The organism is Acinetobacter sp. FDAARGOS_724 (assembly GCF_013364475.1).
GTDB classification, from domain to species: Bacteria; Pseudomonadota; Gammaproteobacteria; order Pseudomonadales; family Moraxellaceae; genus Acinetobacter; species Acinetobacter variabilis.
This window is the reverse complement of the sequence record NZ_CP054908.1, coordinates 458,656-573,998: the sequence shown is the minus strand read 5'-3', so window position 1 is coordinate 573,998 and position 115,343 is coordinate 458,656. Positions and strand designations below refer to the sequence as shown.

The 115,343-nt window shown below is 40.3% G+C and carries 92 protein-coding genes, 2 tRNA genes and 16 pseudogenes (2 of these 110 only partly in view); 43 read left to right on the top strand and 67 right to left on the bottom strand.

The window, feature by feature from the left end; genetic code table 11:
* The 3 genes in view from FOC32_RS04070 to galE are tightly spaced (each overlapping or abutting the next) and all read left to right on the top strand, a layout consistent with a single transcriptional unit that may run on beyond the window.
* Positions 1-164: the end of a UDP-glucose/GDP-mannose dehydrogenase family protein gene (locus FOC32_RS04070; protein ID WP_175966429.1), read on the top strand. 1,093 nt of this gene lie to the left of the window's left edge; 164 of the gene's 1,257 nt are visible here — the last part of the coding sequence; the start codon falls outside the window, past its left edge; it ends in the stop codon at positions 162-164.
* Entirely contained in the window at positions 164-1,828 is a 1,665-nt protein-coding gene (gene pgi / locus FOC32_RS04065) for a glucose-6-phosphate isomerase (protein ID WP_175966427.1), read from the top strand. Before FOC32_RS04070 ends, pgi begins: the two co-directional genes overlap by 1 nt.
* Positions 1,821-2,837, top strand: coding sequence for a UDP-glucose 4-epimerase GalE (gene galE, locus FOC32_RS04060; protein WP_104499737.1), 1,017 nt, complete (start codon positions 1,821-1,823; stop codon positions 2,835-2,837). The genes pgi and galE overlap by 8 nt, the downstream gene beginning before the upstream one ends.
* 55 nt (positions 2,838-2,892) lie before the next feature.
* Here the strand turns inward: galE and FOC32_RS04055 are convergent, their stop codons facing one another.
* Positions 2,893-4,263 (bottom strand): phosphomannomutase CpsG, encoded by a 1,371-nt coding sequence (locus FOC32_RS04055; protein ID WP_175966426.1) that lies wholly within the window; start codon positions 4,261-4,263, stop codon positions 2,893-2,895.
* Positions 4,264-4,443: 180 nt separating this feature from the next.
* On the opposite strand from FOC32_RS04055, the gene FOC32_RS04050 reads away from it, so the two are divergent.
* A complete protein-coding gene (locus FOC32_RS04050; protein WP_034705383.1) occupies positions 4,444-5,307 on the top strand; it encodes an IS982 family transposase in 864 nt (287 codons plus the stop codon).
* A 166-nt stretch (positions 5,308-5,473) separates the two neighbouring features.
* Here the strand turns inward: FOC32_RS04050 and FOC32_RS04045 are convergent, their stop codons facing one another.
* Genes FOC32_RS04045 through FOC32_RS04025 form a run of 5 tightly spaced genes read right to left on the bottom strand, consistent with a single transcriptional unit; the run spans position 5,474 to position 13,210 of the window.
* On the bottom strand, positions 5,474-7,087 hold the full coding sequence (locus tag FOC32_RS04045) for a Tn7-like element transposition protein TnsE (RefSeq protein ID WP_175966424.1): 1,614 nt from the start codon (positions 7,085-7,087) through the stop codon (positions 5,474-5,476).
* Positions 7,088-7,089: 2 nt separating this feature from the next.
* Complete coding sequence (locus FOC32_RS04040) at positions 7,090-8,622, bottom strand: TnsD family Tn7-like transposition protein (protein WP_175966422.1); 1,533 nt, start codon at positions 8,620-8,622, stop codon at positions 7,090-7,092.
* A 4-nt stretch (positions 8,623-8,626) separates the two neighbouring features.
* Entirely contained in the window at positions 8,627-10,303 is a 1,677-nt protein-coding gene (locus FOC32_RS04035; RefSeq protein WP_168409105.1) for an AAA family ATPase, read from the bottom strand.
* Positions 10,304-10,317: 14 nt separating this feature from the next.
* Complete coding sequence (locus tag FOC32_RS04030) at positions 10,318-12,414, bottom strand: Mu transposase C-terminal domain-containing protein (protein ID WP_175966420.1); 2,097 nt, start codon at positions 12,412-12,414, stop codon at positions 10,318-10,320.
* Positions 12,401-13,210 (bottom strand): heteromeric transposase endonuclease subunit TnsA, encoded by an 810-nt coding sequence (locus FOC32_RS04025; protein WP_005233265.1) that lies wholly within the window; start codon positions 13,208-13,210, stop codon positions 12,401-12,403. The genes FOC32_RS04030 and FOC32_RS04025 overlap by 14 nt, the downstream gene beginning before the upstream one ends.
* Positions 13,211-13,566: 356 nt before the next feature.
* Here FOC32_RS04025 and FOC32_RS04020 point away from each other — a divergent pair.
* Positions 13,567-14,332, top strand: a pseudogene (locus FOC32_RS04020) (IS5-like element ISAba31 family transposase).
* Between the two features lie 340 nt (positions 14,333-14,672).
* Here FOC32_RS04020 and glmS read toward each other — a convergent pair.
* From glmS to FOC32_RS03975, 9 genes are all read right to left on the bottom strand, one after another.
* Positions 14,673-16,511 carry a glutamine--fructose-6-phosphate transaminase (isomerizing) gene (gene glmS, locus FOC32_RS04015; protein ID WP_175966416.1) on the bottom strand — a complete coding sequence of 613 codons (1,839 nt, stop codon included), beginning with the start codon at positions 16,509-16,511 and terminating at the stop codon, positions 14,673-14,675.
* Between the two features lie 12 nt (positions 16,512-16,523).
* Positions 16,524-17,888, bottom strand: a complete 1,365-nt coding sequence (gene glmU / locus FOC32_RS04010; RefSeq protein ID WP_175966414.1) for a bifunctional UDP-N-acetylglucosamine diphosphorylase/glucosamine-1-phosphate N-acetyltransferase GlmU — start codon at positions 17,886-17,888, stop codon at positions 16,524-16,526.
* A 20-nt stretch (positions 17,889-17,908) separates the two neighbouring features.
* The gene (locus FOC32_RS04005) at positions 17,909-18,385 is read right to left on the bottom strand and encodes a phosphatidylglycerophosphatase A (protein ID WP_052209084.1); all 477 of its coding nucleotides are present in this window, start codon (positions 18,383-18,385) and stop codon (positions 17,909-17,911) included.
* Between the two features lie 22 nt (positions 18,386-18,407).
* Positions 18,408-19,325, bottom strand: a complete 918-nt coding sequence (gene thiL / locus FOC32_RS04000) for a thiamine-phosphate kinase (RefSeq protein ID WP_175966413.1) — start codon at positions 19,323-19,325, stop codon at positions 18,408-18,410.
* Positions 19,326-19,342: 17 nt separating this feature from the next.
* Positions 19,343-19,792: a transcription antitermination factor NusB gene (gene nusB, locus FOC32_RS03995; protein ID WP_175966411.1), complete on the bottom strand. Its 450-nt coding sequence runs from the start codon at positions 19,790-19,792 to the stop codon at positions 19,343-19,345.
* A gap of 4 nt (positions 19,793-19,796) precedes the next feature.
* On the bottom strand, positions 19,797-20,267 hold the full coding sequence (gene ribE / locus FOC32_RS03990) for a 6,7-dimethyl-8-ribityllumazine synthase (protein ID WP_004280926.1): 471 nt from the start codon (positions 20,265-20,267) through the stop codon (positions 19,797-19,799).
* Between the two features lie 11 nt (positions 20,268-20,278).
* The gene (gene ribBA, locus FOC32_RS03985; RefSeq protein WP_104426889.1) at positions 20,279-21,400 is read right to left on the bottom strand and encodes a bifunctional 3,4-dihydroxy-2-butanone-4-phosphate synthase/GTP cyclohydrolase II; all 1,122 of its coding nucleotides are present in this window, start codon (positions 21,398-21,400) and stop codon (positions 20,279-20,281) included.
* A gap of 411 nt (positions 21,401-21,811) precedes the next feature.
* A complete protein-coding gene (locus FOC32_RS03980; protein ID WP_175966409.1) occupies positions 21,812-23,323 on the bottom strand; it encodes an aldehyde dehydrogenase family protein in 1,512 nt (503 codons plus the stop codon).
* 336 nt (positions 23,324-23,659) lie between these two features.
* Complete coding sequence (locus tag FOC32_RS03975; protein ID WP_175966407.1) at positions 23,660-24,628, bottom strand: alpha/beta hydrolase; 969 nt, start codon at positions 24,626-24,628, stop codon at positions 23,660-23,662.
* A gap of 519 nt (positions 24,629-25,147) precedes the next feature.
* On the opposite strand from FOC32_RS03975, the gene FOC32_RS03970 reads away from it, so the two are divergent.
* The gene (locus FOC32_RS03970; RefSeq protein ID WP_005233278.1) at positions 25,148-25,738 is read left to right on the top strand and encodes a TIGR00730 family Rossman fold protein; all 591 of its coding nucleotides are present in this window, start codon (positions 25,148-25,150) and stop codon (positions 25,736-25,738) included.
* 258 nt (positions 25,739-25,996) lie between these two features.
* On the opposite strand, the gene FOC32_RS03965 is transcribed toward FOC32_RS03970, so the two are convergent.
* The 3 genes and pseudogenes from FOC32_RS03965 to FOC32_RS03955 form a co-directional block, all read right to left on the bottom strand.
* Complete coding sequence (locus tag FOC32_RS03965) at positions 25,997-26,233, bottom strand: VF530 family DNA-binding protein (RefSeq protein WP_004280931.1); 237 nt, start codon at positions 26,231-26,233, stop codon at positions 25,997-25,999.
* Positions 26,234-26,386: 153 nt separating this feature from the next.
* Positions 26,387-26,512 (bottom strand): annotated as a pseudogene (locus FOC32_RS03960) (IS4 family transposase); the annotation flags it as partial.
* An 84-nt stretch (positions 26,513-26,596) separates the two neighbouring features.
* The gene (locus FOC32_RS03955; protein ID WP_005233279.1) at positions 26,597-26,788 is read right to left on the bottom strand and encodes a hypothetical protein; all 192 of its coding nucleotides are present in this window, start codon (positions 26,786-26,788) and stop codon (positions 26,597-26,599) included.
* 206 nt (positions 26,789-26,994) lie between these two features.
* Here FOC32_RS03955 and FOC32_RS03950 point away from each other — a divergent pair.
* A pseudogene (locus tag FOC32_RS03950) lies at positions 26,995-27,150 on the top strand (IS982 family transposase); the annotation flags it as partial.
* A 108-nt stretch (positions 27,151-27,258) separates the two neighbouring features.
* The gene (locus FOC32_RS03945; RefSeq protein ID WP_005233285.1) at positions 27,259-29,031 is read left to right on the top strand and encodes an alkaline phosphatase D family protein; all 1,773 of its coding nucleotides are present in this window, start codon (positions 27,259-27,261) and stop codon (positions 29,029-29,031) included.
* A gap of 44 nt (positions 29,032-29,075) precedes the next feature.
* Here FOC32_RS03945 and FOC32_RS17180 read toward each other — a convergent pair.
* Positions 29,076-29,288, bottom strand: a pseudogene (locus FOC32_RS17180) (hypothetical protein); the annotation flags it as partial.
* 70 nt (positions 29,289-29,358) lie between these two features.
* On the opposite strand from FOC32_RS17180, the pseudogene FOC32_RS17245 reads away from it, so the two are divergent.
* Positions 29,359-29,448: pseudogene (locus FOC32_RS17245) on the top strand (IS982 family transposase); the annotation flags it as partial.
* Between the two features lie 16 nt (positions 29,449-29,464).
* Here the strand turns inward: FOC32_RS17245 and ppk1 are convergent.
* Positions 29,465-31,543 carry a polyphosphate kinase 1 gene (gene ppk1 / locus FOC32_RS03940; protein ID WP_005105077.1) on the bottom strand — a complete coding sequence of 693 codons (2,079 nt, stop codon included), beginning with the start codon at positions 31,541-31,543 and terminating at the stop codon, positions 29,465-29,467.
* Positions 31,544-31,936: 393 nt separating this feature from the next.
* Here ppk1 and FOC32_RS03935 point away from each other — a divergent pair, with 393 nt between their 5' ends.
* From FOC32_RS03935 to FOC32_RS03920, 4 genes are all read left to right on the top strand, one after another.
* Positions 31,937-34,399 (top strand): ExeM/NucH family extracellular endonuclease, encoded by a 2,463-nt coding sequence (locus FOC32_RS03935; RefSeq protein ID WP_200004097.1) that lies wholly within the window; start codon positions 31,937-31,939, stop codon positions 34,397-34,399.
* Positions 34,400-34,527: 128 nt separating this feature from the next.
* A protein-coding gene (locus FOC32_RS03930; RefSeq protein WP_122959112.1) for an IS3 family transposase occupies positions 34,528-35,672 on the top strand; the annotation gives its coding sequence in 2 pieces (ribosomal slippage) (positions 34,528-34,792 and positions 34,792-35,672; 1,146 coding nt in all).
* A gap of 305 nt (positions 35,673-35,977) precedes the next feature.
* Complete coding sequence (locus FOC32_RS03925; protein WP_005105082.1) at positions 35,978-37,888, top strand: bifunctional metallophosphatase/5'-nucleotidase; 1,911 nt, start codon at positions 35,978-35,980, stop codon at positions 37,886-37,888.
* 708 nt (positions 37,889-38,596) lie between these two features.
* A protein-coding gene (locus FOC32_RS03920; RefSeq protein WP_416378059.1) for an IS3 family transposase occupies positions 38,597-39,741 on the top strand; the annotation gives its coding sequence in 2 pieces (ribosomal slippage) (positions 38,597-38,861 and positions 38,861-39,741; 1,146 coding nt in all).
* 60 nt (positions 39,742-39,801) lie between these two features.
* On the opposite strand, the pseudogene FOC32_RS03915 reads toward FOC32_RS03920, so the two are convergent.
* The 5 genes and pseudogenes from FOC32_RS03915 to FOC32_RS03895 form a co-directional block, all read right to left on the bottom strand.
* Positions 39,802-40,302: pseudogene (locus FOC32_RS03915) on the bottom strand (glycosyltransferase); the annotation flags it as partial.
* A gap of 172 nt (positions 40,303-40,474) precedes the next feature.
* Positions 40,475-40,888 (bottom strand): hypothetical protein, encoded by a 414-nt coding sequence (locus FOC32_RS03910; RefSeq protein ID WP_004278363.1) that lies wholly within the window; start codon positions 40,886-40,888, stop codon positions 40,475-40,477.
* Positions 40,889-40,895: 7 nt separating this feature from the next.
* Positions 40,896-43,217 carry a fimbria/pilus outer membrane usher protein gene (locus FOC32_RS03905; RefSeq protein WP_175966406.1) on the bottom strand — a complete coding sequence of 774 codons (2,322 nt, stop codon included), beginning with the start codon at positions 43,215-43,217 and terminating at the stop codon, positions 40,896-40,898.
* A 4-nt stretch (positions 43,218-43,221) separates the two neighbouring features.
* Positions 43,222-43,920: a molecular chaperone gene (locus tag FOC32_RS03900; protein WP_004278365.1), complete on the bottom strand. Its 699-nt coding sequence runs from the start codon at positions 43,918-43,920 to the stop codon at positions 43,222-43,224.
* Between the two features lie 85 nt (positions 43,921-44,005).
* Positions 44,006-44,512 carry a hypothetical protein gene (locus FOC32_RS03895; protein WP_214001817.1) on the bottom strand — a complete coding sequence of 169 codons (507 nt, stop codon included), beginning with the start codon at positions 44,510-44,512 and terminating at the stop codon, positions 44,006-44,008.
* Between the two features lie 678 nt (positions 44,513-45,190).
* On the opposite strand from FOC32_RS03895, the pseudogene FOC32_RS03890 reads away from it, so the two are divergent.
* The 3 genes and pseudogenes from FOC32_RS03890 to FOC32_RS03880 form a co-directional block, all read left to right on the top strand.
* A pseudogene (locus FOC32_RS03890) lies at positions 45,191-45,957 on the top strand (IS3-like element ISAba14 family transposase); the annotation flags it as partial.
* A gap of 92 nt (positions 45,958-46,049) precedes the next feature.
* Complete coding sequence (locus FOC32_RS03885) at positions 46,050-46,802, top strand: IS5 family transposase (protein ID WP_004782589.1); 753 nt, start codon at positions 46,050-46,052, stop codon at positions 46,800-46,802.
* Positions 46,753-47,196, top strand: a complete 444-nt coding sequence (locus FOC32_RS03880) for an integrase core domain-containing protein (RefSeq protein ID WP_261635283.1) — start codon at positions 46,753-46,755, stop codon at positions 47,194-47,196. Before FOC32_RS03885 ends, FOC32_RS03880 begins: the two co-directional genes overlap by 50 nt.
* A 149-nt stretch (positions 47,197-47,345) precedes the next feature.
* On the opposite strand, the pseudogene FOC32_RS17240 reads toward FOC32_RS03880, so the two are convergent.
* The 3 genes and pseudogenes from FOC32_RS17240 to FOC32_RS03870 all read right to left on the bottom strand — a co-directional run.
* Positions 47,346-47,644: pseudogene (locus tag FOC32_RS17240) on the bottom strand (hypothetical protein); the annotation flags it as partial.
* A 10-nt stretch (positions 47,645-47,654) separates the two neighbouring features.
* Positions 47,655-48,953 (bottom strand): Y-family DNA polymerase, encoded by a 1,299-nt coding sequence (locus FOC32_RS03875; protein ID WP_005108359.1) that lies wholly within the window; start codon positions 48,951-48,953, stop codon positions 47,655-47,657.
* Between the two features lie 23 nt (positions 48,954-48,976).
* A complete protein-coding gene (locus FOC32_RS03870) occupies positions 48,977-49,480 on the bottom strand; it encodes a LexA family protein (protein WP_034580556.1) in 504 nt (167 codons plus the stop codon).
* Between the two features lie 264 nt (positions 49,481-49,744).
* On the opposite strand from FOC32_RS03870, the gene ptsP reads away from it, so the two are divergent.
* From ptsP to FOC32_RS03855, 3 genes are read left to right on the top strand one after another with little or no spacing between them, the layout of a single operon-like run.
* Positions 49,745-52,609 carry a phosphoenolpyruvate--protein phosphotransferase gene (ptsP, locus tag FOC32_RS03865; protein WP_005233291.1) on the top strand — a complete coding sequence of 955 codons (2,865 nt, stop codon included), beginning with the start codon at positions 49,745-49,747 and terminating at the stop codon, positions 52,607-52,609.
* 6 nt (positions 52,610-52,615) lie between these two features.
* Positions 52,616-53,548, top strand: coding sequence for a 1-phosphofructokinase (gene pfkB / locus FOC32_RS03860; protein WP_004883949.1), 933 nt, complete (start codon positions 52,616-52,618; stop codon positions 53,546-53,548).
* A 4-nt stretch (positions 53,549-53,552) separates the two neighbouring features.
* A complete protein-coding gene (locus tag FOC32_RS03855) occupies positions 53,553-55,235 on the top strand; it encodes a fructose-specific PTS transporter subunit EIIC (RefSeq protein WP_004883948.1) in 1,683 nt (560 codons plus the stop codon).
* 29 nt (positions 55,236-55,264) lie between these two features.
* Here the strand turns inward: FOC32_RS03855 and FOC32_RS16970 are convergent.
* Positions 55,265-55,500, bottom strand: a pseudogene (locus FOC32_RS16970) (hypothetical protein); the annotation flags it as partial.
* Between the two features lie 247 nt (positions 55,501-55,747).
* On the opposite strand from FOC32_RS16970, the gene FOC32_RS03850 reads away from it, so the two are divergent.
* Positions 55,748-59,095, top strand: a complete 3,348-nt coding sequence (locus FOC32_RS03850) for a DEAD/DEAH box helicase (protein WP_005233294.1) — start codon at positions 55,748-55,750, stop codon at positions 59,093-59,095.
* A gap of 18 nt (positions 59,096-59,113) precedes the next feature.
* On the opposite strand, the gene FOC32_RS03845 is transcribed toward FOC32_RS03850, so the two are convergent.
* Positions 59,114-60,403 carry a type II toxin-antitoxin system HipA family toxin gene (locus FOC32_RS03845; protein ID WP_005233296.1) on the bottom strand — a complete coding sequence of 430 codons (1,290 nt, stop codon included), beginning with the start codon at positions 60,401-60,403 and terminating at the stop codon, positions 59,114-59,116.
* On the bottom strand, positions 60,400-60,708 hold the full coding sequence (locus tag FOC32_RS03840) for a helix-turn-helix transcriptional regulator (RefSeq protein ID WP_004282130.1): 309 nt from the start codon (positions 60,706-60,708) through the stop codon (positions 60,400-60,402). The genes FOC32_RS03845 and FOC32_RS03840 overlap by 4 nt, the downstream gene beginning before the upstream one ends.
* Positions 60,709-61,088: 380 nt before the next feature.
* On the opposite strand from FOC32_RS03840, the pseudogene FOC32_RS03835 reads away from it, so the two are divergent.
* A pseudogene (locus tag FOC32_RS03835) lies at positions 61,089-61,718 on the top strand (aconitase family protein); the annotation flags it as partial.
* A 4-nt stretch (positions 61,719-61,722) separates the two neighbouring features.
* Here FOC32_RS03835 and FOC32_RS16965 read toward each other — a convergent pair.
* The 5 genes from FOC32_RS16965 to FOC32_RS03815 form a co-directional block, all read right to left on the bottom strand.
* Positions 61,723-61,983 carry a helix-turn-helix domain-containing protein gene (locus tag FOC32_RS16965; RefSeq protein ID WP_004647603.1) on the bottom strand — a complete coding sequence of 87 codons (261 nt, stop codon included), beginning with the start codon at positions 61,981-61,983 and terminating at the stop codon, positions 61,723-61,725.
* Between the two features lie 284 nt (positions 61,984-62,267).
* A complete protein-coding gene (locus tag FOC32_RS03830) occupies positions 62,268-62,636 on the bottom strand; it encodes an MbcA/ParS/Xre antitoxin family protein (protein ID WP_005233302.1) in 369 nt (122 codons plus the stop codon).
* A 130-nt stretch (positions 62,637-62,766) separates the two neighbouring features.
* Positions 62,767-65,982 (bottom strand): tyrosine-type recombinase/integrase, encoded by a 3,216-nt coding sequence (locus FOC32_RS03825; RefSeq protein WP_005233303.1) that lies wholly within the window; start codon positions 65,980-65,982, stop codon positions 62,767-62,769.
* Positions 65,966-68,278, bottom strand: coding sequence for a hypothetical protein (locus FOC32_RS03820; RefSeq protein ID WP_005233304.1), 2,313 nt, complete (start codon positions 68,276-68,278; stop codon positions 65,966-65,968). The genes FOC32_RS03825 and FOC32_RS03820 overlap by 17 nt, the downstream gene beginning before the upstream one ends.
* Positions 68,278-68,949 carry a hypothetical protein gene (locus FOC32_RS03815; RefSeq protein ID WP_005233305.1) on the bottom strand — a complete coding sequence of 224 codons (672 nt, stop codon included), beginning with the start codon at positions 68,947-68,949 and terminating at the stop codon, positions 68,278-68,280. Before FOC32_RS03815 ends, FOC32_RS03820 begins: the two co-directional genes overlap by 1 nt.
* A 151-nt stretch (positions 68,950-69,100) precedes the next feature.
* On the opposite strand from FOC32_RS03815, the pseudogene FOC32_RS03810 reads away from it, so the two are divergent.
* Positions 69,101-69,662, top strand: a pseudogene (locus FOC32_RS03810) (IS5-like element ISAba27 family transposase); the annotation flags it as partial.
* A gap of 51 nt (positions 69,663-69,713) precedes the next feature.
* On the opposite strand, the gene FOC32_RS03805 reads toward FOC32_RS03810, so the two are convergent.
* A protein-coding gene (locus FOC32_RS03805; protein ID WP_122959112.1) for an IS3 family transposase occupies positions 69,714-70,858 on the bottom strand; the annotation gives its coding sequence in 2 pieces (ribosomal slippage) (positions 69,714-70,594 and positions 70,594-70,858; 1,146 coding nt in all).
* Between the two features lie 75 nt (positions 70,859-70,933).
* On the opposite strand from FOC32_RS03805, the pseudogene FOC32_RS03800 reads away from it, so the two are divergent.
* Positions 70,934-71,209, top strand: a pseudogene (locus FOC32_RS03800) (transposase family protein); the annotation flags it as partial.
* Positions 71,210-71,331: 122 nt separating this feature from the next.
* Here the strand turns inward: FOC32_RS03800 and FOC32_RS17235 are convergent.
* From FOC32_RS17235 to FOC32_RS03730, 14 genes and pseudogenes are all read right to left on the bottom strand, one after another.
* Positions 71,332-71,469: a transposase domain-containing protein gene (locus FOC32_RS17235; RefSeq protein ID WP_265596763.1), complete on the bottom strand. Its 138-nt coding sequence runs from the start codon at positions 71,467-71,469 to the stop codon at positions 71,332-71,334.
* A complete protein-coding gene (locus tag FOC32_RS17230; RefSeq protein WP_228761299.1) occupies positions 71,460-71,597 on the bottom strand; it encodes a transposase domain-containing protein in 138 nt (45 codons plus the stop codon). The genes FOC32_RS17235 and FOC32_RS17230 overlap by 10 nt, the downstream gene beginning before the upstream one ends.
* Positions 71,588-71,818 (bottom strand): annotated as a pseudogene (locus tag FOC32_RS03785) (transposase domain-containing protein); the annotation flags it as partial. The gene FOC32_RS17230 and the pseudogene FOC32_RS03785, both read right to left, overlap by 10 nt.
* Positions 71,819-72,086: 268 nt before the next feature.
* Positions 72,087-73,241, bottom strand: coding sequence for a catalase family protein (locus FOC32_RS03780; protein WP_005233312.1), 1,155 nt, complete (start codon positions 73,239-73,241; stop codon positions 72,087-72,089).
* Positions 73,242-73,315: 74 nt separating this feature from the next.
* The gene (locus FOC32_RS03775) at positions 73,316-74,905 is read right to left on the bottom strand and encodes a Dyp-type peroxidase (RefSeq protein ID WP_005233314.1); all 1,590 of its coding nucleotides are present in this window, start codon (positions 74,903-74,905) and stop codon (positions 73,316-73,318) included.
* Between the two features lie 203 nt (positions 74,906-75,108).
* The gene (locus tag FOC32_RS03770) at positions 75,109-75,678 is read right to left on the bottom strand and encodes a hypothetical protein (RefSeq protein ID WP_004280952.1); all 570 of its coding nucleotides are present in this window, start codon (positions 75,676-75,678) and stop codon (positions 75,109-75,111) included.
* 582 nt (positions 75,679-76,260) lie between these two features.
* Complete coding sequence (gene ssuD, locus FOC32_RS03765) at positions 76,261-77,469, bottom strand: FMNH2-dependent alkanesulfonate monooxygenase (protein ID WP_175966402.1); 1,209 nt, start codon at positions 77,467-77,469, stop codon at positions 76,261-76,263.
* A gap of 281 nt (positions 77,470-77,750) precedes the next feature.
* Positions 77,751-78,497, bottom strand: a complete 747-nt coding sequence (locus tag FOC32_RS03760) for an ATP-binding protein (RefSeq protein WP_002058176.1) — start codon at positions 78,495-78,497, stop codon at positions 77,751-77,753.
* Positions 78,498-78,507: 10 nt separating this feature from the next.
* Positions 78,508-78,897 (bottom strand): annotated as a pseudogene (locus FOC32_RS03755) (hypothetical protein); the annotation flags it as partial.
* Between the two features lie 29 nt (positions 78,898-78,926).
* Positions 78,927-79,628 (bottom strand): IS1-like element ISPa14 family transposase, encoded by a 702-nt coding sequence (locus FOC32_RS03750; protein ID WP_001223318.1) that lies wholly within the window; start codon positions 79,626-79,628, stop codon positions 78,927-78,929.
* Between the two features lie 59 nt (positions 79,629-79,687).
* A pseudogene (locus FOC32_RS03745) lies at positions 79,688-79,858 on the bottom strand (DUF1376 domain-containing protein); the annotation flags it as partial.
* A 68-nt stretch (positions 79,859-79,926) separates the two neighbouring features.
* Complete coding sequence (locus FOC32_RS03740; protein ID WP_001084944.1) at positions 79,927-80,175, bottom strand: hypothetical protein; 249 nt, start codon at positions 80,173-80,175, stop codon at positions 79,927-79,929.
* The gene (locus tag FOC32_RS03735; RefSeq protein WP_005233321.1) at positions 80,165-81,349 is read right to left on the bottom strand and encodes a site-specific integrase; all 1,185 of its coding nucleotides are present in this window, start codon (positions 81,347-81,349) and stop codon (positions 80,165-80,167) included. The genes FOC32_RS03740 and FOC32_RS03735 overlap by 11 nt, the downstream gene beginning before the upstream one ends.
* A 13-nt stretch (positions 81,350-81,362) precedes the next feature.
* A complete protein-coding gene (locus FOC32_RS03730; RefSeq protein WP_175966400.1) occupies positions 81,363-81,578 on the bottom strand; it encodes a hypothetical protein in 216 nt (71 codons plus the stop codon).
* 110 nt (positions 81,579-81,688) lie between these two features.
* Between FOC32_RS03730 and FOC32_RS03725 the strand changes: the two genes are divergently transcribed.
* Positions 81,689-81,895 (top strand): helix-turn-helix domain-containing protein, encoded by a 207-nt coding sequence (locus tag FOC32_RS03725; protein WP_004280956.1) that lies wholly within the window; start codon positions 81,689-81,691, stop codon positions 81,893-81,895.
* Positions 81,896-82,286: 391 nt separating this feature from the next.
* Here the strand turns inward: FOC32_RS03725 and FOC32_RS03720 are convergent.
* Both FOC32_RS03720 and FOC32_RS03715 read right to left on the bottom strand, forming a co-directional pair.
* Positions 82,287-82,362, bottom strand: a tRNA-Gly gene (locus tag FOC32_RS03720).
* 45 nt (positions 82,363-82,407) lie between these two features.
* Positions 82,408-82,483: transfer RNA gene (locus tag FOC32_RS03715), tRNA-Gly, on the bottom strand.
* A 230-nt stretch (positions 82,484-82,713) separates the two neighbouring features.
* Here FOC32_RS03715 and FOC32_RS03710 point away from each other — a divergent pair.
* The 5 genes from FOC32_RS03710 (at position 82,714) to FOC32_RS03690 (ending at position 85,516) form a co-directional block, all read left to right on the top strand.
* On the top strand, positions 82,714-83,022 hold the full coding sequence (locus tag FOC32_RS03710) for a BolA family protein (protein WP_004780643.1): 309 nt from the start codon (positions 82,714-82,716) through the stop codon (positions 83,020-83,022).
* A gap of 9 nt (positions 83,023-83,031) precedes the next feature.
* The gene (locus FOC32_RS03705) at positions 83,032-83,424 is read left to right on the top strand and encodes a SirB2 family protein (protein WP_005233322.1); all 393 of its coding nucleotides are present in this window, start codon (positions 83,032-83,034) and stop codon (positions 83,422-83,424) included.
* A 61-nt stretch (positions 83,425-83,485) separates the two neighbouring features.
* On the top strand, positions 83,486-84,322 hold the full coding sequence (locus FOC32_RS03700; protein WP_175966398.1) for a ParA family protein: 837 nt from the start codon (positions 83,486-83,488) through the stop codon (positions 84,320-84,322).
* Between the two features lie 13 nt (positions 84,323-84,335).
* Positions 84,336-84,728: a hypothetical protein gene (locus FOC32_RS03695; RefSeq protein ID WP_005233324.1), complete on the top strand. Its 393-nt coding sequence runs from the start codon at positions 84,336-84,338 to the stop codon at positions 84,726-84,728.
* A gap of 194 nt (positions 84,729-84,922) precedes the next feature.
* Positions 84,923-85,516 (top strand): threonine transporter RhtB, encoded by a 594-nt coding sequence (locus FOC32_RS03690; protein WP_175966396.1) that lies wholly within the window; start codon positions 84,923-84,925, stop codon positions 85,514-85,516.
* A gap of 25 nt (positions 85,517-85,541) precedes the next feature.
* Here FOC32_RS03690 and FOC32_RS03685 read toward each other — a convergent pair whose 3' ends face one another.
* Entirely contained in the window at positions 85,542-86,180 is a 639-nt protein-coding gene (locus FOC32_RS03685; protein WP_004780651.1) for a DedA family protein, read from the bottom strand.
* 481 nt (positions 86,181-86,661) lie between these two features.
* On the opposite strand from FOC32_RS03685, the gene guaA reads away from it, so the two are divergent.
* Positions 86,662-88,230, top strand: coding sequence for a glutamine-hydrolyzing GMP synthase (guaA, locus tag FOC32_RS03680; RefSeq protein ID WP_175966394.1), 1,569 nt, complete (start codon positions 86,662-86,664; stop codon positions 88,228-88,230).
* A 69-nt stretch (positions 88,231-88,299) separates the two neighbouring features.
* On the opposite strand, the gene FOC32_RS03675 is transcribed toward guaA, so the two are convergent.
* Positions 88,300-89,367 carry a GGDEF domain-containing protein gene (locus FOC32_RS03675; protein WP_228761276.1) on the bottom strand — a complete coding sequence of 356 codons (1,068 nt, stop codon included), beginning with the start codon at positions 89,365-89,367 and terminating at the stop codon, positions 88,300-88,302.
* 315 nt (positions 89,368-89,682) lie between these two features.
* A complete protein-coding gene (locus FOC32_RS03670; protein ID WP_175966392.1) occupies positions 89,683-91,035 on the bottom strand; it encodes a GGDEF domain-containing protein in 1,353 nt (450 codons plus the stop codon).
* Between the two features lie 322 nt (positions 91,036-91,357).
* Here FOC32_RS03670 and FOC32_RS03665 point away from each other — a divergent pair, with 322 nt between their 5' ends.
* The 4 genes from FOC32_RS03665 to FOC32_RS03650 all read left to right on the top strand — a co-directional run bounded on the left by FOC32_RS03665 (position 91,358) and on the right by FOC32_RS03650 (position 94,786).
* Complete coding sequence (locus FOC32_RS03665) at positions 91,358-92,386, top strand: transposase (RefSeq protein WP_077067961.1); 1,029 nt, start codon at positions 91,358-91,360, stop codon at positions 92,384-92,386.
* Between the two features lie 251 nt (positions 92,387-92,637).
* Positions 92,638-93,585, top strand: coding sequence for a pirin family protein (locus tag FOC32_RS03660; RefSeq protein ID WP_175966390.1), 948 nt, complete (start codon positions 92,638-92,640; stop codon positions 93,583-93,585).
* Between the two features lie 32 nt (positions 93,586-93,617).
* Complete coding sequence (locus FOC32_RS03655; RefSeq protein ID WP_175966389.1) at positions 93,618-94,016, top strand: OsmC family protein; 399 nt, start codon at positions 93,618-93,620, stop codon at positions 94,014-94,016.
* Between the two features lie 119 nt (positions 94,017-94,135).
* Positions 94,136-94,786 (top strand): glutathione S-transferase, encoded by a 651-nt coding sequence (locus tag FOC32_RS03650; protein ID WP_175966387.1) that lies wholly within the window; start codon positions 94,136-94,138, stop codon positions 94,784-94,786.
* Between the two features lie 52 nt (positions 94,787-94,838).
* On the opposite strand, the gene phoR is transcribed toward FOC32_RS03650, so the two are convergent.
* The 3 genes from phoR to FOC32_RS03635 form a co-directional block, all read right to left on the bottom strand.
* The gene (gene phoR, locus FOC32_RS03645) at positions 94,839-96,197 is read right to left on the bottom strand and encodes a phosphate regulon sensor histidine kinase PhoR (protein WP_175966385.1); all 1,359 of its coding nucleotides are present in this window, start codon (positions 96,195-96,197) and stop codon (positions 94,839-94,841) included.
* 24 nt (positions 96,198-96,221) lie between these two features.
* A complete protein-coding gene (phoB, locus tag FOC32_RS03640; protein WP_004780667.1) occupies positions 96,222-96,932 on the bottom strand; it encodes a phosphate regulon transcriptional regulator PhoB in 711 nt (236 codons plus the stop codon).
* A gap of 221 nt (positions 96,933-97,153) precedes the next feature.
* On the bottom strand, positions 97,154-97,846 hold the full coding sequence (locus tag FOC32_RS03635; protein ID WP_034171440.1) for a TetR/AcrR family transcriptional regulator: 693 nt from the start codon (positions 97,844-97,846) through the stop codon (positions 97,154-97,156).
* A gap of 219 nt (positions 97,847-98,065) precedes the next feature.
* Between FOC32_RS03635 and FOC32_RS03630 the strand changes: the two genes are divergently transcribed.
* From FOC32_RS03630 to FOC32_RS03620, 3 genes and pseudogenes are all read left to right on the top strand, one after another.
* Positions 98,066-98,914: an SDR family NAD(P)-dependent oxidoreductase gene (locus FOC32_RS03630; protein ID WP_175966383.1), complete on the top strand. Its 849-nt coding sequence runs from the start codon at positions 98,066-98,068 to the stop codon at positions 98,912-98,914.
* A 185-nt stretch (positions 98,915-99,099) separates the two neighbouring features.
* Positions 99,100-99,633, top strand: coding sequence for a TauD/TfdA dioxygenase family protein (locus FOC32_RS03625; RefSeq protein ID WP_228761275.1), 534 nt, complete (start codon positions 99,100-99,102; stop codon positions 99,631-99,633).
* A gap of 39 nt (positions 99,634-99,672) precedes the next feature.
* Positions 99,673-100,613, top strand: a pseudogene (locus tag FOC32_RS03620) (IS5 family transposase).
* On the opposite strand, the gene FOC32_RS16960 reads toward FOC32_RS03620, so the two are convergent.
* The 3 genes from FOC32_RS16960 to FOC32_RS03605 form a co-directional block, all read right to left on the bottom strand.
* Positions 100,581-100,886: a hypothetical protein gene (locus FOC32_RS16960; protein WP_228761274.1), complete on the bottom strand. Its 306-nt coding sequence runs from the start codon at positions 100,884-100,886 to the stop codon at positions 100,581-100,583. The pseudogene FOC32_RS03620 and the gene FOC32_RS16960 sit on opposite strands and share 33 nt — an antisense overlap.
* A gap of 163 nt (positions 100,887-101,049) precedes the next feature.
* Positions 101,050-102,414 carry an MATE family efflux transporter gene (locus FOC32_RS03610; protein WP_004780677.1) on the bottom strand — a complete coding sequence of 455 codons (1,365 nt, stop codon included), beginning with the start codon at positions 102,412-102,414 and terminating at the stop codon, positions 101,050-101,052.
* Between the two features lie 103 nt (positions 102,415-102,517).
* Entirely contained in the window at positions 102,518-103,672 is a 1,155-nt protein-coding gene (locus FOC32_RS03605) for a methionine aminotransferase (protein WP_175966381.1), read from the bottom strand.
* Positions 103,673-103,945: 273 nt separating this feature from the next.
* Here FOC32_RS03605 and FOC32_RS03600 point away from each other — a divergent pair, with 273 nt between their 5' ends.
* From FOC32_RS03600 to FOC32_RS03590, 3 genes are read left to right on the top strand one after another with little or no spacing between them, the layout of a single operon-like run.
* Positions 103,946-106,774, top strand: a complete 2,829-nt coding sequence (locus FOC32_RS03600; RefSeq protein WP_175966379.1) for a type VI secretion system Vgr family protein — start codon at positions 103,946-103,948, stop codon at positions 106,772-106,774.
* A 17-nt stretch (positions 106,775-106,791) separates the two neighbouring features.
* Positions 106,792-108,777 (top strand): peptidoglycan DD-metalloendopeptidase family protein, encoded by a 1,986-nt coding sequence (locus FOC32_RS03595; RefSeq protein ID WP_175966377.1) that lies wholly within the window; start codon positions 106,792-106,794, stop codon positions 108,775-108,777.
* A gap of 11 nt (positions 108,778-108,788) precedes the next feature.
* Positions 108,789-109,379 carry a hypothetical protein gene (locus FOC32_RS03590; protein WP_228761273.1) on the top strand — a complete coding sequence of 197 codons (591 nt, stop codon included), beginning with the start codon at positions 108,789-108,791 and terminating at the stop codon, positions 109,377-109,379.
* Between the two features lie 257 nt (positions 109,380-109,636).
* Here FOC32_RS03590 and FOC32_RS03585 read toward each other — a convergent pair whose 3' ends face one another.
* On the bottom strand, positions 109,637-110,557 hold the full coding sequence (locus FOC32_RS03585) for a Dyp-type peroxidase (RefSeq protein WP_175966375.1): 921 nt from the start codon (positions 110,555-110,557) through the stop codon (positions 109,637-109,639).
* A 186-nt stretch (positions 110,558-110,743) separates the two neighbouring features.
* Between FOC32_RS03585 and FOC32_RS03580 the strand changes: the two genes are divergently transcribed.
* Both FOC32_RS03580 and FOC32_RS03575 read left to right on the top strand, forming a co-directional pair.
* Positions 110,744-111,772, top strand: coding sequence for a transposase (locus tag FOC32_RS03580; RefSeq protein ID WP_077067961.1), 1,029 nt, complete (start codon positions 110,744-110,746; stop codon positions 111,770-111,772).
* Positions 111,773-111,823: 51 nt separating this feature from the next.
* Positions 111,824-112,444 (top strand): LysE family transporter, encoded by a 621-nt coding sequence (locus tag FOC32_RS03575; RefSeq protein WP_175966373.1) that lies wholly within the window; start codon positions 111,824-111,826, stop codon positions 112,442-112,444.
* A gap of 39 nt (positions 112,445-112,483) precedes the next feature.
* On the opposite strand, the gene FOC32_RS03570 is transcribed toward FOC32_RS03575, so the two are convergent.
* The 4 genes from FOC32_RS03570 to FOC32_RS03555 are packed head-to-tail and all read right to left on the bottom strand — an operon-like array spanning position 112,484 to position 115,023.
* Positions 112,484-112,954: a DUF523 domain-containing protein gene (locus tag FOC32_RS03570; protein WP_175966371.1), complete on the bottom strand. Its 471-nt coding sequence runs from the start codon at positions 112,952-112,954 to the stop codon at positions 112,484-112,486.
* 3 nt (positions 112,955-112,957) lie between these two features.
* On the bottom strand, positions 112,958-113,758 hold the full coding sequence (gene znuB, locus FOC32_RS03565; protein WP_175966369.1) for a zinc ABC transporter permease subunit ZnuB: 801 nt from the start codon (positions 113,756-113,758) through the stop codon (positions 112,958-112,960).
* A 3-nt stretch (positions 113,759-113,761) separates the two neighbouring features.
* On the bottom strand, positions 113,762-114,544 hold the full coding sequence (gene znuC, locus FOC32_RS03560) for a zinc ABC transporter ATP-binding protein ZnuC (protein ID WP_005233382.1): 783 nt from the start codon (positions 114,542-114,544) through the stop codon (positions 113,762-113,764).
* Entirely contained in the window at positions 114,526-115,023 is a 498-nt protein-coding gene (locus FOC32_RS03555) for a transcriptional repressor (RefSeq protein WP_175966367.1), read from the bottom strand. The genes znuC and FOC32_RS03555 overlap by 19 nt, the downstream gene beginning before the upstream one ends.
* Positions 115,024-115,168: 145 nt before the next feature.
* Between FOC32_RS03555 and FOC32_RS03550 the strand changes: the two genes are divergently transcribed.
* A protein-coding gene (locus tag FOC32_RS03550) for a metal ABC transporter solute-binding protein, Zn/Mn family (protein ID WP_175966365.1) crosses the window boundary here: on the top strand, positions 115,169-115,343 show its 5' end (the start). It continues 665 nt past the right edge of the window; the window shows 175 of its 840 coding nt (coding positions 1-175); its start codon is at positions 115,169-115,171; its stop codon lies beyond the right edge, outside the window.

Here is a 115,343-nt window from a genome sequence, read left to right as displayed (position 1 = left end):
GCCATGCACTGTGTCTGTTAACCGCCTGGAAACATTACTGGAGTCCGGACTATAAAACCCTGCTCAACAGTATGCAGCATCCGTTAATTTTAGATGGACGTAATATCTATGATCCGCAATTTGTCAAAGCGCAAGGCTTTGCCTATATGGGAGTAGGACGCTAATGAGCAGTTCAGCAGCGCTACATACGCGTGATTCACTGTTATTACAGTTACAGACTTTAAAAAATCAGTTTGAACAGCGCCATTTAACCGATTTATTTGCCCAGGATGCGCAGCGTTTCGAGCACTTCTCCGTACGTTTAAAATCGCTGGTTTTTGATTATAGCAAGCAGCGTATTGATGCCGAGGTACTGGCGCAGCTGATACACTTTGCTGAGGCACATGACTTATCGGGCTGGATCAACACCCTGTTTTCCACCGATACGATTAACTATACCGAACAGCGTGCAGCCATGCATTGGGCGCTGCGTTTGCCAGAACAGGGCAGTACTCATCCGGAACTGGCTGGGCAGGTGCAGACCCAGCTACAGCGAATGTATCAGCTGGTAGAAAAAATTCATGCCGGACAATGCCGCGGTGCCACCGGTGAAGTGATTCAGGATGTGGTCAATATTGGCGTCGGCGGTTCAGACTTGGGACCTTTGATGGCGACTCAGGCACTGTCCGATTTTAAACATCCAAGTGCCAAGCCGCTGAGCGTACATTTTGTTTCGACCATGGATGGTAGCCAGCTCTCGGATCTGCTGCATAAGCTGCGTCCGGAAACCACGCTGTTTATTATTTCCTCTAAATCTTTTGGCACCATTGATACCTTGTCCAATGCACAAACCGTCCGTTTATGGCTGGAAAAAGCCTTGGGTAAACAGGCCGGTGTATTACAGCATCATTTTGTTGGGGTCTCGACCAAGCCTGATAAAATGACCGCATGGGGTATCGCGCCAGAAAACCAGTTCCTGCTGTGGGATTGGGTGGGTGGCCGTTATTCACTCTGGTCCTGTATCGGCTTGCCGATTGCGCTAATTATTGGGGTGGAAGGCTTTAAAGCCTTTCTGGCCGGTGCCTATGCGGTGGATCAGCATTTCCAGACCGCACCCTTTGCACAGAATATTCCGGTGTTGATGGGCCTGCTCGGGATCTGGAACAATAATTTCCTGGATATTCAGACCCATGCGGTTTTGCCCTATGATGGCCGCTTAAAATATTTTGCCTCTTATCTGCAGCAGCTGGAAATGGAGTCGAATGGTAAATCGATTCAGCGCAGTGGCGAAGCGGTGGAACTGGATACCTGTCCAATTGTCTGGGGTGAAGTGGGACCGAATGCCCAGCATGCGTTTTATCAGCTGCTGCATCAGGGCACACAGGCGGTCAGCTGTGATTTTATTGCCCCAGTCAAACGCTACAATGCCAACCAGTTTACCTATGCCGAAAGTGCAGAGGCGCTGGTCGAACAGCACCATCTGGCGCTGTCTAACTGTCTGGCGCAATCACGCTTACTGGCTTTTGGTAATCAGGCGCTAGATCAGGCCGAGCTGGCCAGTCTGCCACCGTATAAGCAATATGCCGGTAATCAGCCGAGTTCAACCTTTTTAATCCAGGAACTGAACCCGTATAGCTTGGGGATGCTGATTGCCTTGTATGAGCATAAGGTGTTTGTCCAGTCGGTGATCTGGAATATTAACCCCTTTGATCAGTGGGGCGTAGAAAAGGGCAAGGAAATTGCCAATCAGCTGTTGCCAATTTTAAATGGCCAGCAGCAGGATGTATCGGCACTGGATGCTTCGACACAAGGTTTATTACACATTTTATTAGGAAAATCAGATGGCTAATATTCTGGTCACCGGTGGAGCCGGTTATATTGGTTCGCATACCTGTCTGGAGCTGCTCAATGCCGGGCATCAGGTGGTGGTGCTAGATAATTTGTCAAACAGTTCGGCAGAATCATTACAACGGGTACAAGCCCTCACCCAGAAAAGTCTCCATTTTATTGAAGGGGATATCCGGGATGGTGCCGGTCTGGATCAGCTGTTCCAGCAGCACCAGATTGATGCGGTGATTCATTTTGCCGGTCTTAAAGCGGTGGGGGAAAGTCAGCAAATTCCACTGGCTTATTTTGAGCATAATATTGCCGGATCTATCAGTCTGGCTCAGGCGATGCAACGCGCAGGGGTGTTTAAACTGGTCTTTAGTTCCTCTGCAACGGTGTATGATGAAGCTAATACCTCTCCTTTAAATGAAGAAATGCCAACGGGGATGCCAAGCAACAATTATGGCTATACCAAACTGATTATTGAACAGTTATTGGAAAAACTGGCAGTTGCTGATGAGCGCTGGTCAATTGCCTTATTACGTTATTTTAATCCGGTTGGTGCGCATAAAAGTGGCCAGATTGGTGAAGACCCGCAAGGCATTCCAAATAACCTGATGCCTTATGTGACCCAAGTGGCTGTCGGTCGTCGTGAAAAACTTTCAATCTTTGGCAGTGATTATGATACCGTCGATGGCACAGGCGTCCGCGATTATATCCATGTGGTGGACCTGGCCAATGCACACTTATGTGCACTGAATAACCGTTTAAATGCACAGGGCTGTCGCGCCTGGAATATTGGAACCGGAAACGGGATTTCCGTGTTACAGGTGAAAAATACCTTTGAACAGGTCAATGGGGTGGAGATTCCATTTGAACTGGCGCCGCGCCGGGCAGGCGATGTGGCGACCTCTTTTGCAGACAATCGGCGTGCCATTGCCGAGCTAGGTTGGCAACCGCAGTATGGTCTGGAAGATATGCTGGCCGATAGCTGGAACTGGCAAAAACAGAATCCAAATGGCTATCGTTAAGTAGATCCAGACCCTCGCACAATAAAAAATGGAGCGTTGAGCTCCATTTTTTATGTTAAGCCTGAATCAAACGGGTCAATTCATCGACATAGTCTTGCATTGGTTTGGGTTGCTGGTCACGGCGGCTTTCAATATTCAAGCGTAATAACGGTTCGGTATTGGAGACACGAACATTAAAACGCCAGGCACCAAAATCCAGACTTACGCCATCGGTCTGGTCAATGGCCGGGTTCTGATCGGCATAGTGCTCAAAGATATTTTGAATGGTGGCCTGGGTATCGGCCACTTTAAAATTAATTTCACCTGAGCATGGGAACTTGGCAATCATCTCTTCAACCAGACTCGATAAAGATTGACCGGTTTCAGACAGCACCGCAATCGCCAGTAACCATGGAATCATGCCGCTATCACAATAGGCAAAGTCACGGAAATAGTGGTGGGCACTCATTTCCCCGCCATAAACCGCATTATGCTCACGCATCACATCTTTAATAAAGGCATGCCCGGATTTAGACTGAATCGCTTCCCCCTGATACTGTTCCACCACATCAAAAGTGTTCCAGACTAGACGCGGATCATGCACAATTTTTTCACCGGACTGTTTCAACAAGAAAGCCTGTGCTAACAGACCCACGATGTAATAACCTTCAATAAACTGGCCTTTTTCATCAAACAGGAAGCAGCGGTCAAAGTCGCCATCCCAGGCAATGCCCAGATCTGCGCCATGCGCCAGTACCGCCTCGCGGGTGCTGTCGCGGTTTTCTACCAGAATCGGGTTCGGAATCCCATTCGGGAAAGTGCCATCGGCTTCATGGTGAATTTTGACAAACTCCACCGGAACATTCAGGGCCTTGAATTTGTCTTCAATCGCATCAATGACATGACCTGCAGCACCATTACCGGCATTCACCACCAGCTTCATGGGGCGAATCTTGGCCGGATCAATATAGGTCATCAGATGATCTACAAATTCCGGCAAAATATTGTAGGACTGTGTGGTTCCTTTGACTGCAACTTCGGTAAATGTACCGGCTTCGGCTAAGGCCTGAATCTCTTTTAAGCCGGTATCGGCACTGATTGGACGGGCATTCTCGCGTACCAGTTTCATACCGTTATAGTCCATCGGGTTGTGGCTTGCCGTGATTTCGATCCCACCTTGAACATCGAGATGAAAGGCACCGAAATACACTTCTTCAGTACCAGTCATGCCTAAGTCTAAAACATTGACACCGGCATCATTTAAGCCGCGGATCGTGGCCTGCTTTAAGGCTTCACTGCTGAGGCGCACATCACAGCCCACAACGACTGTTTTAGGCTGGTAAATCTGAGCATAGGCACGGCCTATTTTATAGGCAATGTCTTCGTTAAGTTCTGTACCGAGTTTGCCGCGAATATCATAGGCTTTAAAGCAAGTTAGTTTTGTCATGTAATCCTGCAATATCCCTCAAAAAAGGAAAAGATATAAAAATATAATTTAAAGATGAGCATCTGGTAAGCACATCTTAGCTAAGTAACCTGAGTTCGATATAAAAAAAGAGTAGAAAAAAGCCCTGTTTTTGTAACATATTGGTTCTCAAGACAAAATTTTATAAAACAAGGCTTCTCAATGGATCATATTACCGAATTATTTTGTATTTTGGATGATTTCTGCAAAAAATTTAATGAATCTTTAGAGAAAGCTTTAATTTCTGATCAAAAAACCAAGTTGAAAAAGTCAGCTTTAAGCTTGTCTGAGGCAATGACCATTGTCATTTTATTTCATCAATCCGGTTTTAGATTCTTCAAATATTTTTATTGCCAAATGATCATTCCATTCTGGAAATCTGCTTTTCCTAAACTGCTTAGCTACAACCGATTTATTGAAATCATGCCCCGTTGTTTGCAAGCTCTGAGTAGTTTCTTCCACCAAGTGAAAGGAAAAGATACGGGAATCAGTATCATTGACTCCACTAAATTGGTAGTTTGCCATAATCTTCGGATTAAAAGGCATCGTGTATTTAAAGGCTTGGCCGGTCGTGGAAAAAGTAGTACGGGTTGGTTTTATGGCTTTAAATTACATCTCGTTATCAATAATTTAGGTGAAATTATTAATCTCAAACTGACATCGGGAAATGTTCATGATGTTGCTATATTAGAATCTTTAACTCAAGAATTAAAAGGAATCCTACTCGGAGACAAAGGCTATTTGAGTAAAGCAAAAGCCGAAGCTTTAGCAGCAAGAGGACTGAAAATATTGACCCCATCACGTCGGAATATGAAAAATAAACCTATCCAAACTGAAGAAGAAAAACAATTACTTTGTAGAAGAGGATTGATCGAAACCGTGAATGATCAATTAAAAAATTTACATCAACTTGAACATTCACGTCATCGTTCGGTAAATAACTTCATGGTGAATATCATGGCTGCTGTAGTGGCTTATTGTTTGAATCCCAATAAACCAACTTTCCAAAATATGCTAAAAGGCTAAGCAGATTTCGTCGAACTCAGGTTAAGTATTTTAACAGCCTGAATAAGTCTTTACTAAAAAATTACCGAAAGACATCCTTTATAGGGGGGAATACTTCAATGTTTACAGTATTTGTCACCAACACACGATACATGTACAGCATTACTTTTAATCGTATTATCTAGGATTAATTGAGTGGAGAACGCCCTAAGGTAGATAAGTGTCTGATAATATTCTGCCGCCATAGCTCTATTTCATCCGAAGTATATTGCATGGATTTCTGTGACTTTTTAGGATGATGAATGGTTTTAAATGACCCCCATTCTGAAAGTGTTTCCTTAGTAGGCCAACGTAAAGAGCGTTTCACAATCATCCGTGTAAGTTTCTTAATGACCTCTTGACTAGGCTGTGTGTTAGCCTTCCATTGAATTATTAGGGTAGAAATACTCTTCACGTGGTCATCAAGATCAATTTCAAAAATACTTAAAGCCTTGCCTTGATATTTGAATCTGAACTCAAGCAATGTTCGAGGCTGATCTTTATAGGTGTAGTGTAGCCGTGATTTACCTACCTTGGGTAAACGATGGTAATGTGGATCTTCGGAGTCTAATACGATAACCTTTGACTCATTTAAGCCCAGGATCATTTCTTTGAATGCGGTAAGGCCTTCACTGTAATATTCTAGATATTGCAGATCATCTGCGAGACCCATGAATTCACCTTGACCAATGGTTCCTAATATTGATGGTTCATCTGTCGCAACGACATCTGGATCATCAAAGGTACCTCGTTCTTCCCCATATGATCTGTTCATCCCCTTGTGTTTTATATAGCGTTTTGCGGTACGGATCGGTTGCTGAAAACTTAACAGTACTGGTTCAGATTTGATAATCACTGCACCCTTATCTGAACTTGCTTCCTGTAGATCATCAATATCAGGTTCTTCTGGCATTTTTTCAATACGATAGCTACCTTTTGTTGAACTGTTCTTTCCATTCTGTTTTTGGATAAAGTGAGAGCTAGAAAACTCAACCAGCTTAGGAAGTTTGGGTTGTATATTTTTAATTTCAAGAATTTCATTGATATAAATCTGATCTGATTCTTTTGAGTAATAGGCTTTTACCGTAATTTCTGTATTTCTTAAAGACGGACAACTAAAGTCGAAATTCCATTTCTCTCTTGATCTGTCTTGATATTTTTGTGAAATAAAGTGGGCGCCAATACTTTTATAGCAGGCTTTGATTTCACGATTAATCAGGATCCAAGAGAGAACACTGCGTATTTCAACAGAGTCATAGAGCGTAGAAGGAAAACTTTTTGACACTAATTCATGAATAATGTAATGATCTTTGGTTCTTTTTTGGACAAAGAACTCTGCATCCAAAAATTCTGGATTGAACACATTACGAGCAAAGTATGCATTATGAAAAAACAAAGCACGGGCAAGTTCAAGCTTGGGCAAATGCACTAAGGTATTTTCATAGCGATGATCAAGATCAGTCATGATCTGAGACAACTGATTTTGTTTGCTATAGATGTTGCATGTATTGTGCCAGCGTCTGAGATGTTCGATTTTATAAGTCAGAATGAGTGGCTCTGCCGATTTGTAATCTGGAGTTGGTTTTAAACATCTTTGACGTGCAAGTAAATGCATATTTGAAAATCTAACCCCGAGAGGATATTTTTTTTTCGACATCAGGTCGTTGAGTTGGAGTTCGATCATCCAAGCTTGGTTTTTTTGTTCTTTATAAATAATCCCTATTGAACGAATAAGGGCATTCTCAGGAAAGTTTTTCAGCATTATTACACCTTAATAATCTGATCATATTGTATGACCTGGTTGAGGAAGGTTCGGGTTTCTTTTGTCATTCTGTCTGTTGTTAAGCCAGCTTTTCTGAGTAACACCCACAAGGGGATAGACTCATTTTTGAGTTTATTTAGCAGAAGTTCACGTGATAAGCGCCGAATTTGATAGCAGCTAACATCCTCTTGGTATGTGCTTAGAAATTTTACGATTAGTGGCAAGCTATCTAAATTCTTTTCAATAGTTGATGGGTTTTTTAATTGTTTGATCCACCAAGTTTTTGTCCGTCGAGGAGAGTCAAGATTATCGACTAATTTTTGATTTAAACGAAGTAAATATTTAACACCATCCCAATCACGTTGTCTCCAATTGACCTTTTTTCCAGAGGGAATAAAAGGCATCTGTTTCTGACTGTTGGTCTCCATCAGCCACTTCTTATCATTACGGTACAGCCAAGCATAAAGTGCTGTATTCTGTTTTCTTGCTTCAATAATGGAATTTTGTGCTAAAGCTGTTAACCATGAATGGCGTTGAGCCTGGATAACCTCGGACTGTAAGTTTTCCTGTGAGGTGTCATTTGAAGGACGCATTGGGGTAGCATGGCAGGCTTTCACCTCTTTGAAGATATCTTGAAAAGACCAATGACTTCCAGCATAAAATGCTTCAATTACAATTAAATGTTCTAAGTAGCTGAAGCTACGTCTATGCTTTCTAAAGATATTTTTAAGCCAACTATTTTCTGTGTCTATCTCACCTAGTCCATGTTGTACTAAAAATGACATAGACCAGCGTTGCATGATTTTCTGATAAATGAGTTCATATATGATGTGATGATCGCCTTTGACCATACCGTACTTTGAGGCAAGGGTTTTATAGAAAAGCGTCCATTGCTGTAAGGTGGCAGAAGAGCTGTTTGCAAGTGAACAGAGTTCAGTGGCTTTTTGGGCAATCAAAATTTCGTCTGGGGATGCGGGTTCTTGTTCAAGTATTGGACAATTATCCACACAGGCGGCTTTGAATTCATGCTTATGGATTGGTCTGTATTTCACCCTACTATTAAGTAGCTTGCCATGTTGAGGGCAGCAAGTGACGCCTGGAACTTGCCATAGTCTTGACCAATACCATTCTCCATATATTTGTAATTGTTCGTCGAAACACTGAGGGCAATAGCGTAAGTATTCTGGAATACGAACTTTTGATGCATTCAACCCCACTGTTAAGTGTAAGGCACCATGCGATGCTCCTTGCATGAATCGTAAGCAGTCCTGTCGTCTTTCTTCAGGAATAAAGAATGTATACAGTGGAAATAATGTGTGATGGTTAATGAGATACATTACGTCATAGTGTGCTGAGGGTAGCCACTGCAGAATTTTGTCCAAATGAGAGGGAAGATCTACGGTCGCAGAAACTTTACGGTTCTGAAACACTTCATCGAGGAGCTGTTTGGGACTGGTAAGTGCCAAACGTATTCCAGCACGCGCTACAGTACTATATATCAGCTCATCGACATGAGGCATCGGAAAATTAAACATACTGTTAACTCTCCCTGAGCCATTGCTCAATATCGAGCACGTACTCTGTGTGGTTTTTCAGATGTTGGTAAAAGGATAGGTGGGATTCTTTTTGACTGTATTGAAAACGTAAATCAGCACTTTCTAAGCGATGCCAGACTGCAGCAGTATTCGTGGATTTTCGAGTAGATTGAGGCGCCTTTTTCTGCTCTTCGTCCATTACTTTTTCGAGATCATTTTCATCTTTGAGCCATTGCATGATCACTGGCAACAAAATTTGTATATCTGTATCTGGATAAGACTGAAAAGCTCGTTTAATGATGTTGGGTAATAGATCTGATTGATAGCCCAATTCAATCAGTAGACGATGCATACGGATCGCCTGTGAATTGCCGTCATAGATATCGACATCATCTTTTTCGAAGTGTGCTTTTCTGATTTTCTCCTGTAAGTACAGGAGCTTTTTGTCGACTTCAGGAATAATTAAGTCTGAATACTGCGCAATTCTTGCAGGATCTTGACTACGTAACGCCTCAATCATGGCATGGATTGGGATCATATCCTGCTCATAGGTGGTCTTCAGCAGTTTGATGGTGATGCGCTCTATCCCAGTCTCAATTGCTCGGATTTGAGCCAGTACAAACAGTTTAACAACGATATCAGGTATACCTTGTGACAGTTCATACCAACATTCTCGTATATCTTCAGACAGGGTTAGGTCTGCTTTGGTCAACCATTGGTATTTCCAAAGTGTATCTGTAAACCCCACCCATTCAGACTTGACGACTTGCTGGGTGTGAGGAGAAATACTATTTTTTTCATTTTTAATCGGCTCCCATAACACAGCGCCAAATCCAATAGCTCTTCGGGCTGATCTGAAATCAGCATCAAATATAGGGCGGGCTTTTGGGGTTCCTACCATTACGACTGGCAAACTGATGATATTGACAAGCGTGACGAAAAAATTAAGCATCTTTTTTTCACCACCGGACTTGTTGACGCTTAAGTGCTGAATTTCATCAATAATTAATAAGCCAATCGCATGTAGATTGGCGATTTGGCTCATCAGATGCATCAGAGTTTCAATGCCGTGCCTTTTAAGAGCATATTTTTTCTCATAATCCGAACCAATAGCAGAATCCACGGCTCTAAAGAAATGCAGACATAAGCTTTTTAATGAACCATCGTGCGGACAGTCAATTTTAAGGTAGACAATTTGGGTAAAATTATATTTCTCATGAAAAATGACCTGAGGATATGTAGCTAGGATCCGATTTAATGTGGTGGTTTTTCCACTACCTGAACAACCAATGAAAGACATACTTTTTGCGGTTGACTGGGCTGTTTTAAAGCGAAATGCATTAATTTCACCTGTCATCATCCGTTCGTAACCATTCTGCAGATGAGTGGCTAAATTACCATTCTCAAGATTACGTGCGACATATCCATCACGAATCATAATTGCGATCTTTTGCTCAAGTGAATAGTGTCTTGAAATTGGAAGAAAGAAACTATTCATTAGCTGAGCAATCAGGTGGCTTCTGACTACCCCAGGTTCATGTTTTTCAAGTGGACTGATGTCTACAGTACATTTCAAAGCCGTTTTAATATCGTTAAAATCACGTATTGGCGGCAAGGCTTCAATGAGCGGGTTACCTTTGTATTGACCAAAGCTCGGTTGATAGATAGCTTTTACTTTCATGGTTGTTCCTCACTTCAGTCATCATCAAATAGTTGATCAAAAAATGCAGGTCGATCATATGAATCATGCTCATCGGTCTGTGCTGCATTTTTTGAAAAAGGAAGGATGTTGCTTGGCAGGTCTTCACTGAATTCACTTTCGGACAGAGAGTTTTTCAACATCTCTCGTTCTTTATCACGTGCTTTTAGACGATTTTCTTTGATCTTGGAAAGACGCTGAGCATTGCTGTGAGTCGATGCCCGCGTGGATGCAATGGCTTTTTGAATAATCTCCTCATTTGAGCGCTCTAATTCAGCCCGTGCGAGTTGCAATGACATATGGTAATTTGCTTGTATTGACTTTTGCTCTTTTTGAACTTTCCAAACCTCCCAAAAGCTGCATCCTATAAATTCTCTTGAACGTTGGGCTAGATGTGCTTCCCAGCAATCTGATGTCGAAGGAGAGAAAAAGAGATACACTTTTTCTGCATTAGCAGGATCGTATGCCACGGTTATTTTTTTGGGGCGACGTGTTGAGGTAGACCGATGCATCCAGCCATTTTCTAAGATTTCTTTACAAATATAGTAAAGGCCAAAAACCTTGATACCTAAATGAGAGAGAGTACCTTCAGTTCGGGGCAAGAGTGCAATATAAATAGCACGTTCAGAAGCTGTTCTTAATTTTCCGGTCCGGTTTTGGATTCCCCAATTCCATAACTGTAATGGAATATTGGGAAGATCTGTTGGCATATCAATATCACGATCATAGGATCTAATCTCATGTGTCTGATTATGCATTAATACAGAGTTGAGTATGATCTTAGTAAATTCATGCACAGTCAGAGTGGCATCTAAACGGTAGTCTGTGCCACCACGTTTCTTTTCTTTAATAGGCTGTACAACACCTGGCGCATACGGCTTAAATTCGGCTTGGATAGTACGAAAATAGCGTTCAATGATACCTTTGAGATCACCTCTGTATGCCGGTGCATTTTCAATTCGTATAGCAAAACTTTTTTCTAGATGTTCAATTTGATGACCAAGCAATTCACCGCGATCCGCTAAAATGGCTTCAGGTAAACCAATACAAGGCCAATCTTCAGAGCGTATTTCACGGCCAAAATTTTTACAGTATTCGACTTTGTCACACATAGCGATGCGTAGAACTTGCATGCTGGTGACATAGGAGGGATTTTCAAGGCCGACATACATACCGGTCACCATGCGACTAAATTCATCTATCATGAAATAGACAGTCGGGCGGCCGATAATGCATGCACGATCAGAATCAGAGATAAGATATATATCTGCAATTGTGGCATCAATTTGATATCGAGAACCTGGCCCCAAGACTTGAGAGTTTGTTGTAGATACTAAAGGCCTTGTATCTTTTAAATATTCAATTTGATGAGAACGTTTTTTCAGCCTGATGGTGCGGTTGAAATCTCTCTCATAAAAATATTTAAATTGCCAAAAAGAAGGATATTCGCTCTCTGGTATATCAGGGTAACGTTCTTGATAAAGTATCAAAAATTTTCGGTAAGCGTATTTGACCGAAAATTTTTTGTCATTCAGTAAATATTGATTGATGACTTTTTTAAATAAATTTTCGACAGTGGTATCAATTAATGCACCTGTCCCTTCAGAAATGACACGTGGTCGTCCTAATTTATTTTCAGTCACTCTTTTTTTTATACCTTTTCCCCCAGAATTATAGTAATGAGGAATAAGTGCATTAGGTGTCATGCCACGTTGCCAATAGTGCCGTAATAAACGATAAATAGTTTGCTTAGTCGCGACTTTTTCTTGTACAAGTTGGTTAATCAGATAAGCACGCTCTTTACGTTCATAAAATCGTTCATGTTCAATAACTGGTTTGATTATGGCAAAGTTTTGATCACGCTTTGTTTGGTAGATAGATCCTTCCGTTACAGTGAACAAACTGAGATCAGAGAATGGATCATCAGTCAGTTCGGCTTGCCCTAGTTCAATTCGTTGTTCGAGTTCTGAAATTGGAAAGAGTTCGGGCAATGCTTTGTCAGACTCAATATCTATCCAAACCAAATGCTGAGGATATATTTTCAGAATGCGAAACCGATGATCTAGTTTATAAACATGATTAACCTGAAACATTTTTAAGTTTCTCCAAATGTTGAATATTCCCGATCTCAATGTCCCGACCACGTATTTTTCTATAGCTTTTGGAGATATCGAACAAAAAATACCGCTGGGCAAGCAGTTCTCTTATTTCTAGAAGAGATGCGCCTGTTTCCATGGAATACTGAGTGTCAAGGTATTTGGATAGCTCTATCAGGGTAAGTTCAGGTTTTTGGAGAAAATGACTCTGATAAAAGTCTATTTTTGAAAAGATATGGATATCGTCAGTTGCTCTATTCAGTGGGTAGAGCCATTTAATATTTTCTATTGCTGTTGGTGAAATCTCTTTTTCTGTAACGACAAACCAAGGTACTTGTTGTTCATCCCAATAACGTCTTTCAAGTTCCAATTGGGCAATGGTCTTCTTTTGATCTAGGTGCGCGGACTTGATAGCTTTTATAACAAAGCAAGGAGGCTTTAGCGGGGAGTTGTTTACAACAAAAAAAGTTGAAGTAAGAATTTGATGAACATTCTTTTCGATAGGGTGCTGAATTTTTAAATCTTCAGCAATTTGCAGGGTAGTTGTAAGATCAAGTGGAATTTGCTCGCGTATATCTTCGACCTCTTGAATTCTGTCTAATGCGAGAAATAAAGCTAACTCTAAGTCAGAAAATAAATGATGAGTTCTTTGGGTTTTATAACCATATACACGGCTAGACCGTTCCGTCAGGGATTTGTTATCTCTAACATTTAAAAAAGGCTTATATGAATGTAATCGCCCTTGGCCACGTCCTTCTTGTAGCCAGCGTAATTGTTGTTCTTTTGATGCCATCTGAAACCCCATACTTTTCTTTAAACCTAGCACTTGATTTATTTTTAATCAATATAGTCTTATATTTTATTTTTATGAATTAAATATTTTTACTTAGTATGATTGTTTATTTCTATTTAAATATTGCTGTTAGGGTGATAATTAAATTATTTTATTTTTAATAATCAAGTATTTATTTAATTTAAAGTTTGTAATTGTAATGATTAATATATTACTTTAACTTATGAGAAAAAATAAATTTTATATAAAAATTTATAGATTTCTTGAGGACTAAATTAGGGTGTGTTGACACTTTTAGCTTAAAAAAATAGCGAAGTAGTAAAATCAAATCACCAAACCCAATTTTACTATTCGCTATGCCTCGTACCATGCTGACAGATCAACACTGGCAAAAGTTGAAAGTTATTCTGCGTAATTTATCCATTCACCACAACTCAAATTTACGCAATTTTATTGAAGCTATTCTCTATAGAATTAGAACAGGCTGTCCGTGGCGAGATATTCCTTCTTGTTTTGGTCATTCAAACTCTATTTTCAAAAGTTTTAATCGTTGGTCAAGCAGCGGTAAGTTACGTAGATTATTCAAATTACTAGCCTCATGCCCCGATATGGAATGGATTTTTATTGATGGCTCTCATGTACGTGCTCATCAACATTCTGCCGGCATAGCGAATCAATCTATTTCTAAAAGTGTAGGAGGAAACTCCTCAAAAATACATTTGATTGTTGATGCACATGGCAATCCTATTGATTTCATGATTACCGATGGAACCACACATGATGTTAAAGTTGCGCCTGATTTAATATCAACATTAGATTTAAAAGAGACAAAAGTGGTATGCGCAGATAAAGGCTATGATTCAGAACCACTGCGTGAACAGATCAGGAAAACAGGGACTAAAGCGAATATACCAAAGAAAACGAATAGCCAATCGAACAATGACCATATGGACTGGTATTTATATAAAATCAGGCATTTAGTTGAAAATATGTTTTGTAGATTAAAGCAATTTAGAGGAATAGCTACTCGATATGACAAGCTCAAAAGAAATTATCAAAGTTCTGTTGCCTTAGCCTGTATATTTTTATGGTTACCGTTATAGGGTTAATTATGAACAGTAAGTGTCAACAGACCCTAGATTTTTTAGTGAAATCGAAAAATTTATATTTTTATTGTAGAGTAAAATAGTTTAATACTTGATTTTTTATAACTTATTGATTTTATTTATTAAATTTTTAAATAACTATTTAAATAAAGTATCATCCTTTCTTGGTTTGTGCTCTTTAAATATAGCCACGAAATAAAAAAGTCCCATACTTTTATTTTAACACATTGAAAATATAAATATTATTTTATATATGTCAAAAAAAGTATGGGACTTTGTTACACTAAGTCTAGGCTTTATTACATAGTATTGAACTATTTTACTTTCTTACACATATAACAGGCTAATTTTATGAGTTATTCTACTGTTACTGATTTTGCCAGATTACGTGGCTGGTCAACATCAGTACCACGCAGGACTGCCACATGGTAAGACAGTAGCTGTACTGGAATACAATAAACAATTGGCGCTAAAACAGCGTTTACTTCAGGAATATGTACGACATGCTGGCGTTCTTTGGCTTTAATACCGCTATTTTCATCGGCAAAAACAAAGAGCTCACCACCACGTGCCTGAACTTCTTCCATATTGGATTTCAGTTTATCAAGCATGTCATCCTGTGGCGCCAGAATCACTACTGGCATATCATTATCCACCAGTGCCAATGGACCGTGCTTCAGCTCACCCGCCGCATAACCTTCCGCATGAATATAAGAAATTTCTTTCAACTTCAGTGCACCTTCCAGTGCAATCGGGAAGTGTGTACCACGACCGAGGAACAGACAGTGCTGTTTCTCTACAAAGAGTTCAGAGAGACGCAGAATTTCATCATCATGACTTAAAGTATCTAGAAGTACCTTAGGCATATGCCATAGTCCAGTGGTGATCTCAGTCATCTGTTCAGCTGAAATGGCATTTTTCACTGTACCAATTTTTAGCACCAGTAGCATTAGTGCAGCCAGCTGAGTGGTAAAAGCTTTGGTTGAAGCCACACCAATTTCAGGACCCGCTAAAGTCAGCAGACTGTAATCTGTTTCACGTACCATTGAAGAAGTTGCAACATTACAAATCGTCATCGTAGTAATGTGTACACCTTTTGACATAGCACGTTTTTGGGTATCACGCAGAGCAGCTAAGGTATCGGCTGTTTCACCTGACTGAGAAATACACACATAGAGTGTGTTATTGACAATCACTGGCGTACGGTAACGGAATTCACTGGCAATCTCGACCTGACAAGGCAGATCAATCAGCTGTTCAAACCAGTATTTAGCAATCATGCCAGCATGGTAACTGGTACCACAGGCAATAATTTGGATTTGCTGGATTGTTGAAAAATCCTGTTCAGCATTCACCAGAAAGTCTTCACGCAGTGTATTGCCATTTAGGGCTTGTGAAATGGTCTGTTTTAGCGCTTCAGGCTGCTCATAGATTTCTTTGAGCATGTAGTGCTTATATTCACCCTTAGAAGCATTGCTCACGGTTGCATCCAGTTCTTTTACTGGGCGATCCACCAGTTGACCATCCACAAATACTTCAATGGTAGTACGGGTCAGACGTGCAATATCACCTTCTTCCAGATAGATGAAGCGGTTGGTAATTGGTAATAAAGCCAACTGGTCAGAACTGATAAAGTTTTCACCAATCCCGACACCAATCACCAATGGTGAACCTTCACGAACAGTAATCAATTCATCTGGATGATCTGTATGTACGATCCCGAGCGCATAAGCACCTTTCAGCTGTGGTACAACCTGACGAACAGCTTCAAGCAGGCTAGGGGCAGATTTCAGTGCATCATTGACCAGATGGGCAACCACTTCGGTATCGGTCTGAGAAGTGAACACATAGCCTAAAGCTTCAAGATCGTCTTTCAGCTCCTGGTAGTTTTCAATGATACCGTTATGAACCACAGCGACATTGCCGGATAAATGGGGGTGGGCATTGTTTTCAGTCGGTTTACCATGAGTTGCCCAGCGTGTATGAGCGATGCCTAATGAACCATTAATCTGTGATTCATTCACAGCTTGTTCAAGGTTCGCGACTTTACCCACACGACGTTCACGGAGCACTTGGCTATTATTGATTAAGGCCAGACCCGCAGAGTCATAACCACGGTATTCAAGACGTTTTAGGCCTTCAATTAAGATATTGCTGATATTACGTTCCGCGATGCCACCGACGATACCACACATACTAACTTCCTCTTATTTCTTGATTTTTTGCGGACGATGATAGTTTTCTTTGGCAAATTGCTTAGAACGTTCTACCGCTAAACTGTTCTCTGCCACATCACGGGTAATCGTTGAACCCGCTCCCACTGTCGCGCCATTACCGATCTGGACCGGTGCAACCAGAGAGCTGTTAGAACCAATAAAAGCATGATCCCCAATGATAGTCTTAAATTTGTTGGCACCGTCATAGTTGCAGGTAATCGTCCCTGCACCAATATTGGAACCGCTACCGACTTCAGCATCACCTAAGTAAGTGAAGTGATTCGCTTTGGAACCTAGACCAATACTAGAATTTTTCACTTCAACAAAGTTGCCAATATGGACTTCAGCTGCCAGTTTTGTCCCTGGACGCAAGCGTGCAAATGGACCAATCTGTGCATCTTCACCGATAACAGCATTATCAAACACGCTATATGGCTGAACTTTAGTACCCGCAGCAATCTTGGTATTTTTAATCACGCAGCCTGCACCGATTTCAACATTATCACCGAGTTCGCAATCACCTTCGATAATGACATTGATATCGATCCGTACATCTTTACCAACAGTGAGTTGACCACGTAAGTCAAAACGGCTTGGGTCAATCAGATGTACACCTTGCTGCATCAACTGTTTAGCTTGATAAGCCTGGAACTGACGCTCCAATGCAGCCAGTTGCACACGGTCATTGACGCCTTCCACCTCGAAAGCCAGCTCAGGTTCTACAGATGCAACACTCATACCATCTGCCAGTGCCATTGCCACGATATCCGTCAGGTAATATTCACCTTGGGCATTGTCATTGCTTAAATGTGGTAGCCATTCATGTAATTTGGCATTGCTGACTGCATAAATACCGGTATTAATTTCTTTAATTTGACGCTGTTCTTCAGAAGCATCTTTATGTTCAACAATGGCTTGAATCTGACCATCTTTACGCACAATACGACCATAACCACTGGCATCTGCAAGCGTTAATGTCACTAGGCCAATACCTTGCTCTTGAGTAGCATCGAGCAGATTCTGAAGCGTCTGCTGGCTAATACAAGGGACATCACCAGACAGGATTAGTGAAATACCATCTTTCGGCAAAACAGGTAGTGTCATTTGTACGGCATGACCGGTACCAAACTGTTCAGCTTGTTCTACCCACTGGATATCTTGGTCTGCAAATGCGGACTGAACCTGCTCACCGCCATGACCATAAATGGTAATAATATTGTCTGCATTGAGTTTTTTTGTTGTGTCGACCACATGGCCGAGTAAAGGTCGTCCTGCAAGCGGTTGTAATACTTTCGGTAAGTTGGAACGCATACGGGTTCCTTTACCTGCAGCAAGAATAATCACAGTCGTAGACATGTTCTAATCCTAGATATGGCTTAAGCCATCGTGAAGTAAAAATAAATCCAAATACAAAGTGCTGCCCAGAGGCCAGCGATAATGTCATCCAGCATGATGCCAAAACCACCCCCAACCTGACGGTCAATGACTCGAATCGGCCAAGGTTTCCAGACATCAAATAATCGGAACAGGGCAAAGCCAATGAGTAGCCATAACCAGTTCATCTGACCTAAATAGATCAGTGGCAAAAAGGTAATGGATTGTCCTGCAAACTCATCCCAAACAATACGTCCATCATCATGTACACCCATGACTTTGGCTGTTTGGCCACAGATATATATGCCAATCAGGGACATGATGACAATGGCAAAAAGACTATTTACAAAACCTAAGTAGAGCCAGATGGGTACAAATAAAAGTGCAAAAGCTGAACCAAAAGTTCCGGGCGCTTTAGGCGCCAGACCAGAACCAAATCCTACCCCACTAAAGACAATGAGCCGGTTGATCCATGACATGCTTTTAAAATTGATCGCAAGTTTATGCAAAATGTTGATATCCGTTAAATTGAAGTGAATGATCTACGCCATCTTTTTCAAAAGTTAAACCGTGTTGCTGCTGAATGGAGCCAATCATACTAATCGAAACATCCAGATGTTTTTGCAATAATTTTTCATAATTTTGCGGGCTTATTGTAAAGCATAACTCGTAGTCATCACCACCCGCGAGTGCGTATTGCCAACGCTGTTCATCATTTAATGCCTGCAGGGCAGGACTGATCGGTAACTTTTCAAGTCCTAAAGTCGCTCCTACCTGAGAAGCTTTGAGAATATGTCCCAGATCCTGTGCGAGGCCATCCGAGACATCAATCATACTGTTGGCTAGGCCTTTTAAGGCAGTACCCAACTGACAGCGTGGGGTTGGATAATCCAAACGTTTCTGTAATGGATGACCAAGATGATTTAAAGCAAAAGCAGCATCACCCACTGTACCGGATACACAAATCAGATCACCAGGCTTAGCACCTGAACGGGGTACAGCTTTACCAATCTCTACCCAGCCCAGGGCAGTCACAGATAAGGTCAAATGAGGACTTTGTGTGGTATCACCACCAATTAAGCTCACACCAAATTGATCGCAACAATCATAGAGACCCTGACTAAAGGCTTTTAACCAGTCATGATCAATTTGGGGTAGGCTCAAGGCGAGTAAAATACTATGCGGGGTAGCGCCCATGGCTGCAATATCAGAAAGATTAACAGCGACAGATTTCCAGCCAATCGCATGAGGATCGGTGTCTAAAGGAAAATGACGTCCAGCAACGAGGGTGTCGGCACAGATGACCAGTTGTTGCTGTAGAGGAGGGGTGAGCAAGGCTGAGTCATCGCCAACGCCTAAATCGACAGAATTTTTATTCTGACGATTAAAATAGGTATCGATAATCGAAAACTCAGCCATACAACAATTCGACTAGATTAGTTGGCTTGCTGTTTTTCTGCTGCACGTAAAGTTGTCGCTAAACGGTCCAATACACCATTGATGTATTTATGGCTGTCTGCACCGCCAAAGTGTTTAGCTAACTCAATTGCTTCATCCAGAACCACGCGGTATGGAATCTCAAAATGTTCTTTGAGTTCATAGGCGCCTAGGCGAAGTGTAGCGAGTTCTACACCATCAAGTGCAGAAAGTTCACGATCCAGCACAGGGATAAGCAAAGCATCCAATGCTTCATGATTGGCAACCACTTGAGTCAACAATTCATGATAATAGCTGAGATCCACTTTGTGCATGGCATTGTCCACACGAGTACGTGCTTCAATCTCATGCACCGGATTGTGGCTCATCTGCCATTCATAAATTCCTTGTACAGCAAAGCGACGTGCTTTACGTTTTGCTGCATAAGTTGCTTGAAGTGTTTGCGACATAGCGTTAAATAGCCTTTAACAAGTTAACCATTTCAATAGCAGTCAAGGCAGCTTCACTACCTTTATTACCTGCTTTTGTACCCGAGCGTTCAATCGCCTGTTCGATACTATCCGTAGTCAATACACCATTAATCACTGGTAAGCCAGTGTCCAGGCCAACCACGCCCAGACCTTTGGCACATTCACCAGCTACAAAATCGAAGTGAGGCGTGCTGCCACGAATCACAGCGCCCAGCGCGATGATGGCATCGAAACGATCTGAAGCTGCCAGTTTTTTCGCAACTACAGGAAGTTCCCAAGCACCAGGTGCATGAACAACAGTAATATTATCCTCTGATACGCCATGGCGTTTCAATGTATCAATGGCACCTTCTAACAGATGTTCAACAACAAAGCTATTAAAACGACCAACTAAAATCGCATAACGGTCTTCGTTCGCGAGATGCAACATACCTTCAATACGGCGAACTGCCATAGGAACCTCGATTATTTCTCTGATGTTTGTTGTGCGGTGATGTATTCCACCACTTCTAAGTTAAAGCCGGACAGGGCATTGAAACGTAATGGAGAGCTGAGCAGCTTCATTTTTTCCACGCCGAGGTCACGTAAAATTTGTGCGCCGACACCAATGGTCTGATACTGCTGGGAAAGTGCAGCATTGGATTTTACATTTTTTGGTGCTGTCAGTGTATCCAGGGCAGGGCCTAAGTCCTGTAAATGGCGCTGGCCAATCCAGACCAGAACACCACGATCACTGTTTGAAATTTCTTTTAAGGCACGGTCCAGATTCCAGGCCGGTTCACCATCTTGCTTGTTCAGCTTTAATAAATCACGGGTTGGGTTAAAGCCATGCACACGTACAGTCGTCACGCCGTCTTTAGGCTGACCTTTCACCAGTGCTAAATGAATGTCCGGGTTACCGATTTCACGGTAACGATAGAGATCAAACACACCGTATTCAGTATCTATAGTTTGCTGGTCAATACGCTCAACCGTTTGCTCATTGGTCATACGGTAGTGAATCAGATCAGCAATAGTGCCAATTTTCAGGCCATGTTTTTCTGCGAAAATTTCAAGATCTGGACGACGCGCCATAGTGCCGTCTTCTTTGATGATTTCACAGATCACAGATGCAGGTTCCAGACCCGCAAGACGAGACAGGTCACAACCGGCTTCAGTATGACCGGCACGGTGCAATACGCCACCTGGCTGTGCCATCAATGGGAAGATATGACCAGGCTGTACGATGTCACTTGGTTTGGCATGTGCAGCCACCGCAGTTTGAATGGTGTGCGCACGTTCAGCTGCAGAAATACCGGTAGTAATGCCGTTGGCTGCTTCAATTGAAAGGGTGAAGTTGGTTCCGTGCTGAGCGCCGTTGGCATCCACCATCAAGGGTAGATTTAACTGCTGGCAACGTTCTTTGCTTAAAGTCAGGCAAACCAGACCACGCGCATGGGTGATCATAAAGTTGATGTCTTCAGGACGCACGTGGGTCGCAGCAATCACCAGATCGCCTTCATTCTCACGGTCTTCGTCATCCATCAGGATAACCATTTTTCCTGCACGGATATCTGCTACAAGCTCTTCAACTGTATTGAGCGGCATCAACCTTCACCTTCTTTTTTGATCTATACCAGACCGAATCATGACATTATTACTGCATAGTCTAACGCTTTTTAAGCAATTTTGCCTATGCTTATTGCTTTCCCTCAGGGGTTCATTGTTATACACAGTCTTGCGTAGCATGAAAAGTCGACTTTAAATGAAAGCACAGGCTTTATGCTGTATTTTTAAACGATCGGAAAGCATAAAAAATGACAAACTTATTTAAAATCAACATAACTATAAATAATCTCTTATTTTTTATGCAGTTTTATTTATTAGTTAATACAGCTCCTAAAAATACGTATACCTCCTCATTCTTCCCTTTATAAATTTTTTACCAATCAGTTTAAAATTCTGTTTGAAATAATGAATGAATCAGGCGGACCGAAGTCCACCCGAATTTAGATCAGTTTAGAAGAAGCCTGCTGGTTTGGTTGAATAACTCACTAACAGGTTTTTGGTTTGCTGATAATGATCCAGCATCATGCGATGGTTTTCACGACCAATCCCGGATTTTTTATAGCCACCAAAAGCTGCATGAGCCGGGTAGATGTGATAGCAGTTGGTCCAGACCCGACCGGCCTGAATCGCACGACCGGCACGGTAGGATGTATGCGCTGAACGTGACCAGACACCAGCACCGAGTCCATAAATCGTATCATTGGCAATCTTGATGGCTTCATCGAAGTCTTTAAAAGTCGTCACAGCCAATACCGGTCCAAAAATTTCTTCCTGAAAGGTTCGCATGTCATTGGAACCTTTAAAAATCGTTGGCTCGATATAAAAACCTTGTCCCACTTCCTGACGTTCATTACCGCCTAACAAGATTTCCGCACCTTCTTCGCGGCCTGTTGCAATACAGCCCAGAATTTTGTCCTGTTGCTCCTGAGAAGCCTGCGCCCCGATCATGGTCTCGGTATCCAGTGGATGACCTGTCTTAATCCGCTTTACTCGTTCCACGGCACGCTCAAGAAACTGGTCTGCAATACTTTCCTGAACCAGCGCACGTGAAGGACAGGTACAGATTTCACCTTGGTTCAGGGCAAACATAGCGAAGCCTTCCAGGGCTTTTTCCAGGAAGTCATCTTCCTGATCCATAATGTCTGCAAAGAACAGGTTTGGAGATTTACCCCCAAGTTCCAGAGTGACTGGAATAATATTTTCAGTCGCATATTGCATGATCAGCTGACCCACAGCGGTAGAACCGGTAAAGGCAATCTTGGCAATGCGTGGATTAGTCGCCAGTGGACGGCCGACTTCAACGCCGTAGCCATTCACGATGTTTAACACACCTTCAGGCAACAGATCCTGAATCAGCTCAACCAGTACCAAAATACTCACTGGCGTCTGTTCAGCGGGTTTCAACACAATACAGTTTCCGGCTGCGAGAGCAGGGGCCAGTTTCCAGGCAGCCATTAGAATCGGGAAGTTCCACGGGATAATCTGCCCAACCACACCTAAAGGTTCATGAAAATGGTAGGCAATGGTATCTTCATCAATTTCGGAAATTCCACCTTCCTGGGCGCGAATACAGCCGGCAAAGTAACGGAAATGGTCAATGGCTAAAGGAATATCTGCTGCCAGGGTTTCTCGGATTGGCTTACCGTTATCCCAGGTCTCTGCGACTGCCAGCAGTTCAAGATTCTCCTCAAGTCGGTCAGCGATTTTTAATAAAATATTGGAACGGGTAGTAGGGGAGCTGTTATTCCATTGCTGTTTGGCGGCATGAGCCGCATCGAGCGCCAGTTCAATATCTTCCACTGATGAGCGCGGAACTTTGGTAAAGGCTTTACCATCTACGGGAGAGACATTATCAAAATATTCACCTTTGATGGGTGGGACCCATTTTCCGCCAATGAAGTTTTCGTATTGGGATTTAAATTGCACTTTTGAACCGTCAGTATTGGGATCTGCATAACGCATAATTCTATTCCTTGATATGATTATTATTGATGAATGCCGAACCACTTCTGCTCTGCAAAAGTCTTCAGATTCAACATCTCAGCTCTACTATAGAGAGGGAAAAAAATCGCAGGATAAATACTTACAAGCTTGCTACAAAAGGCAACATTTGAATAAAAATAGAATTTATTATTTTTATAAATTTGAATATCTTATTGTTATAACGAAATGATTTTAATATGTAAAAAGCATTACTGATCAGCTTGATATTTTTATTTTATATTCAGGAAAAATAGGTAAATAAAATTATTAGAAAATAAGACAGGCAGAGCTTTCTACCTATCTTATTCATCTGGCTTATAGGGCCTTATTCTCCAGCCATTGAAATAGCTGCTGATAGACCTGCTCACGAACCGGTTTTTCTGAAAGAACCAGATCATGTACCCCATTTTGAATCGAACAGAGTTGCACATCGCCCTGGATTTTCTGTGCATGTTCAATCATGTCGTGTACCTGAAGAATCACATCACTGGTTTGGGCATTACGGTTAAAACGTAGGGGATAAGTGGTTTTATGGGCATGCATCAGCAAAGTCGGAATATTTAAACGTATACCTTGATGAATTTCTTTTTGTGCTTCGTGAATGGCATGTACAAAACTCAGACGCACCCAGTGATAGCTGGGTTTTTTCCATTCCAGATCAAAATGCCATTCCCCCTGATAGCTAATATGTAGGCTGGGCACATAATGACGGTTTAAGCGGCTAGGAAATAGCATTTCCGGAAAACGTTTTCCCAGACGGCTCAATTTAGGCACCACAAACTTTTTCTCAAAAGGTGTCATATTAAAGTCATAAAAAGGACTATTGAGCCACAAGCCTTTAATTAAAGGATGATCTGGATGATGTGCTGCATACAGGGTAGTAATTAGTCCGCCGGTAGAATGGCCACTGAGTAAAACCGTATCATGGCCTTCCTGTCCAATAATTTCGAGAGCCTGACTGATTTCTGCATCGTATTCTGATAGATGATAGACATTATAAAATTTCTGATGGGACATATAGGATCGGCCATATTTACGTAAATCCAACGCATAAAAATCAAAACCTTGCTGATTAAAACGCTCTGCCATTTCAGTCTGGAAAAAATAATCAATAAAGCCGTGAATATAGAGGACAGCTTTAGAGGTGGGCTGGTCTGTCTTTTTGCGGATCAGTGTGGCAACTACTGTACCTTCAGTATCTGGCGGAAATTCTAAAGTGGCCTGTTCATAACCTTCACCCAGAATATCAGGTTGATATTCAAGGCTGGAAAGCGGATGGGACATATTGTTCTACTCATGATTATTTTTATTCACTTATCTTTGTGGATTGGCTTGCATTTGTCAAATCCTGCTGTCTAACCCATTCGAGATCAGTAGTACCATTCAGAGAATAGCCAAATATAAAATCTCAGGTCATTAGTAACCTGATTGACTAATATAAAGATTAATAAAAAACCCCGGCATCCTGCCGGGGTTTTTCGTATTGGTTAGCTCGGTATAACTCCTGTCGTACCTTACAATCCTTGTGCTTATCTATTGTGATTGTTATATGGAACTTCCTGTTCCTGATGTAAGTATCATAGGAAAATTCCACTATCCGGGATAGCCGCAAAGAACCAGAATCGATGTAAGTCAATGCGTATATGTCTGACTAAAAATTATCCATATTTTCTGTAGAAGTGAGGATTTATTCTGAATCATGAGCTTCGATAAACTAGCCGCTTATGGCTATTTTGCCTGTTTTTAAGACAATTTTTTTATTTTAATGCAGTTAGAATATGTTGATTGATGAGGGGATAAAAAATGAAATCTATTGCAGTCTTTTGTGGTTCAGCTATGGGGAATAGCAAAAATTTTAAAGAGCAGGCCCAAGCTTTGGGTGAGTCTATTGCGAATCGTGGAATCACACTGGTTTATGGGGGTGGCCGAGCTGGTCTGATGGGTGTTGTGGCTGATAGTGCCTTAAATGCCGGTGGAACAGTCATTGGAGTGATTCCACAAAATCTGGTCGATGCAGAATTGGCTCATCCGCTGTTAACAGAGCTGCATGTAGTGAAAAATATGCATGAACGTAAAACAAAAATGTCTGATCTGGCAGATGCGTTTATTGCCTTGCCGGGCGGGGTGGGGACTTTAGAAGAAATTTTTGAGCAGTTGACTTGGGGGCAGTTGGGCCTTCATCAGAAACCTTGTGCATTTTTAAATATCCACGGATTTTATGATGAATTACTAAATTTCCTGATGAAAACGACTGAGGCTGGATTTACCCAGTCACGTTTTACCGATGCCTTGATCTTCTCAAGTTCAATTGAGGAAGTATTGGATGCTGTGGAGCATTATCATGCGCCTGAACCGAAATGGAATAAAAGCGTAAAGGCAGTAGAATCGGTATGAGTAATACCCCAACCTTGGCAATAGTCACCGACATAAAATACACTAAATAACATAATTGGTATTTCAATAAACCCTATATATAACAGTTATATAGGGTTTTTATTTTGTGTGGTGTAATTTAAGGTAGAGTAGGGTGCTTTAAGTTTTGGTCACTAATTTTAATATGTAAATCAACAATAATTACCGACATATATATTCTCTTTCTAAGAGTAGTTTACTATTTGGTATAATATTATGATGAGGTTAGGGCTTTGACTGCTACGATTTCTGTTTGGCCTTTTGGCGTAAGACATACAAATATAAGTTTTCTACTTTTTCACGTGCCCATGGGGTGGTACGCAAGAATCGCAATGATGATTTAACACTTGGGTCTATGCAAAAACATCTAATCTCAATTTTACGACTTAAACCTTCAAAGCCACCGTAGTAATCCAATAATTCATCCAAAATGTCAGCAAGTTTTTTACCGTGTAAAGGATCATTGGTGGTGTTCATAATAGATCAATCGTATTTTGGGTGGCCATTATTATAACCTGGGCTAGTTGGAAAACTAGAGAGTTGGAATGTAGGTAATGATGGACTGAATAGCCACCAAAATTCTAGACACACATAACCATATTTTGGACTGCCACTGCTGTCCCACAATTTTTACAAGAGGAAGCTTACGCGAGCTTCCTCTTGATTGATGGAGGCTTTATCGAGTGAAAATAACGCTTTTAAGGTTTTTATTTCAAATAAATTTACTGGAATTATTCTGAGTAAGCGCTGAACTGTATTAGTTCAGAGTTAATCTGATTTTTTATCTTAGGAAAGAAAATTATTTCACCTAACCTTAAAATAATGTTTTTCAGTAACCAGCTAAATTTTTATTTGTTTATAAAGACGCTCTTTAGGGTCTTCATTTGATTTTGTGACTTTATCAGCAAATTTCTTATCTAACATCAAGGCTGCATATGTTTTGGAACCTATCTCCAATCGGTCTACCTTATTTCCTTCTTGTTCAAACTCTTCAATTAATTTATTGACTTTTTTTACGCTGATATCACTCATATCTTTCAACCATTTAATTTGGGGTTCTTTTAATCTAATCTTTAATTATTGAGATTAGATTAAAGTACAAAGCGCATTTAAGGGCTAATAGCTTATGGAGTAATCACCCCAGGTTAATTAACCCGAATCGCGGATAAGAAATAAACTTGAAAAATAAGAGGACTAGAGCCATCAGTTGAGTTACCAAACCTAAAGCTTTAGCCCCGATGTTCAATAGTAACGAATTATTCTGCGTAATTGATGATTTCTTTCTGAAATTTGAAGCAACTTATTGGAAATTTTCTAAATAAAGTCATCAGTCTATAAGAATTCGAATAGCCCAACTCAGCCTCTCAGAAATTAGTTTTATCGTCATTTGGTATATTTAGGACTTGGAAAAATTAGGCTTCATAGAAATGTCATAATTTAGAGATATTAATGTCATCGAACTGGATTAAAAAAGAACAAAAAACCCACAATAGCAAGCTGTTATGACTAAAAAAATATCCAGACGTGAACTGCTTAAGACCTCCATTGCAGGCTTCGGTGCTTTGTCTTTACCCATATCTTTGACCGCTTGTGGCAGTGATGAGGATGCTTCAGATCAAGCTCAGGCACATCCTAAAGTCGCTTTTAAACATGGGGTGGCCAGTGGTGATCCCTTACAGGATCGGATAATTCTATGGACACGCTTAAGTCCGGAAGATGAAAACCTGCGTTATCAGGTGCAGTGGGAAATTGCTGCCGATCAGGATTTTCGCCAGATAATCAATACAGGACAAGTTGAAACCAGTCGGTCGCAAGATTTCACGGTTAAAGTCGATGCGGATCGTCTATCGGCAGGGCAAACTTATTTTTACCGTTTTAAGTGTGCATCGGTATATTCATCTGTCGGTCAAACCAAAACTTTAGCCACGCAAAGCAAGCTGGTGCAATTTGCCGTTTGTTCATGTTCCAATTATCCAGCCGGATATTTTCATATCTATCAGGAAATTGCCCAGCAAGACCTAGATGTGGTGATTCATTTAGGGGATTACATTTATGAGTACGGGATGGGTGGTTATGCGACTGAACAGGCTGCAGCATTAGGCCGAAGTCTGGCTGCAGATAATGCTGAGGAAATCATTAAACTGGAAGACTACCGCAAGCGTTATGCCTTGTATCGAACTGATGCGGACTTACAAGCAGCACATCAGCGTCATCCATTTATTGTGGTCTGGGATGATCATGAGCTGACCAATGATACCTGGGAGCAGGGTGCGGAAAATCATGATGTTTCAGAAGGTGATTTTTTTGCACGTAAGCTGGCTGCTTTGCAGGCCTATTTTGAATGGATGCCGATTCGTCCAGTGTCTGAAAAAGATCATTTGAATATTTATCGCCAGTTTAATTTTGGTGATCTGGTTCAGCTGAATATGCTGGATACTCGTATTTTGGCGCGTAACAAGCAATTGCAATATGCTGACTATCTTACCGCGACAGGACTAGATGTCAATAAATTTCAGACAGATTTGCTCAATCCGACGCGTACCTTGTTAGGACATACACAACGTGAATGGATACTGAAACAACTCAGCCAATCGAATGCCGTCTGGAATGTGCTGGGTCAGCAGGTGCTGATGAGCAAGATGCTAATTCCGGCCGAAATTCTGGCTGTTTTGGGGCAGATCACCAGTGGTCAGGCCACTGCAGATGTGTTGCTACAAGTGCGTCAGATGCTGACAGAACTGGTAGGCCTAAAAATACGCTATCTGCAAAATGATCCAACTTTGACAAAGGCAGAATTAGCCAGAATACTGACTGTTGTGCCTTATAATCTTGATGCCTGGGATGGGTACGTCGTGGAGCGTGAGGTGATTTATACGGCTTGTAAACAGCTGAATAAAAAACTGATTGTACTTGCAGGAGATACCCATAATGCCTGGAACTCCACTTTGAGAGATCAAGCCGGCAGTACAGTCGGGGTAGAACTAGCGACCAGTTCAGTTTCATCACCGGGTATGGAGAAGTATTTGCAGATTCCCTTAGCCCAGTTACAGGAATTTGAAATGGCATTTACTACGCTAATTGATGAGCTGAATTATTGTAATTTGAATCAACGCGGATACTTGAGTGTTGCATTTACCCCGGATCAGGTACAGGCGAACTGGATTTTTATCGATAGCATCCAGAATCGTAGTTATCAGGTTGATCAAAGCCGTGCGTATCAGCTTCAATTAGATCATGAATTAAATGAAATCAAACCGTTAAAGCAAACTGCCTAAGCTGCTTAGAGTTTAAATATCCGGGCCAATGCCCGGATATTTTTTTATAACATTTCATCCCTATAGCTATCAATATCCAGATGTTTGATCGTATTTGCAATACTGATGCTCATATTTTAGTAGCCGCGTATATAATCCGGCAAAGTGAATTAATTGCTGTTTTAGTTCGGCATACCGAGGATCATGGCTTGAATAAAAACGTAATTTTAGTCGTAGCAGGCAGGTTTTTTATAAGCCCAAAAACAGATTTTATGTAATGGGAACAAAAATCATGGCAGCCAAGGCCCAAGGAATTAAGAGCTTGGCTTTGTCCCTGATTCCGCGGATTTTAATTTGGGGATTTACGCATTGTTATGTGCATATCAACTCACCCATCAAAATAAGCCAAAAATTCTAATTATAGAATCAGTGGCTTAAACAGGATTCGGGTTAATTAAGATGTATGGTTTAATAAGTGCTGTTGTGCGATATACATGGGCTTATCCAAACTTGGTGTACATTGAATCCATGTTCCATCTGCTTGAAGCTCCCATGCACGGCGGTTATCTTGAAGATAATTCATTAAGCCATCTTGCAGAATTTGTTTACGAAGTTTTTTATCTTCGATTGGGAAACAGGTCTCGATGCGAGAGAATAAATTACGCCCCATCCAATCTGCACTGGCGCAATAAAGCTTGTTTTCGCCCTGATGGTAAAAATAATAAACCCGGGTATGTTCTAAAAAACGTCCCACAATTGAGCGGACTCGAATATTTTCAGAAAGCCCTTTCACCTGTGGGCGTAAGCAGCAAATTGAACGGACAATCAAATCGATTTGAACGCCCGCTTTAGATGCCCTATATAGGGCATCAATTAGTTGAGGTTCAGTTAAGGCATTTACTTTAATAATAATCTGCGCTTTTTTGCCTGCTTTGCTATTTTCAGTTTCAGTTTCGATGAGTTCAATCAATTGAGAATGCAGAGTAAATGGTGCATGAAAAAGTTTTTTCAATTTGACCATTTTCCCCATGCCTGTGAGCTCCTGAAAGACTTTATGGACATCTTCACAAATATCAGCATCACTGGTCAGTAGTCCATAATCAGTATAGATTTTGGCATTCATTGCATGATAGTTACCTGTGCCTAAATGAACATAACGTTTAATTTTGTCTATTTCACGACGCACGATCAGAATCATTTTGGCGTGGGTTTTATAGCCAACGATCCCATATACAACAACCGCCCCAGCTTCTTGTAATAGATTGGCAACTTCGATATTTGACTCTTCATCAAAGCGAGCACGTAATTCAATCACTGCTGTGACTTCCTTACCATTTCGTGCCGCTTCAGCAAGGACTTGCACAATTTCAGAATGTACACCACTCCGATAAAGGGTTTGTTTTATGGCTAACACATGTGGATCATGGGCTGCCTCTTTCAGTAGCTTAATGACCGGAGCGAAAGAGTGAAAAGGGTGATGTAATAAAACATCTCCGGTTTTTAATACCTCAAATATGGATTTTTTCCCATACAACACTTTCGGTAATTTTTGTACATGGGGAGGAAAACGTAACTCTGGCAAATTGAAGTTCGATATAAAGCGCGCCAGATTAAGCGGGCCGTCAATACGATAGAGTTGCTCTTGCTTAAGATCAAATTGTCCAAGTAAATAATCAATAATATTTTCAGGGCAATTTTTAGTCACCTCAAGTCTTACAGCCCGACCAAAGCGCCGTGAGGATAGTTCATCTTTTAAGGCAATTGCTAAGTCTTCAACATCTTCTGAGATAGTTAAATCTGCATTACGTGTGACCCGAAATTGATAACATCCAGTGGTGGTTACCCCTGGAAATAACTCATGAAGATGTTGCTGAATAATGGCTGAAAGTAGAATGTAGTGTTCATCCTCGCCAGAAATACTATTAGGTAACTTTACTAATCTAGGTAATGATCGTGGTGCGGGAACAATCGCCAAATCAATTTTTCGTCCAAATGCATCTTTACCTTCTAGGGTTACAATGAAATTTAGACTTTTATTCACTAGCCGAGGAAAGGGGTGGGCTGGATCTAAACTGATAGGTGTGACCACAGGTCGAACTTCATTATGGAAATAGTCCTTAATCCATTCTTTATGTTTTTCGAGGATGTCACCATACTGAATGAAATGAACACCATGTCCTTGCAGTTGTGGTAAGAGATTATAATTAAGTATTTTATACTGTTCTTCGACAGCTTCGTGTGCAAGTTTGGAAATGGTGGTGACTATATCTGAGAGGAGTGAGTTATCTGGACGAGCTCTAGCATGATCTGAAAGTTCAATTTGTTGCATTAAACTGGCAACTCGTATTTCAAAAAACTCATCCAGATTACTTGAAAAAATAATTAAAAAATTTAATCGTTCAAGTAAAGGGTATTCAGTATCTTTCGCCTGTGCCAACACCCGCTTATGAAACTCAAATAGTGAGAGCTCTCTATTTATATACTTTTTTAACGGATGTGATGAAGAGTTTGAAGACACATTTAAGGTAGTCATTTATGGCTCTTATAAAGTCAGATTGCAGCGCTGAAGGAAGCTAATAGAAAATTCTTTAAAGCCTTTGAAAGAGGTTAATTGACTCTTTGTAAATAAAAAAATGACTAATTCTGTAGAAAGGCTAAGAATTAAACTTTATTCAACTAAGTATTCTGTGACTGTTTCATGACATATTTATGACATCGTACTGTATTGTTATTTCATCTGGGTAATATTCAGACTTTTATCTGAATTTAGAAGAAAAGGGGCAACGTTGATTTAAACCGGGACAACTTGGGGGCTTAATGAGAAAAATTCTAGAAAAGCGATTTCACTAAAACTGTCATCAGTTATTCATAGTGATGTCATGTATAAAAACTAAGCTATTTTGAATTTTAACAACTGTTCAAAATCATTATGAATATAAAACCAAAAATATTGAGTTTAAGTTTAATACTTATGGGGTGCTCGTTTTCTGCACATGCACAATTAATGTTTAGTCAGTATATAGATGGTACATCTAATAAAAAGGGTTTGGAAATCTATAACCCTGACAGTTTAACAGTGAACTTAGCTGATTATGAGATTCAACAATTTACTAATGGTTCAACCACGAAATCTGCGACTTTTCAATTAGAAGGTTCATTGGCAAGTAAAGCAAAATACATTATTGGTCGAACAGAGTTGCAGGCAGTAATTGGTAATAAAGTCAATCAAGTGGCAGGACTTGCATTTAATGGAGATGATACCTTGGTCCTGTTTTATAAAGGTACTCCAATAGACCGTTTTGGTCGTGTGGGAGAGGATCCAGGTACTGGTTGGGGAGTGGGTTTTAGTAGTTATCAAAATAGTTTGTCACGTACTAAAACTTCAAATAATGTAACTTCAATTGATCCTGCAACAGCATTTGAGTTAGAAAGCGAATGGTCTAAATGGTCTGATCGAAATGAGTTTTCCCAGTATTTAGATACAAGCGCGCCTATAACCTCCCCCGTTACTCCTATCAGTTGTAATACAGCAGATACGGCGATTGCGGACCTACAATCTGCCGCAGAAAATCAACCATATGTTGTTCGTGGTGTTATTACCGCAGACTACCGTTATGACAATGGTTTTTCTGGTTTTTATATACAAACGCCCGATAGTAAAGCCAAATCCAATTTAAGTAATGCTATTTTTGTCTATCTTCCTGCAAGTAGTAAAATCACTGGAGGAAAAGTAGGTGAAGAGGTTATTTTAAAAGGTCGTTTAACCTCATATCAAAACCAACTCCAAATAGATCAACTTGATCAAAATATTCAAACCTGTCATACACAAGCATCCAATACAGTCACGGCACAGGCACTTAATTTACCGTTTACCAGTTTGACGGAGATAGCAGGAAATGTACCTAAACGCTATCAAGGGATGCTGGTTAAAATCCCACAAACTTTAACGATAAGTGAAAATTACAATTACGGTCGTTATGGTGAGCTATCTTTAAGTTTAGGTCGCTTGTATATTCCAACTAATCTATATCCTGCAAAATCTGCTGAAGCAGTTGCATTAGCCCAGCAAAATCTGCTTTCTAAAATTATCTTGGATGATGGCTATAATAATCAAAATAGAACACCATTACTTCCGCAAAACTTCAATGCCATAAATACATTAAGAACAGGTTCTGAACTGAAAAATGTTGAGGGGATTTTAGAATATCGTTTTAATGCATGGCGAATTCAACCGATACAGGGGAAGGTACAACCTGAAATTATCAAGGATACTAATTTACGTCCTTCAACGGTGATTCCAAAAGATGTTAAACAAATTCGCGCTGCGGCTTTTAATGTCTTAAATTATGATAATGGTTCAGAAAAAGGTTTCCCAACAGAACGTGGTGCAAGCTCAGAAACTGAGTTTAAGAAGCAACATCAAAAAATTGTCAGTGCTTTAAAAACAATTGATGCCGATGTGTATGGGTTAATGGAAATCGCAAATAATGGTTTTGATGATAAAAGTGCAGTGGCATACTTATCGCAAGCCTTAGGTGCAGACTGGAAATATGTCATTCCAACCCAAATGACAAAATTAGGTACAGATGCAATTGCAGTTGCGATTATCTATAACAGTAAGCGCGTAAAACCTGTAGGTGAGCCTGCAGTTTATGATGATCAGACTGAAAAGAACCGTGTCACCATGGCGCAAAGTTTCCAATCTGTAAATGGTGGAAAAATATTTACGATAGTACCCAATCACTTAAAGTCGAAAGGCAGTTGTCCTACCGATAAAACTCTGGCCGATGCTGATCAGGGTGATGGTCAAGGTTGCTGGAATGCAACACGTTTAACTGCAGTACAAGAACTTATGCAGTGGATTGCAAAAAATCCAACACAAGTGGCTAAACCAAATTATTTGCTGGTCGGTGATATGAATAGTTATGCTAAAGAAGATCCGATTTTAGCATTAGAAAAAGCCAATTATAAAGTCTTGCTCAATGACGAAAAAATTGGACAAGGTAAAACAGCCTATAGTTATGTATTTGGTGTTGCAAGTGATGCCAATGGCAATGGGGGCGCAGGAAACCTAGACCATGCAATTGCTGATGCAGACTTATATCCAATGGTGAAACGCGCTTTTGCTTGGCACATCAATGCTGATGAGCCGACGGCCTTAGACTATAACGAAGAATATAAAACAGATGAGCAAATTGCAGCATTCTATAGCGATGATGCATTCCGTTCTTCCGATCATGATCCTGTAATTGTTGATATGGATTTAAACGAAAATATATCGAGTAATCCTGATACAGGAAAAATAAGCGGTGGCAGCATGGGGATCTGGTCAATGTTAACCTTAACGGGCCTCGTTTTAGTTTCCATGATACGCAGACGTAAATTTTGATATGAGTTCATCGACTGTAAATTAAGAAAACTGACGAAATAAATTTAATCTAAGAGATGGATCCGGAAATTTGAACAACTCCTATAAGTGATACTCTGCTCCTCAAATGATGTTATAAACATCAATATATGGAGTATTTTATGGCACGTAGACCAAGAAGAAATCATTCAAACGACTTTAAGGCTAAGGTAGCACTTGCTGCGATCAAAGCAGAAAAAACACTTGCTGAATTGAGTTCTGAGTTTGATGTTCATCAAAACCAAATTATTGACTGGAAAAATCAATTGATCTCAGCTTCCTCACAAGCTTTCGATCAATCAAAAGCTCCATCAGAACCTCCCATTGATCTTAAAAAGTTACATGCAAAAATCGGTGAGCAGGCATTAGAAATTGATTTTTTAGAAGGTGTGTTGAAGAAACTGGGCCGCTTCAACCACAAAAGTTAATCGATCACTCACTTCAGATTTCAGTATCTAAACAAGCTAAGTTACTGAAAGTCTCTCGTGGTTGTTATTATTATCGCCCAAAACCTGTTAGCTCATCAGATCTGAAGCTGATGCGATGTATTGATGAATTACATATGCAATATCCTTTTGCAGGCAGTCGTATGATGCGTGATTTGTTGAATCGTCAAGGGCATCATATAGGACGACGTCATACACGTACTTTAATGAAGAAAATGGGTATTCAGGCGTTATATTGCAAACCAAATTTAAGCCAGGCTAATCAAGCTCACCGTAAATATCTATATCTGCTCAAAGGATTGGCTATTCAGCGCAGTAATCAAGTGTGGTCTACGGATATAACGTATATCCCTATGGCAAAAGGCTTTGTTTATTTATGTGCTGTGATTGATTGGCATAGCCGCAAGGTACTTGCGCATAGAGTATCGATTAGTATGGAGGTTACATTTTGCATAGAAACATTAAATGAAGCTATTGAAAAATATGGTCGACCTGAAATATTTAATACAGACCAAGGCAGTCAGTTTACCAGTGATGCATTTATTGATGTATTGAAATCAAATGGCATTCAAATCAGTATGGATGGTAAAGGTCGATGGGTAGATAATGTGATGGTTGAACGATTATGGCGGAGCGTTAAATATGAAGAGGTGTATCTCAAAGCCTACAGCAATGTTTTGGATGCGAAGAAGCAATTAAACGCATATTTTGAATTTTATAATTTGAAACGACCTCATTCGAGTCTGGACAAAATGACTCCAGATGAGTTTTACTATGACCAGCTACCACAACAAAATAAGGTAGCTTAACTAGAGCAGAGTATCACTTATAAATAAGCTTTTAGTTGTTCAAACATGTGGAACCACCTCTTCTATAAGGGGAAATTTCATATTTCTTCTTATTTTATTGAGTGCTTAAAAAATTAGCCAAGCAATAATCAAACATATGCTTATTCAAAATTTATAATTTAAGCTTGGGGCATGAAATGAAAAGTTCCCTAATGGGATAACTTAACCATTTGTTAAAAAACAATTAGAAAAAATAGTGAATGTCATGAATTTTAAACAGCAGACCTACATGATGTTTGTTTAAATTATAATCAGGTGGGGTGGTCATGTCTTTTAATAATAAACTAACTAGGTATTCGGGTTTTACATGCAGTTTATTAGTTTCTAGTATGTTTTTAACTGGGTGTAATAATGATAGTAAAGAAAATACGAATATAACGCCTGTTATTCCTCCTAAACCGCTGGAAGTCAATTTAGTACATATTAATGACAGTCATTCACATTTGGATGAGGAAAGTACTATATTAATGCTTGAAACTTCGATGGGTAAACGTGAAGAAATACAAGTCTCTAATGGTGGTTTTGCACGCGTTGCTGCGTTGATGAATACTTTGGCAAGCACTGAGAAGAATCCAATAAAAATTCATTCAGGTGATGCCATTACTGGGGACCTCTATTTTACTTTGAAAGAAGGTGAAGCAGAGGCAGATCTCATGAATAGTGTTTGTTTCGATACGTTAACGCTAGGTAATCATGAATTCGATAATACGGATGATGGCTTAAAAAAATTTATTGGATTCTTAAATGATAAAGGTAATTGTGAAAATAAAACCCAAGTCTTGAGTGCAAATGTCGAGTTTGGAAAAACTTCAGCACTATACCAAACTAACCTTGTTAAACCTTATACAGTTATGGAAAAAGAAGGGCAGAAAATTGCTTTAATTGGTTTAACGATTGCCAATAAAACTAAAAATGCTTCTCGACCAAATCAAGATACTGTATTTAATGATGAAGTAGTTACTGCACAAAAATATATTGATGAGCTAAAACAGCAAGGCATCAATAAAATTATTGTTCAATCTCATTTAGGGTACGGGTTAGAAAAAGATTTAGCCACTAAATTGTCAGGCGTTGATGTCATTGTTGGCGGAGATTCTCATACCTTGCTGGCAGATGCGAAACTTAAAAGTTACGGTATAAGCCCAGAGGGTGACTATCCCACTGTATTAAAAAATAAAGATGGTGATCAGGTCTGTGTTGTACAGGCATGGCAATATAGTTATGTCGTCGGACAACTCAAAGTCAACTTTGATGCCGATGGTAAAATTGAAGCATGTGCAGGAAAAGCCAATGTATTGATTGGCGATGATTTTAAACGTACAGCTAAAGATGCTCCAGCATTGATGAGTACGGAACTAGATTCTATTAAGCGAGATATTGAAAATAGTAACTCCTTACGTATTGTACAGCCTGATGCTATAGCTTTAAGTATTTTAGAACCGTATAAAGTCGCTAAAAACTTATTAGGCAAAGAAAAAGTTGCCATTGCTAATGATAATTTATGCTTACGTCGTGTTCCAGGAATGACCAAAGATACATCACGTTCTAGTTTAGGTGATGTCTGCAATAAAGCAGATTTTATTAATCAGCATGGGGGTGATGTACAGCAGCTGGTTGCCGAAGCATTTCTACAGCAAGGTAAAAAATATTTTAATGCAGATATTTCAATCCAAAACGGAGGAGGGGTAAGGGTAGATCTGCCTCAAGGTGATATTACGGTAGAGAAAATTTATACAGTGCTGCCATTCAAAAATACCTTAGTACAATTAAATGCAACTGGCCAAGAAATTAAAGCAGTGCTGGAAGATGCCATGGATGCTGTTACGAGTAATAACACAGGCAGTTATCCATATGCGGGTGGACTACAATGGGATGTAGATTTAACTAAGGCAAAGGGTCAGCGTTTATCCAATTTAAAGGTTCGAAATGCACAAGGTCAATATCAGCCATTAAATATGAATCAGACCTATCAAGTAATTACCATCAACTTTCTGGCTGATGGTCAGGACTTTTACACAAGCTTTAAAGACATTACTGGTGAGCGTCGTATAGATGTGGGATTAGATTATGCAGAAGCATTTTTGCAGTATGTAGAAGGGTTACCTGGTGAAAAAGGGCAAAAGGCCTTGTCCCGATTGCCAGTTGAGCAATACAGCACGCAAAATTATAAAGAATAAAAAGGATTTATTGATAAAAGATAAAAATTTTGGCTCAGACCGATCCATAGTTTTAAAAAAAAGAAGCTCCATTGAGCTTCTTTTTTTTAAAACTATGGATTAGAGAAATATTACTTTTTAAATTTTCATTCAAATTAATTTAAAAGGGGAAATAACTATTCCGATTCGTAAAGCGTATATTTGGTCTATATAGTACAATGGAAGTTGATTACATAGTTTTTGCTGGAAAATCTAAGGTTTGTCGTAATTTTTTGAAAGACGTTAAGTGATATTTAAGAATCAAATAAACTATTTTCATCATAGTGAAATAATTTGATTTTATATTTAGTGCAAATAAATAATACTGAATAATTAGTGATACAGCGCAAATTGATCTGTTTAATTTGGGAGAGTTAAACAGATTTTTTTCTTGAAAAAAATATCTAATCCCTAGCCGAAATTGTTACGGCACTAACAGCCCCGTCAAGTTATTGAGCGGGGTTTTTCTTTTCTTATTGGTGGTACACATGGATGCAGTCAATGCAAAGAGAACCTTAAATAAATTACACAATGAGTGAAAGAGATATGAAAACTTTGAACCGACATTTATAAACAGCTAACAGGTGATCACTATTGATGATAATGATGCCTAGAGAGATGGATCCGTAAATTTGAACAACTCCTATAAGTGATATTCTGCTCCTCAAATGATGTTATAAACATCAATATATGGAGTATTTTATGGCACGTAGACCAAGAAGAAATCATTCAAACGACTTTAAGGCTAAGGTAGCACTTGCTGCGATCAAAGCAGAAAAAACACTTGCTGAATTGAGTTCTGAGTTTGATGTTCATCAAAACCAAATTATTGACTGGAAAAATCAATTGATCTCAGCTTCCTCACAAGCTTTCGATCAATCAAAAGCTCCATCAGAACCCCCCATTGATCTTAAAAAGTTACATGCAAAAATCGGTGAGCAGGCATTAGAAATTGATTTTTTAGAAGGTGTGTTGAAGAAACTGGGCCGCTTCAACCACAAAAGTTAATCGACGACTCACTTCAGATTTCAGTATCTAAGCAAGCTAAGCTGCTGAAAGTCTCCCGTGGTTGTTATTATTATCGCCCAAAACCTGTTAGCTCATCAGATCTGAAGCTGATGCGATGTATTGATGAATTACATATGCAATATCCTTTTGCAGGCAGTCGTATGATGCGTGATTTGTTGAATCGTCAAGGGCATCATATAGGACGACGTCATACACGTACTTTAATGAAGAAAATGGGTATTCAGGCGTTATATTGCAAACCAAATTTAAGCCAGGCTAATCAAGCTCACCGTAAATATCTATATCTGCTCAAAGGATTGGCTATTCAGCGCAGTAATCAAGTGTGGTCTACGGATATAACGTATATCCCTATGGCAAAAGGCTTTGTTTATTTATGTGCTGTGATTGATTGGCATAGCCGCAAGGTACTTGCGCATAGAGTATCGATTAGTATGGAGGTTACATTTTGCATAGAAACATTAAATGAAGCTATTGAAAAATATGGTCGACCTGAAATATTTAATACAGACCAAGGCAGTCAGTTTACCAGTGATGCATTTATTGATGTATTGAAATCAAATGGCATTCAAATCAGTATGGATGGTAAAGGTCGATGGGTAGATAATGTGATGGTTGAACGATTATGGCGGAGCGTTAAATATGAAGAGGTGTATCTCAAAGCCTACAGCAATGTTTTGGATGCGAAGAAGCAATTAAACGCATATTTTGAATTTTATAATTTGAAACGACCTCATTCGAGTCTGGACAAAATGACTCCAGATGAGTTTTACTATGACCAGCTACCACAACAAAATAAGGTAGCTTAACTAGAGCAGAGTATCACTTATAAATAAGCTTTTAGTTGTTCAAACATGTGGGACCACCTCTTCATGAAAGGCCGAGTGAAAGCCACTGGAAACAGGAATCTGTAATGAACGCGCCAGTTGGAGCATAGCAAAACCCAAAGGCCCTTCAGTGACTATATGCACAATGTCGACTTGGGCTTTTTTTAAAGCTTTACTGAGTTTGATCAGTTGCGGCCAGCCAAATTGTAAACCTGAATATTTAGGAATCGACTGCGCTCGAACCAAACACTCTTGATCAGGTCGAAAATCCTGACAACTTTCGGACTGTTCTGGGCGTATTAAAAAAATGGAGTTGCCTTGTTGCTGCAAGCCCTTACACAGTTGCAATAAAGAATGTGCAACACCATTAATTTCTGGCGCCCACGTATCTGTCACAATGGCGATTTTTAGAGGGGGCCGGATTAGTGTTTGAATTGAATAGTTATGTTGAAATTTAGGATTGAGGTTCTGATTTTTGAAAGAAAATTTGAATAATTTATTCGATCGTTGTTCAAACTGCGTTGGATAATTGAGCAGATTCATTAAACACTCTTATATCGTTATATTTTATTCAATCTTAGAACACACATGTGAATATTTTATGACCACAATAAATTAATGAAAACCCGCTTATTAACATACTTATAAATAAAAAGTCCAAGAGTCACATATGAAATCTTGGACTAAAATAATGAATACTGCATATCCATTCTCTTTAAAAAATTATATCAACAGAAACCCTATCTTTATACACACCTGCAGGCACACCATTATAGGGATTATCTTGCAGTTGAACGGCAATTACATATTTCTGTCTTTCAGATGGTGCTTGTCTTAATTGAACCCCCCATAAATTTTGCCCAGCACCTTGCAAATTTAATTGGGTCCGCAACTTATAAGGCCCATTGGAAACATAGCTTGTTCCACTTGCATTGGTAAGGTTTTCGCTGTTAAAAACAATCGAATAACCTTGATCACAACGCACATTAAATGAAGTTGCAGCTTGACTATGCCTATAACTACTTAATCGCATATTTGAGTTTGAAAAACCATCAATTGCACATTGTTGTGTTGCTTGTGCTGATGTTGCCATCCACGCACTCAACACCAATATTATATATTTTTTCATAATTCACCTATTTACATAAAACATCCAAAATCTCGTGTTCCGGATCTTGGAATTGATTTTGCGAAACCACAACATTTGCTTGGCAAGTTTGACCTCCTTGTAAATTTACGAAAAATTTATATGCTGCTGCTTGGGTTGCATAGACATAAACCACTCCTTTACTGTCTACAAAATATGGTTCTTCAGTTTTATCGTTAACGACAACTTGAGCACCACGAATCAAAGGTTGCCTTTGCGCATCAATTAAACGAACTGCTATTCGCTTAGTTTGATAAATTGGGAAATTAACTTTATAGCCCCGCTGATCTAAACCAACTATTTTCTTCGAAGCATAATCAAAAGTTTCATCCATATTTAATTGGTTCTGATCAAAAGATAAGTCATATTGAATATATGGAATAATATTATGTACAAACATATATCCTTTCTGATTGGTCTTCCCAATCAAAGATGAAGAACGGTAAATATCTAAATCTGCATGATCACTTACATTTAACAAAGCAAATGAATTATTAACATATTTAGTTAAAGCAACCTGATTACCCAACCAAACCAATGCGCCATTAAAATTCACTTGACTTAATCGTCCATCACTATATTCATCATGCGAGAGCCTCAAATCACCAACATTTGTTTTCCACAGTCCGTATCCATTTAAATTAACCTCATTATCCATATGGTTAACACCCACGGTATAATCAAACCCTTCTTGACCAATTGTCGTTCGAGAATAGTTCAAACGGGTACTTTCATTTTGTGTATAATGATCCAAAGTTAGCCGACGTCGATCACCCCAATCATAGTTAAAGACAATATTAAATCCTGAATCGCTATCCCCACCAAAATCTTTAAAATATCCAAAAGCGACATCTAACTTCGGTGTCAATCTCTTACCTAAACTCAGATTAAGCACTTTACGATCATCAAGACTCACTTCATCATTGTTATAATAAGTCTGATCAATATAATTTAATCCTACACTATCCAAATAATTAAGATTTGTAAGAGTCAAATAAAATAGATTGGTCATTTTTTTATACGTTAGAGTATCCTCAAGATCTAAATACCTATATTCTTTTGAATATATTTGACTTTGCATACCCACAGACCACCAAGCAAAGTCACGACTTATTCCTAAAGAAGCTGCATAACCATTATTATCATCTGCGTTACTTCCTGATAATATCGTATCTAATAAAACATAATTCTTAATGGCTTGAGTCCACAATAAACTCACATTTTGGACTTTATCGCTATATAGCATATCCGTACCAAGCGTCGAGTAATTATTAATTCCGCTACGATATAAAAGCTTAGTAAAAAAATCTCGATAATCACTTTCCACTTCATCATATCCGTACCGAAGTTTACCTATAGAAATATTAAATTCATCCAACTTTGGCTTTAACAAACGGTTATTAATATATATAGGAAAATTTCGAACAGTCCGATTACCCAGAATATCTTCTACAACAATTTGTGCATTTCCTGATTTATTTAATAAACCACTGGTTGGTAGTGAATAATTTCCAGGTCCAACATTTTCTCGATACAGATTGACTCCATTCAAATATAAATCAACCGTTGAAGGTACTGCAGCACTCCCCTGTAATGTTGGGCTATTCCAGTACACAAAGTCTGGGCGTGCGATATAATTGGTTCCAAAACTAAGCCCACCAAAGCGAAATGAATTATTTAAACTGTTTAAAGATGTCGTGTTATCTCCTAATGTCAAACGCCAAAATTTATCAGGGAATTCTAATTCAAATACACTTTCAACCCTGAGAAATTTACTCTCAGTATCAAGAGGATTATTTCTATAAATAAATGAATTTTTAAATAACCAATAATCTTTAAAAATACCAAGCTCTGCTAAGGTATTAAACTCTTCTTCAACCTCATCACGTGAGTACAACAAGCTATAATTTAAAAATCCACCAAAGCTTGCTTTACTCGGCGTGTTGTACACAAAATTATTGCTCGAATTGGCGAAGTACTCAGCGGGAATGGTAATATTTAAGCTCTGGAGTGATGGATCTTCAGTGAAGGTAATGGAAGGGCTTGCCAAACTACAAAAATCTTTTTTAACACTGTCCTTTTCTAACTTTTCAACCACAATTCCAATATTTGATAATGCTGTACATTCAATAAATTTTTTTCCTAAACGATCAAAAGCAACACTTTCCACTCCATAGTCCACACCATTGACCCAAATATTGACAATGGCTGTGTTGAGCTGCTGGTCTGACGTTGGTGTAAGCACTTCAGCACTTAAGCTCACTTGGCTTACAGTAACAACCATAAATAAAAAAAAATTTCTTTTTATCATAGCATCACCCTTTGATCATAAATTCTAAGTATTTCTCATCATCTTCTGTTTTAATTTTAATTTTAATTTCACCATTAGTTTTAAAACCTTCTAATGGTATTTCAATAGTATTACCACCAAGCACATATTGGCTTAGTGCCATTTTGGTCATCGTTATACCTTTAGCATCTATAACCTGTAACTCAGTCAACTTAACATGAGAGCTCCCCTTATTTTCAACATAGATTATTTGTGATACATCTGCCTTTTTCAAATTAACTGAAAGTTTAGGGTCTGCTTGAGGTCCCACAAATAAAGGCAATGAAAAGTTAAATAAAAAGTTAATCGCTGTGTTTTCAGCAACTGGCGTTACTTCTTTAAAGATGACTCGCCACGTACCTTCAGTTGCCAATACTGGTGGCTGAGTAAATCCAACACGCACCAACTGCTTTGACTCAGGCTTAAGTTCAAAAATTTTAGGGTTAAATAAGATCGATTCATCTTCGATCAATATATCTTCACCTTTATTATCTTGAGACCACTTAAAAGCTAAAACCTCAAAAAGTTTTGATGTCGATAAACCCGTGCTTTCCACAACTACAGTTGTACTTTTTTGTCTTGTAGGGTCTTTAAGATACATTTGAATGGGACTAAATTGAATTCCAGCATGTGCAGTCAACGTCCAAACTACCCCCAAAAGAATAAAAATCAATGATCGAAACATATATCCACCTCTTATTCTTTTATGAAGAAAGAAGTTGGAGATGTGTTAAAACACCTCCAACTATGAGTATGAAGTTATCTAGGTGTTAGAATTTGACTTCGACCTTATATGTACCTTTGTAGGTACCAGCATAAGTCGACATTGCATCTAAACCTGCTGATGAAGCCTGAACAGTATATTCATGCTCTGTACCATCCCAATTAATTACTGTAGGACTGCTATAAGGACCACCAGCACCGGTTGTCGTTACAGCTACAGGAACAGTGCGACTTCCATTAGCTAAAGTCGTTGGCGCTGTAATTGCCAAGAAATAATTTGCATTGGTGCGAACTTGGAACTTTGTTGAGTCTGTATAACTGTTGGTTTTATCCAAAGTTAGTAGTGATTCATCAATATCAAGATCGCAGTGTTTTTCTACTACCAAATCAATATCAATCTTACCCTTACAATCACCTGAAGAACCACAACCATGATTTCCAGAATGGTGCCCACCGCCTGGGTGCCCACCACCGCCTGGTTTACCACCAGCATATGCTGCTGTCCCTAAACTTAAAACTAATGCTGACATCGTTACTTTGATTAATTTATTCATAGCAATTACTCCATTCTCTTTTAGAGATTTATTAGTATGCGCATCCAAGGTATTTATTAATAAAATCCAATTAATTTCACTTCCCCTAGGTGCTGACTCATTCTTATTCAAGTTGAGAAAAAAAGAACCTAATATCCCATATTCACATGACTTATCATGCAATATTATTTTTTGTAAAAATTAAAATTATGTAATTGTAATTTATTAAATATTTTTAATTTATTTATTTATTTTTATTTACTTTTCCTGTTTATCCCAAATTTTGGGGATTTTTTTCATATCCCTATTTTCAGGCATAACATATCTAATTATTTTTATTAACCTTAACCATATTAAAAATAATATAGACTGTTACATATTTCACCAAATATTTGTGAAATAGTTCAAAATAATTTTCAAACAAAACAATATTACGTGAATATTCAACTATATTAATAGTAAAGACCGATTAAATTTAAATTTTAAATAGAATCTCAAATGTATAATCACCACTTTCAGGTATGTCTTTTGAAACGCAATACAAGAATTACGTCACCAAATACTGAGCCTTTGTATTAAATTACAGGTTTTGAAACACGGCTTAGTTTCCAATGTTAAGCTTTAGAGATGGATCCGTAAATTTGAACAACTCCTATAAGTGATATTCTGCTCCTCAAATGATGTTATAAACATCAATATATGGAGTATTTTATGGCACGTAGACCAAGAAGAAATCATTCAAATGATTTTAAAGCTAAGGTAGCACTTGCTGCGATTAAAGCAGAAAAAACACTTGCTGAATTGAGTGCTGAATTTGATGTTCATCAAAACCAAATTATTGACTGGAAAAATCAATTGATCTCAGCTTCCTCGCAAGCTTTCGATCAATCAAAAGCTCCATCAGAACCCCCCATTGATCTTAAAAAGTTACATGCAAAAATCGGTGAGCAGGCATTAGAAATTGATTTTTTAGAAGGTGTGTTGAAGAAACTGGGCCGCTTCAACCACAAAAGTTAATCGACGACTCACTTCAGATTTCAGTATCTAAGCAAGCTAAGCTGCTGAAAGTCTCCCGTGGTTGTTATTATTATCGCCCAAAACCTGTTAGCTCATCAGATCTGAAGCTGATGCGATGTATTGATGAATTACATATGCAATATCCTTTTGCAGGCAGTCGTATGATGCGTGATTTGTTGAATCGTCAAGGGCATCATATAGGACGACGTCATACACGTACTTTAATGAAGAAAATGGGTATTCAGGCGTTATATTGCAAACCAAATTTAAGCCAGGCTAATCAAGCTCACCGTAAATATCCATATCTGCTCAAAGGGTTGGCTATTCAGCGCAGTAATCAAGTGTGGTCTACGGATATAACGTATATCCCTATGGCAAAAGGCTTTGTTTATTTATGTGCTGTGATTGATTGGCATAGCCGCAAGGTACTTGCGCATAGGGTATCGATTAGGGCGTGTTGAACATTGGGTATAAATTAATGGCAAAAAAAATAGCGAACGGTTAATCTTTAAGTTCTCACACAAAAAAGATATCGTTCGCTATGCCTCGCACCATGCTCAAAGATGAACACTGGACAAGACTGAAACCTATATTACTAGAACTTAATATCTATGACAAAGGAAATCTTAGACAAACGGTTGAAGGCGTGCTTTATCGCATGCGTGTTGGCTGTCCTTGGCGCGACTTACCCGAGTATTTTGGCAAGCCTAATACCATCTATAAAGCTTACCAGCGCTGGTTTCGCAGTAATAAGCTGATTGCATTATTTACGTTACTGATCAAAGACGCAGACCTTGAGTGGGTCTTTATCGATGGCACTCATATTAAAGCGCATCAGCACAGCAATGGAGGCAACGAGAACCTACAATCCATTAGCAAAAGTGTGGCAGGCCGCGCGACCAAGATTCACTTAGCAGTTGATGCTCATGGCAATCCGATTATCTTTCTTTTATCAGATGGCACAACCCACGATGTCAAAGTCGCACCTGATTTAATAGATAAGGTTAATTTGAGCGATACAGAGGTTTTATGTGCCGATAAAGGCTATGATTCTGATGCACTACGAGCCCATATTGAACAAGCAGGGACGCATAATAACATCCCTCGAAAACGAAACACTCAGTCTTCTAACGACCATATGGACTGGGACTTGTATAAAGCCAGGCATCTAGTAGAAAATGCTTTCGCTAAGCTAAAACAGTATAGGGCGGTTGCCACCAGATTTGATAAGCTCAAGCAGAGTTATGAAAATACGGTCGCTCTTGCTTGTGCTTATATCTGGCTCAAATTATGAATGTTCAACAGGCTCTAGTATGGATGTGGATTTTTGTATTTCGGTTTTAAATGAAGCGATTGAAAAATATGGATCACCTGAAATATTGAATACAGACCAAGGCAGTCAGTTCACCAGTGATGCATTTATTGATGTATTGAAATCAAATGGCATTCAAATCAGTATGGATGGTAAAGGTCGATGGGTAGATAATGTGATGGTTGAACGATTATGGCGGAGCGTTAAATATGAAGAGGTGTATCTCAAAGCTTATAGCAGTGTCACAGATGCGAAAAAGCAATTAAGTGCATATTTTGAGTTTTATAATTTGAAACGACCTCATTCGAGTCTAGACAAAATGACACCAAATGAGTTTTACTATGATCAGCTACCCCAACAAAACAAGGTGGCTTAACTAGAGCGGAATATCACTTATAAATACGCTTTTAGTTGTTCAAACAAGTGGGACCACCTCTCTAGTATTTACATGCCTATGAAGAATATTTAATCCAATATTAACCAGGAATATCTATTTAAATACAAATAGAACAGTGGGTTAATTTTTTAAAAAAGTCGCTCTTGGTGTAATACAGTCATAGGCTTATGTAGGGTAGCAGGTGATATGTCATCTAACTCATTAAGCTGAACAGATCGTGGGCGGCCAATACACGCTAAGCAAAACTAAAATTGCAGAGCATGACCATCTTTTACTGAATAGAGCTGCAGACGAGGAAAATCCTCTAGAGTCGATGGATATTTATCTATTGATGATTTTACTAATTTGAAAAGTTGAGGCTGTTGTTTAACATCTAACTTTTTTGCAAATCTTGTCCAAGTAAGTGCCAAAATTTGGCAGGAAATAAATCATTCAAATTATTTCACATTCAATAATTGATCCCACTTGAAGTAGTTTTGAGTTAGCCGATCTCTTGACATGTTCCAGGTTCTATTCGGTAACGTACTTGCTCCTAAAGCCAGCTTGGTTTTGCCAAACTTATGATGGATTTCCTCAAGTGAATCCATCAGGTTATTGTCTAAGCTTATTTGCTTCATGTCAGTGAACAGGTCATAAATATGGGAAGCTTTAGGCTCCAGGCACGTCAAGATCACGCCACATTTCTTAAAGGCAATATCTTTGGTATACAAGTCATCAATCATCGTGGTAGCAATTTTAGAGAACACTAACAGGTTGTCAGTAGGTTCTTGTAAAGTCACTGCAGCTGACTTGCTGTAATAAGGTCTATACGTGTCAAACGGGTTAGATTGTACGAAGCCAATTATATAACCACACAATAAATTTTCACCTCTTAAACGAGTAACTGCATCTTGCACATAGAGGCTCATAGCTTCTTTTAAGTCGTCAATATGGTAAATCCTTTGTCCAAAAGAACGGCTTGCAACAATCTGCTTTTTTGGTGCCCGCGTATGCTCTAGCTCTATACATGAAACACCCTGCAATTCCAGTAATGTCCTATGCATGACGATAGAAAACTGATCTCTGATCATCAGAGGCGAAGCCATAATGAAATCCATGACTGAGTGTATCCCCATGCTGTTGAGCTTTTGGCTGTGCTTCCTGCCAACTCCCCAGATTTCACTCACTTCTATAGCTTGGTACAGATCTTCAGCAGAGCAAGGATCCATTGAAACTAGGTTGCATACACCGTTCAGATAAACATTCTTTTTCGCAATGTGGTTTGCTAGTTTTGCTTCTGTCTTAGATCTGCCAATGCCAATACATACTGGTAAACCAAGCCAAGAAAAAATACGCTGACGAATGTGCTGGGTATAGTCAGTTAAGTCGTAATTTCCCGCATGGGCTGTCAGATCGAGAAAACATTCATCAATAGAGTAAATCTCCTGTTCTTTAGGAGAAACAAAGTCGGACAGGACTTTCATGAATCTGCGTGACATCTCTGCATACAGGGCATAATTGCTAGAAAGCACTTGGACCTGATGCTGTTCAACGATGTCCTTGATCTGAAATAGAGGAACACCCATCTTAATGCCTAGGTCCTTGGCCTCTTGAGAGCGGGCTACAGCGCAGCCATCATTATTAGACAGGACAATTACTGGTTTATCTTTTAGACCAGGGTTAAAGATGCGCTCACAACTCACATAGCAATTATTAATGTCTACTAAAGCGTAGATTTTCTGAGAATATATGGTCATTGGGCAGGAAACCAATAAAGAAATTAACGATTTCTAAATGACTTAATGACAAAAGTAACCACACCCCAAATCACCATTTCCTGGCCATCTTGCAGATGAATGTCTGAGCAATCTGGATTTTCAGCTTTAAGCCAACGATAATTATTTTCGATCATTAAGCGTTTTACAGTGAAATCATTGTCGATCAGTGCAATCACGATGTCTTCATGTTTGGCGTCAATACTTCGGTCTACAATCAGTTCATCATCAATCTCAATACCTGCATCTCGCATAGAAAGTGAAGCGACTTTCACCACAAAGGTTGCTGCTTCATTTCTAATCAAGTGTTCATTCATGTCTAGAGTTTTATCTACATAGTCTTGGGCAGGGGATGGAAAGCCAGCAGCGATTTTCTCAGCGGCTAAAGGAATTTTCATGTAGGTGGATGACTCTACAACAGAGATTGAAGCAATATCATTAAAGCACGGTGAACCGTACCGGGTTTGTCGGAGACCAAACTTTCTGAGATGAGACGCATTGCTTCTCAAGACGTAGCGAAGCGTAGTGATCCGATGAAAAAAGTAAAATATACCCCCTGAAATCAGATAGAGCGGTTCAATTAGAACTAAACCCAACTATCGCAACACTGAGCTCTGGAGAATCTCGTCGTTTCTTAATTGCGTCGTAATGATGATCATGAAGATAAAATCAAAAAATACAGATTTTTGTGTAAATCCTGAGTAGAATTCGACTTATTTTTTCTGCAGTAAAAAAGCATGGCTTCTCACTATGCTGCTTTGCAAGGACGTTTTATGCTCGCGCTAGATATACAACATGTTCGAATGAAACAACACGCCACTGATAAGGCACAAGCGTTGCAATGTCTAGTCGATATCTTAGTCGAAGACCAATTGGTTACACCTGATTATATTCATGGGTTGACCGTGCGCGAACAACAAAGTGCAACGTATTTAGGGCAAGGAATTGCCATTCCGCATGGGACGCCTCAGTCTCGCCAATGTATTTTAAAAACTGGTATTCGTCTGGCACACTTTCCTGAAGGAGTTGTTTGGGACGGTGAAAATAAAATTTATTTAGCAGTGGTGATTGCTGCGAAATCAGATGAGCATTTGCAAGTCTTACAAATTTTGACGCGAGCTTTAATTAATGATGTCGCTGATCAAGTGAAACAGGCTCAATCTGCAGAGCAAATTATCGCATTATTACAAGCCCAACCCGCATCTTTGGCATTGCATGAAAATTTAATCGCCACCCAAGTTCCCGCACTTGATGTAGAAGATTTAATTTGGCAGGCAACACAGTTGCTGAAACAGCAAAAAATGGTGGAGTGTGGTTTTCTGTCGGGTTTAAACCTAAACAGCATGATTCATTTAGGGGAGGGGGTCTGGTCGATCACTTCTAACCAGCATGTTTTGAGCCCAGCTGTAAGTTTGGTAAAAGCGGAACAGGTTTTAAGCCATCAGCAGGAAATGCTCAAGACTTTGGTGTGTATTGCCAGTAATGAGCAACTGGATATGCAACGGTTTCAACGGTTAATGGATATTTTGTTTGATACTGAACAAGTTCATACCCTCAACCAAGAGCAAGATAGTCACCAGTTGGCGCAGTTAATTGGTGCTGAACTGATTCCTGATTGGCCATCTCGTCGTATTGTCTTAGCTAACGCTCATGGTCTACATGCACGTCCCGCGACACACTTGGTCAATATGACCAAGAAATTTGCAGGGGATATTCTCGTTGCTGTAGATGAGGGGGCTTACGTTTCGGCAAAAAGTTTAACCAAATTATTAGCCATGGGGTGTCGTCGTGGTCAAACTCTGACTTTTATTGCACAACCCGATACCGATGCTGTAGCAGGCTTAGAACAGATTATTGATGCAGTTCAACAAGGTTTAGGAGAAGAAGTTGAAGCTGTTGACCTTGTATCTCATCAGCATAGCAGTAGTGCCCCAGTCGTAAATAATTTGGAATTAATGCCTTTTGAATCACATGGCGATACGGGTAGCTGCGGTATTGCGGCATCAACTGGCCTTGCTTTTGGTCCTGCACATGTGGTGAAGCCACATGAATTTAGTTATGAACGTCGCGGACAGAGTTTTAAAGCTGAGAATGAAAAGCTTGAAATTGCACTTCATCAGGTGAAAAATAACTTACGTCAATTCATTGCACATACTGAATCTACTGCCATTAAGCAGATATTCATGGCACATTTGGAAATGCTGGATGATCCAGACCTCCTCCAAAGTGTACAACGCGGTTTAAAGCAAGGGTTGTCTGCTGCAGCAGCTTGGCATGATCATATTGAAGTGGCTGCTACCGCACAGGCTGCACTTAGCGATCGTTTACTGGCAGAGCGTGCGGCTGATTTAAGGGATATTGGTGAGCGTGTTTTGGCTGCTTTGTGCGGTGTGGCCGATGTCACAGAACCCGAGCAACCTTATATCTTAATTATGCATGATGTTGGCCCGAGTGATGTAGCGCGTCTGAATAAAGATCGTGTTGCAGGCATTTTGACCGCGGTTGGTGGAGCGAGTGCCCATAGTGCTATTGTGGCACGTGCTCTGGCTATTCCAGCAGTCGTAGGTGCGGGTGTAGCTGTTTTAAATATTGAGAACCATGCCACAGTGCTAATTAATGGGGATAGTGGTGAGTATGTGGTCTCACCCGAGCAAAATCAGATTGATCATGCCATTGCAGAGCGCCAACGCCAGCGTGAGTTGCGAGAACAAGCGGAACAGCATTGTTTAGAACCTGCCATCACACTGGATCAACATCAAGTTGAAATCGCAGCCAATATTGGCAAAGTGGGCGCTACGATACAGGCTGTGGCCGATGGGGCAGAAGCAATTGGTTTGCTACGCACAGAATTGGTCTTTATGTCACACAGCAGTGCGCCTGATGAGGCTACACAGGAAGCCGATTATCGGGTGGTGTTAGATGCTTTGGCGGATCGTCCATTAGTGGTACGTACACTTGATGTGGGCGGGGACAAACCTTTGCCGTATTTGCCTATTGAAAAGGAAGAAAATCCATTCTTGGGCTTACGTGGTATTCGTCTGACTTTACGTAAGCCAGAGTTGTTACGTCAGCAATTGGTTGCTTTACTTAAAGCAGCAGATAATCGCCCATTAAGAATTATGTTTCCGATGATTGGGCGGGTTGAAGAATGGCGAGCGGCAAAAGCAATTTTGGATGAGGTTCGCATACAGCATCCATGTGAAAACTTACAAGTCGGTATTATGATTGAGGTTCCTGCGGCAGCATTGTTGGCTCCAATTCTTGCTCAAGAAGTTGATTTTTTTAGTATTGGAACCAATGACTTGACTCAATATACTCTGGCGATTGACCGTGGTCATCCACTGTTGTCTGCTGAAGCTGATGGTTTACATCCGAGTATTTTGTTATTGATTGATCAAACTGTTCGGGCAGCACATCAGCATGGTAAATGGGTGGGCATTTGTGGTGAATTGGCTGCTGATCCAAAAGCTGTGCCTGTATTGATAGGCTTGGGCGTGGATGAGTTGAGTATGTCGAGTACCAGTATTCCATTGGTGAAGGCGCAAATTCGTGGTTTGAACTATATAAATTGCCAACAGGTCGCTCAGCAAGCCTTAAGTTGTGACAGTGCAACTGCCGTACGTGCATTGGTGGAGTAATTACGAATGGCTAAGATATTAAGCATTACTCTGAATCCTGCAATTGACCTCACCGTGCAATTGGATCAACTAAAAGTTGGCGAGGTCAATCGTCAGTTAACGGCCCAAAGCCATGCAGCAGGTAAAGGCTTAAACGTGGCACAGGTCCTTAAGGATTTGGGACATGAACTGATTGTGAGTGGCTTTTTGGGGCAAGACAACCGTCAAATTTTTGACCATCATATCCAGCAAGAGCAATTTGATAACCAATTTATTTATGTTGCAGGTGAAACACGACAAAACATTAAAGTTGCAGAAGCTTCTGGTCAGATGACTGACATCAATGGCAAGGGCTTTTTTGTAGATACCTCAGCAAAACAACAACTATGTGAACGTTTATCTCAACTGATTTTAGAAGTTGATGTGATTGTGATTGCTGGCAGTTTGCCACAAGGGTTTTCTGCAGAAGAGCTTTCGACACTGATTCTATGGTTACAGTCTGCTGGTAAAAAAGTCGCAGTAGATACCAGTGGTGTTGCGTTGAAAGCAGCAATTGCTGCCCATCCTTGGTTGATTAAGCCTAATACAGATGAGTTGACGGAAACCTACCATTTGCCAGCAGAAACGTTTGCAGAACAGCAGCATCTTTTTGCCAGTTTAAATAGTCAGATCGAACATATTGTGGTCTCGATGGGTGAAAACGGAGTGAACTGGCTTCACCGCACGCAACCCCTGCATGCTACTGCACCGAAAGTCACCGTCCAAAGTACGGTGGGTGCGGGAGATTCCTTGCTGGCAGGTATGATTCATGGCTTGTTGAGTTCAACTTCCCCAGAAGAAACATTGAAAACAGCAACCGCAATTGCGAGCAACGCTGTGACCCAAATTGGGTTTGCCCTTCCAGACTTTGCTGTTATTGAAGATTTGAAATCGCAAATCTCAGTCCAATCATTGAGTTAATACGATGCAAGAGATAAAACATATTTTATTTGTGCCACATAGTCCCGAGCAGCCGATTAATGCAGTGATTTTGGCCAAAAAACTCTCCAAAGCAGCGACAGCACTTGGTATTTCCAATGATGTGGCGACATCAGTCGAGCATCTCGATTTATCAAATGTTATTGATACAGTTGTTTTTGTTGGACAGAAGTCGGTAGATGCGGATCAACTGCGTGACAAGGTTGTGAAAGTCATTGGTTTGAATAACGCACAACACGATGCGATCATGCTTTTGCAACAAGTTCTTGAGCATTCAGATGCTTTAGATGAAACTACTGCAGCCAATGTAGGGATTACACGGTTTGTCGCCATTACAGCATGTCCAACTGGTGTTGCGCATACGTTTATGGCGGCCGAAGCCTTACAACAGGGTGCAGTAAAGCACGGTTATCAGATTGATGTTGAAACCCAAGGATCGGTTGGGGCTAAAAATATTTTATCGGCAGAAAGTATTGCCAAAGCAGATGTGGTGATCTTAGCAACGGATATTGAGGTCAATACAGATCGCTTTGTAGGCAAACGTGTATATCGCTGCAGTACAGGATTTGCCCTTAAGCAAACGGATAAGACTTTTGCAAATGCAATTGCTGAGGCCAAAGTGCTTGAAACGGGTAAGCAAACAGCCACTAAGACAGAAAATGAAAACAAAGAAAAAACTGGAATTTATAAACACCTTTTAACAGGGGTATCTTTCATGCTGCCGATGGTGGTGGCGGGCGGTTTGATCATTGCCATCTCGTTTATGTTTGGCCTCAATCCTGTTGAAGGAAGCTTTGCCGCATCCTTAAAGCAAATAGGTGCTGCAGCATTTACTCTTATGGTACCTATGCTGGCAGGTTACATTGCTTATTCTATTGCGGATCGTCCGGGTTTAACTCCAGGTTTGATTGGCGGTTTACTTGCCACACAATTAGAGGCAGGCTTTCTCGGTGGATTAGTTGCAGGTTTTATTGCAGGTTATATTGCGTTATTTTTATCGAAGCAGCTTAAACTCCCAAGTAGCTTAGAAGCATTAAAACCAATATTGATTATTCCACTATTGGCCAGTTTAGCTGTTGGTTTAATCATGATTTATGTGGTTGGACAGCCTGTTGCACAATTGTTTGAATTACTCACACACTTCCTTGCCAATATGGGGACGACCAATGCCATGATCATGGGGATTATCCTTGGGAGTATGATGTGTATTGATGTTGGAGGGCCAATAAATAAAGCGGCTTATGCCTTTACGGTGGGCTTACTTACGTCACAAACATACGGACCGATGGCGATTACCATGGCTGCGGGTATGGTACCGCCATTGGGTATGGCAATTGCAACTTTTCTGGCAAAGTATAAATTTACCAAACCTGAGCAAGATGCAGGGAAGGCTGCTGTAGTTCTGGGCCTATGTTTCATTTCGGAAGGTGCTATTCCGTTTGCTGCCAAAGACCCGATTCGAGTGCTTCCATGCGCGATCGCAGGTGGTGCTGTAACTGGGGCTTTGGTTGCATTATTTAAATGTGAACTAGTCACTCCGCATGGCGGTGTAATGGTGCTGATCATTCCGAATGCGATGAATTATCCATTAAAATATTTATTGGCGATTGCGATTGGAAGTGTGGTGACTGGTGTAGCTTATGCCGTGATAAAACAACGGTTAGAATAAGCCCTTCATAGAAGCTTTGTGAAAGCTATTTAGTGCAATAAATGAATATTATGCTCAATCCAATTTGGATCAGTTGGAGAGTCTCTGCTTGAATTTGTCCAGGTAGTAGGTCATGAGCGATATTGCTGAACCGGATTGCAACCTTACAAATCGAGCCAATAATTTCATCAACTTCTTGGACACAAAGTTCCGCTTCCTGAGTACCAAGTTTCACAAGAGCTTGTCGAGGAATATTCAGTGCCTCACCCATGATATCCATTTGATGTGCAGGAAAGTTCTAAACCTCTACTGATCGCTTCTGCACTGTATTCAAAGGCGATTAATGGCCGACCTGTGATTGCGGTTGAGGAGACCAATGTACCCCAAAGCCAATATTCACCCCATCCATTGTAGTAAACATTAAGTTTTTGAGCATGGATTTATTTCCTTTTGATACGTTGGCGAGCACTACTGTTCTGAAATGACAGCTTTGTCCGTTATAATTGTATAAACATTTTTGGTTTCTGGTAATTATGTCCTCATTGATCAATTTTCTATCTCGCTTTAGTACTGCAACTCTTCAGCGCAGTCTGAGCTATGCTAAACACATTGATAGGGAAACGATTGAATTCTTTGAGGACAAAGACGGGGTTACGATGTATGCCCAAATTGAAGGGACAGATTATTACGATACTGCAATTACCTATAATCCCCAAAAAGACCGTTTAATCGATGACGATTGCACTTGTCCGGTTGGATATAACTGTAAACATGCTGCTGCTTTAGCGCGGTTATTCTTTCAAGAATATCGTCAGGAATTTCAGCAGCGTTATGCTGACTCTCAATCCCCGCAGGGAATCGCAAAACGCCAACGGGGGGATGATCAGGCGCAGCGCTGGTTGAATGATTTTAAACGGTATTTACAACAGACTGAACCAGAGCAATCTGTCAAAACAAACAATTATTTAATTTACCTGCTAGATCAGTCTGTCAGCTTAAAGAAATTGACAGTTGATGTTCAGAAGGCCAGACGCAATAAAAATGGCTCAATTGCGGGGGAAAGTTATTATACCCAATATGAAAATATCACCAGAAAGCATCTGACTTTACCTGAACAAAAACGACAATTATTTAACCAGATTTATTATTATGCCAAAATAAACAGTGACGAACGCTTTTATCAAAGCAATCTCGATATCTCCAGCATTTTATTGGAGCATTTCAAATCTTTTATTCAAAGTGGCGATGTGTACTGGCAAAAAAAGAGCCATACTGCACTTCAATGGTCAGAACAAGGCTACAACATCGAATTTAGATGGGAACAAGGGGCTAAACAACAGACAGAGCATTTAAACATTGAATTGGTCAATGGTGATATTCGACTCGATTTGAAATTAAATCCACATATTCAGATTCTCGCGAGCCAGCCACCGTGTTATGTGGATATTCAACAGAACACGGTGGGCCAGTTATATGGTGAATATACGGCAAATCTTCTGTACCATTTTTTACAGATGCCTGATCTTCCATCTATGCTCTTGCCAGAGTTTGAGAAACTGACTCATCAATATTCAGACGTGAAAAATCTACCTCAGCCCGAGTCTATTCAGCATATTGATGTCCTTGAGGGAAGTCCCCAGCCAATTTTACGCTTCGGTGTTTTAGATAAATTTGATTGGAAATGGGAAGAGTCTGTTTGTGCCGAAATTGAATTCTCCTATGTAGGCGGACGAATAAAAGCAGGTACATCAGGTGACAGTTTTATTGGTGAGCAGCATGGCAAAATGGTGCGACAGCTTCGGAACTTAGTTCAGGAACAACAGTCAATCCAGCGTTTACAGCTATTGGTCGAATCACTGAAGTGGGTGAAAGATCTTAATTATTACCAGCAATTAAAACTGGATAAACAACGTCTTGATTCTATGGTTTTTGCGTTCTATGGAGACTGGATCAAACAGCTGATGCCCATCAATCAAATTGAATTGATTGGATGGCAGATAGAGCATCTGGAACACAGCCCATTTAAGCTGCAATATGTTGAAAATTTAAATATTTCCATCACTGAATCTGAAAGCCAACAAGACTGGTTCAATATCGGGGCGACCGTTCAGGACAGTGCAGGCAATAGCTATGATTTACTCGATGCACTTGTGGCTTTGGTGAAAGAACAGCCTGATTTACTTGATCCACGGATTTTTGGTCATCTGAATGACAGTCACATTTTCACCCTGAAAACTGCAGCGGATCAACCAGATTTGGCTTTATCCGCAAAGGACATTAAGCCGGTATTGTTGCATCTGCAGAGCATTTTACAGCAAGAAGAGCGTAGCATAGATCGCTATGATGCGAGTCAACTATTAGAATTACAACATCATCTGGGGATGGTGTGGCAGGTCAGTAATCGCCTGCAGCAATTTGCGCAGAAATTCAAACAAGGCTATCAGCAACAACTGCCGACACCACAAGGTTTTCAGGGGGAATTACGTCCATACCAGCAGCAGGGCCTAGGCTGGTTACAGTTTTTAAGGGAAACCCAGCATGGCGGGATTCTGGCGGATGATATGGGTTTGGGTAAAACAGCACAAACTTTAGCCCACTTACTCATGGAAAAGCAGGCTGGTCATTTGCAGGACAGACCCGCCTTAATTGTTGCACCCACATCGCTGATGCATAACTGGTTCAAAGAAGCGGAAAAATTTACCCCTGAGCTCAAGGTACTGCTGCTACAAGGCCCCGACCGCCATCAGTATTTTGAGCAGATTTCACACTATGATATTGTGTTAACCACCTACCCGCTCTTGGCGAGAGATGAAGAGCAACTGAAGCAATATGAATATCATCAACTCATTCTGGATGAAGCGCAGAATATTAAAAATCCGCGTGCCAAAGCTGCACAGGTAGTACGGCAATTAACAGCGCGACATCGTCTATGTCTAACTGGTACACCTATGGAAAATCATTTGGGTGAGCTGTGGGCACTATTTTATTTTCTAATGCCAGGATTTTTATATTCACAAGAAATCTTTAATAAAAAGTACCGCTATCCTATTGAAAAACGCGGTGATCAGCAGTTAAGGCAAAAGTTGGTAAACCGCATTAAACCCTTTATTTTACGTCGCTTGAAAACTGACGTTGCCAAGGAATTGCCTGAAAAAACCACGATTGAAGTCAATATTGACATGAATGAGCAGCAATCCAAGCTATACGAGGCTGTTCGCGCCACGATGCAGGCAAATATTCAGAAAATTGTGGCAGAAAAAGGCTTTAAGCGTAGTCAAATCCAAATTTTAGATGCCTTGCTGAAGCTGCGTCAGGTCTGTTGTCATCCTAGCTTGCTGAAACTGGATTCAGTTAAAACCGGGCAGGCGTATTCTGCCAAACTTGAACAGTTGATGGATATGGTTGTTCCAATGGTGGAAGAGGGACGAAAAATTCTTATTTTCTCTCAGTTTACCTCAATGTTGGAACTGATTGAACAACAGCTCCATCACGCAGAAATTGGCTATGTGAAGCTGACTGGAAAGACCAAAAAGCGAGATGAAGTCATTACAGCATTTCAGTCTGGACAAGTGCCGGTATTTTTAATCAGTCTGAAAGCAGGAGGGGTTGGTCTGAATCTAACTGCCGCAGATACGGTCATTCACTATGATCCATGGTGGAACCCTGCTGCTGAAGATCAAGCTTCAGATCGTGCATGGCGGATTGGACAGGACAAGCCGGTATTTGTGTATAAGCTGATTACCAATAAAAGCATAGAAGAAAAAATTATTGCCTTGCAGCAGAATAAAGCAGAACTGGCACAGTCTATTCTAAGCACAGATCATGAGGGAGAAGTGAAACTGACGGAAAATGATGTGATGAAATTGTTTGAGAAATTTTAGCTTGGTTACAGGTTTCCTCTAATCATCTGTAAGTATCTGAAAGTCTGGATGCAATTTTTTCCAATGTTCTCTTAATTTTTCTTTATGAACAGAAAACATAGGTAAGTCTAGTAATAGCACTTGCCATACTGACCGTGCTTTGTCCATGATCGCGTGAAGTTGTTTTTCAATAACACGCCATGGAACACCGACTTTTTCAGCCCATTGTTCAAAGTGTTTCATCTCAGCTAAATACCAATCTTTATTTTTGGCAAGATTCAATGCGAAATGAAGCTCATTTTCAATATATACACTAGTCATCAATATATCGTATGCGGGAGATAATCTTGGTGTTCTTTTGTCCTGATAAATCATACTCCAGTTTTTTAAGTGTGCATCTCCATTGGCGAGCAAAATGTTGACAAGTAAGTGGCTGGCAACTTGCTGAATATCAAGAATTTTGTTATATGAAAATTGATAAATGATCTTTCCTATCTGCTCATAATTTGTGGTGCTGTATTTCTGCTGTGGATATGCACCGAAGATCTGAGCAAAGTCTTCGATGTGAATAAGCTCTGTAGTATCAGCAGTACTCTGTCTATCAAATCTTTTGATTGCAAAAGCATATTGCTCTTGGGGTAAATTTAATGGTGGAAGGTTTTGTAAGAGTGCCATATCCACCAAGCGAATCTCAGAGACATCTATTCCGACCATTTTGGCAAGGCTCATCATAGGATATTCATTTAGCGGAACAAAAGCATGTCTGGAAGAAGGAGTTTTGACAATCCAGTCCCCGTGTAGAGACGATTCCGTTGCCTGGACTAGTGTAAAACGCCCATCTTTGGCTTTCATGGAAAACTTCATTTGGACGCCGGCCAAGGAAAACTTATTATCTGTTCGGATCTCCTGTTTTAAGATCTGATCTGGATTAGAGATCTGCAGTTTGAATTTTATTTCATCTGGAATTTCTTCTGGATCTAATGGAGTCGCAATGAGTGCTCCAGGTAAATCATGACCTAAAGCTGCCAATAACTGAAATTCATTGTCTATATGTACTTTGAGGCTTTGTGCAATCAGTTCGCGTAATGCACCTTCTGGTAGCAAGTTTGATAGCAAGGGATGTAAACGCTGATGTGTAACATAGGTCTTTTCTAAAATCCTATCCACTTGAGGATACAAGGGGGAAGTCAGCAGGCTCAAGGTCGGGCGTTGCTGATCAGAGCGGAAGGAATCTGTAAAAACCAGAATATTTTTTCCGCTCTGAAATCCTGCCAAGTATCCAACGATACCGTGATGTAATGTTAATTTCAGGACGGCAACAGTATTCATGGTTCCTCTCCTCCGAGAAGACCCTTCCATGGGTTAGTCATTAAGTCATCCTGATCTTCAATAGTGACTTTAATTTCATCATTCAATAATTGTCTGATCAAATGAACCTTATCATCAGGAATGAGCATCAGTTGAGCATTTAATCCTGCCGCTATAATTTCTAAGGTCTCTAATCGAGGGTTGCCCTGACTTTCCAGTTTTTGGTACTGCTGTCTTGAAATGCCTGTACGGGATTGCATATCAACTTGCTTTAAGCCCAATTGGGTTCGTCTTTTTTTGATTTGCTGAAGTAAAGACTTATTCATTGTAGATACATTTATTGCTTTTAGGTCCTGTAAGAAACATATTAGTTTCTTTTTTTTGAAAAGCAATTTATGACTTTATCATTTCGATCTGTAAAAGCCCTAGCTACGTAGTGATCTGAAATCACTCTGAAAATACAGTTAAAATACGCGGTTCAATTTACCTTAATCTCCTTACGTAATTGGCAGCCAGATCTGAACTGTTGGCAACTCTCTGGCAAAATTTCCTGGCAGCTCTGCATTTAACTACCTAGCGCAATCTGATAATAAATAATAACAAACCCGCCGTGCAGTTAGCATACAGTAAGTAAAGGAATGGTTGACTGTGATCATAAAAATAGCATATCAAGCCGGAGGGAAACTAGACGGCTAAGTATAGTAATATCAATAGTTTTAATACTTTAGAAACATTAACCGTCGGTTCAGAACACTATCAGATTTTCAACCTGTCTAAATTGCAAGTGCAGTTAGGTGACCTGTCCCAACTACCAAAATCTTTAAAAGTCTTGCTGGAAAATTTACTACGTTTTGAAGATCAGCTCACGGTGAAAACCGAGCATATTCATGCCTTGGCAGGATGGCTTAACGATCGAACTTCAGAACAGGAAATCCAGTATCGTCCGGCACGGGTCCTGATGCAGGATTTTACCGGTGTTCCTGCAGTGGTTGATCTTGCTGCAATGCGTGCAGCAGTGGCCAAAGCCGGTGGTGATCCGGAAAAAATTAATCCGTTGTCACCGGTGGATTTAGTCATCGATCACTGGGTGATGATCGATTACTTTGCTAGCCCGCAAGCTTTTGACTAGAATATCGCCATTGAGATGCAACGCAATGGCGAGCGCTACCAGTTTCTACGTTGGGGGCAGGCGGCGCTCAATCAGTTTCGCGTGGTGCCGCCAGGAACCGGAATTTGCCATCAGGTCAATCTGGAATATCTGGCACAAGTGGTCTGGAGCAATGAGGTCGATGGGCAGGGCTTTGCCTTTTCTGATACCTTATTCGGTACCGATTCACAATTTATTCATCATATTCTGAAAATATTTCTTCAATTTCATCCCACTGCGGCAATTTATGCTTTTTTTTATTCACTTCGAATTGTAAACCAACACCATCAAGCACACGTTCAAATATGTCAAATGAACCTGTAAAATGGCCATTTTCCATCTCTGAAATTGTTGTTTTATTGACTTGAGTTTTTTCTGCAAGGCTTTTCTGTGTATAGCCTAACCCTTTTCTTGCCAAACGTATTTCTTTACCTATTTCACCTCGTGTAGCCATTTTTTTCTCCCGAAATTTGTTAGCCATATAGCAAACTTTTAACTAATTATGGTTAATATTCGCTATATAGCAAACTTTTATAATGATTCTTGAATAGCTAAATTGAACTTATAAGATTCAATTTAGCCTCAAATTAGGTTAATAGAATCCATATATGTATGGTAGTTCTCAATAATGAGGCAGTTGTATACCTCTTGAGAAGAGAAACTTCTTATACCTTGAATTTGAATTATTAGACAAAATTATGACTTTTAATTTTCTGTGTAATGAAGCTTTATATATTCTTAATATTTACCCTGAAGCCGAAGTCCTTCGACTACGTTTAATACAGTAGCTAATCCCTGAGTAGTCTGAATCTGTTTTATCGGAATGCCTTTGGTTAGCTTATTTGGTGACTTCATAAAATGCTGCATCCATTTAGCCTCTCCACCTGTTAGAGCATCTAGTGATATCGCAATACGAATTAAAATAATTGCGAGTTCTCCTTGACTTGAATCGGGATCTAACTGAAGCGAATTTAAAGTTTCCACTGAATCTAAATTGATAACGATAGCAAGCTGGTCCAGTGTCAAACCAAGTTGTTTTGCAGATGATAAAACAGCTTTAGTTAATACCTTTTTTTGTTTTGCAATTTTTTCTGACGTTTTATGCATGACTGATCTCAGTTTCAGACGTTGCTGATACCTAGAGTTTATACTATTTGATTATCGTTTCTCAGACATCCAATTTTTACTGAAGATATATTAAATTTGGCTTTAGATAAGGAAGCAACGGTTAAATTATTTAACAGCATGTGGTTATTTTTAGACCTTCAGCTTTAAGTTCAAGAGATCGAGGTCTGCCGATACATGCTAGATGTAAGCAAAATTTAAATGCGGCCAGTGCTTTGGCATCTTTTGTCGAGTAAAGCTGGAGACGAACATAATCTTCTTGAGTCGTAGGATGCTCTGTTGTGCTCGATTTAGCCAGCTTCAGTAATAAAGGTTGTTTCTTTTTATCTAGCAATTGTACCAAGTCTTGTCCAAGCAAATGCCAAAATTGATGGGGAAACAGGTCTTTTACCTTGCAATAAAATGATTCCAATTGATCAATTTTATTCCAGCGATAATGAATGCCGGTATGCGAAACTGTAACACGACTTAAAAATGTCTCAAGCACCGCTTTTATTTGATCTGGCTTTTTTTCAAAGATATTTTGAATATTTTCAAAGAAATAGTTCCTTGCTTTGCGCTCTTCAACGGTATCTATCATCGAGGGTTTCAAAGGTTTATCCAGATGATTTGTGTTGTTGAGATCAAATAACCTTGGGTTGTTTTTTTGAGACTTGAGTTGGCCCAGTTGTTTGGCATTTTCATACCAGTAGTTAACCAGTTCGACAGGTAAACTCATTTCTTGTGATACCCGATCTGGTTCATGATGAATTTCCAGTAAATTTAGGCACTTAAAAAACCATGCAAATGAAACTTTGGATTCTTTTGTTCCCGCGAAATATTTAAAAAAATCATGATGCTTTGAGTTAAATGAAACCTCATCTAGAATGTCTTCTACGTTACTTTTTAACCAGTCAGTTTGATCGTTGAGTAACTGCTGACTTAAATGACCAGCATGCTTTTCGAAATTGAATGGAGCAGAATCTTTTACTGTGTTTAAAAATTTGAAAGAAGGTAGGTAGCCCATCATCTTTTTTGCCAGTTGAGTATCGATGTCTGGGTGATATTTCAGTATTTTATGCCCAGCAATCAGGTAGCTTAGATGAATATAACTTTTAAAAGTTTCTGTAGGGTCAATGTGACCCAGTAAATGGGCAATCATAAACCAATGATTTTGACCATGTGTATGACGGAGTAACTCTGTCCGAATGGACTGATATTGTTCTTCAGTATAATCCGTCAGATTCTTGACTAGGGGAGCGTAATCGCAGTTGAGCAGAACGGATAAGTGATTGGCAGCCGTGTGTCGAAATGAGTGAAAAGAATAATCATGAGTTTTAAAAAGCTCGTTCATAATCATTCTAAAAGGTGTTGTCACCGTATGTTTGTTCAGCTTGCTATTTTCATTCCAATTACGGAATAAGTATAAGTTTTGCTGATTGAGTAAACGTTGCTCGACTACATGATTATGAAATAGTTGATATTCATCGGTTTTTAATAAGCAATACACAGGAACTTTGCGTTCAGCACTATCTGTTTTAAGTTGATGTAAGTTTCCTTTCTTTTTTGAGCCGTAGGGCTGAATCCATACTGATAGACAGCTCAAGCCCTCAATATCCCGCACACGTAAGCCTAGAATTTCATTAATACGCATACCGGTACGGTAAGCTAAGATATAGATGATTTTTAATGTCTTATAAGTGTTTTCTTGACTATTAGCACCTGAAAATAAGGTATCTAATTTGTTCATGAAAGCTTGATAAGTCAAAGGGCCAATAATACGGGCTCTAGGCCTATTTTGTATGGCGAGTGATTCTAATTCGAGAGATTCAGCTTCGAAAACTGTTCGTTGAAAGCTATGGAAGCGCTTCAACATCCTGCTGGTTTGACCTCTGGATTTTTTAAATTCAGGTTGGCCTGCTTCATCTGCGAGACGGGTGTTCGTAATAATTTGTGTGTAGATATTTGCCAGATTCGTATTCAGATCATCTTCGCTATCTAGATATTGTAAAGAATGTGTTAGCCAAGGCTCGGCAATCCGGGAGTAATAAGTGTAAATCGAACTATCTGCTAATGGTCTATTCTGCTGAAACGATTTTTGAAATTGGTTAGCGCAAAAATTAAAATTTTCAGCCAGTTGCTGAATCTGTTCTAATTCTGGTTTATAAAGGCTGATGAGCCATAAGGCGACACGTTTACTATACTCATTAAATTTATTAGTATTTTCAATGCAATATTTAATGATTAATGCATCGACGCTTTGATCAGTTTGTGGTGTACGAATCAGTTGTAAAAGGTCTTTGTGAATCTTTATAACATCATCCAAGGCTTGCTGAATGTCATCATTAGAGTAGGATTGACCCACAATAGATGGTGATTTTTCTACATCTGAATCAGTAAGAGTGTCCTGCTGATATTTAAATTTTGGATGAAGAAATCTTTCAAATTCTATTTCTGATAAGCCACAGGTTGCAGTATTTTCTATAAGACATTGTGAGAGAGCAGGATCAATGTCAACTTTCGGGAGTTGCATCCAGTTAAAGTTGGCGTAGTCGCGTAATAATTTATAAGTTTTAAGATTAAATGGTAACTTAATCTTATTAAAAATAAGCTGTAGATAATCTTCTACATTCTGGTTTACTGTACGAATATTTCTGCTATTAAAATGAATTAACCATAAGCGGGTGATTTGATCAGGAATAAAATTACGCGATTTACGAATGGTTTTTTCATCAATAAATAGATCTCCATAAGAGGGAGAGAGCGGTTCTAAAAATATAATGTTCAGATCTTCGATCTTTCTGATTTTTGCCGGATCTTTTAAGTGTTCAAGCAAAGCTTCTAAAGACGCTTTTTGATTTAAGCCGGAATAAAGCATGGCAGAAATAACAATATTTCCAATGATTTCATCATCAGAAAATGTCTTGCTATCTTTTGCTAGAATCCAGTAGTCCCAAAGCTTATCAAGAACTTCATCAACCTGCTGTCCCTTCTCGATCCAGTCCATGGTAAAAACCGGCTGATCACGCTGCATCTCAAATGTCAGATTTGGTAGGGGCAGGGGCTCGCTCCTATTTAGATTGATTTTTTTAATATACGATCGAAAAAATTCATGCGCATATTTTTTCCAGGCCAAGCTTGAAGCTTTACGTTTAATAAACTCATAAATTGCTGGATAGAAGGATTCAAGATGTTCTTTTTGTTCTAGTTCTATTTCTTGGAAATATTGAATTAATTCCTTTTCTACATCCGATCGAGGAGATTTCTCTTTCTCAAGACGAATTTGTTTTCTACGATTTTCTGCATATAGTGGTCGAGCTTGCTTAGTTCGTTTATTGGATGAGGACATCGAGTTCAATACCGGTAATATTAAAATAATCTTTTATTTGTTCAAGAACATGAGCAATGCTTGAATATTGTGAAATAGATAAGCTGGAATAAGGATGCGCAGCTTCTTGCTGCATCGGCTCATGACCGAATAAAGCTAAAATTTCAATTTCGCTAATTTTATGGCTGAGAAACGCACGGGCTGTATGCCGGTGCCAGTTTTCATGTTCCAAACCTAACTCTGGATGAAAGTCTTCTACAGTCGAAGGTCTCAAAGGTTGCCATTGACCATCCTGAAAGATATTTAACAGTGGGAGCTTGCTCTCTAGAATCTGCTGAATATTATTTGAAATTTCTGGCTGAATAGGAGTAATTTGAGTTTTAAAATAATGTAGAAAATCTATGAATTTCAGGAGTTCTTGTACAACAAAATGACACAGTGGAATCAAACGTCCATAGCCTTGACGCCCACCCACCTCTTTATCAGAAACCATCAAAATTTTTCTTTTCAGGTTAAAGCTTTTTAAAAAACCAGGAAACTCAGCGACGGGTCGCGCAGCAGTAAAAAGCAATAAAAAATGCCACATCCAGATATTGTAGTGATTAAAAATTGCTATCCAGTCATCTTCTTTTTGTGAAATTATTCTGAATTTGAGAGTGGCAAAGATATTTTGAATCACATTTGAAGTAGGTGCTTTGCGGCTTCCAAAGTTTTTTTCTGCAGCATATTCAATATTCTGGTATTCATCGGATAGCGACTCACACAGCTCTTTTAAAATTAAGACATATTCAGTCTGTAAAGTCAGGATATTTTGATGACAATAAGAAGTAGAAGAAGACTTATTGGCATCAATACCAGTGAGAAGGTCAGCAAGCTGTTTATTTCCAGTGCGTTGCAAAATAGTCTGATGTAAAAGAGAGCCAATTCTTATTAGTGATAATTTTGGAATATAAAATTTGGCTCTCAGCTGTTTCAAATGTTGCTGAAGGTCCTCTTCCTTAACGGGGTCACCGTCTCGCAGAGATTCAATAAATGAATTCGGGATCGGGATGTCCAGATGAACTGTTTGGTTGAGCAAGCCCTCTGGATAAGCAAAATCCTTATTTTCAAAAATTGAAAATTTACTTCTCAGATAATATTGTCCATTGCTTTGCTTGATCTGTTGGCGAGCATTTAAATTTTTAGCACGTTTACTTTGTAGACGGAGCCACTCCTGGATTTTATTTCCTGTCAGAAATGACAGCATCAGGATCAAGGATGCCTTCTTTTTTTTGATTTCTTTATCCTTGTCTTTAGAGTCTTCTTTAACCTCAACAATGTAATTTTTATATAGTTCAGTAATTAGGGCACTTATGCTTGTGGTATTAGGAAAGAGGCTGCTGTATGGCAGCAAATGTTCTTTCCGTTGAATATGTTTGGCAACCAGAGGCAGCACATAGCTTTGGCCGGATTCTGAATATGCAGCAAGGGGGGTAACGATGGTTGGGTCTACAAGTATTTGACGTGTATCTTGGTCATCTAATTGTTCTTCTATATTAAGAGCTTTAGACTTTTGACCTTTTTTAATTTCTGAACTTTCTACAATCAGCTGATCTTCATCTAAAAAATCATGTTGAAGTTGAGTCTCGATGCTCGCTTTGGCAATTTTGGCCTTATTGTTTAAAATATAAGTAAATGTAATGCGTAGATTATTCAGTAGATTTTTTTCAAAATCATTGGATGGATCTGTATTGAAATTACTTAAATATTGAACAAATTCAGTTAACGAAAGCGTAGGATCTTTAAGATGCTTTTCCCAAAGGATCATGTATTCGCGTGTATTTTGATATTCTTTATCGGGATTCAGAACCCTATTGGCCACACGGAAGCGTTGAAATAAGCGTTTTACAGTATTGAAATGTTCAGTGTAGTCTTCTTTAAAAAGCTCAGGTTTAATGTCTGGAAGGGCAATTAAATAGATTGCTGCTTTTAAGACCAGGATATTCCAGATTAAAGCGTTTTCTTCCGACTCTGCTAATTGTGCAATTGAGTTCACATACCAAGTAACTGGTGTTGCGCTAACAGTATGTTTTCGAGAGGAGACCAATGCAGCTGGTCTAGCAACAACAGAATTGGTTTCTAGATCAAAATCTAATAGATCGAGATTCAGTCCTTCCAGACATTGATCAGTTGGGTGCGAAGTCAGTAAATCAGCAACATATTGAATATGTTCGGTACGTTGGAGCTGCTCATCACCAAAGAGTTTTTCCAATGTCTGTTTTAATGATACCCCTGGAATATCAGCAATATTTTGATGGGTTGGGTTGGATTCTGACATTATGCTTTCCATAGCTGATCTGGCGTGAGAACGAAGTCCGCATTATTTAAAAGCTGTTGTACAACTTCACTAGTTTGTTCTAGTTGATCAAGCACACTTTGTCTTTTTCGGTTTATAACTTTATTGCGATAATTCAGCTGATATCGTGTGTATGAGAGTCGTTTTGCTAGCAGGTCTAAGCTCATAGTACGGTGAGGTTTGAAAGAATTTTCTTTGTTTAACTTGTAAATAGCCTCGGCAGAAATGTATTCATTTATTAAGTTATGTAACCTTTTGGGATTTAATCGATTAAGATCATAATAAGTAGATGATAGAAATTTTAGAAATTCGGAACTAGCCACATTTTTTAATAGTTCGATTTTTTTGTTATCTTTGGGAAGAGAATGGATAATTAGATTAATTTCTTTGGGTGCATTCTGAGTCCAGTATAGGAACCATTGGATATTACTGGCGATGGTATAACCGGATAGATTAGTATCTTTCCAGACGTGAATTTCGGGACGTGGATTCAAGATACCTAGATCTGTTTTTAAAGCTTTGAAAGCCTCTTGATAGCAAAGATAAATTCCAGAAAAATCAGGGTGTATACTGATTTGGATTTTATTAAAATTTTTGCACAACAATTTTTTAGGTGCGCCAAATTTTTCATTGAAATCAAAAGCCGTTTGCATATTTACTTGGTGATTATATAAAAAAATCAAGTAAATATTCGTATATTCGTTAACAGTCAGACAATGGCTAAAAATTCCATATATTGTGCATCTAAATTTCAAAAACCACTAGACCTCTTGCGAAAGTAAAAACCACCTCAATCTAAATTTCATGAGATATCAGAAATTAAATCGTTTTTCAGATTCTGAATTCCAGCGCTTGGTTGGTGTACCTCGACCAGTTTTTAGTGAAATGATCGAAGTTTTAAAAGAAGTAGAATCACTTAAAAAGAAATCTGGGCGTCCTCATACTTTAGCTATAGAGGATCAATTATTATTAACACTCAATTACTTACGGAATTACAGCACTCAATTGGAGTTGGCTGCAAATTACCATATCGCTGAAAGTAATGTGAATCGAACCATTAAAAAGGTTGAAGATGCATTGATGAAATCAAGACGGTTTACTCTGCCAAAACGAAGCATTACCACAGCAGACGAACAGTTTAACTGGGTCATTATTGATGCGACAGAATGTTCAATAGAACGTCCGAAAAAAAAATCAGAGTAAGTTCTACAGTGGTAAAAAGAAGAAACATACGCTAAAAGCACAAGTGATCTATCATCCGAACAGCAAACAAATCATAGGGCTAGATATATCGAATGGCAGTCAGCATGACATTAAATTGGCAAGAAGAACGGTTAAAAAATTCAAACATTGTAAAGAGGTGGTTCCACATGTTTGAACAACTAAAAGCTTATTTATAAGTGATACTCTGCTCTAGTTAAGCTACCTTATTTTGTTGTGGTAGCTGGTCATAGTAAAACTCATCTGGAGTCATTTTGTCCAGACTCGAATGAGGTCGTTTCAAATTATAAAATTCAAAATATGCGTTTAATTGCTTCTTCGCATCCAAAACATTGCTGTAGGCTTTGAGATACACCTCTTCATATTTAACGCTCCGCCATAATCGTTCAACCATCACATTATCTACCCATCGACCTTTACCATCCATACTGATTTGAATGCCATTTGATTTCAATACATCAATAAATGCATCACTGGTAAACTGACTGCCTTGGTCTGTATTAAATATTTCAGGTCGACCATATTTTTCAATAGCTTCATTTAATGTTTCTATGCAAAATGTAACCTCCATACTAATCGATACTCTATGCGCAAGTACCTTGCGGCTATGCCAATCAATCACAGCACATAAATAAACAAAGCCTTTTGCCATAGGGATATACGTTATATCCGTAGACCACACTTGATTACTGCGCTGAATAGCCAATCCTTTGAGCAGATATAGATATTTACGGTGAGCTTGATTAGCCTGGCTTAAATTTGGTTTGCAATATAACGCCTGAATACCCATTTTCTTCATTAAAGTACGTGTATGACGTCGTCCTATATGATGCCCTTGACGATTCAACAAATCACGCATCATACGACTGCCTGCAAAAGGATATTGCATATGTAATTCATCAATACATCGCATCAGCTTCAGATCTGATGAGCTAACAGGTTTTGGGCGATAATAATAACAACCACGAGAGACTTTCAGTAACTTAGCTTGTTTAGATACTGAAATCTGAAGTGAGTGATCGATTAACTTTTGTGGTTGAAGCGGCCCAGTTTCTTCAACACACCTTCTAAAAAATCAATTTCTAATGCCTGCTCACCGATTTTTGCATGTAACTTTTTAAGATCAATGGGAGGTTCTGATGGAGCTTTTGATTGATCGAAAGCTTGTGAGGAAGCTGAGATCAATTGATTTTTCCAGTCAATAATTTGGTTTTGATGAACATCAAACTCAGAACTCAATTCAGCAAGTGTTTTTTCTGCTTTGATCGCAGCAAGTGCTACCTTAGCCTTAAAGTCGTTTGAATGATTTCTTCTTGGTCTACGTGCCATAAAATACTCCATATATTGATGTTTATAACATCATTTGAGGAGCAGAGTATCACTTATAGGAGTTGTTCAAATTTCCGGATCCATCTCTGTAAATATGTTATGACCGATTTAGGGTACTACGGATTAGAGCAAGATGGCTTTAAATTATTGATGCCAATAAAGAAAAAGAAGAATTTACCCTTATTTGATGTTGAGAAAAAGTACAATAAAATGATTGGAAAAATACGAGTTGTGATCGAACATATTAATAGTCAATTGAAAACATTTAGAATATTAAGTGAACGCTATCGAAATAGACGGAAAAGATTCGGTTTACGCATTAACTTAATCGCTGCACTGGTAAATCGGATGAACTTGCAATAACGACTTTCGCAAGAGGTCTACTATATATAGTATTTTTGAGCTTTTTTTAATGGTAATTAAAACCAAACAGGAATCAATTTTTGATAAGTATAGTAAGTGTCCGCTGAATCCCATACCAATTTTTAATTCAATTTAGGTTTCCAGCAGTGTGGCAGTAACTCTTCAATCTGGGTCACTTTATGTGTCGGTAACCTTTTCAGCACATCACTTAAATAGGCAGTAAGCGTCCGCTGAACCCCATGCCTATTTTTTAATTCGATTTAGGTTTCCAGCGGTGTGGCAGTAACTCTTCAATTTGGGTCGCTTTATGCGTCGGCAGCCTTTTCAGCACATCACTTAAATAGGCAGTAAGCGTCCGCTGAACCCCATGCCTATTTTTTAATTCGATTTAGGTTTCCAGCGGTGTGGCAGTAACTCTTCAATTTGGGTCACTTTGTGTGTCGGCAGCCTTTTCAGCACATCACTTAAATAGGCATACGGATCCAAGCCATTCAGCTTTGCTGACTGGATTAACGTCATGATGTTTGCCGCTCGCTGACCACTGCGCAGCGAACCTGCAAACAGCCAGTTCTTGCGCCCCAACGCCCAGGGACGCATCTGATTTTCAATCGGCTTTGTTGCACAAAGATTTCATAACTATTTGATTTTAAAAGTTTTGATTATTTTTTGATCCAAAATTAAATTTATTTAAATCAGATGCTTACATATTTATGCAACAAAGCCAGTTTAATGGCGTAAAAAGGTAAAAAACCGTTAGCCCAGTCACAGGCTAACGGTTTTTGAATGATTAAAGGCGATGTAGTTTTTTACCCAATGGGTGAAATTTTACCCCAAACAATGCCCCCATAACCGCCCCGCTACTGGTTTTTTGCCAAATTTAAAGGTTATAAAAATCTTTATCAAATGCCTGTTTTAGATTGATTGGCTCGGCACGTTTTTTATGATTTAAACGATGGCGAGTGGTCGAGGCGGTCTGATAGGCACGCAGTCGCGCATGTTGCAAATTACCAATCGGACGGTTGGCTTCAATACAGCGAAACGGGGTAAATGACAAGTGTTCCATAATGTCAAAATTACCGTCATCCGGCACATCTTGGCAAGGGATGGTGAGTTTTGCCACTGTCACAAACGGGGCGTCTTTTTCATCCCATTCTTTGGTCAAGTCATTAATGGGTTGGTCTTTTAAGTTACGGCACAGCTGGATTTGCACATCAAACTCATAATCGTGCTGACGGATTTCTTGTAAAATCAGAGGACGAATCGCCTCGCTGGTGGCATTGACATCGAGATCTCGGCGTTTGATTTTGGCTTGTGACGCTTTGGTCGGGGCGACACGGATTTTCGCCATATAGTCGCCATGACGCACCGCCCCTTGTGAGTAAAAACTGTATAACAAGGTATTTTGCGGTTTGATGGTTTTAAACTTACTAAAAGCCCTAAAAGTCTTGAGGGATTCTTTGGATGGCAGTTTTTTGCCATATTGGGTAATCCAGTCAAAGGCAAATTTGGCTTGCCCTTTCGCGCCTTTGGCAAAATAATCATTTAATTGTAAAAATAGCCGTGAAATATAACTATAGTCTTGGATAGTATTACAAAAGAAAATAGGAAAATTAATCAGATTGTAGTCAAAGTTTGGGCTATCTGGCTCATCTGGCAGTAATTTGTCGCCTTTGACACCAAAGACTTTAATCGCCAACCCTTGAGAAAGCCCCAACTTGTTGTCGGCAGCCACACGAGATGAGCCGTTAGAAAAACGAATCACTGCTTCATGACGAGCGGGTTTGGCATAGATACCTTGGGCATATTCTTTGGGCAGTTTTGGTAAAATCTCAAAGTTGGCTTTTAATGCACAGTAGCCTTTAGCGTGGGCATCTCGGGTGTGATAATTGATTTTGCTAACCGTGTCTGATTTGCCGATATAGTCACGAATATCTGCGGTGATTTGGTCGATGGCTTTTTCATCGTCGCTAGTAAGCTGGTCGATGGCTGGGTCAAACTTGGCATAACGACGACCGAATAATTTATTTAACATGATGATTGTCCTTTGTTATTTTTATCAGGTTAGGTTTACTAAACCCACCTAACCTTTTTTTATTTAGATTTACTCTAATATGAATTTTCGTTAAGCTCACTCATCCATTTGAGTGCCGACAAGCTCGGTACAAAAAGATATTCACCGCCTTGTAGGGTATTAAATTGCAAAATATTGGTATGACGCTTACGAATTGGCTCATCGGGTACGGTGAACACATCGCTATCAGCGTCACTACCTGCGTGTACGCCTAGCATTGGGTCACGTTCTTCCCCAAGGTTCATAAAGTTGCCGTCATTAATCCATTGGCTTTGCAAAAACTCAAGCGTGTCCATGGCATGGGCGTTGATACCGATAAAAAATAACCCCCGCTCTTGACCATCGTCTTGGGTCACGTTGGGCGGCACGATATCGCCATACGATACACTACGGCGGATGATACGGTGAAGACGCACATCGCTTAGAATAAAATCTTTGGTATTGCGGGGGTTCATACGGCGAGCATGGGCACCAAACGGGCAGCCTTTGCCATAGGGATCGTCCGTGTAGTCAAATTTATTGTTTGCTACATTGTCTTTGCCGAGGGCTTCATCATCATGGTCTGGGCTTAGGGTGATGGGGGCACCCGAACGCCAGCGACCAAACATTTTTGCCCCCAATTTATCGGCTTTAGCTGGGTCATTGTCGCTTTGTTCAAGGCAATAGCGGTGAAAGTCAGCGACATTACTGCGGTATTTTCGCAGTACCATAAACGAACCGTTTTTTCCCAATACTTCAGGCTGTGGCATGGGAGGTACCACGCCCGCTTCACCTTTATAACCTAACACAAATTCACCCGCCGCAATCGGACGTTCGGTGTTATTTTCAAGGCTGATACCACTGCCATCAACTTCTGGGTTACTGATGCCATCGCGATAACCAAACACGTTTTTGACGTCACCATCTACGCCAAAATCATGTTCCACTAAGATTTCGATCGCGTTACGGCTGGTATCTAGATAAGGGGCAAACGTCTGTTTAAGTTCGGCAAGTTTGGCTTGCCATTTTTCTTGGCTATTGGCAATCACCGCGCCGCAAATATGAATATCGCCTTTATCACCAAATGGCGCAAGCCAGTTGCTAGGGTCATTATCGCCTTTGTCACCCAAGATATCGGAGCGGCCTGCCATACCTGCTTTGAAATTTTCTGGGAAAGAATCAAGCGAGCTTTGCGGTAAGCCTAAAGCTTTTAGCCCCTTATACGTCATCACAATGGTCAAATTGGCATCCATATCTTTTTGGAAATTTTTTGAGCCTGTGACGTTTGGTAATACCGCTTTTAGTAATTCACGACCCGCGTTGCTGTCATTGACTTTTAGCGCGACAAGCGTGCCGTAGTAAGGCGCAGGGCGGTCATGCAAAATAATAGCTTGAATATCCTCAAGCTCCATCGTGGCGATATTGGGATAGATAGCGTTCGTTGCCCGTGTCATGACGCTGTGCAGCTGCGTGCCGATTTTTTGTTTCGCTTCGTGTACCCGTTCTTTGACACTGCCTTTTTCAGCGGGTGTATCGCTGTGTTCAAGTTTGTCTTTAACGGCCTCTATACCATGCTCGATACCATCTTGTAGATGGGTTTTTAATTTGCCAAGTAGGCTTTCATTCGCTGGGTTGTCGTTATTCATGGTCGTTCCTAGCAGAGAATCTTAAAAATTTGATGCTGAAAGCTTGTTCACCATACACCACGCTAAATATCGCTTGCTTATGGTAAAATCACTGAACAAATCGCTTTTGTATCGAAATTTTAACCTAAAGCTTGCCCGTTCAGAGTACGGTTAGAATAGTACGCTGATAAACGTGATATGGTGAATACAGGTTCTAAGCGGGCTTATTGGGCTTGTTCAATGGCTTTATTAATGCCACGCACGATTTTGTCATTACGCGCAATATCACGAACCGTCAGATGCGGTACACCTACATACCAACCGGTAGCGGTAATCTGATGGTCAAGGATAAATTGCTTGACAGTCGGGCTTTTAATCCCAGGCCAACCCTCTACATTGCCAAAAATCAAATCCATGAGTTCTGGAATTTTGGTAGCAAAGTCGTTGATGTAAGCATCCCAATCGCCATCATAGGCGGTACAAAACAGTAGCTTAGTATCATTGTCTAAAAACACCAACCGCAAATCATGCAAGGTGCCTACATTGGTCGCCCCTGCAAGATTGCCTTTGGTAATTTCCAAAATTCGCTTGATACGAGCTGCCCCATCTTTGGTCAAGGGGGCGATGGCGGTGAGTTCAGACACTTTGCCTGATTTTAAGCCCTTTTCACCGGCACTGGTGACAGAATGGTCATAGCCATCATTAGCACCCTCTTTTAGATTTGCCATGAGCATTTGGGCTTTTAATGCCACATCGTCTAATAAAGAAAGTTTTTCATTGTTTTCAGTTGTCATATTTATTGCCCTTATAGTTAGTTGATCATTAATTGAAGTGCATGATTTAAATTTATTTATCCCATTGTTTTATGATTTAAAATTTAAATCTTTTTTATTATATAAGCCGCAAAAAGCAAAAGCGTTAAAATAACTTTTATCACCCATAAAATTACACAACTAAGCTATTGATTAAAAAATGACATACTAGAGACCGTAAAACTAACAGTGTTGGCTTAAAAAATATTCATTACTATCAATAGGTTATTCACATCCCGAATATAACCTAGCTATAGAGAAGTCATTTTTCCTGTGTTGCATTTGCTAAAAAAGTTGGGATATTGACACCTTGATGATTAACTTTAGCAAAGTAGCTTGCTGGTCTAATCTCACCGTATAACTGGCTACCACTTTTTAAAACAAAGTCTATCAGTTAAAAGGTTTATCAGTTAAAAGATGTTTATCATGGCTAGGGTGGATTCCACACACCCTGTCGGATGATAGGTGTCTAATGATAGGTATAGACGAAGCGAAAAACGTGCTTTAATTAGCACGTTTTATCACAAGCATTGAAGACGCCTTTAATATGTCTTTAAGATGAATTTAAGAGGCGATGGCGTGTTTAGGTGCAGCAGTGGTAGGTGTTTTTGGGGTTGCAGTGTCACGGGTTTGTTGCGGTGGTGCATAGTTATTAGCGACAATCTCACCAAACGGTCCTGTCAAATTTGGCTTGACCAAGGTGTTTTTGGTGTCTTTCGGTAATAATGGGAAAACCAATTCAGCAAACCGATACGCCTCTTCTAAGTGTGGATAGCCTGAAAAAATAAAGTTATCAATGCCCAAATCGGCATACTCTTGAATACGCGCGGCAACAGTTTGTGGGTCGCCCACCAGTGCGGTGCCTGCGCCACCACGTACCAGTCCAATCCCTGCCCATAAGTTGGGCGAAATTTCTAAGTTATCACGGCGACCGCCATGCAAGGCTGCCATACGTTGTTGTCCCACCGAGTCCATTTGGGCAAATTTGGCTTGGGCAGCGGCAATGGTGTCGTCATTCACATGACTCAATAATTCATCAGCGGCTTGCCAAGCGGCTTCATTGGTTTCACGCACAATCACGTGCAGACGAATACCATAGCTTAATGTACGACCTTTGGCAGCGGCTTTGGTTTTAAGCTGCTCAATCTTCTCTTTGACGGCGGCAGGCGGCTCACCCCACGTCAAATAACTGTCAACTTGTTCGGCAGCCAGTGTTTGCGCCGCCTCAGATGAACCGCCAAACCACAAGGGCGGATATGGCTGTTGTAGAGGGGGGTACAGCAATTTAGCATCTTCTACTTGCAAGCGTTCACCGTTAAAAGTAAAGGATTCGCCTGTGTGCGAGCGAGTCAAAATCTCTCGCCAAATCGTGGTGTATTCACTGGCTGTCTGATAACGCGTCGCGTGGTCTTCAAAGATGCCATCGCCTTTAAGCTCTTGTTCATCGCCGCCTGTGACCAGATTAAGCAGCAATCGACCATTTGATAATCGATCAAAGGTGCCTGTCATGCGAGCAGCAAGCGCGGGTGTCGTCACCCCAGGGCGTAATGCCGCCAAAAACTTTAAGCGAGTGGTCGCATCAATGAGACTAGCGGCGACCAACCAAGGGTCTTCACATGAGCGACCTGTCGGAATCAACACGCCCTCATAGCCAAGGTTATCGGCTGCCACTGCAATTTGCTTCATATAGGTATGGTCAACGGTTCTTGCCCCTTTACTCGTGCCTAAATAACGACTGTCGCCATGTGTCTGTATAAACCAAAAAATTTTCATCGTAACCCCTGCTTGTAAGCTCAAAAATTGATTAAGATAACTCGCCTTCGGTCGTCTTTGCGTAAGTCCTATTAATAAGTACGCTATTCGGTAGTAATTATTTTGATACCGGTAATTCATTAATGAACTTTATGATTTTCAACATAAAATGATAGGATTTCCTCTCTTTTTCTAGAATTTTTCTGTCTATATTTTAGAGAATAAAGTTGAGATTTTTAGAAATTAATTATAAAAAATGCCAATTATATCAATAAGATAATTGGCGGTAGTAAAGACTTCTTTTATCCGGTGATGCGTCTATCATCCCAATAACACGGTACTACAATCAAATTGTTTTCATGTAATCGTGACCATAATCGGACACCTAAATCTCGCTGCATATTTTGGACTGTGAAGTTGGAAATCAGCAGAGTAGATTTCATGTTGTCATAACGGCTATATAAGACCTTATGCACCATCTCCAGGCGTTTTTCATGCCGGTCATGCAGGCCATATTCATCAATCACCAATAAATCAAAACTGGAGAAATGGTCGATGACTTCTTTCTCAGAGCGTGAAGCATCTGACCAGGTATCCATCATTTTTTGAGCAATTTCTGCGCTGGTATAGTAGCGTGCAGATTTTGTACTGTTATGCAGAATGTTGCGAATGATTGACGCACTCAGATGAGTCTTTCCTGTACCCGGTGTACCAATGAGCAGTAGGTTTGGATAATGGTCAGAAATAATCTGCTGTGCAAAAGCCTGACATAGTTTGATGGCATTGTCTTGTGCAGGACATGCAACTACATAATTCTTGAAGCCACGATCCAGGTAGCGTTTATTGAGCCCTGAGTTTTTGATTTTCTGTTGTAGCAATCGCTGTTGCAACTCATCTGCATAGGCTGCATGTGAGTGATGGACGGTTTCTTTGGCACACAATTTACATAGCTTGTGACCAGCGATTTCCATCAGGGGTATATGATGGGTAGGGCAAAGTGTTTCCGTTGTTTCTGTGCGAAACTGGAGCGTTTTAAGCATGGTATTCATGATCACTCTCCTAAATCCATTTGGAATTTTCTAAAAAATCCTCATTTTTTTCTTCAAAATTTGAAGATGAAGATGAAGATGAAGATGAAGATGAAGATGAAGATGAAGATGAAGGGCATGGTTCAAGCATGACTTGAGTAATACTCGGGTTCTTCTCAGGAGCTGCTTGAGCATTTACTTTTCGTTGCTTGGCTGATGCTTGAGCATTACTTGCGGATTTCCCCCAACGTACTTGAGCTGCATTTTTAGCTTTATCAGATTTCATTTGCTGATTTTGCAATGCTTGGCTTTTTAAACTGCTTAAGAAATTTGAATGAATCTGCTCAGACTCGACTTCAAACAATTCTAGGGCCATCAGCGTATTTAACAAAGTTTTAGCCTTGGTGTGCTGCGGTAATTTCGGGTGGTGTTTCAAAAAGTATGCTGACATTAAATGAAGCCATTATTGATGTAAAAAAAGGTTAAGTCGAAAGCTTTAAAATGGTTTTCAATCTTTTTTGAAAAATTACAACTCCTTCTAAAACCGCGCCTAATTCGATGCCTTATTTTGCAATTATTACCTTCAATACCTACAGTAAAAAATTTACCAATACTTTGCTTGCAGTTTTTAAAAGCAGTGATGAAACTGTCCCAATGATCACTTGCAATTCGGGTGTAGTGAATACCTAATTGTTTAAGCTTTGTCTTCAATCGTTGAACTGTAGCTAAGTCTCTTTTACCCCAAACATAAGCAACAATCTCACCTGTTTCTCGATGGTAGGCGTAAATAAGCCATTGTTTATTATTTTTATTTCCCACGAAAGTCCAAAACTCATCAACTTCAAGAGACTCATAATGACTTTGTTTAGGCTGAATTTGGTAGGTCGATTCGGTTAAAGTACGTAAAACTTTACCGATACTGATTCGCTCAACTTCAGCGATATCTCGTATACCACTACCTCTGACCATCAACTGTAATATTTTTCGAGTAATGCCTGAATTACATCCTAGATAGCTCAGAGCATGGTCACCAATAAACTGACGTTTACAGTCTTTGCACTGATAGTTTTGTTTCCCATCTACTTTGATGCCATTTTTCTTTATACTGTCACTGAGGCAGGTTGGACATTTGATTTCTAGAGTTATTCGCATTTCTCTATTTTATCAAAATTCAACCTGCTTTGTTTCAGCATACTTTTTGAAACACCACCTAATTTCGTGATGCTACAAACAGTCGCTAGGTCGTGAGGAATGGCACCATTTTTCCAGAAATCCATCATTAACAGCAGTGCCGCACCAATTTGTTCTGCCGTCATTCGTGCAAATTTTGCCTGTAGGTCGCCAATATAGAGTGGCATCCAAATTGAAATATCTTTATGCATGTGTTCACCTTTTTATAGGTATAGAGGGGCTAAGGTCATCGATTTGATGACCTTTTATGATTGTTTTATTAGTGAGCTAGGCTCATTAACCGGAAACGGGCCTGTTGAGCCAAGTCATCGTAATGAGCTTGCCCTTCATCCAGCATTCGCTGTAGCCAGAGTCTTAATGCTTGGTGATCATCGAAGCATTTATTGATTTCCAGCAAAAAGGCCAGATTGTGCAGTTTGGGAATGTGTAGCTCATGGATTAATTCACGAGCGACCATATCTGCTTCTGGGCTAACGACTACGCCGCCAAAAAAAGCTTTACTGTTCATGGACAAGCTTCTCTGTATTCAGTCTCTCCAGCATGGCTTCAAAAGCACTACCATCGCGGCGCGTAACATTAGGGATGTAACGGCTATAGACCCGGAATAGCATTTCAGTCGTTGAATGTCCCAGCTGGCGTGCAATCCATTCTGGGTTCTCGCCTGCCGACAGCCAGAGCGTAGCTGCAGTATGACGTGTTTGATAAGCACGACGAGGTTTTAGCCCTAAATAGCGTAGCAGGGGATGCCAGACACGCTTATTGACCAGGCGATAATCAAGCGGCCCACCATCGCGATTACAAAATACAAATTCTGATTTTCCAGAATTTAAGCTTTTTTGTTGCAGAAAGGCCTGATAAACCCGATCACTCATCTGGATCGTGCGGTCAGAACCATAAGTTTTGGTTCCACCAAGCTCCCCATTCACCAATGCTTCACGAATGTGGATTTCCCGACGTTGTAAGTCCACATTTTTCCATTGCAAGCCATCGATCTCACTGGTGCGCATACCTGTGAAAAATCGAACAGTATAATAAGGCTTAAAATCATCACGAACTGTGGCAAGGATTGCGTGTACTTCCTTTAATGAAAAAGGTGTTACTTTAATCTTTCCTTGCTTTAAGTTCTTGATATTTTTATAAGGGCTATCAAATTCATATCGTTCGGCAGCACTATCGAGTATCATACGAAGCACTATCATAATCTGGTTGATTCTTGATGGTGAAAGGCATTCTTGGTTTTTTCCGTGAGTCACTTTGGCGAGGGATGAACGGAATCCAAGAATGTCTGACTTTTTAATATTAATAACAGGAATTGCGCCAAAAAAAGGGATCAAGTACTTTTTGATTACAATTTGAATTTTCTCCTTATAACTTGTACGCCACTCTATTTCTTTATCAGTGAACCAGATTTCACAGAACTTTGAAAATAGAGGTGTTTTAGAGCTGATTTCATTTACTCTGTTTTCTGCATTTTTGATTTCTTTCAAACGAGAACTTTTTGGAAAGTACTTAGCATAGTCAAAAATACCCAATAAGATTTCCGCTTCCATTCGCTCAATCACTTTTTCAAGCTTTTTGCGATTCGGAGCATTGTCTTCAAGAGCTGTTGTTTCACGACAACGGATGTTTAAGTATCGAAAATCGACACATAACTTACCGTATCTAGTACGGATGGCAGCCATAATAATATCCTCCTTATTGAAGTTGTAGGCTGTGTAGCGAGCCTAAAGTGGTTTTAGTCATATCTTCTTCAATACTCTCCCATACATATAAAATTTTGCGTCCACCAAAAGGGCGGATGTAATGAATACCTTCGATTAGAACGCTATCCTTTAACTGATTACGAATGGTACGTTCGTTATAATGGATTCGTTCTGCCAATTCTTTTGTAGTAATATAAGTAAGATTCATGTTTGTATCCTTTTATAAAGTATCACAATGGTGTTATTTAAGATCACAATGCAATAATAAATGCGCTTAATACATCATGCAAGTACTTTATTACACAATGGTGGTAATTAATGATAGTTTGTAACTTGCCTGTTCTTTTGGCGGAACGAAGAATGAAAGTGGCAGATGTAGCTCGGGCAACCGGAATGAGTAAGACGACTTTACATAAGCTTTATAATGGTCAATCAACTCGTATTGATTTTGAAACATTAGAAAAATTGTGCGTATTGTTAAATGTAGACGTTGGTGATTTATTAAAGTTCAAGCCAGATGAATAATTATTGCTAATAAAAAGCGTCATATAATTTAATAATTTTCTAGTTAGTATATTGTTTTTATTAAGTATTTTTGGTGACCAAATTTGGTCACCATTTTTTATAAGAGATTAAAAAGCTTTAATGAAAGCCATAAGGCAGTGCTTCAGGTTTTTTTAAAAATTACTCAGTTCATATTGAGTAGAATTCATGCAAAAACTTAAACATGTTGATCTATAGTTGACATTGATAGGGCACGTTTTGGTCACTTTTGGTCACGTAAGCCCACTCTTAACTGATCTAACTTAACTTTTTACTCACTTTGAAGCTGATAGCTTTATAGACTGAAAGAAAAAATGTTATTTAAAATCAACAACGAAAAAGCCCCAATCTTTCGATCAGGGCTTTTTGAATTTGGAGCGGGAAACGAGACTCGAACTCGCGACCCCAACCTTGGCAAGGTTGTGCTCTACCAACTGAGCTATTCCCGCAGGGTCGATCGATTTTTTACTTTAAAAAATGAACAAAAAAGAATTTGGAGCGGGAAACGAGACTCGAACTCGCGACCCCAACCTTGGCAAGGTTGTGCTCTACCAACTGAGCTATTCCCGCATGCCGTGTATAATACAGCATGCAAAAACAGGGTCAATAACTTTATGAAAAATCTTGTGTCGATTGCATAAAATAAAAGCAATATTCTCTGTGCTTCCAGACAATTAGACAAAATTTATGCAAAATTTAATGAAATCTCGGCACAATCAAATAATTGCAGACATTTCTTGCACCGAAATAGCGGATAGAACAGGGTATACTGGACCCATATCTTGAATCGGAGTCAGGCCATGAGCTTAGAACAACAACTGAAAGACCGTTTGGCACAATTGTCACCTACTTACCTGGAAGTCGTGAATGAATCTTCGGGTCATGGTGGATATTTTCCGGGTAAGGAATCGCATTTTAAGGCGGTGATTGTCAGTGAAGCCTTTGCCGGCCTGCGTGCGGTACAACGCCATCAAAAGGTCTATGCTGCGGCAGGTGATTTGCTATCTAAAGATAAAATTCATGCCTTGGCAATTCATGCTTTCTTGCCTGAAGAGTGGACAGGACAGGATACGTCTAGTCCGGAATGTGCACATGCACCAAAAAACTAAGAGGACTTTATGGATACCCAGCTTTTAGTCAAGATTATTCATATGTCTGCGGCAGGACTGGCCATTGTGGCCATTCTTGCGCGTGCTATTACCCTGTTTATGGGTACACAGGGCAATCAACCGAATCCAAAAGCACGTGTATTTCTGGTCGCTTTGCAGCACTTGGTAATTAGCGTGATTGCCTTAACTGGGATTATTGCCCTGTTTTTAAAGAATTTTGATGTACAGCCTTGGTTTTATGCCAAAATTATTTTATTTCTGGTGCTGATTTCATCCTTGGGCAAAGCGTATAAAAAAGATGATTCAATCCTGCTGGTACAACGCCGTGCTGGCTTATTTATTGCTGTGGTTTCACTTATTGCGATTATGGTATTGGTCATGATCAAGCCGAATTTTGGCTAAATTATTCATCAGTCAATGAACTCAAACATACTGATCATCAGAAAAATAAAGAGGGGTGTTTATGCATACTCGTGTGGTTTTTAATCAGAAAGGTGGGGTGGGGAAATCGAGTATTGCAGTCAATTTGGCAGCAATCAGTGCGCATCAGGGGCTCAAAACCTTATTGATCGATCTTGATCCGCAGGCAAACTCCAGCCAGTATTTACTAGGGGATGATGCAACTTATTCGAGTGACAAGCCGGCGCTGGAGCCGAATATTGAAAACTATTTTGAAGATGTATTGGGGAACCAGCAGAGCAAAAGCTTAATTGGTAATGCGATTGGTTCCATTCTCAAGACCCGGGCTAAAGGGCTGGAAAGTTATCTGCATCAATCACCTTTTAAAAATCTGGATGTCATTCCGGCCAGTCCAAGTTTGGGCACATTGGCCCATGCACTGGAATCCAAGCATAAGATTTACAAGCTGCGCGATGCCTTGCAACCACTTGCTGAGCATTATGACCGGGTATTTATTGATACTCCGCCAGCATTTAATTTCTTTACACTTTCAGCCCTGATTGCTGCAGACCGTGTTCTGATTCCGTTTGACTGTGATGTGTTTTCTAAACGGGCCTTGCACACTCTGATTGAGAATGTCATCGAAACTCAGGATGATCATAACGAACGTCTGGCAATTGAAGGCATCGTGGTCAACCAGTTTCAGGCTCAGGCAAAACTGCCTCGCGAAGTGGTACAGCAACTAAGAGATGAAGGTCTTCCGGTACTAAACAGCATGTTGCCACCGTCGGTGCTGATGAAAGAGTCACATCAGAAAAATCAGCCATTAATTCACTTGGCAACTGATCATAAATTGACTCAGGCCTATCAATCATTGTTCAATGAGATAGAGCAGCATTAAGATCGAGTTAACTATGAAACTTGTGAAAATAAGCCTGGCGATCAGCATACTTAGCTTGCTGAGTGCCTGTGCAACGACGGTCAAACCGACCTATGTTTCACCCACTCATTATCAAACCCTCAACTGTCAGCAGCTTCAGGGGGAATACAACCGTATTCAGCAATATCTTGATAATGGTGTTGAGCCGCCTAAACGTACAGGTGTCGGCGTAGGGGTAGGCATCGGTGGTGGCTGGGGCAGCCGCGGTGGCTGGGGCATTGGTCCGAGTGTATCAGTGAATATGGGACAGTCTTCCAATACCAAACGCACTGAAACGGCACGTCTACTGGGTGAACAGGAAGCTATTGTACAAGCTGCAAAATTTAAAGCTTGCCCAATTGTTGTCCGTCAAAACACCAATAAATAGCCCTCTAAATATCAAAAAAATGCTGACTTTAAGTCGGCATTTTTTCTATCTTAAAAATGATTGCTCAAGTGACACAGTTCACAGTATTCACCAGAAAAAATGACCGATGCGCATAAAATTTTGAAAGATCCCGTCTTGTGATCAGAACACGAGATTGGTTAAGGTAATCACCTTGTCTGATATGTTTAACCACCATGATTGAAAACTGGCTCTTTGTTTTTGCAACAATAGCAGTGCTAATGATCCCTGGACCTGCCAATGCATTGGTGGCCAGTTCTGCCTATCAGCAGGGAACAGCCAAAACCAGTCTGTATATTCCTGTCATTCTGGCGGGGTATTTATACGCGATCAATGGGTGGGCTCTGCTGGTTCATCTGTTTTCACCGATCTGGCCCAGTTTTCAGGAACTGGTGCATGTGCTGAGTGCAATTGGTGTGGGCTGGATGACCTTCCATTTATTCAAAGCACGGCAACTGGAACAATATAATCAGAGTCATCCTCAGATCCGTCCCTGGCAGATGTTTAAGGGAACCTTGAAAAATCCCAAAGCAGCGCTTCTGGCGACCGGAATCTTGCCGCTGTCTAGTTGGGAAAGTCCGAGTAACTTTGTTCTAGTCTTTGCGATTTTTACTGGGATTGCCTTGCTTGTTGCATTGTTCTGGATGATCTTTGGTCAAGCGATTCTGGCGGGAGAGTCGGCAAAAAGAAAAGCCGACCTGATTTATAAAGGGTCGGCTCTGTTTTTACTGCTTTGTCTGATGCCGTTGCTGATTAATTGGCTAGAATAAATATTCAATCAATAATTCTAGGCTTTCAGGCGATTTTATTTTTCTTGAGTTTCTGCTGAATAAAGCCAATCACACCTGGCATGACACTTAAAATAATGATACCGAAAATCAGATGAGTGAAGTTGTCTTTGACGATTGGCATATTGCCAAACAGATAACCCAGGATCACAAACGAACTGATCCAGAGAAAGCCACCGATTATATTGTAAGTCAGGAAATATTTGTAATTCATACTTCCCGCACCAGCAACAAAAGGTGCAAAGGTACGTGCAAAAGGAATGAAACGGGCAAAAATAATGGTTTTACCACCGTGTTTCACAAAGAACTGCTGGGTAGCAAGCAAATGCTTTTTATTGATAAAACGTGATTCAATCTCAAATACACGTGGCCCAATATATTTACCAATATGATAATTCAGGGTATCGCCCAGCACTGCCGCAGTGAACAGTAGCGGAATCAGTACCCATGGATCCATTGCACCCGTTGAAGCCGCTAGTGCACCTGATGCAAATAACAGGCTGTCTCCCGGCAGGAATGGCATCACCACCAGTCCCGTTTCAACAAAAATAATCAGGAAAAGAATGCCATAAATCCAGATGCCGTAATTGGTAATGAATTCGAGCAGGTGATCATCAACGTGGAGGATAAAATCAAGCAGTTCCATAGGGAAAAAACAAGCGAAAAGGTGATCAAATCCTAACAGTCTGGGGCATGAAAGTCAGTACCGAACAGGAAAATAATTGTCCGCTCATCCCTGAGGGGTGAATTAAAAAGTTATCTTACAAATTGGCGGTAAATTCCTATAAAACAGGCTTAGCATGAAAATGTCATTAAAATAAAAATCAAAAGGTGGCTCACATGTTTAACCCTAAACGCCATCCCAGTGAAGACCGTGATAGAGGTAAGCGAAATAAACTTTCAATAGCAACTTAACTGGCCGGTCTTAAAATATTGAAATCCAAATAGCGTAAATATATTGAATTCTGGGGAGAGAAGGGAAAGCTCTCCTGCTGAATCGAAAGCTTAATTCTATTTAAAAAAATAAACTGCTTAATTATTATGCGGATGGGAATAGTGTGCTTAAGCCTAATAAAAATGCTAGAATACGGCGCTTATCTTTCGTTTGCCTTTCATAGTTGTTTGTCATGACTACCAATACTCAAATTACTGAAGATCGTATCCTGATTCTGGATTTCGGTTCTCAATATAGTCAGCTCATCGCACGTCGTGTCCGTGAAGCTGGTGTATATTCTGAAATGTATGCCTATGACATGTCTGAAGAAGACATTCGCGCATTTAATCCAAACGGTATCATCTTGTCTGGTGGACCTGAAAGTGTTCACCTGGAAGGCAGCCCGCGTGCGCCGCAAGTGGTATTTGAGTTAGGTGTACCTGTACTGGGTATCTGTTATGGCTTGCAAACCATGTGTGAACAGCTTGGCGGTAAAGTTGAGCCAGGTACTGTACATGAGTTCGGTTATGCAGAAGTGGATATCGTGGTACGTGACCAGCTGATTGGTCAGCTGCAAGACCGTGAAAACCAGCTGCATGTCTGGATGAGTCATGGTGACAAGGTTGCACGTATTCCAGAAGGCTTCCAGGTGACTGCAAGCACACCAAGCTGTCCGATTGCCATGGTGTCTGATGAAACTCGCCGTTTCTATGGGATCCAGTTCCACCCTGAAGTGACACATACTTCGAAAGGTGCAGAATTACTGTCTAACTTCGTACACCAGATTTGTGGTTGTCGTGGTCTGTGGACACCAGAACATATTATTGACCTGCGTGTAGAACAGCTTCGTGAACAGATTGGCAATGAAAAAGTATTGTTAGGTCTTTCAGGTGGTGTGGATTCATCAGTTGTAGCTGCGCTTTTGCACAAAGCAATTGGCGATCAGTTGACTTGCGTATTTGTAGACAACGGTCTGCTTCGTTTGAACGAAGGCGATCAGGTGATGCAGATGTTTGCAGACAACATGGGGATCCGCGTGATTCGCGCTGATGCTGAAGACCGTTTCCTTTCTGCTTTGGCTGGCGAAGTTGATCCAGAGAAAAAACGTAAAATCATCGGTCGTGAATTCATCGAAGTCTTCGCTGAAGAAGCACGTAAGCTCGATGGTGTAACCTTCCTTGCACAAGGTACGATTTATCCAGACGTGATTGAATCTGCTGCCAGCAAACAAGGTAAGGCACATGTCATCAAGTCGCATCACAATGTAGGTGGCTTGCCTGAAGATTTGGCATTTGACCTGGTTGAACCATTGCGTGACCTGTTTAAAGATGAAGTACGTAAATTGGGTACAACTCTAGGCTTGCCACACAGCATGATCTATCGTCATCCGTTCCCAGGTCCAGGCCTTGGTGTTCGTATTCTGGGTGAAGTGAAAAAAGAATATGCTGATATTCTTCGCCTTGCTGATGACATCTTCATGCAAGAACTTCGCGCAAGCGGCTGGTACGACAGAACTGCTCAAGCTTTTGCCGTATTCCAACCAGTGAAATCTGTGGGTGTGGTCGGTGATGGCCGTCGTTATGCATGGGTAATTGCACTTCGTGCAGTTGAAACCATCGACTTTATGACAGCGCGTTTTGCACATCTTCCATATGACCTGGTAGACCGTATTTCTACACGTATCATGAACGAAATTGCTGAAGTTTCTCGTGTGGTATATGACGTTTCATCTAAGCCACCAGCAACAATTGAATGGGAGTAATTTTCTAACGAAAATTACCTATAAAAAAGAGCGCTTCGGCGCTCTTTTTTATTATTTTTCAAATGACATTTAAGCCGGTTTAACCTGCCAGTTTTGAAGTTCTCCAAGCAAACCTTGGTCAAGTTCAGGATCATAACACTCGACTCGGTTCCGACCATTGGCTTTAGCCTGATACAGGGCAATATCAGCCTGTTTAATCAGCGCCATTAAATCCGTTTCACTACTTTCCAGAATGGCTGCACCAATTGAAACGGTGAAATCGAGACGATGCCCATGTTCCAGATTGACCATAATATTCTCGATTTTGTGTCTTAAACGCTCGGCAATTTTGAGTGCATTATCTAGTGAAGTTTCAATAAGGCATGCGATAAATTCTTCACCCCCATAGCGTGCCAGCACATCATGGCGTCGCATTTCATTGCATGTGGTTTGAGCAATCATCTGGAGCACTTGATCTCCAACATCATGTCCATAACGGTCATTGATCTGCTTGAAATGATCGACATCAAAAACCAGCAAACTGATTGGAGCAGGCTGTTTAAGATTGTTTTGGATCAGCTGTTGTACCAGATATGCGAAACAGCGTCTATTATTCAGACCTGTCAGCGAGTCAGTATGGGGGAAATTTTCAAAAGGCTGACGATGATATTCATTCAGGGTATGTTGCAGGAATACCAAACGGGATTTTAGTGTAGAGCTCCAACTGATATATAAACTGAAGGTCAATACCGGCATATAGATCAGGGAAAACAAGAACATCTGATACAGATTAGCTTGGGTATTGAAATACACACCAATATAAATTACCAATGTAATCAGACCGGAATTAATCAGACTAGGCCAGAGGCGGATCTGCATACATAAATTGGCCAGGACAATAAAGACCAGTGAAGCATATTGATAAATGAGTGTATGCGGACTTTCAGACTGATTCAGATTAAAAAACCAGATTGCACTTGCTCCGATAATCGAGGTCGGCAACAGCAGGTCAAATACAGGCAAATTCCGGTAAAAATGATACATCCAGATGGTAATCAGCACGATCACCAAGGTATAGCCTAGCTTGGTCAGAATGAGCAAATTCATAATGTCATTCAGTACCGGAATATCGGCAAGGGTATAGGAGGCATATGCCACCTGTGCAAATAGGTTTACCTACAACAAATATTTTAGAGTGAGCTGTTTCTGATGGCTAAAGTAGGCAGGTTTTAAAGACCCAGGAATACGAACAAGATGATCGTGAAGAGCATCCTGAAGCAGGAGGCGAGCTTCTTCTTCATATTTATCTGGCATATCTCCTTCCCACATTAAATCCAAAGAAATGAATAAGATGAATACTTATATTTGTATGAAAAATATTCTATTATTTTAGAAATTATTTGAAAAGCATCACAAACAGATTTAGGTCTAATTCTTAAATTCTTGTCTAACAATCTTGGTTTTGCTCTCAACTTACAAAGCAGACCAAGACTGTTTCGCTTTATGATGAGCGCCAGACTGCTCCTGTTTATTCAAAGGTTTAAATACATTCCAGGGATTTGGAGAGAGCGGTTTAGTCGGTTGCAGCATATTAGGATGATAGACCCTAATCCGGTTTCGTCCTGCTTTTTTGGCTTCGTAAAGCGCAATATCCGCATGCTTAATCAGGTCTTCAAGTTCCTGTTGTGGAGATTCAAGTTCAGCAATACCAATAGAAATCGTGAACTGGATTTTCTTGTCAGAATTGATGTACATCACCTGCTTTTGAATCGAGCAGCGAATCCGTTCTGCAATCATCAGGCAATCCTGTAGCTGGGTATCTTCCAGCAAGGCAATAAATTCTTCTCCACCAAAACGTGCCAGTACATCACTAGAACGCATTTCTTTACGGGTAATTTCAGCAATCAGTTGTAGCACCCGGTCACCCACATCATGACCATAATTGTCATTGATTTTCTTGAAATAATCGACATCAAACATCAATAGGCAGGTGCTGGCAGGCTTTGGCCATTGATGGATTGAACGTTCCGCCATATCCACAAAATGACGACGATTAAATAATTGGGTCAGATCATCAGTATGAGCAAGATTTTTTAAGGTTTGATAGTTCCATTCATCCAGCAAAGTGCGTAGAAAAGAGCGCCGTATGTTGATGATATTATTCCAGTTAATATAAATACTAAACGCCCAGAGAGGTGTGAAAACAACGGTGAAAATAAAGGCCTGCGATAGACTCATGAGATGAGTCACTCCAATCATGATAAACAGGGCGATAAAAATGGAACAATACAAGGCACCCTTAAACTCAGTCTGTACACAGAGGTTGGTAATTAAAATAAAGATCGCAGAAGCATAGATATAAGTCGACACATGCGGGCTGCTCGACAGCAGGAGCAGGCCAATCCAGGTCGCTGCAGCCACAGTCGTGCCCACAGGCAAAATCATGTCCAGAACCCGGATATTCTTTTGATGATTAAACAGGTAATAGCAGCAAAACATGACAGCAATGACCAGTGATACCCGGATCAGGCCAGACAGGAAAAACATGTCAGGAATAATAAAAATATCGGCAAAGAAATACAGCAAAAAGGCGATCTGCGCCATGTAATTAATCTGGCGAAGATTTTGATGACGATGCACATAAAGATAGTTATAAAAGTACTGCTGGAATTGCGCAGGAATAGGTGCAGCGCGATGTACAAGCGCATCTTCAATTAACTGGCGATTTTGCAGATCACATTCGGCCAACTTTAATGATCTATCCGTGGTCGAGTTTTGAAAAGACATATTCGCCATTGAATATATATTTTCATTCGAGGATGACATGTCTTGATCCAATCTTATTTTTATTGAGCCCTATTATGAACCAAATGAATAAAAAACAATCTCCCTAGAATCAGGGGGTAGCACGATTTTTAAAAAGAAAACGTAACAAAATTTTTGTTTTTGTGAACATAAAGCTAGACGGATCACATTTTTATAGATTGCTGATTTTAAAAGTTTATATAAATAAAAATGAGCGTTTCACGTGAAACATGAGCAGGATGAATAAGTTGATTTAAACGAGATAATGTTGATTACTTGAATGATTATAGGACTTACGCATTGAGGGATTTAAAAAAGTCTCAAACTACTTTATAACGTATCTGTGATCAGACGAACTAAACATGCTTCTACAGCAACTTGTACATTACCCATTTATATGGGCTTTCTCATGACAGAACCAAACTCTATTAGCTGCACACAACTTGCCGAGACTTATAATATCTCGCATGACAGTGTAAATCGCTTTTTGGAGCGTGAAGACTACACAGCTCGCGATCTATATCAAGAAGCAATTCAACACATTGATAATAATAAACTTATAGTCAGTATTGATGATACTGTTTTAGATAAGCCATATAGTCAACATATGGACTTAGTTAGCTATTTTTGGTCAGGTAAACACCACCGATCCGTCAAGGGTATTAATCTCATTACCTTGTATGCGACAGATCAACATGGCAAAAATATTCCAATTAATTTTCGAATTTATGATAAGTCAGAAAGTAAAACCAAGAATGATTACTTTATGGAGATGTTAAGTGAAGTACTCGATTGGGGTGCAAAGATTCAATTCATTACAGGTGATAGTTGGTATTCATCGACTGAAAATCTAAAAACCATAAGAAAACATGGTATTCGATTTATGTTTGGTGTCGACAGTAACCGTAAGGTTTCCCCTGAAAAAGGACAATGGTTTCAACTCCGTTTATTGCCGAATTTTCATCAGGGTCAAGTGGTCTGGCTCAAAGATGTTGGCTTTGTACAATTATTTAAGACTCAGTTAAAAGAACAGCAGAGATTTTATATTGTGCATCAAGATGAAGATGATTTATTGTCCTTTGATGGTTTTTATGAATTACATTCAAGTCATTGGAAAATAGAACAATATCATCGAGTAATTAAACAGGTTTGTCATATTGAAAAGTTTCAAGTAAGACGATCCAAGCTGATTTTGAATCATATTTTCTCAGCCTTGATGGCCTATGTTGAGATACAAAAGAACCAGTTTGAGCGGATCTTTGAAAATGTATATCGTTGGCAGAAGAAATTATTTAGACCAATTATCAAGAACTTTATTGATGAATTTATTCTCGATAAGAATCATCTGCTGCCACAGAAAATCTATAAATAATAGTGCGTAAGTCCTAGATTATATAATTCATAACCAAGAACTTGATTACAGTCTTTGGAAGACCGAAGCCTTTAAGTATCTGAACTGTTCTGATGAGTAGCACATTTTATACGTATCGAAATATTTCCAAAGATAGATTTTGCGGGTAGACGCGGTACATTGTTCTATGAGATAGACATCTTGTGATGATCAGGGAAAGATGTCTTGATACAGCATACAGCCAGAATGAACTTGCCGAGGTCAGCTCAACCATGTCGAATAATAATGATATTGAACTGTCAAATTCAGATGATTGTGAAAAGTATATCAATCAGTTCATACAGGAAGTTCCTTTACGGCGTGCGGAAATCGGGCAGGGAACCGTCATTAAACGCGCCTTGCCGAGTCGGCATAAACGCATGATTGGCGCCTGGTGTTTTCTGGATCATGCCGGTCCCACTCAATTTCCTCAGGGAGATGGTCTGGATATCGGACCGCATCCGCATATTGGCCTGCAAACTTTTACCTGGATGATTGAAGGCACCATGATGCATAGTGACAGTCTGGGTAACCGGCAATTGATCCGGCCGAAACAGGTTAATCTGATGACTTCAGGCTATGGCATTTCGCATACAGAGGTTTCACCGGAAACTGAAACCAAAATGCATGCAGCACAGCTCTGGATCGCCCTTCCTGATGACAAGATCAATATGGCTCCGACGTTCGATCATTATCCGGAATTACCTGTGATCGAAGAACAGGGCATTCAATATACGGTCCTGGTCGGGGAATTTCTGGATACACTATTACCAGTTAAGGTTCATACCGAACTTTTGGGGGTGGATCTATTCGCTGCTGAAAGTACCCGTGCCCGTCTGAGTTTAGATCCAAGATTTGAATATGGTTTTATGGCCCTTGAGGGGCTGGCAAGTATTAATGGGCATGAACTGACTGAAGATAATATGGTGATTCTTGAACCCGGATTACAGCATGTGGATGTCGAAATTCATGCCGGTGGACGAGTCCTGCTGATTGGTGGAGAGCCGTTTGAAAGCCCTATTTTATTGTGGTGGAATCTGGTGGGTCGTGATGTGGAAGAACTTAAGCTGGCCCGTGAACAGTGGATGATGGGACACCCGCGTTTTGGCACCATTCCAAGCTATGATGGCCCACGTATGGAAGCACCTGCATTTCCGGAACATATGCGAGCTTCCAAATAACTTTTACATAATTATAAGAACAAAGGATCAGTATGGCCCGAATCGCAATTGCCAAAATACAGAGCTTAACCATACCGTGGCAGGGAGAAATCAGTCATGGCCAGCATCATTACCTGACTGATAAACCTGAATCCTTCGGCGGGCAGGATGCAGGTCCTGCACCTTATGATCTGCTTTTGGGCAGTCTGATCTCTTGCACCATGGTTACGTTGCGCATGTATGCCAAACATAAGGACATTGAACTGGGCGACTTTCAGGTTGAAGCAGAATTTTTTGCCCATAAAGAAGGGCAGGAATGGATTGAACGACGCTTAAGTTTCGATATTACTCATGATTCGGCTTTGCAGCAGAAAATTCTGGAGATTTGTGCCAAAACCCCGGTGACCAAAACCCTGTTACGCAGTCTGGAGATTCGCACTAGCCTGATTTAAGCTAAAGAGGGTACGCTATATCCGGTAGGGAAAATGTAAGTAGACTAATAAACTATTTAATCAGATCTGGACTTTTTGCTATGCTCACGCAGTAATAACAATAAAATCATGAGTCCAATATGCGTGTTTTACATCATCTCGAACAATCAAGATCATTTCGAATCATGTGGGCCTTGGAAGAGCTGGAACTTGATTATGAGATCAAGTATTACAAACGCCTGCCAAACTATTCTGCTCCGCCTTCTTTGAAACAGGTTCATTCTCTGGGTAAAGCCCCGATTCTGGAAGATCAGAATCTGGTACTGGCTGAGTCTGCCGCCATTCTGGAGTATCTCCAAGAAACCTATGATTCGACCCATCAGTTTCAGCCGATCAGTGCCGAGAACAAGGCGCAATACCGTTACTGGATGCATTATGCAGAAGGGTCTTTGATGCCTTTGCTGGTCATGCAACTGGTGATGACTAAAGTTCCTGAGCAAGTGCCATTTTTAGTTCGTCCGGTTGCTAAAACAATTTGTGAAGGAGTGAAAAAGCAGTTTGTACAAAGCCGTCTAAAAGACCATATCCAGTTTCTGGAAGATCATTTAAGCCAGCATGAATATTTTGCCGGTCGTTTCAGTTTTGCGGATATTCAGATGAGCTTCCCACTCGAAGCCATGCAAAGCCGTACTGGTAAAAGTTATCCGGCGATTCAAGCCTATCTGGAACGGATCTCGCATCGAGCAGCTTATTTCCGGGCCTTATCCAAAGAGCAGGCATTAAAGTCTTAAAGCCTTCGCTAAAAAAGAAAAGGTGCGACTTGCACCTTTTTTTATTTTTGAATCAGTCTGGGAAACTGAGACGTTCTTTAGGGAAAATCACTTTAAAGGTGGATCCCTGATTTTCACGGGAGTCAATTTCGAGCTGGGCCTGATGTTGCATCAGTACATGCTTCACAATTGCCAGACCCAGGCCTGTGCCACCAGAACGGCGGCTACGGTCAGAATCTACCCGGTAGAAACGTTCGGTCAAACGTGGCAAGTGTTTAGGATCAATCCCAATCCCGGTATCTTCTACGACAAAATAGGCCGATTCACCATCATCATGCCAGCCCATGGTGACGGTTCCACCTTTAGGCGTGTACTTGATGGCATTGGTAATCAGGTTACTGAAGGCACTGGCAATTTCCATATCTGAGCCGATCAGGTCACAGTGACTGTCAATATCCAGATTTAGGGTATGGCCATAATCCACGTTATAGGCTTGCGCATCATCAAACAGTTGGTTCATCAGATTCGGCATGTCAATAATCTGGTTCTTGGCAATATTCTTGTCATTTTCCAGACGGGATAGCAGTAACAGGTCATTCACCAGTGCATTCATGCGACGGGTCTGAGACTGCATCTGGTCAAAGGCGCGTTTCCAGCGCGGGCTAATATCTTCCTGATCGGTAAAGGTTTCGATATAGCCGCTGAGCACAGTTAAAGGTGTACGCAGTTCGTGCGAAATATTATCGACGAAGTCCTTACGCATCTGTTCCAGATTATGCATCCGGGTCACATCATAAGCGACCAGTAAGCGGCTTTCACCGCCAAAACGGGTCATTTTGATTTGCACATAATGATCTTCGAATATCGAAGACTTCATTTTAAGACCATCAGGTGCATCATCAATATGATGATAGTAATCAATGAAATTTGGCTGACGTAACAAACTCAGGATATTACGGCCGCGATCTTCCTGACCAATCCCTAGTAAACGTCCTGCCGCTGGATTCCACCATTCAATCTGCTGGTTTTCATCAATCAGCACTACGGCTTCTTGAAGGGCAACTAGCGAGGATTGTGCACGGTCAATCAGCTCGACCATTTCAGCCTGAACAACGCGTTCCTGACGCTGGGCCCGATAAACATTGAACAGTAAAGCGCCCCAGATTCCGTTGATATTTGGCGGTACATCATAGGGACGGTTCGAGATCCATTCATTGACCAGGTAGAGTGAACGCAACTGTGTACCAAAGAAGGCAACAAAGGCCAGAACGATACAGATCCAGAAATAACCGATGCCTAGGCCAATACAACTGGCAATTACCAGGAAGAGAAGAAGGAGACGTAAATCTTGCTTGGCAAAATCCCATAAGCTGCTGTAACGAAATCTTTTGTGCTCGTGTGACAGTTCGGGAACAGGATAGGGCTCATACATAAAACGAGATTTACCTAAAAACAATTAACCGAGTGCAACATCGACACGGGTCGAGAAACGGTAACCGGTGCCACGCACAGTTTGTACATAGCGGTCAGCGCCATAAGGTTCGAGTACCTTGCGCAGGCGACGGATATGCACATCAATGGTCCGGTCTTCAATATAGACGTTGCCACCCCAAACCTGATCCAGCAACTGCGCACGGGTATAAGCACGTTCCGGATGGGTCATGAAAAATGCCAAGAGACGATATTCAGTGGGTCCCATGTCCAGTATAGTATTGCCAAAATTCACACGTTTACTGACTGGATCTAATACCAATCCATTAGCATCAATGGATTTTTCACCACTGAGGGCATTGGAGCGACGTAAAACAGCTTTAATACGTGAAACCAGCTCACGGGTCGAAAACGGCTTGGTCATATAGTCATCGGCACCGGCGTCCAGTCCCTGAACTTTATGATCTTCTTCACCACGCGCAGTCAGCATGATGACAGGAATTTCGGACAGGTTTTCATCACGTTTCAAACGACGACATAGATCGACACCACTGACGCCACCCGGCATCATCCAGTCCAGCAAAATCAATGCTGGACGCTGGTCCACAATCATTTGATGAGCCTGCTTGGCATCTTCTGCCTGTAAACATTGAAAGCCTGCCATATCCAGAGAAGTGTGGATCATTTCACGAATCGGCAGTTCATCATCAACAATTAGAATGTAGTCATCTTTCACAGCGCAATACCCTATTTCATGCAAACGGTGGACCGTTTTATATTTATGACAGGCTTATTACAAAGATTAATTATGACAGTATCATTGCAGAATAGGTAGTTCTGGGACTTTTTGCAAAGATTTGTCACAATTTAAGCTGTTATTTTATAAGAGGGTGTTAATTCAAAGGCTTGTAGATCACTTACAAGTAAATCTATCTGGAACTTATCTTGATTTAAAAATTATTTAACCGGATCCGCTGGTTTTTCTGTACCCAAAGTGTCTAATAAAGCAAAGAACACCAGACTACAGGAAGACAGAATTTCTTCCAGTGACTGTTTAAAGCCGCTCATGACCCAGCGAATCGCAATCTGGGTGACATAACCATTAAGTCCGGTCGAGACCAGGGAAATCTCTCGTTCAGAACGATTCAGGTTTGGCATCATCAGCATGACAAAGGCCTGAATCATACGGTCGAAACGGCCCATGGTTTCATGAATCGTGGCCTGATTATGCAGTTCCTGAACCAGCATCGCATCGATATAAATAATTCGTGCCATACCCGGATTGTCACGTAAGGTCGTTAGCAAGGCAGTCAGACCGGCTTCGATCATTTTCTTTGGATCAGAAGAGGCTTGCATCATGGCCTGCATGACATTCTGCTGTAACTGGTCAATCAGCTTGAGGAAAATAGTCTGGAACAGATGTTCGCTTTTCTTAAAGGATTCATAAAAATAACGTTCAGTCAGTTTGGCTTCGTTACAGATATCCTTCACTGTGACTGAAAAGAAACCATGACGGCCATAAGCCTCGATTCCGGCCTCAATCAGCTTTTCACGACGCGCCTGCTGACGTTCAGCCATGGAAAGTCCTTTAAACTGGCGTTCTTTACTTTTACTTGCTAGTTTTTGCCCTGAATTTACTGCATCCGTCATAAAGACCATAGACTCATGTGCTTGAGATTTTAAGTATCTTATCAATAAATCCGGCTTTGACCTATGCTGAAATTCAAACCTGAAAATTGGCCCGTAGAGACATGCTGGAATTATTGACAATAAGGATTGTCAAAACTATATTGAAACGGTGTGCTGTATCCCTATGCGACAGAAAAACAGGCTGTCATGGAAGGGCAGTGTTTTAATCAAGGAAATTCAATGAAAAATTTTAATAATAAAGTCGCGGCCATTACTGGTGCAGGTTCAGGTATCGGTCAACAACTTGCGGTGCTTTTAGCAAAGCAGGGCTGTCATTTAGCACTCAGTGATGTGAATGAACAGGGCCTGGCTAAAACCGTTGAGCTGCTGAAAGGTACTGATGTTCGTGTCACAACCAAAAAGGTCAATGTGGCTAATCTGGAAGAAATGCACGCTTGGGCCGCTGAGGTCGAGAAAGATTATGGCAGCGTGAATATGATCTTTAACAATGCTGGTGTAGCTCTTAGTTCTACCGTAGAAGGTGCTAGCTATGAAGAGCTGGAATGGATCGTCGGGATTAACTTCTGGGGTGTAGTTTATGGCACCAAAGAGTTTCTGCCTTTAATCAAGAAAACCGGTGATGGTCATGTCATCAATATTTCCAGCCTGTTTGGTTTAACTGCCCAGCCAACCCAGTCTGCTTATAATGCCACTAAATTCGCTGTGCGTGGTTTTACCGAATCCTTGCGTCAGGAACTGGATATGGAAAACTGCGGCGTAAGCGCACTCTGTGTACACCCAGGCGGAATCCGCACCAATATCGCCATTGCAGCGAAAATGAATGACAGCATTCGTAGTCTGGGAATGCATCCGGAAAAATCTGCACAGAATTTCAATAAGCTGCTGCGTTGCCCACCGGAAGAAGCAGCCCGTCAAATTTTGGACGCGGTACAAAAAGACAAACGCCGTCTGCTGATTGGAAATGATGCCAAAACGATTGATTTAATTCAGCGCCTCATGCCAACTGGCTATCAGAAAGTCACGGCTTTAGCTACCCGCCTCGGCAAGCAGAAGAAAAAGTCAGCTTAAAACACTCTGATCAAAGCCCGCCTAAGCGGGTTTTTTTATGCCCGAAAACTTAAGCAGCTAAAGTATTTTATAAATCAAAAATGGTGCATAAGAACGTCAATAAATTGGCAGCGTTAGATAAGCCGATTCGGCATGATGATTTCACAGACCGAAGGTCGACATAATTATAGATAAAGGAAATGATCATGGCTTATGAATATAAACACATCCAGGTTCAACCAATTGGTGGCCGTATTGGTGCTGAAATCCAGGGCGTAAAACTGTCAGCGGATTTGGCTGATGAAGTGGTAAATGAAATCAACCAGGCATTATTACAGCACAAAGCGATCTTCTTTAAAGATCAGCAACATCTGGATGATGTCGCCCAAGAAGCCTTTGCAGCACGTTTAGGCACGCCGTTGAATCACCCGACTGTACCGGTAAAAGATGGCTCTGCACATATTCTGGAAATTGATTCACGCGGTGCACGTGCAGACAGCTGGCATACGGACATCAGCTTTATTGATGCCTATCCAAAAGCTTCTATCCTGCGTAGCCTGGTTGCACCTGCAGTAGGGGGCAATACCGTATGGGCAAATACAACCGCTGCCTACAATGATTTACCTGAAGAATTAAAAACACTGGCAGATAGCTTGCGTGCGATTCACAGCAACAACTTTGACTATGCTGCAAAAGTCAGTGTTCCAAAAGAAGCTTTGGAAAAAGGCTTTGTTGCATAAACCTAGCCTAGAAAGATTATTCAGTCCTATAATTTCAATATGAATAAACCTGCTCCTAAAATCTATCGTACAACTAACTGGTCTTCCTACAATCGTGCCCTCATTGACCGAGGTAATATTTCCATTTGGTTTGATCCAAACACTCAGTGGTATGCACAACCACAAGGCAAGCAAGGTCGAAATCAAATCTACTCCGACACAGCCATCCAATGCTGCTTAATGATCAAATCTCTATTCAGACTCTCTTTACGCATGGTCACAGGTTTTGTTCAAAGTTTGATTAAACTGTGTAAATGAGCTGCTCCGAATATCAGCGATATTCGTACAGCACGCTTTGTCGAAGACAAAAACATATTGATATTGCGATTAGCTATCAAAAAAGTAGCGATGGGCTACATCTACTCGTAGACTCAACTGGTTTGAAGTTTCTAGGTGAAGGTGAATGGAAACGTAAGAAACATGGACCTGAATATCGTCGCCAATGGCGTAAGCTTCATATTGGTATTGATGCCGACACCTTGCAAATACGTGCAGTACAGCTCACTACAAATAATGTGAGCGATTCACAAGTACTCGATGATTTACTTGCTCAAATTCCTTTAGACGAACGAATTGATTCGGTCTATACCGACGGTGCTTATGATACGAAGTACTGCAGACGAGTCATTTTAGATCTAGATGCACATGCGGTCATTCCACCAAGAAAAAATGCAAAACCATGGAAAGATCAGAAATTGAGATCTTTAGAGCGGAATGAATTATTAAAAACAGTGAAACGTTTAGGAAGAATGCTTTGGAAAAAATGGTCTGGTTATCATCGGCGAAGTTTGGTCGAAACCAAGATGCATTGCATCAAATGATTAGGCGATAAATTAACAGCAAGGAGTTTTCCTAGTCAGGTCAATGAGATTCATGCACGCATAGCAGTATTAAACAGATTTACAGAATTAGGTTGTCCTCATACCCAAGTTGTCACTTGAGTTCTGTTCAGATAAGCAGGTGCTGTCTTTTAAATATTTGTGCAACAAAGCCACATTCTTATTATGTTTGGAAGCACCATGACTCCAGTTGACTGCCAGACCATCTGCAAGGAAATAGGCATCAAACAGGCCGCGTTCAGCAGTTTTCGCCAATTCAATCGCATAATCAATACTTAAATGATCCTTAGGACGAGACTGAGGATGGCGCCAACCTGCCGCATGTTGCGAAGTCGTTGGAATAAAAGCACTCAGTTTAATTTGTCGTTTAGCCATGAGAAGACCTTGTGTTTTTATACAATACACAGCTTATAACAAGGATCTTCATGGCTGAAAAAATATAATAAAAATGAATCCATATAAAAAATATGGATTAAGCAGGAAATACGCTATTTAGAGGTGCTTTGCTAAGGTTTATCCAGTAGTCCAAGCTGGAAGATTAAACCAGTGCCTCGATGGTTTTTTTCTTCCAGATAAACTGGTAATACAGGCCTTGCATGATACAAAGACAGACAAAGGCCAAGGCATAACCATACCAAATCCCTTGTAAACCCCACCAGCGGCTGAACATATAGGCAGCTGGTACTTCAATGCCAATAATGGCAATAATATTGATCAACATCGGGACTGTCACTGTGCCACTGGCCCGCATGATCGAAGCAAAAATTGCGCTAGCACCAAAGAACAGAATCGACCATAGGACAATGAAGAGAAGTTGCTGACCTAGGACCACGACCTGCGGGTCAGTGATAAACAAAGCCATGAGATATTTAGAAAACAGATAAGCTAGAATTACCAGACTACCTGTGAACAAGATATTCATACTTAAGGCAGTTCGAGTCACTTTATTGAGCAAATCATTTTTACCAGCACCAATGGCCTGTGCCCCAAAGACTGAAGCTGCAATGGCAATAGAAAGAGCAGGGAACTGAATATAATTCAGTACCTGATTCACGGCACCATAGGCCGCCGTCGCTTCTGCACCATAACGGTTGACCAGACCCACAATGACCAGACCAGCGACTGAAGTTGTGACCATTTGAACCCCGGTTGGAATACCTAAGCGCAGGATAATCTTGCTGAGCTGGGGCTGATGACGAATATCTTTGATCAATGCCCAGTCTGGTCTTAGAGGGTGACGTTTATAATTTAAATAGAGAATAAGAAATAACAGTACAGCCAAGTTACCCAGAATGGTTGCAATTGCGGGAGAGATGATCCCCATCTTAGGAAAACCAAAATAACCCGCGATCAGGACCGGTGTCACTACCAAGCCCACACCAATCGTTAGGGCAGAGGCAAACAGTGGCGTAGTACTGTCTCCAACCCCGCGTAAAATTGAAGTATAAATAATATAAATAAAAATCAGAGGACTACCAGCCAGCATCCATTGCACATAAGGTAAAGACAGGTGCATCACATCCGGATCTGTGCCCAGTAATTGCAAGATATTTTCAGCAAAAAATACTCCCAATAGGGCAATCAGGCTGCCACCAATCAGCGTCATAAACAGGGTAGAGCCAACTACACAGCGCACTTTTTCAAGATTTCTGGCACCCCAAGCTTGTCCTACCAGAACCGTAGAACCTGCAGAGAGACCAATCACAAAGGCCATCAGACAGAACAGAATCGGGAAAAATACTGCAACTGCAGCAATCGCTTGCACGCCCAACATTTGCCCGACAAAAACAGTATTAATCGTACCGGACAGGCTTTGCAGGATGTTGGTAACCACCAGCGGTAACAGGAAAATAAAAAATGTTTTCCATAAATTCTGCTGGTGAACCAATGCTTGCTGTGCCATATGACATCCTGTTCTTGATTTTTCATATATTTATCAGGACTAAATTATCCTTGATCAGCATCAAGAACGCTTTAGCTTTTCAGTAACCAATAAGTCTATTTTTTTAAACTTTGGAAAGAATATGTGCTGCTTCTATCAAGGTTTCATCTTTTTTGGCAAAGCAGAAGCGCAATAAGTGTAAATCTTTAGGCGGCTCCTGATAAAACGCTGATACCGGAATCGCCACAACACCGTGTTGTTCCGCCAGATAGTGACACATCGACAGTGCATCCAGATCAGGACGAATTTCACTGTAATCCAGATTCTGGAAATAGGTGCCTTGAGACGGCGTCCAGTGAAAACGGGAATCTGTCAGTGCATGATTAAACAGATCCCGTTTGGCCTGATAAAAACAGGACAGCTCATGGATATGTTCAGAATGTAGTTGCATATATTCGGTCAGAGCCACCTGAATTGGGGTCACGCCACAGAAGCTGACAAACTGGTAAATCTGTCTGAACATCTGCATTAAGGCTGGTGGTGCAACACAGAAACCGGTTTTCCAGCCGGTCACATGAAAGGTTTTACCAAAAGAACCAATCACAAAACTGCGTTCACGGAGTTCCGGAAATGATGCTGCAGAATGATGACGAACTTCATCAAATACCAGATGTTCATAAACTTCATCAGACAGAACTACAATATTGCGATCACGAATCAGTTCAATCAGCTGCTGCCAGTCTTGCTCTGTCCATACCGTTCCGGTGGGATTATGCGGTGTATTCACTACAATCATGCGGGTACGGTCATTGATTGCATCTTTGACCTTATTCCAGTCCACAGAAAAACCAGGATATTCTAGAGCGATATGTACCGGTTTGGCACCGACCAGCTTCACGCTTGGCGCATAGCTGTCATAACTGGGATCAAAAATAATGACTTCTTCACCTGCTCGTACCGTTGCCTGAATTGCACAGAAGATTGCAATCGTTGCGCCAGGAGTAATGGTGATTTCATCTACCGGATCTAAAGTAAGCTGGTCACGATGCTGATAAAGATCAGCGACCAGACCACGTAATACTGGCAAGCCATCACCCGGTGCATATTGGTTAAAACCATTTTCAGCTGCCCGACTGAGGGCTTCAATCAATTGCGGTGGAGCAGGAAAATCCGGAAAACCTTGTGACAGGTTAATTGCTCCGAGTTTTTGTGCCAAGGCTGACATGGTACTAAAAATAGTAACGCCCAGATTGGGAAGTTTAGAATGTAACTCAAGCATGTCCTTGGCCTCTGGCTTATCCTGTAATCGAGGATGATGTAGGAGATATAAAGTATTCGGCTTTCAGTGTAGCAGTAAGTGAATCAGCAAATAATCAGAAAAATCGAAAAGGTTGAAACAGAATACATCTTCTATTTCATAAGCATAGAGAATATTAGGTCAGGGTAAGGTTATTTGTGGTTAATTCATGTGAAATAAATACCAAGATGGATTGTTCTAAGCTTATTCCCTAAAATCAGTGCGATAAAAATAACCTCAAATAATAATTATAAAATGCTACAGAGTATTTATACGGTGCTTGAAGGCTTGGGTCTAAGCTCACAGAAGCGTGCACTTCATCTCCGATTTTCCAATGAAATTTTAAATTCTCAGGTCCTGATTCAGCGTATTGAAGGCAGGCACTGGATCAATGAGGGACTACATGCTGAATTACTTTGTCTATCCACCCATCCCTATATTGCCTTAAAGCAGTTTATTGGCTGTCAGGTTGCTGTTGATCAGGTCACTGATCAAGGTAAGCTTTTCCGGACTACAGGTATTATTACCGCAGCTAAACAGGGGCATAGCGATGGTGCTTTAAGTGTCTATCAGCTGACTCTCGAAGATGCGACTTCACTTTGGCATAAACGCCGTAATAGCCGTGTGTTTTTGAATAAAAGTATCAAAGCGATTAGTGAGATTCTGTTTACTGAATGGCAAAAGCGAAGTGGCTTATTTGCGAAAAGTTTAAGTTTGGATCTTTCCGGACTAAATCGTGAATATGATGTACGGCCATTGGTCATACAGTCCAATGAAAGTGATTATGATTTTCTGACCCGCTTATGGCGTAGTGAGGGTATTAACTGGCTGATTGATGAAAAGGAATTAATTATTCCAATCTCAGCTCAAACCATTCAGCCACAAGTCCTGCGTCTTGTTGATGAGCAGCAATATTTTCAAGCCTTAAAACGCCGTTCCATCCGCTTCCATCGCAGTCATGCAACTGAGCAATTCGATACTATCACCAGCCTAATTGCTGAGCGACAACTTGTACCAAATAGTGTTGCATTGCAACGCTGGCAAGCTATAGATCTGGAGCAGGAGCAAAACCAGCAGTTAGTGAATATTCAGCAAAGTAGTGTTCAGGATCATACCAGTTTAAGTCTGGAAGATGTCTGGAACATCAGTCCAGCTTGGACCAGTGACCTAAAGAGAGAAGATCAGGCTACATCATCCAGTCCAGCTCAACTGGATCAACTCAGTCAGCAACTTAGTCACTATCATGCTATGCAGTCCAAATATTTTAAGGCCAGCAGTAGTGTTCGTGATGCCCAAGTCGGTTACTGGTTTGAACTGCATGACCATCCCGAAATTGATCAACATCCGCACAATGAGCGTGAATTTTTAATTTTGGGCAAACACTTCTATAACCAAAATAATTTACCGAAAGATCTTTTGCTACAGCTGGATCAGCTCATGCAGTCCAGTCACTGGAAAGTTCTGGATGATGAGAGACAAGGTAATGAGCTGTATTTAATTCGTCGAGATATTCCTGTAATACCTAAATATCATCCACTACAACATCGGCCTATGGCCTATCCACAACGGGCGAAAGTAGTAGGGTCTGAAGGTGAGACTATTTATGTCGATGAATGGGGACGTGTGAAGGTCCGTTTTTTGTTTACCCGTAGTGAAGATCATCAGCATGATGGTGGTGCTGGTGCCAATGATAATGACACTGATTCGGCCTGGGTAGATGTGCTAACGCCATGGGCAGGTGAAGGTTATGGCGCCCGATTCCATCCACGTATCGGGGAAATCGTAGTGATTGATTTCTTCGAAGGGGATATTGATCGCCCCTTTATTGTTGGACGTATTCATGAAGCTGAACGTTATCAAACTATGTTTGATAAGAAGGGGCAGTTGCCATTCACTAAAAAACTAAGTGGTATCCGTTCTCAAGAGGTGGATGGCGAAGGTTTTAACCAGATTCGCTTCGATGATACAACTGGACAGATTAGTGCACAGCTGCAAAGTAGTCATGGGGCCAGTCAGCTAAATTTAGGAAATCTAAGTCATCCAAAAGAAGATGAGGCTAGCGACGGGCGTGGTGAGGGCTTTGAGTTAAGAACAGATCAATGGGGAGCACTTAGAGCGGGAGCTGGCTTGCTTCTTTCTACCTATAAACAAGAAAATGCCAATGCTAATCACTTAGATACCAGTCCTGCGAAAAGCCAGCTTGAATCAAATTTGAATCATAGTAAGGCTTTAAGTGAGATTGCCAAAAATCAGCAAACAGACCCCTTAGAAGGGTTAGATCATCTAAAAAAATTTCTGGATCAGATTGAACAGCAAGATCAAAGCAAGGCTGAAACCTTTAAACAAGCTTTAATGCTGCTGTGCGCACCGAATTCAATTGCACTCTCAACTAATGAAGACCTGTATCTTTCAGCTGATCAGCAGATTAACCACAGTGCTGCGGATAATATTAATTTTTCCACACAGAAATCTTTGATTGCTCACGCTCAGGACAAGATCAGTTTATTTGCAGCCCAACAAGGATTAAAAGCCGTTGCGGCAAAGGGAAAGGTCGAACTCCAGGCACAAGATGACGCAATAGAAACAATTGCTCGTCATAAAGTAAAAATTATTTCAACTGAAGATCGAATTGAAATTATAAGCCCTAAAGAAATTGTGCTTACTGCCGGTGGATCTCAGTTAAAGATTAATGGACAAGGTGTATTTGGAGTAACAGGTGGGAAGTTTGAGTGTAAAGCGGGGCAGCATATATTTAAAGAAGGAGCCAAAACTATTTATGAGATTCCTGAGTTGCCTAAATCTGGACCATACGCTGTAGATTTTTTATTTAATAGTTTAGGTGGTAGTGGAATTGAAGGTGCTGAAGTAACTATGTTTATACCTGAAAATAAGGAAATTTTATGGGAAGGTAAAACTGATTCTAATGGTAAAACGCAATTATCTATTTCTCAAGAATGGGTTGCTTATGAAGCATTGGTAGGATTTAAGCAATGGTCAAATATCTTTGAAGATTTAGATAATAAAGATTTAGAGGAGGAATTTGATGTGGGTGAACATGGAATTCAAATTGAAGATATTCAATAATTATAAAGGTGTTCTCTGTGAATTATTATATTGTAAAAAAAGGAGATACATTGTGGGGTATCTCGAAAAAATTTAATATTACAGTACAAAAATTAGCTAAAATTAATAAATTGAATGGTTCTTCTATTCATAAAATACAAGTAGGTCAAAAAATATATATTGATGAGATCAATAAGATTGAAGCTGAATTGATTTTAAAAATTATATTATTAGATTTATCTTTTAAACCTATTTCAAAAGGAATTGTAAAACTAGAATATGATGGTAAATCAAAAGAAATAAATTTTAAAGACGGTGTAATTAATGATATAGAAATCTTAGATCATTCAAAAGGTTTAAAAGTTTATTATAAAAATATAAAAAGTAATTTTGATTTAATAGCTAATCATAAAACTTTACCAATAGGGAAAAAAGTTTTAAGGCTGACTTCAAGGCAAATGAAAGTCTCCGGCAGTCACTATCCTCAATCGGGTATAGTTCAACAGACAATAGAGGAAATCAAAAAATCCTTAAAAAATTTAGCAGATCCTATTGAAAAAGGGGTAAATGAAAAAATAGATACTAGTCAACCATCTATAATTTTACCTAAGCCAGTAAATAGCCAAAAAAGAACTGATTTAGGTAATAGTACCCATATAATTGCAAGCCAATTTACAGAAGAGAACTTCATACTCAATACAGTAAATAATAAATATAGAAAATTCGTTATAGACGCTTCGAAACGTCATGGATTTACTCCACATAGTCTAGCAGCTTTAATTCATGCTGAAGCTGCAAAAAAAAGTAATGGAGAATGGGATTCCAAAAGTTTTAATACCACTACAAATGCCGCAGGATTAACACAATTTCTTAAAGGTACTTGGCTTGAACTTTGTAAAAACCAAGAATCTTTAATAGGGCAATATGCTTCAAAAAATAAATATCTTACTGAGGAGCAACTTTTAAATCTTAGATTCAACTCTGAATTTTCGATTGATGCAGCAGCTGCTTATGCAATTATAAATTTTAAATGGTCAAAACTACCTTATCAAAAATTAACAGAGCCGAGCTCAATAGCTAAATTTGCTTATCTATTACATCATGAAGGAGCTGGAGGTGCGAGGTCATTCATAAACAATAGTTTTTCCCCAGAAAGAGCAAAAATGTTATTGCTTGCACAATTTGGAAATAAGGGTAAACAAAATGCTTTAGATTATTTGAAAAGATATGACAACGATGCAAAAGTTGCTTATGGAATATGGCTAAGAGTATACATCGATGCACATATTAATATTTATGATTATGTATTGGATAAATCTAAAACTTCTGGAATAAATTTATCTTTAGATGAAACAATTAAAATTTTATTGGGGCAAACTTCTTCACCAACACCAACACCAACACCAACACCAACACCAACACCAACACCAACACCAACACCAACACCAACACCAACACCAACACCAAGTACCGAAATACAAGAAAATAAAATTGTTGGAGGCAGCGGAATGTGGGTAGATCCTTTAGCAATAAACCAGTTAAGAGTTGCCGGTCTAGCTAATGTAAAAAGTGCTACTTTTGGGAAAGTTAGAAATGGAGGTACTAGAAACCATCAAGGTATAGATTTAGCTGCTGATTCCGGTACGAATATTTTTGCGGTATGTAGTGGGGTTATTGCTATTGCAACAGATAGTGGAAAGGCATATGGCAAAATTATAGTATTAGAAGTAAACATTGATGACTTGCCTGAAAAGCAAAAAACTTATGCATCAAAAAATATTACAAACAGCCAATCAATTTATTTTTTTTATGCACATCTATCTACCATAGATGTTGAAAAAGGAGATGTTGTTGATGCTAAGACAATTTTAGGTAAAACAGGTTCTACTGGAAATGCGAAGGGAATGACTACTATATCGAAAGGGGGACATTTGCATTTCGAGGCAAGAAGTTCAGCATTGCTCGGTACAGGCTTGCAAGGAAGATTTGATCCTATTCCTTTTTTTATAACCAAATTGATTTAGGCACTTAAAATATGAAAATACTTAAATCTATAGTAATAATTAGCAGTAGCTTCTTTTCACTATCATGTCACGCAAAAAATATAGATTGGAATGATTACCAGCAAAGTGCTACCCAAATTAAAGAGCCAGTTTTATTTCTGGATCAATTTGGTAGATTCTCTCAATTAAATAAAAATTTAAAATTAAGTTTAGTTGATTATGGGGGTAAAAACAAAAAATATTCTGGTGGAGATTACATTCTTAAGAGTTATGGCGTCGAAGTTTTAAATAATCAAAAAAATTATATTTTATATCAAGGTACTGTGCCTTTAAAATCAACTGTAGATTTAAAAATACTTTATCAAGATAAAAAAATAGTTGCCTTTCGGATAAGGGAATTTAGTGAATTAGATTATGTGAAAAGACCTTATAAAAAATTTATATCTAACTTTTTTATATATAATAAGTTATCAAATTTAGTTATTGAAGCTCCAGTAGTAAATTCTTCATCTGCTAATTTAGAAAGTGATTACGGGAGTATATTGGCTGGTGATAATTTTTCTTATATTAAAGAAGAGAAAAAATATTTATATAATAGACCTCTTGCGTTAGTCAAAATTTAAACAGCCCAAAGCTACATTTTATAAGGTTTTAGCCAATTCAAAAATTAGGTAAAACGATACTTTCGCAAGAGGTCTAATGCCAATATTAGGGAAAGTAACAGGAAAATTAATGACTATAAATTGATTTTAGATTCAGATTTAAAGTGCTTAACATTTACTCTAGGGTGTGAAAATATTAATTATAGAAACTTTCTTAAAAAATAATTTTTTAGATTGCTACATTATGGAGAATGTAGCAATCACCGACCTTATAAATTTTACCCTTCCAAAACCTCTTCTAGCAACTCCTCACTTGGTGCAAAGTAATACGCACCATCCATTGGAGTCACGAAATGTAGCAAGCGGTCATGGATCCCATCGCCTGATGTACCAAACATACGCACTAACATGGCATCAATGATTTTCAGGTCTTTGGTATAAGCAATGAAGAATAGGCCTTGGTCACCACGACCATCTCCATAAGGCAGAGAGTGACGTAGAATTTCCATTTCCTCGCCTTCCTCATCTTCAACAACAGTACGAGCGATATGCGCATTGGCAGGTTTTACCTCATCCTCGAGCTCAATCGATTCAAGTTTGGTACGACCCATGACTTGTTCTTGAGCATCGACTTTGAGTTTCTTCCATTTATCCAGGTTATGCGCATAACGCTGCGCAAAAATAAATGAACCGTCTTGGAAAATACCAGCATCTTCACCGAGTAAAGCCACTTCAGCACGATCATCCGGAAATTGTGGATTTTCAGTCCCATCGATGAAACCGGTAATATCACGGCCATCAAAGTAACGGAAGCAAACACGCTCATCTAATACTTCAACCTGATCGCGAATACCTTCGAAGAAAGACTGACTCAAGGCGAAACAGATATCGGCACGCGCACTGGCAATATGAATCAGTACATCAGCGGGAACCACAGGCATATTAAATGAACCTTGAATTGGCTCTAATTGTTTAAAACCAGCAGGTGCCTGTTCATACAGTTTTGACCAGAGTTCAGGACCAAAAGCGACAGCCGCTTTAATTTGCGCATTCGGATGTTGGGTAATCAGGCGATCGCGTGTCGTAAAGAGCTGTTCTAATCGTTCCTTAAAATCTTCAATACTGAGATCTTTCAGGCGTAAAACAATAAAGCGAGCATGATCTGAAGGTAATGGCAAAATTACAGATTGGGCTGTCATTCATGGCTCCTGTAATAAATTTCTGTATCCAATCCTGCTATTGTGCCTGAAGCGCTATAGAGTGAATAGTATGCAGTCTGATGTTTAAGCAATTTTTTTGGCTGAAAATATTGGAAAAGTCATATAATTATAGGACTTACGCATTGAGGGATTTAAAAAAGTCTCAAACTACTTTATAACGTATCTGTGATCAGACGAACTAAACATGCTTCTACAGCAACTTGTACATTACCCATTTATATGGGCTTTCTCATGACAGAACCAAACTCTATTAGCTGCACACAACTTGCCGAGACTTATAATATCTCGCATGACAGTGTAAATCGCTTTTTGGAGCGTGAAGACTACACAGCTCGCGATCTATATCAAGAAGCAATTCAACACATTGATAATAATAAACTTATAGTCAGTATTGATGATACTGTTTTAGATAAGCCATATAGTCAACATATGGACTTAGTTAGCTATTTTTGGTCAGGTAAACACCACCGATCCGTCAAGGGTATTAATCTCATTACCTTGTATGCGACAGATCAACATGGCAAAAATATTCCAATTAATTTTCGAATTTATGATAAGTCAGAAAGTAAAACCAAGAATGATTACTTTATGGAGATGTTAAGTGAAGTACTCGATTGGGGTGCAAAGATTCAATTCATTACAGGTGATAGTTGGTATTCATCGACTGAAAATCTAAAAACCATAAGAAAACATGGTATTCGATTTATGTTTGGTGTCGACAGTAACCGTAAGGTTTCCCCTGAAAAAGGACAATGGTTTCAACTCCGTTTATTGCCGAATTTTCATCAGGGTCAAGTGGTCTGGCTCAAAGATGTTGGCTTTGTACAATTATTTAAGACTCAGTTAAAAGAACAGCAGAGATTTTATATTGTGCATCAAGATGAAGATGATTTATTGTCCTTTGATGGTTTTTATGAATTACATTCAAGTCATTGGAAAATAGAACAATATCATCGAGTAATTAAACAGGTTTGTCATATTGAAAAGTTTCAAGTAAGACGATCCAAGCTGATTTTGAATCATATTTTCTCAGCCTTGATGGCCTATGTTGAGATACAAAAGAACCAGTTTGAGCGGATCTTTGAAAATGTATATCGTTGGCAGAAGAAATTATTTAGACCAATTATCAAGAACTTTATTGATGAATTTATTCTCGATAAGAATCATCTGCTGCCACAGAAAATCTATAAATAATAGTGCGTAAGTCCTATAATTAGATCCTGAATTTGAATGAGTTAAATCTCCATGTCCTATCAAGTCTGGTTTGCTTATATGTTAGCTTGTTGGGTGATCAGTATTTCCCCAGGTGCGGGTGCTATTGCTTCGATGTCGAGCGGACTGAATTATGGCTTTCGACATGGATACTGGAATGCGCTCGGCCTGCAACTCGCCCTATTGGTTCAAATTGCCATTGTGGCTGCCGGGGCAGGGGTATTGTTCGCGACTACACCTTGGGCATTTCTTGCTGTGAAATGGTTTGGAGTTGCCTATTTATTGTATCTGGCCTTATTGCAGTGGAAAGCACCAGCGCAGTCGATTGAAATTAAACATGAACTCGCACGAAAATCAGCTGGAAAACTCGTCATCCACGGTTTTCTGGTCAATATGAGTAATCCCAAGGCAATTGTATTTTTGCTGGCAGTATTACCGCAATTTCTGGATTTATCTAAACCGCAATGGATTCAATATATGATTATGGCCGCGACTATGGTAACGATTGATCTGATTGTGATGGCAGGTTATACCGGCTTGGCTGCCAAGGTTCTGAGTCTTCTAAAATCGCCAAAACAGCAGAAAGTCATGAATCGAACTTTTGCCAGCTTGTTCGCTGGAGCTGCGTTTTTATTGAGTTTGGTGCATCAGTAGGGAAACCTCTTCTTAAAGGAGAGGGAATTTAACGATCTCTTAAAGAATCATCTGTAAAAATTCATCTTCAGTCATGACCTCAATATCATGCTGTTTAAATAATGCAGCCGTCACGCCATCACCCTGAATTTTATTTCCAGTAAATGAACCATCATAAATCAGCTTGCTGCCGCAAGATGGACTATTGGCTTTTAAGACAGCATGGGTGACTTGAAATTTCTGTGCTAGCTCCAAGGCAGCATAAGCTCCCTGTATAAAAGCAGTAGATACATCCTGTCCTTGAATATCTGTTACTTGAGCTAAACTTTTAAGAACTTCTAATCCTGTACCGCCTTGAATTTCTGCTGAGGGCCGGGGGATAGGCAAACCACCACTGACTTCAGGGCAAATTGTGACATATTGATCTGGTAGCAAATGATCGACCAACTCTTTTACCAGACAGTCGCGGCCATCATAACGGACCTTGTGTCCGAGCAAGCAGGCACTAATTAGATAAAATTTGCCTGCCATGTCTTAAGCCAGTTTTTTAAACTTCTGCAGAATAAAGATAGCAGCAAAAAATACTGACATGGTCAGCACAATGGTCAGACCTGTTGACATATTCAGACCTGCACTTGACCAGAGCCCGACTGTCACACCAATTTGTGCAATCACAAAAGCCCAGATCACCATTTGACGAGGAGAATTTGCCAGTAGGCGAGCCGTCAAAGCTGGAATCACCAGCAATGCACCCATCAAGAGTGAACCGACCGCACGTAATGCCAATACAGTAAACAATGCCAATAACAGCATAAAGATCAGACGTTGCAGTTTTGCATTCACCCCTTCACTGATCGCCATATCAGGATCAATGGCAATCTGGATCTGTGCCTGCCAGCTTTTATAAATCACAGCCAGTGCAACAATAATCACCACAGCAAAAGTCGGTAAATCATTCCAGGAAATCGTCAGCAAATCACCGAACAGATAACTCAGCAGTTCTGGTCTTAAACTTGGTAAATGTTGAATGAACAATAAGCCAGAACATAATAGGGTTGCTGAACATAATGCTAACAACGCGTCATTTGGGAGACGTGGGTCATGAAGTACCCATAAAATCGCCACCAATAGTAAGGCGATTAAGGTGACACCAGTCCATAATGGCAAACTGAGTGCACCAGCAATCGCAACACCGAGCAAAGTGCCATGTGCCATCGTATCTGCAAAGAAAGACATACGACGCCATAGCATCAGACAGCCGAGTGGTGCGGTCAGGAACACCAAGAGTGTTCCCATAATCCATGCAGGTAATAGGAGAGATAACCAATCCATCATGGCTTAAGCTTCCGGCTCGGGGTGAATGTGGGGGCGTGAATCGTGCTGGCATGGTGTGGCTGAATCACCATGCGCACAATGGTCATGATGATGCTGGTAGAACACCCGGTTGGTACCAAAAATGGCTTGATATTCTGGATGCTGCTGTACGCTTTCTGGCAGGCCGCTACAGCAGATATGTTTATTCAGGCATACCACACGATGCGTACCTTGCATCACCCATTGCAGGTCATGTGATACCATTAAAATGGCACAGCCATATTTTTCCGGCAGGCTACGCACATATTCATACAGTTCAGCCTCAGACTGAATATCTAGACCCTGCATCGGTTCATCCAGTACCAGAATATCCGGCTGACGTAATAAGGCACGAGCCAATAGGACGCGTTGACGTTCACCGCCAGAAAGCTGTTGAACTTTGGAATTTTCCAGCTTGGCAATGCCGGTATCACGGATAATTTCAGCTTTAATAGCTGATGGGCATTTTTCTAGCGCCAGCAGATCTTTGACACGTAGCGGTAAACTATGTGAAGGATTGAATTTTTGTGGCACATAAGAGAACTTCAGCTTGCGCGCCGTTTTGATTTCACCTGATTTCGGTTTGACGATCCCAAGCATGACCTTTATAAGGGTCGACTTACCGGCACCGTTCGGCCCAATCAGCGTAACAATCTCTTTCTCCTGCAAAGAGAAATCAATGGCCTTTAAAATGTCACGATCATCAATATTGACCCAGATCTTGGAAAGCTGGATCAAGGGTGATGCATTCAAGCTTTGTTGCGACACTGCTGACAGATTCCTGAAATTTCGATAATGCTGTGGTGTGCACTAAAATCGTCTGAAGCCGCCAAGGCATCCAGTTGTTCTAATAAACCTTGTGCAGATGCTTCTTTTACGGCTTTACATTCAGTACAAATCAAGAATGCCGCCTGATGGCCTTCACGCGGATGGCAGCAGGGAATATAGGCATTAATAGAGGTCAGGCGGTGAATAAAGCCTTTTTCTAATAAAAAGTCGAGTGTACGGTACACCGTTGGTGGGGCAGCAGGACGGTCGCTGGTATTTTTCATTTGTGCCAGCAGATCATACGCACCCATCGGGCCGCTTGCATTCAGAATCAGTTCCAGTACCTCTTTGCGTAAAGGAGTGAGGCGTGCGCCACTTGCCGCACAAAGACTCTCTGCTTCGGCCAGACGCTGCGCGACATTTGGATGGTCGTGTACGCCGTGCAATGCATTGTGGTGTTCGTGCGAACATGAACCCATAGTTCACCTCAGGTGCGAAACTGAAAATTAAAAGATTTCAAATCTTAACATGAAGCGTCCAGAGTTTCGATTGGGCATAGGTATTTTTGTAATTTTGTTATATTATAACACTATCAAATTTGTCCTTATATAGCGATTTCTCTTCATGTTCCGTTTCCTTGCCCTGTGTAGCCTGGCTTTGTTCAGCACCCTAAGCTGGTCGCAAAATCTGGTGGTTTCAACGCAGCCGATTTATCTGATTGCCAAGACCATTACTCAAGGCGTGGAACAGCCGACTTTATTATTGGCCAATCAAACTGGTCATGATGTCAGCCTGACCC

Bases quoted from the DNA above. Each gene is read 5' to 3' on its own strand.
- pgi (WP_175966427.1), top strand. From the start codon at position 164: ATGAGCAGTTCAGCAGCGCTACATACGCGTGATTCACTGTTATTACAG.
- galE (WP_104499737.1), top strand. From the start codon at position 1,821: ATGGCTAATATTCTGGTCACCGGTGGAGCCGGTTATATTGGTTCGCAT.
- FOC32_RS04055 (WP_175966426.1), bottom strand. From the start codon at position 4,263: ATGACAAAACTAACTTGCTTTAAAGCCTATGATATTCGCGGCAAACTC.
- FOC32_RS04050 (WP_034705383.1), top strand. From the start codon at position 4,444: ATGGATCATATTACCGAATTATTTTGTATTTTGGATGATTTCTGCAAA.
- FOC32_RS04045 (WP_175966424.1), bottom strand. From the start codon at position 7,087: ATGCTGAAAAACTTTCCTGAGAATGCCCTTATTCGTTCAATAGGGATT.
- FOC32_RS04040 (WP_175966422.1), bottom strand. From the start codon at position 8,622: ATGTTTAATTTTCCGATGCCTCATGTCGATGAGCTGATATATAGTACT.
- FOC32_RS04035 (WP_168409105.1), bottom strand. From the start codon at position 10,303: ATGAAAGTAAAAGCTATCTATCAACCGAGCTTTGGTCAATACAAAGGT.
- FOC32_RS04030 (WP_175966420.1), bottom strand. From the start codon at position 12,414: ATGTTTCAGGTTAATCATGTTTATAAACTAGATCATCGGTTTCGCATT.
- FOC32_RS04025 (WP_005233265.1), bottom strand. From the start codon at position 13,210: ATGGCATCAAAAGAACAACAATTACGCTGGCTACAAGAAGGACGTGGC.
- glmS (WP_175966416.1), bottom strand. From the start codon at position 16,511: ATGTGTGGTATCGTCGGTGGCATCGCGGAACGTAATATCAGCAATATC.
- glmU (WP_175966414.1), bottom strand. From the start codon at position 17,888: ATGTCTACGACTGTGATTATTCTTGCTGCAGGTAAAGGAACCCGTATG.
- FOC32_RS04005 (WP_052209084.1), bottom strand. From the start codon at position 18,385: ATGTCATGGATCAACCGGCTCATTGTCTTTAGTGGGGTAGGATTTGGT.
- thiL (WP_175966413.1), bottom strand. From the start codon at position 19,325: ATGGCTGAGTTTTCGATTATCGATACCTATTTTAATCGTCAGAATAAA.
- nusB (WP_175966411.1), bottom strand. From the start codon at position 19,792: ATGTCGCAAACACTTCAAGCAACTTATGCAGCAAAACGTAAAGCACGT.
- ribE (WP_004280926.1), bottom strand. From the start codon at position 20,267: ATGGCAGTTCGCCGTATTGAAGGTATGTTGCATCTCGCGAACGAAGAC.
- ribBA (WP_104426889.1), bottom strand. From the start codon at position 21,400: ATGCCGCTCAATACAGTTGAAGAGCTTGTAGCAGATATCCGTGCAGGA.
- FOC32_RS03980 (WP_175966409.1), bottom strand. From the start codon at position 23,323: ATGCGTTATGCAGATCCCAATACTGACGGTTCAAAAGTGCAATTTAAA.
- FOC32_RS03975 (WP_175966407.1), bottom strand. From the start codon at position 24,628: ATGTCCCATCCGCTTTCCAGCCTTGAATATCAACCTGATATTCTGGGT.
- FOC32_RS03970 (WP_005233278.1), top strand. From the start codon at position 25,148: ATGAAATCTATTGCAGTCTTTTGTGGTTCAGCTATGGGGAATAGCAAA.
- FOC32_RS03965 (WP_004280931.1), bottom strand. From the start codon at position 26,233: ATGAACACCACCAATGATCCTTTACACGGTAAAAAACTTGCTGACATT.
- FOC32_RS03955 (WP_005233279.1), bottom strand. From the start codon at position 26,788: ATGAGTGATATCAGCGTAAAAAAAGTCAATAAATTAATTGAAGAGTTT.
- FOC32_RS03945 (WP_005233285.1), top strand. From the start codon at position 27,259: ATGACTAAAAAAATATCCAGACGTGAACTGCTTAAGACCTCCATTGCA.
- ppk1 (WP_005105077.1), bottom strand. From the start codon at position 31,543: ATGACTACCTTAAATGTGTCTTCAAACTCTTCATCACATCCGTTAAAA.
- FOC32_RS03925 (WP_005105082.1), top strand. From the start codon at position 35,978: ATGTCTTTTAATAATAAACTAACTAGGTATTCGGGTTTTACATGCAGT.
- FOC32_RS03910 (WP_004278363.1), bottom strand. From the start codon at position 40,888: ATGAAAAAATATATAATATTGGTGTTGAGTGCGTGGATGGCAACATCA.
- FOC32_RS03905 (WP_175966406.1), bottom strand. From the start codon at position 43,217: ATGATAAAAAGAAATTTTTTTTTATTTATGGTTGTTACTGTAAGCCAA.
- FOC32_RS03900 (WP_004278365.1), bottom strand. From the start codon at position 43,920: ATGTTTCGATCATTGATTTTTATTCTTTTGGGGGTAGTTTGGACGTTG.
- FOC32_RS03895 (WP_214001817.1), bottom strand. From the start codon at position 44,512: ATGAATAAATTAATCAAAGTAACGATGTCAGCATTAGTTTTAAGTTTA.
- FOC32_RS03885 (WP_004782589.1), top strand. From the start codon at position 46,050: ATGCCTCGCACCATGCTCAAAGATGAACACTGGACAAGACTGAAACCT.
- FOC32_RS03880 (WP_261635283.1), top strand. From the start codon at position 46,753: ATGAAAATACGGTCGCTCTTGCTTGTGCTTATATCTGGCTCAAATTAT.
- FOC32_RS03875 (WP_005108359.1), bottom strand. From the start codon at position 48,953: ATGACCATATATTCTCAGAAAATCTACGCTTTAGTAGACATTAATAAT.
- ptsP (WP_005233291.1), top strand. From the start codon at position 49,745: ATGCTCGCGCTAGATATACAACATGTTCGAATGAAACAACACGCCACT.
- pfkB (WP_004883949.1), top strand. From the start codon at position 52,616: ATGGCTAAGATATTAAGCATTACTCTGAATCCTGCAATTGACCTCACC.
- FOC32_RS03855 (WP_004883948.1), top strand. From the start codon at position 53,553: ATGCAAGAGATAAAACATATTTTATTTGTGCCACATAGTCCCGAGCAG.
- FOC32_RS03850 (WP_005233294.1), top strand. From the start codon at position 55,748: ATGTCCTCATTGATCAATTTTCTATCTCGCTTTAGTACTGCAACTCTT.
- FOC32_RS03845 (WP_005233296.1), bottom strand. From the start codon at position 60,403: ATGAATACTGTTGCCGTCCTGAAATTAACATTACATCACGGTATCGTT.
- FOC32_RS03840 (WP_004282130.1), bottom strand. From the start codon at position 60,708: ATGAATAAGTCTTTACTTCAGCAAATCAAAAAAAGACGAACCCAATTG.
- FOC32_RS16965 (WP_004647603.1), bottom strand. From the start codon at position 61,983: ATGGCTACACGAGGTGAAATAGGTAAAGAAATACGTTTGGCAAGAAAA.
- FOC32_RS03830 (WP_005233302.1), bottom strand. From the start codon at position 62,636: ATGCATAAAACGTCAGAAAAAATTGCAAAACAAAAAAAGGTATTAACT.
- FOC32_RS03825 (WP_005233303.1), bottom strand. From the start codon at position 65,982: ATGTCCTCATCCAATAAACGAACTAAGCAAGCTCGACCACTATATGCA.
- FOC32_RS03820 (WP_005233304.1), bottom strand. From the start codon at position 68,278: ATGTCAGAATCCAACCCAACCCATCAAAATATTGCTGATATTCCAGGG.
- FOC32_RS03815 (WP_005233305.1), bottom strand. From the start codon at position 68,949: ATGCAAACGGCTTTTGATTTCAATGAAAAATTTGGCGCACCTAAAAAA.
- FOC32_RS03780 (WP_005233312.1), bottom strand. From the start codon at position 73,241: ATGTTAAATAAATTATTCGGTCGTCGTTATGCCAAGTTTGACCCAGCC.
- FOC32_RS03775 (WP_005233314.1), bottom strand. From the start codon at position 74,905: ATGAATAACGACAACCCAGCGAATGAAAGCCTACTTGGCAAATTAAAA.
- FOC32_RS03770 (WP_004280952.1), bottom strand. From the start codon at position 75,678: ATGACAACTGAAAACAATGAAAAACTTTCTTTATTAGACGATGTGGCA.
- ssuD (WP_175966402.1), bottom strand. From the start codon at position 77,469: ATGAAAATTTTTTGGTTTATACAGACACATGGCGACAGTCGTTATTTA.
- FOC32_RS03760 (WP_002058176.1), bottom strand. From the start codon at position 78,497: ATGAATACCATGCTTAAAACGCTCCAGTTTCGCACAGAAACAACGGAA.
- FOC32_RS03750 (WP_001223318.1), bottom strand. From the start codon at position 79,628: ATGCGAATAACTCTAGAAATCAAATGTCCAACCTGCCTCAGTGACAGT.
- FOC32_RS03740 (WP_001084944.1), bottom strand. From the start codon at position 80,175: ATGAACAGTAAAGCTTTTTTTGGCGGCGTAGTCGTTAGCCCAGAAGCA.
- FOC32_RS03735 (WP_005233321.1), bottom strand. From the start codon at position 81,349: ATGGCTGCCATCCGTACTAGATACGGTAAGTTATGTGTCGATTTTCGA.
- FOC32_RS03730 (WP_175966400.1), bottom strand. From the start codon at position 81,578: ATGAATCTTACTTATATTACTACAAAAGAATTGGCAGAACGAATCCAT.
- FOC32_RS03725 (WP_004280956.1), top strand. From the start codon at position 81,689: ATGATAGTTTGTAACTTGCCTGTTCTTTTGGCGGAACGAAGAATGAAA.
- FOC32_RS03710 (WP_004780643.1), top strand. From the start codon at position 82,714: ATGAGCTTAGAACAACAACTGAAAGACCGTTTGGCACAATTGTCACCT.
- FOC32_RS03705 (WP_005233322.1), top strand. From the start codon at position 83,032: ATGGATACCCAGCTTTTAGTCAAGATTATTCATATGTCTGCGGCAGGA.
- FOC32_RS03700 (WP_175966398.1), top strand. From the start codon at position 83,486: ATGCATACTCGTGTGGTTTTTAATCAGAAAGGTGGGGTGGGGAAATCG.
- FOC32_RS03695 (WP_005233324.1), top strand. From the start codon at position 84,336: ATGAAACTTGTGAAAATAAGCCTGGCGATCAGCATACTTAGCTTGCTG.
- FOC32_RS03690 (WP_175966396.1), top strand. From the start codon at position 84,923: ATGATTGAAAACTGGCTCTTTGTTTTTGCAACAATAGCAGTGCTAATG.
- FOC32_RS03685 (WP_004780651.1), bottom strand. From the start codon at position 86,180: ATGGAACTGCTTGATTTTATCCTCCACGTTGATGATCACCTGCTCGAA.
- guaA (WP_175966394.1), top strand. From the start codon at position 86,662: ATGACTACCAATACTCAAATTACTGAAGATCGTATCCTGATTCTGGAT.
- FOC32_RS03670 (WP_175966392.1), bottom strand. From the start codon at position 91,035: ATGTCATCCTCGAATGAAAATATATATTCAATGGCGAATATGTCTTTT.
- FOC32_RS03660 (WP_175966390.1), top strand. From the start codon at position 92,638: ATGTCGAATAATAATGATATTGAACTGTCAAATTCAGATGATTGTGAA.
- FOC32_RS03655 (WP_175966389.1), top strand. From the start codon at position 93,618: ATGGCCCGAATCGCAATTGCCAAAATACAGAGCTTAACCATACCGTGG.
- FOC32_RS03650 (WP_175966387.1), top strand. From the start codon at position 94,136: ATGCGTGTTTTACATCATCTCGAACAATCAAGATCATTTCGAATCATG.
- phoR (WP_175966385.1), bottom strand. From the start codon at position 96,197: ATGTATGAGCCCTATCCTGTTCCCGAACTGTCACACGAGCACAAAAGA.
- FOC32_RS03635 (WP_034171440.1), bottom strand. From the start codon at position 97,846: ATGACGGATGCAGTAAATTCAGGGCAAAAACTAGCAAGTAAAAGTAAA.
- FOC32_RS03630 (WP_175966383.1), top strand. From the start codon at position 98,066: ATGAAAAATTTTAATAATAAAGTCGCGGCCATTACTGGTGCAGGTTCA.
- FOC32_RS03625 (WP_228761275.1), top strand. From the start codon at position 99,100: ATGGCTTATGAATATAAACACATCCAGGTTCAACCAATTGGTGGCCGT.
- FOC32_RS16960 (WP_228761274.1), bottom strand. From the start codon at position 100,886: ATGGCTAAACGACAAATTAAACTGAGTGCTTTTATTCCAACGACTTCG.
- FOC32_RS03610 (WP_004780677.1), bottom strand. From the start codon at position 102,414: ATGGCACAGCAAGCATTGGTTCACCAGCAGAATTTATGGAAAACATTT.
- FOC32_RS03605 (WP_175966381.1), bottom strand. From the start codon at position 103,672: ATGCTTGAGTTACATTCTAAACTTCCCAATCTGGGCGTTACTATTTTT.
- FOC32_RS03600 (WP_175966379.1), top strand. From the start codon at position 103,946: ATGCTACAGAGTATTTATACGGTGCTTGAAGGCTTGGGTCTAAGCTCA.
- FOC32_RS03590 (WP_228761273.1), top strand. From the start codon at position 108,789: ATGAAAATACTTAAATCTATAGTAATAATTAGCAGTAGCTTCTTTTCA.
- FOC32_RS03585 (WP_175966375.1), bottom strand. From the start codon at position 110,557: ATGACAGCCCAATCTGTAATTTTGCCATTACCTTCAGATCATGCTCGC.
- FOC32_RS03575 (WP_175966373.1), top strand. From the start codon at position 111,824: ATGTCCTATCAAGTCTGGTTTGCTTATATGTTAGCTTGTTGGGTGATC.
- FOC32_RS03570 (WP_175966371.1), bottom strand. From the start codon at position 112,954: ATGGCAGGCAAATTTTATCTAATTAGTGCCTGCTTGCTCGGACACAAG.
- znuB (WP_175966369.1), bottom strand. From the start codon at position 113,758: ATGATGGATTGGTTATCTCTCCTATTACCTGCATGGATTATGGGAACA.
- FOC32_RS03555 (WP_175966367.1), bottom strand. From the start codon at position 115,023: ATGGGTTCATGTTCGCACGAACACCACAATGCATTGCACGGCGTACAC.